The sequence below is a fragment of the Planctomyces sp. SH-PL14 genome (genome assembly GCF_001610835.1).
Taxonomy (GTDB): Bacteria; Planctomycetota; Planctomycetia; order Planctomycetales; family Planctomycetaceae; genus Planctomyces_A.
Genome location: NZ_CP011270.1, coordinates 2,398,881 through 2,514,223 on the forward strand (window position 1 = coordinate 2,398,881; position 115,343 = coordinate 2,514,223).

Sequence of the window (115,343 nt, forward strand, 5' to 3'; positions counted from 1 at the left end):
GCAGGACCGCGCCGCCGTACAGGCAGACCGCGAAGAGCGGCGTGAAGTTCCACAGGTACGGAAACCGGATCATGTGGAACGACGGACCCATCAGCTGCATCAGGATCGCCGGGGCGAGCCGCATCGAGAGGAGCAGCAGGACGAGGGAGAGGGCGATGGTCAGCCGATTACGGTGCATGGAAAAACGGGCAGGACAAGTGGAGGCGGAGAGAAAGGCAACGGCGCACGGAGCCGACAGCAATCATCGGCGGCAGCGGCTGAGTCTATCGGCAAAGAGTGGCAAAAGGGAGCGTTTCTCCGCCGCGGAGGACCCCGGCCGGCCGCTTCGCCGCGAACCGATTGACGCCCTCCGGCGTCTCCCGTAGAACGGCGCCGGGTTTCCGTTCAGAGACGCCCTTCGTAAAGGCGTTGACGGAAAGGGGAAACGCCGCGGACGCCGTGCCGCGACCCCTCCCTAGACCCTCGTCCCTCGACTCTCGTCTTTTCCAATGCCCAACGTTCAGCTTCCCGATGGCACCGTCAAATCGTATCCGGCGGGCTCCTCGGCTCTTGATGTCGCCCGCTCCATTTCCGAACGGCTCGCCAAGGCGACCATCGCCGCCCAGGTCGACGGCACCACCGTCGACGCCATGCGGCCCCTCGAAGACCTCAGCGCCTCCGATCCGATCCCGCTCAAACTGATGACCGACAAGGACCCGGCGGCCCTCGGCGTCCTGCGGCACTCCTGCGCCCACATCATGGCCCGGGCGGTCATGCGGCTTTACGAAGGGGTTGGCCTGGCCTTCGGCCCGACCACCGGCAACGGCTTCTATTACGACTTCGACCTGAAGCAGAAAATCAGCGAAGAAGACTTTCCCCGGATCGAACAGGAGATGGCGAACATCATCGCCGAAGGGGAAGCCTTCGAGCGGTTTTCGCTCTCCAGGGCCGATGCCGTCAAGCTTTGCCAGGACCTGAAGCAGGACCTGAAGGTCGAGCACGTCTCAACCGGCCTGGCCGACCATTCGACCCTGAGCTTCTACCGCCAGGGGGAATTCGTCGACCTCTGCCGCGGCCCGCACATTCCGGACGCCAGCAAGGTCAAGGCCTTCAAGCTCGTCAGCGTCGCCGGCTCCTACTGGAAGGGGGACGCCGCCAACAAGCAGCTCCAGCGGCTCTACGGGACTGCGTTCTTCGACAAGAAGGACCAGGAGACCTACCTCAACCAGATCGAGGAAGCCAAGCGCCGCGACCACCGCGTCCTCGGCAAACAGCACGGCCTCTTTACCATCTCCAACGACGTCGGTCAGGGACTCTGCCTGTGGCTCCCCAAGGGGGCGACCATCCGCGCCACCCTCGAAGAGTTCATCAAGGCGGAGCTCCTTCGCCGCGGGTATGAGCCGGTCTACTCGCCCCACATCGGCCGGGTCGAGATGTACGAGACCAGCGGCCACTTCCCGTACTACCGCGAGTCCCAGTTCCCGCCGCTGTTCGGCCACCCCGCCGGCCAGACCGTCGACCACTGGAAGACCCGCCTCGGCGAAGACAAGCTGTCCCCGGAAGACGAAACCAAGCTCAAGCAGTCGTGCAACGTCTGCGGCTGCGAGTTCCACGACTACCCGGCCAGTGGTTCCAAGGAAGACCGCCTCGCTTATCTCTCGAAGTGGGAGAAGCAGCAGGAGCGGTACCTCCTGAAGCCGATGAACTGCCCGCACCACGTGCAGATGTACAAGGCCCAGCCGCGGAGCTACCGCGACCTGCCGGTCCGGCTGGCGGAGTTCGGGACTGTCTATCGCCACGAGCAGTCGGGCGAACTGAACGGGATGCTCCGCGTCCGCGGCCTGACCCAGGACGACGCGCACCTCTTCTGCACCCCCGAGCAGGTCGAGCAGGAGTTCAAGGACACCCTCGGCCTCGTGAAGTACGTCCTCTCGGCGGTCGGTCTGACCGACTACCGGGTCCAGCTCTCCTCCCGCGATCCGAACTCCGACAAGTACGTCGGTTCGCCCGAGCTCTGGAACCGTGCCGAGGAGACCCTCCGCAAGGTCCTCCAGGAGACCGGCCTGCCGTTCACCGAGTGCCAGGGAGAGGCGGCGTTCTACGGCCCCAAGACCGACTTCATGGTCCGGGACGCGATCGGCCGCGAGTGGCAGCTCGGGACCGTGCAGCTCGACTACAACCTGCCGGAGCGGTTCCAGCTGGAGTACGTCGGAGCGGACAACACCACCCACCGGCCGGTCATGATCCACCGGGCCCCGTTCGGCTCGATGGAGCGGTTCTGCGGAATGCTGATCGAGCACTTCGCGGCGGCCTTCCCGCTGTGGCTTGCGCCGGAGCAGATCCGGATCCTCGGCCTCAACGACGACATCCTGCCGTACTGCCAGGAGATCCAGGCGAAGTTCCGGGCGGCCGGCTTCCGGGTCTCGATCGATACCCAGAGCGCGAACGTCAAAAAGAAGATCCGCGACGCCCAGCTCGACCTCGTCCCCTACATGCTCGTCGTGGGAGCGAAGGACAAGGAGCAGGGGGGAGTGTCGGTCCGCGACCGGATCGACGGCGACAAGGGCTTCATGACCACCGAAGCCGCGCTCGCCAAGCTCGTTGAGGAACGGGACAACCGCGTCATCCGCCAGGTCCAGAAGAGCACTCTCCCGGCGACCGGCAGCGATTCGGCCGAGGGGAATGAGTACTAGGCCGCGATTGAGAGCGGATTTCCAAAGACGCCCACCGATACTAGCCCGAAGCGCGAGTGAGGGAATTGCACGTCTCGTGCCTCGCTCGCGCGTCGGACTGGTGGGAGTTTTCCGACAGGCCTACGCTTGCTGGAATCAACGTCTCGTGAGACTTGGGGCTGGACGCGGAAGTGTTCAAGAAGGGAACGCGACACGATATCCTTGGTGCTCGCTCAAGAGTGATACGCAAGTTGTAGGGCACACCTCCGTGCCGGGTGACGCTGGAGCGTCGCGATAATTGCTCGGGCTGATAGTCATCCGATCTTTTTCACTAGGTTGCTGTGGCCAGTACAGGATTTCCTTGTGATAACGACTGTAAGTAAGCCGCTCATGGTCCTGTTTCTCGTAGGCGGCGTGTTCGCGACTGACACGGTCCGGCTGGCGTTCATGCAAAAGCCGAACTGGGCATCCCCATTGAATCTGGCGATGCTGTTTGGCGGCGGAGCCTTGTTGCTCTGGAACGTCTTCATGTACCGCAAGGCCACGATCGTCGATTCCGAATTCCCGAAGACTCGAGTCGACCGGTACGCCAAGCCGGTCGTGGCTTCCATCTGCTTTGTCGTGGGGGCGGCGATGGCCCTGTTCCGGTAATTTGCGACGCCGGTTCGCCAACAACTCGGGGAGGGGAGAATGACAGGCAAACGAGAATTCCGCTGGCGACGCACGCCATTCTTCTGGCTCTATGGAAGTGTCGTCATTGATTTCGACAGCCGGCGGATTCGATTCGAGAATTGTCTTCGCACATCGGGCTTCTGGAACCTGTTTCCGATGCGCGAGGCGGAATGCGGATTCGATGACATCCAGAGTTTCGAGACTTACGAGCAGGGCGGGTATCGTTGCGGCGCGCTCGTGACATCGGTCGGCCGAAACGTCTTCATGGATGCCGATATCAAGGACTTTGACGCACTCATCGCCGACCTCCGTCGGTGCGTCTCCTGAGTGCCCTCAGCGACGGCCACGAACCGAGCCCGTGCTTCATGCCGCCTGCGGGCTGGAAGGCATGCCGATCCGTGACTCGACGATCTGAGTCAGGACACCGTTCGAGTCAGTCGAACGGTCTCTTTTCGTTTCCGTCGACGGTCAGGATCGCCCGGAGAACGGCGGGGTCGGTTTTCGAGGTCAAGTTCTTGACACTGGAGTCGACCATCAGGACGTTTGGCCCCCCGGGATGGGTGGCCGAGAGGATCCCTTCGGAGCGTCCAAGGTGTGCGCTCGGGAGGTTGATTCCAACTGGAACGATGTCGACATCGACGTCCCGTGGTTCCGTCCAGACGACGTTCTGCCCACAGGCTTCGACGATCATGGCGGTGTTCGACATTCCATCCGGAGCACTGCCCAAACGCCAGCGATCGAGACCGTCCTTTCCAAAGACAGTGCGAGAGCCCGTGGCGGCCAGATAGGCTGTCCAGACACGACCGCGGGCGTCGATCGGCCGCTCATTCGCGGGACAGCGATAAGGAGTCTTTCCCTCGTTCGTGACGGAAGCGTTCTCGTCCGAATCCCACGTCGCGTCGTCGCGGTAGCGTTCACGAAGGGCAGACGCTTCAAGAAACGGAAGCAATTCGACTCTCCAGCTTCGTTCGATGTCGTTCTCCGCGACAAGTCGCGTTGGGAAGAGCCGTCCCTCATGGATCTCGGCGTAGATATGCGTGGCGATCCCGATCACTTTCATCTGATTGCGACAGGTCCAAAAGTAGCCCAGCGATCGGGGGGAGACGTGGCCTGCCATCCAGAGGAGAAGGATCGGTCCGACAACGCTCCACGTTCCCACGATGCCCCTCTTTGAGCGAGGATTCCGGCGAACGTGGACGAGCGACGCGCCCGCGAGGAGATAGCAGCTGAGGAAGTTCGTCCAGGCGATCCCTTCTCGAAGGAACGTGTCCTGCGGCAACTCCGGATAGCGGGGATATCGGTGCCACCGGTCGAAGAGCACGAACGCCGTTCCCAGCAGCGCGGCCAGAAGCCAGGGCCAACGGTCGCGGCTGCGCCACAGGCCATGCAGGCAGATCAGGAGTGCGATCAGAGCCAGAGCCGTGATCGATCCCAGCCGCAGGTGCTCGGGGAGGATCGTGGGGCGGACCGGATAGGCGTACATCGCCGTGCCTCCCGAGTGCGAAGGGGGCCGAGGGACATCGGGAACCGCAGTCAGTCGAAGCGTACCGATTCCCCTCCGTCGATTGTCAGCATGGCCTTGAGGACTTCGGGATCGGTGTCGGCGGACAGACGCCGGACCGCGCCGTCACCCGTGAGAACGGCGGCGGCGCCGGACGGGTCGTGAGACGAAAGGAGGCCGGCCGATTCCCCTCGCCGCACTCCGGGGAGATTGACGCCCAGCGGGACGGTGTCGACATCAAGGTCCCGCGGCTCCGTCCAGACGACATTCTGACCGCAGGCTTCGACCAGCATGGCCGTGTTCGAGATACCGTCGCGGATGTCGTCGAAACGCCGCTCCCGCCCTGCTCCGGCGGTCGGTGTCGGGAAGAAGGCCGAGGACCCGGTACAAGCGAGGAATGCGGTGTAGGACCGGTTCCGGTCGTCGGTGCGGATGACGTTGTTCGGGCAGTAGTACGGATGGCGGGGTGTCTGGGCAAGGGGCTCGTTCGCCGGAGCGTCCCATGTCTGATCGTCTTCGTACCGCTTTCGAAGGGGCTGCCGTTCCAGGAAGGGGAGCAGTTCGACGCGCCAGGTGCGGGGAGGTTCGTTGTCCGAACTTAGGGTCGTTTGCATGAGAAGCTCGTCATGGGCCTCAGCATCAAGGTGAATGGCAATGCCAGCGGAGCGAAGGTGATCTGAGCAGGCATTCTGCCGAGCGTGTTCCTCTGGATGGACCGACGTAGGAATCATCCACCAGACAAGACCGATGAGCGTTGCCACGCTGGCCAGTCCCTCAACGACGGAGACGTGGCCATGAATTGCCTGGGCGGGGAGGATCGTCAACAGCCAGAAAATCGTCAGGATTGCGGTCGCGCCGACCCAGCGTTCGAGTTGTGTCCAGAACGTCAGCGCTGGTGACACGTCCCAGACCGCGAAGACCCCGGCAAGGGTTACGCTCACCGAGAACGCGAGGAGCCAGAGGAGTCCGCCACGCGGCAGACGCAGGACTCTGGCGGAGATCCCCGCCGCGATCGCCACTCCGACAACGATCAGGATGATCCGCTGAATGACGTCGGAGCTGAGCGGGAAGAGGGGAGGGTAGGAGTACACAGGCGGGCCCCAGGCGAGAGAGGTCTTCGTCTTCGATCTTACGTGGCTGGGCCCGGCAGGTACGAAGAGAAAGTCGGGAGCCGCCGCGCGAAGGGCTTCGGGGCTTTGCGGTTCGACCGGACTGACCGAGCCGCGGCGGGCGCGCCATCTCCGGTTGTGACGACTGTGAGCCGGTGTTGCCCGCCGGGCTCACGTTGCATTTGGGCAGCAGTGCTTCAACCTGGTGACACGCATGGGGGTTGCGACGTGGCGTAGGAAAGTTGTTGCCTGCTCGCCACATGAGGCCATGCGAGCGGAGGATCGCGCGGAGGCGCGGAGTGTCGTTGTTGATTTGCTTTATTTCATTTGGGGAGAACGCTTTGCGGTGTTGCGTGAAAGTGGGTGTCAAGAATTCTTGGCGCGCTTGGCCCGAGTGGCATTCACGCTGCTTTACATCTCCTGCATCACCCAACCCACCACTGCAAGTGACACACAAAGGTTCGATTGCCATGACTCGCCTCCTCAACGCTCTTGTTCGCGACGAAGCCGGTTTCATCGTTTCGGCTGAACTGGTCCTGGTCGCTTCGATCGCCGTCCTCGGACTGGTTGTCGGCCTGAGCGAAGTCTCCCTCAACGTGAACAACGAACTCGAAGACGTCGGTTCGGCCTTCGCCTCGATCGATCAGGGCTACTGCGTCGAAGGGCTGAGCGGCCACAAGGGGAAGAGCAAGGGAAGCCACTTCCAGGACTGCCAGGACTTCTGTGCCGGCCAGTACGACGTGCAGTAATTGAGAATCGGCAGTGTGCCGGTGGTGGTGACCCGCTGGCGTCCGGTCCAGATCAGACCGGACGCCTTCAGGTTCCCATGATGGTCGAAGACTCACTCGCTTCGTCCTTCTTCCTCCGGCCCGACCCGATCCGATGCAGACGCCAGCCTCCCGGGCTTCGGACTTAGATCACCCGAGAGTTTCAGGGGACTGCCAACGCGGGGAGCATCACTCACCCCGCCCGACATCGCCGACTCGACTTGCCGTCGAATTCTCCAACGAGGCCCGGATCTCTCCGGGCCTCGTTTCTTTGCGCGCGGCCTACAGACTTGCGCCGCTCCCATTCGGGCTCGACCGGAAGGGAGCTTTTGCGCATTGCCGTATGGAACCTGCGATGCGGTCGTCTGTCGTGCCGAGGTTCGATTGTGATGACCCGGCCGTGACGTTGCCGGATGGCGTCGTGTTGCTGTTTTGCAGCGCCGGGCTCAATGGAAGTCGCTATCGGGACTTGCGTCGTTTGGCCGGAAACATGTGGCGAGGCGACAACGTGGCCATGACGTGGGCTTCATCACGATGGCTCAGCTCCGAACGTTCGTGGCTGCGGCGTATCTCTCTTTGTGACTGTGGGTTGCGTTGTGGTGTGCAAATGGGTGTCAAGGATTCTTGGCGCGCTTGGCCCGAGTGGCATTCAGCCTGCTTTACATCTCCTGCATCACCAACCCACCCACTGCAAGTGACACACAAAGGTTCGATTGCCATGACTCGCCTCCTCAACGTTCTTGTTCGCGACGAAGCCGGTTTCATCGTTTCGGCTGAACTGGTCCTGGTCGCTTCGATCGCCGTCCTCGGACTGGTTGTCGGCCTGAGCGAAGTCTCCCTCAACGTGAACAACGAACTCGAAGACGTCGGTTCGGCCTTCGCCTCGATCGACCAGGGCTACTGCGTCGAAGGGCTCAGCGGCCACAAGGGGAAGAGCAAGGGAAGCCACTTCCAGGATTGCCAGGACTTCTGTGCCGGCCAGTACGACGTTCAGTAGTCGAGAGAGGTGGAAGGCTTAAGGCTGAAGGCGGAAGGTCGAGATCAAACCGGAAGCATTGGCCATAACGACGAACGGAGAATCACTCGCTTCGCTTGTCTTGCCCTCCAACCCCGATTCCAACGAGGCCCGGTTCTGCCGGGCCTCGTCTTTTTGTGCGCCGACCGAGGCCCTCTTCCTTCCGCCTTCAGCCTTCAGTCTGAACCCCTCACGCCTCCTCAAAACGCCCACCACGTCTTGACGGTCTCGATCAGGCGGTGGAACCAGACGTAGCCGAGGGACCGCTGGCCGCAGTCGATGCGGGCGACGGCGGTCGCTCCCGGGCGGAGGTCGCGAAGCGCCGTGCGGTCGAAGCTCAACGTCGTCAGGACCGTCGGGCCCTGCTGCGGATCGTCGTCCACGAGATCGGCCACCGCTTCGACCTGGGCGGGAATCTGATGATCGAGATCGGTCGTCACGCTGAACGTGGCGCGGAGCGGCTGTCCTTCGGCGCTCTTTCTCGCCCCCTGCAGGTATCCCATCTGGCTGTCGGGAATCCGGATCTCGACGATCCACGGGCCGGCCGGGTCGCCGACCGTGAGGAGCCGCTGGCCGCGCTCGACGGGGCGCTCGTCGAGCGTCTGCTCGACGTCCCAGGTCAGGACCTGGCCGGCAATCGGGGCGGGGACGGTCAGGGTCCGCTGTTGTCCTTCGAGGAGGGTCCGTTGGCGGATCAGGCTTTCGCGGACGGTCTTGAGTTCTTCCTCGCGGGCGGCCAGTTCGGCGTCGCTCGACTGGTTCTGCGGCCGGTTGGGGTCGGTCCGGAGCGCCGCGATATCGGCGATCTGCTGCTCCGCGGTCTGCAGCTCTCCCTGGACGCGGGTCATTTCGAATTCCAGGTTCGGACTCCGAAGCACGACGACCGGCTGACCGGACTGGACGCTTTCGCCGTGCCGGGTGCGAACTTCCTGGACGATCCCCGCGACCGGGGCGTAGACCTCGCGGCGGTCGCGGGGGACGATCGATCCCCGCCCCGTGACGTGGAGCGTCGCCGGCTGGACCGCCAGATACGTTCCTCCCGCCGCGAGCCCCCCGAGGAGCAGCAGACGGCCGACGAGGCGGAGCCAGGTCCGCGTGACGCCGAGCGACCGGATGAGCCGGCTCAGGCCGTGGAGCGGCTGTTCGCTGTGGGCCATGGCGTGCGAGAGGGCCGACGTGCTGACGACCTGAACGCCGGGGAGGACCGACCAGTCGGCGGGCTTTGAGGCGGCCCGGTCCTCGACGATCAGCAGGCCGATCGGGCCGGCTTCGGACCGGAGGGGAGCGACCGCCATCCGCGTCGTCCCCATCGCCTGGCCGAGTTCCGTCAGCCGGGTCCGCAACGGGTCGGAAGGGGTTCCGGCCGGCGCGGGGATCGCTTCGATGCGCTCGAGGGGCCGGCAGGCGCGGCCAATCTCCTCGAGCTGCCGGACTGCCGCCGCGCGAGGATCGGGCTGGTCGACCCCGCTGACCGCCAGAGTCCGGACGCGGCGGCCCCGGACCTGAAGCAGAGAGACGCGGTCTGCCTGAAGGAGTCGCTGGGCCTCCGCCACGATGGCGTACGCCGTGCGGCCGACTTCGAGAGAGCGATGGGCGTGGAGGGCAAACTCGGCGAGCTGTTCCCGGCCGGACGCGGAGGGAGCCACGACCGCGCCGGCGTCAGCCTTCGCCGGCGCCGAGCCGGAGGGGACGTGGCTTTCGATCAGGGCCGCCGCCAAGGAGAGCGCCTGCTCGTCGGAGAGGTCCTGCCGGGTGCCGGGAAGGAACACTTCCAGGATCCGCGGCTCCGTCCCCATGGCCAGGATCGGGAGGGCCAGGATGCGGAGCTGTTGCGGGGGAGCGCCGTTGCCGGCGGGCTCGAAGCGGGCTTCGACGACGCGGGGGGCTCGCGCCGCGAGGATTCCCCGCAGGAGGTCGTCGTGTCCCGGCCAGGTTCCCTGAAGCGTTTCCACCGCCTGGCCGCCGAGTCCGAACTGCGCCTGGACTCGAAAGCGGTCGCCGGCCTCGGCCTGCCAGAGAATGGCGTCGTGCGCCCGGAGGGCGATTGCGACCAGCTCCAGGCAGCTCGTCCACGGATCGCCGCCGGGGCGGGTGGTCTGTCCTGGCGCGATGGGGGCGGGGGGGGCGGTGGGAACGGTCGATCCGAAGACCACGACGGAGAGCCCAGTGACGAGTTCGATGACCGGAATGCGGCACGGCCGCGACGAAGCCACGTCGGCCTGTGTACCAGATTCCGACCGGGACGCAAATTCGCCCCTTCCTCTCCCCGATCGGGAGGCGGCGGGAGGCGCCGAACGCCGCGTCTGCCGGGTTGGCGCGTGTTGCCGTTCGGCATCACTCGCGTTTCCCGTTGGCATCAAAGCCGTGTGGCGGTCCGGCGACGCCCCTCCTGGATGTAAACGTCTGGGCTTCTCCGGGTTAATGCGGAGGGGCCGGTGAGGTTTTTCGCTTGCTTTCGATCCCCTGTGAACTAGGAATTTACAAACCCCCTTCGGAATTCCCCCCATGACGTGCTCCGACGCCTCCGCTACGTACACGCTCAGTCACAGTCAGGCGCAGATCACGCGAGCCGTTGACCGGATCATCGCGACGCACCGGGCTCTCGACCGTTCCTTTGCTCGCCAGAAACCGCTGCGGCGCGTCCGGACGGAACGCCGGCAGTCGGAGCGTGTGGAGTTGAATGTCCCGGTGGAACTGACGTCCGTGACGTTGCAGGACGGGGTCTTGACCTGCGTCGGCGAGATGACGATCGGGATTACGCGGGACATTGGAACGCGCGGGGTGGGTCTCTCGCTGGACCATCCGGTCAACTCCACGCTCGTGCTGGCGGAGTTCGACGTCTGCCGGGACCGTCCGATCCGTCTCCTGTTCCGCCGCCGCTGGCAGCGGCATGTGGCCACGTTCTCTTATGCGGCTGGTGGGGAGTTCGTCGGGCTTCTGCTTGATGAGACGCCCCGGTCCCGTCTGGACCGGTTTGGCGACATCCCGTCGCAGCTGGACTGACGGTAGGAGGCGGGGTCAAACCGCGTCTTTGCCGGTATGGCTCCCATAGCTCAAACCCAACGTGCGACGGCCGCTGGGGTCAAGGGGGTCTGACCCCCTTGCCGCCGGAGGCGCTTCCCTGAGGAACCGTGGGACGCAACGGGCGTCCGCTTTGTGCTCCCCGCGGGTTGGTGAGGGGGCATCCGGCATGGTGTCCGCGTTTGGACACTCGCTCCTTCAGAGAGAGCGAGACAGGCCAGGCCTCCGGCGGGCAAGAGGCATTCTGCCCCCTGCACCCCCTGACCAGGGTGCCCCTGGACCCGATCAGGGACCAATGACTCTGCGGTGCGCCGCTCTACCTTCCGCCTGAACCCCTCCCGCCTCCCTCACAGGACCCCCTGCCCCCCCACCAGGGTGCCCCTGGACCCGGTGAGACGAAGATCCGAGCCTGCGGGATTCTCGTCCGAAGTGCCCTCCGGATCAGCAGAAGCGACCGGAATACCAGGCGCCACCAGAGGCCGCGCTTGCCCTGTCGGGCCATCACCCCAATACTATCTCGCTCCAAAACCCGGACACCCCGGTCCGGCGGCGACTTCCGGGCTGGGCCGGTGCGATTTATTCGATTGAACGTGAATGCCGACGCAGCGCGATTTTTATGAGGTCCTCGGGGTGGAGAAATCCGCCTCCGCCGACGAGATCAAAAAGGCTTACAAGAAGCTCGCTCTCAAGAACCATCCGGACCGCAATCCCGGAGACGAAGAGGCGATCGAACGGTTCAAGGAAGCCGCGGCCGCATACGAAGTCCTCAGCGACGACGACAAGCGGGCCCGCTACGACCGCTTCGGCCACGCCGGAGTCAACGGCGGCGGATTCGGCGGAGGGGCCGGGCACGGGGATGTCCAGGACATCTTCGAAGCCTTCAGCGACATCTTCTCCGGCTTCGGGTTCTCCGGCGGCACCGGCCGTCGGGGAGGACGCCGCGGCGGTCCGGCCCGCGGGGCGGACGTGCGCGTCGCCGTGACGCTCGACTTCCGGTCGGCGGCGCTCGGCTGCGAGCGCGAAGTCTCGATCAACCGCAAGAAGTCCTGCACCCGCTGCTCCGGCTCCGGCTGCGAGCCGGGAACGAGCCCGACGCAGTGCGACTACTGCGGCGGCCAGGGACAGGTGGTGCAGGCCCAGGGGTTCTTCCGGGTCCAGACGACCTGCCCGGCGTGCCGCGGCGCCGGCCACATCATCCGGCACAAGTGCAACACCTGCTACGGCTCAGGGCGCGAAGACCATCGCGTCACCCTGAACGTCAAGATCCCCGCCGGCGTCGACTCCGGCGTGCAGCTCTGTCTGCAGGGCGAAGGGGAAGCGGGACCGAACAACGGCCCCAACGGTGACCTCTACGTCGACATCACGGTCAAGGACCATCCGGTCTTCCGCCGCGAGGGGATGCACCTGCTCTGCCGCGTGCCGATCACCTACACGCAGGCGGCCCTCGGCACGAAGATCGAGATTCCACTTCTCGAAGGGCGGGACGAACTTGATATCCCCGCCGGAACGCCGCCGGGCGAAGTCTTCCGTCTCCGCGGCAAGGGGATTCCCGATCCGCGCGATCCCCGGGGTCGCAAGGGGGACCTGCATGTCGAGATCGAGCTGATCGTCCCGAAGAAGCTCAGCGAAGAGCACGAAGGGCTGCTGCGAAAGCTGGCCGAGGTCGAGAAGACGCAGGTCACGCCGCACCAGAAGACCTGGTACGAGAAGCTCAAGGACCTCTTCAAGGGCGAAGCGGAAGAGGCTCAGTAGGCGGCCTGTCCTATCTGTGTGTATCCGTGTTCATCTGTGGCCGATTTTGTTTTAGCCACAGATAAACGCAGATGAACACAGATGGATGAAGACACCAGCCCGAAGGGGTGTATTCGCTGGATGGTGGTCGGTCGACGAGGGATGTGCCGTTGGCTCAATTCGCGTCCTTGCCGGCACGACTCCCATTGCTCAAACCCAACGTGCTACGGCTGGCTGGGGTCAAGGGGTTTCGACCCCTTGCCGCCGGAGGCACTTCCATGAGGAACCGTGGGACACAACGGACGTCCCCTTTGTGGGACCGGCGTTGAGGACTCACCGCTCGCTTTGACGACGCTGCGGGATGGTGAGGGGGCATACGGCACGGTGTCCGCGCTTGGACAAGTGCTCTTTCAGACATCTCTCGACGAGAGGGCCTCCGGCGGGCAAAGGGGCGTTGCCCCTCTGCACTCCCCACCAGGGTGCCCCTGGACCCAATAGGCCCGTATTTAATCGGCGAATGCACCCAGCCCGAAGCGCGAGCGAGGGAACGCGGGTTCGTCCCTCGCTGGCGCTTCGGGCTGGTGTGGATTTCGCTGAGAGCTAGAGGATCTCGAGCGTCGGCAGGCTCGGGGTTTCGAGGAGCGACTTGGCGATCCGCATGGCGACGTTCTGCGCCATGTTCAGCAGCGGGCCGCGGGCTGGATTGTCGTCTTCGAAGAGGGAGGCGATCTGACCTTCGTCGCCGCGGATGCGGATGATCGGGTCGGACGGGATTTCGCCGAGGAACGGCACTCCCATTTCCTCCCCCTTCGCCTTGGCGCCGCCGCGGCCGAAGATTTCGCCGGTCATGTTCTCCACCATCCCCAAGAGCGGGATCTTGACGGTGTTGAACATCGTGATCGCCTTCATGGCGTCGAGCAGCGCCACCTTCTGCGGGGTGCAGACGACGACCGCGCCGGCGAGTCCGACCATCTGCGAGAGGGTCAGGGCGACGTCGCCGGTGCCGGGGGGCATGTCGATGATGAGGTAGTCGAGTTCGCCCCACTCGGTCTGCTGGAGGAACTGGGTGAGGGCTTTGTGGAGCATGGGGCCGCGCCAGATGACCGCCTGGTCTTCGCGGACCATGAAGCCCATGGACATGATCGGCATGCCGTCGACTTCGATCGGCTCGATGCGTTCCATGACGCGGCCGTCGGCGAGGGGGATCTGGCGGACGGCGGGTGTGCCGGTGGCTCCGGTGAGGTGGGGGATGCTGGGGCCGTAGACGTCGGCGTCCATGAGGCCGACTTTGGCGCCGAAGTGTTTGAGGCCGAAGGCGAGGGTGGCGGCGACGGTGGATTTGCCGACGCCTCCCTTGCCGCTGCCGACGGCGATGACGTTCTTCACCCGGAGGCCGATGGTGCCGCCGGTGTTTTTGCCTTTGACGACGCTGGTGAAGGCGACGTTGACGTCACCGGCGGCGGGGATGGACTTGGTGGCGGCGCGGATGGCGGTTTCGAGCCGTTCGCGTCCGGGGTAGGCGGGGGTGGGGAGTTCGATGGTGACGGTGGTTTTGCCGTCGGCGGAGGCGATTCCTTTGATCATCTCCAGGTCGCCGAGTGAGCGGCCGATTTCGGGATCGGGGAGTCGGGCGATGGCGGAGCGGATGTCGTTTTCGAGGGACATTGGCGTATTGCGGACGCGGGTGGCGAGATCAAAGTGGGGAGTGTGACGGTTTCGCGTGGCGACGACCAGCGTCTCCCAGAACCGGGTCCAGGGGCGATGCTGGCGGGGGATGCGAGGGGGCCTGGGAGGGAGGCGGAAGGGGTTCAGGCGGAAGGCCGAGCGGCGCAACGCAGGATCATTTGTCGCTGATCGGGTCCAGGGGCACCCTGGTGGGGAGTGCAGAGGGGCAAGGCCCCTTTGCCCGCCGGAGGCCTGGCCGTCGAGAGATGTCTGAAGGAGGGCGTGTCCAAACGCGGACGCAGTGCCGGATGCCCACACATCAACCCGCGGGGAGTCCAAGGCGAGTGTGGAGTCCTCCACGCCGGTCCCACAAAGGGGACGTCCGTTGTTGACCACGGTTCCTCAACGAAAATGCCTCCGGCGGCAAGGGGGCCTGTGTTGTTTCTTGGCCCCTTGACCCCAGCGGCCGTGGCACATTGGGTTTGAGCGGGCATCGCTGTGCCGGCGAGGATGCGGTTCGAGCAAAGCCGGAACTCCCTCTTCATCCCGCGTTCATCGCAACAGTGAACTTCGATCCCTCCATCTGCTAGGCTGCAAAACGGTCGCAACGCCCGGCCACGTGCCGATCGAATCTCCACGTTTTGAGGACTCCCGTTCGATGTTGGACCGACGTACTTTTCTCCAGTCCGGCGCCGTCGCGCTCGGCTCCCTCCTCACCTCCTCCGGCCTCGCCGCGGACACCGCTCCCACCGGCCTCCGCATCGCCACCTTCCGGACCGACGCCACGCCACCCCTGGGGCACTCCTGCTGCGGCGGCTGGATCAAGCCGATCGAAGTCGTCGACGACCCCCAGGAAGCCATGGGCTTCGTCATCCTGGGCGCCGGTAAGCCGATCGTCGTCTGCACCGTCGACTGGACCGGCCTCCTCAACTCCGCCCACATCGCCTTCCGGAAGGGACTCGCCGAAGCGGCCGGAACGACGCCCGACCGCGTCGCCGTCCAGTGCGTCCACCAGCACAACGCCCCCTTCGCCTGCCTCGACGCCCAGAAGATCGTGGCCCAGTACAAGGAACTGCCGGCGATCGTCGACGTCGACTTCTTCGAGAAGTGCGTCGGCAACGTCGCCAAGGCGGTCAAGGCGTCGCTCGCGACCGCCCGACCGCTGACCGGCATCGCGACCGGCGAAGGAACGGTCGCGCAGGTCGCCGCCCACCGCCGGATCAAGGGACCGGAAGGGAAGATCATCGCCAGCCGCGGGAGTTCCTGCGCGGACGCCGCCCTGCGGGACCTCCCGGAAGGGCTCATCGATCCGCAGCTCAAGACGGTCGCCTTCTACGACGACGACACTAAGGTCGTCTCCTGCCACTACTACGCCGTCCACCCCATGAGCTACTACGGCGACGGCCGGGCGAGCGCGGACTTCTGCGGACTCGCCCGCCGGGCGCGGCAGGAGCAGGAGCCGGACTGCCTGCACGTCTACTTCACGGGCTGCGCGGGGAACATTGCCGCCGGCAAGTACAACGACGGCTCGCACGCGATGCGGCCGATCCTGGTCCAGCGGATGCTCGACGGGATCGTCGCCTCCGAGAAGTCCCTCAAGCCGCAGCCGATCGGCGACGTCACCTGGAAGACGACCGAGTTCCTTCCCGCGCCCGACCCGCGGTGGGACATCGACCAGATCCGCAAGCAGATCGCCGATCCGAAGCAGGCGGTCGTCAGCCGGAACCGCCCCTCGTATACCGTGGCTTGGCTGGAGCGGTGCCGGGCCGCCGACACGCCGATCCTGCTCAGCTCGCTCCGCGCCGGGAACGTGACGCTCCTCCATCTGCCGGCGGAGTGCTTCATCGAGTACCAGCTCGCCGCGCAGAAGCTCGGCGCCGGAAGATTCGTGGCGACCGCCGCCTATGGCGATGGCGGGCCGTGGTACATCCCCACCGAAGCCGCCTTCCCGCAGGGGGGCTACGAAGTGAGCGTCTCCTGGTCGTCCAACGCCGTGGAATCGACCCTCATGAAGGGGATCGAATCCCTCGTCTGACCCCCGCGAGGGACGCCGGCCAACCACCCCCGACGTCCCTCGTCCCTCCCCCGCCTCCTGACCCTGCCTCCTTACTCCTGATCCTCCCCACCCATGTCGCGTCTCTCGCTCCTCCTCTCCCCTGTTTTCGTGGTCGCGGTCTGCCTGTGGATCGCAGCGCAGGCCACCACGGCCCCGCAGCCGAGCCCCAAGGTCGAGACGCTCACCGCGACGAACGACCGGCACTGGTACAAGGGGAACCTCCACACCCACTCCTACTGGAGCGACGGGAACGATTTCCTGGAGATGATCGCCCTGTGGTACCGCGACAAGGACTACCACTTCCTGAGCTTCACGGACCACAACACACTGGCGAAGTCCGAGCGGTGGGTCGACATCGGGAAGGTCAAGGCGGGCGAGGACGCCTACCGCAAGCTCAAGGAGCGGCTGCCGGACTGGATTGAGGAGCGCGAGAAGGACGGGAAGAAGGAGGTCCGGCTGCGGCGGTTCACCGAGGTGAGCGACAAGTTCGGCATCCCCGGGAAGTACCTGCTGATTCAGGGCGAAGAAATCAGCGACAAGTTCCACACGCATCCGATCCACCTGAATGCGGCCAACATCCAGGAGCAGCTCCCGCCTCTCGGCGGCGACAGCGTCTACGACGTGATGCAGAACAACGTCAACGCCGTCATCGCCCAGCGGGAGCGGACCGGCGTGCCGATTTTGGTCCACCTCAACCACCCGAATTTCCACTACGCCGTCACGGCCGAAGACCTGATGCGGGTGCGGGGCGAGAACTTCTTCGAGGTCTACAACGGCCACCCCGGAGTGAACAACAGCGGCGACGCCGAGCATGCTTCGATGGAGCGGATCTGGGACATCGTCCTGACGCTGCGGCTGACGGAGCTCAACCTGCCGCTCATGTACGGGCTCGCCGTCGATGACGGGCACGCGTACCACAACATCCCGAGCCGGGCCTCCGAGCCGGGCCGGGGCTGGGTGCAGGTCCTCGCGACCGAGCTGACCCCCGAGGCCCTGATCGCCTCGCTCGAAGCGGGACGGTTCTACTCCTCGTGCGGCGTCCGGATGAGGGCGATCGGCTACCGGACCGACGGGATCGATCTGGAGGTCGAGCCGGATGACGGAGCGGAGTACACGATCGAGTTCATGGGGACCCGCCGGGGGACGTCGACGGAGAGCGAGCCGGTCCTCGACAAGAAGGGGGAGCCGGTCCACGCGACGCGGCGGTATGCCAAGGGGATCGGCGAGGTGTTCCAGACCTCGAAGGGGACTTCGGCGCAGTACCGCTTCCAGGGGGACGAGCTCTATGTCCGGGCCCGCGTGACGTCGAGCCTCAAGCATCCGAATCCTTCGGAGATCGACGACCCGCAGCGGGCGTGGATCCAGCCGGTGCTGGGGCCGGCCGCGAAGTGAGAACCGCGGCCCGCGCAAGTGTATCGTCGGGCGCGGAGCGATCCGGCCGAGGGATAGTCCTCCGGTCGGATCGTCCAGTTCCTTCGATTTCCTGGTGAAGCGGCGGATGTGTTTGCGTATTTCTGTCTGACGCTCGGTCGCGTCATTGCAGGTCTACGTCATCGCGAGCTCCGCCGTGCGGTCGGTCTTTCGATTCCTCCGGACACGGGGGCCGGCGTTGGCGGTGATTGTCCTGGGGCTGATCACGATCGGCCTCTGGCTTTTCGAATCTCGCCACGAGCCGGACGGACTTCGTCCGACATCTCTGAACAATCTCCGGTTTGCGGCGCTCGCCTCTCTGCAGTACGCCACCAGCAATAGCGACTTTCTTCCGCCCGGCGGTCGAGCTTTGGATGACGCGCCGCGCTGGAGCTGGCAGGTTCAACTCCTTCCGTACATGGACCAGGAACGCCTGTACGACCGCATGGATCTCGACTTGCCCTGGGACTCGGAGCGGAATCGGCCGTGGACTTCCTATCCGGTCTCGTTCTGGCTCAACCCGGAGCAACGAGATCCGGACTCCCTCGGCGGCATCGCGATCACGCATCAAACGGCAAACTCGCGGGTCTTCGGTCCCCGCAGAAGTGCATCCCTCGCTGAGAATTCTCAATCGGACGGCGCGGCCCAGACTCTGATGCTGGGGGAAATCGGCGCCGCGTTTCCGCCGTGGGCGAAGCCGGGGAACGTGCGGGATCCGGCGCGGGGGATCGGCGGTGGGCCGGAGCAATGGGGGCGGGGGGATGGATCGGGATGCCATGTGATGTTCCTCGGCGGGAACGGTCGCTACCTCAGCCCCAGGATCGCGCCGGAGGTTTTGGAGCTTCTGGCCGATCCGAACAATGGCGTGCCGGACGAGAACGAGTTCTGAACGTGGGGACGCCGCGCCGATCGATTCGGAGCTGCGGCTGTCAATTCATGGCCCGCGATTGCGTATTGGTTCTTGAGTTCGTAAGGAGGAGATGCGAACGGGCTCGCGGCTGATGGGAATGGACGGGCATGGAACTGTGGTTGCGGCACTGGAAAGTCTTTTTCGGGGCGCTCGTGCTCGTCCTGGGTGAGGTCGGCTACATCGCCTACTCGCTCCGCGACACGCGCGACGCGAGCCGGCAGCAGGGGACGCTCGACTCGCTGCGGCAGGTCGATGGAGGGCTGCGCGGGTTCACCTCGAACTGCTCGATGCCGCTGCCGAAGGTCGGGACCGAGCAGGACACGGACCCGGGACTGAGCTGGCAGACACAGCTTCTCCCGTGGCTCGATCAGCAGACGCTCTACGGCCGGATCGACTTTCAGAAGCCTTGGAACTCCCGGGAGAATGCCCGTCCGCTGTCGACGGAGATCGCGGCCTTTCAAAGCCCGCATGAGCGGTATCACGCCACGGTCGCGGGGTTCGCGATCACGCATCAGACGGCGAACTCGCGGCTGTTTCCGCCCGGGAAAGCGCTGTCGCTCAATGAGATTGCGGACGGACTTTCGCGGACGATCTGGATCGGCGAGATCGGGGCCGCCTATCCCCCGTGGGCCCGGCCGGGAAACGTTCGCGATCCGGCCCGCGGCCTGGGGGGCGGCGCGGACCAGTTCGGCCGCGCGGGGGCCGATGTCTGCTGCGTCTTCTATCTGGACGGCAACGGCGGAGCACTCAGCTCCAGGATCGATCCCCGCACGCTCAAGCAGCTTGCCGATCCGGCTGACGGGGTTCCGCCGGAGTCGGAGTTCTGAGTCGGGGGGACCCATGTGATGTCCGAAAACGTCCGGCCGTCCGATCGGGTGATTCACTGGATGGCGGCAACAGTGGTAGCCCTGCTGGTTCTACCCGCGGTTGGCTGTTGGGTCTTCAAGGAATGGGACCAGGCACACCGTGAGTGGCGTTACAGAGAAGCGAATGGCCGCCTGCGGAAAGTTGGCACGGCCGTGCAGATGTACGCCACACGTTACGATGGTTGGACCCCGGCGGGTGGAATGGCCACGGATGCGTCTCCCGAGTGGAGCTGGCAGGTGCAGCTTCTTCCCTTTCTGGATCGCGACGATCTCTATCGCCGGATCGACTTCCGCCAGCGGTGGGACGCCGGTCCCAACCGGGAGGTGACGGCGACCTCGCTCGAAACGTTTCTCAGTCCATACGAATCGAAGCCGGCCTCCCATTGGGAACTGGCCATCACGCATCAGGCGGCCAATGCGAGAGTCTTTGACGTTCGCCACGGAGTGAACCTGGATGAGGCGATGAAGCTGGACGGCCTTGGCGCGACATTGATGCTCGGCGAGATCGGGACGGAGTTTCCCCCTTGGGCCAAGCCGGGAAACGTCCGGGAACTGACGCGGGGCCTCGGCGGCGGACCGGGGCAGTTCGGGAGGAGCCAGGGCTGGGGAGGCTTCGTGATGTTCCTTGGAGGGAATGGCAAGTATCTCTCCGCCGACACGTCGCCCCGGGTCCTGGAACTGCTGGCCGATCCGAACAATGGCGTCCCGCGAGGCGATGAGTTCTGAGCGGCAGACGACTCAAACATCGCGGGATAACCAAGGGGCGTCCGTCCTTCGGGCTTCTAACGACAAGGTCATTTTCGAACGCGGTCCCGCGGGGGCGGCCGGGTACGGTTTTCCAAACCCCGCGAACACCGTACCTTGTGTCGACGAAGGATCGACCCCGTCTTATGCGGGCGGTTGATGCGCCCTCATCCCATCGGAATGTCCGTCTCTCCTCTCCCCCTTGAAACCCGGCTCGCCGAACTCCGCGAACTCGTCGAAGCGCGGCTGGCCGTCTATGCGCGCCTGGGGCCGGACTCGCCGTCGCGGCTGACCGAGTCGATGGCCTACAGCCTGATGGCCGGGGGAAAGCGGATGCGGCCCGCCCTCGTCCTGCTCGCCTGCGAGGCGTGCGGCGGCGAGCCCGAAGCGGCGCTCCCCGCGGCGTGTGCGATCGAGATGATCCATACGTATTCGCTGATCCATGACGACCTGCCGGCGATGGACAACGACGACTTCCGTCGCGGCCGGCCGACGAACCACAAGCAGTTCGGCGAAGCGACCGCGATTCTGGCGGGAGACGGACTCCTGACGCTGGCCTTCGAAGTCCTGGCCCGCCACGTTCAGCCCCCCGCGCTCGCCGCGGCGTGCGTGGTCGATCTGGCGAGTGCCGCTGGGCCGCTCGGGATGGTCGGCGGGCAGGAGGCGGACCTCGAAGGAGAAGGCCGCTTCGACAGCGAAACCGGCGGGGGAGCCTCGCGGATCGCGACGGTCGAACAGCTGGAATGGATTCATAAACGCAAGACCGGTCGGCTCTTGTGTTCCGCCCTCACGATGGGGGGCCGGATTGCCGGGGCCACCCCGGAAATCTTGCGCAGGCTGCAAATCTACGGCGAATCGGTTGGTCTGGCGTTCCAGATTGCGGATGATCTCTTGGACGTCACCGGCGATCCCTCCAGAATGGGAAAAGCGGTCCGGAAAGACGCCGACGCCCAGAAAATGACCTATCCCGCCCTGCTCGGCGAGGCCGAAAGCCGCCGCCGCGCCGAGGGACTCATCCACCGTGCGTGCGACGCCATCTCGGAGCTGGGGGCACGAAGCCGCCACCTCGTCGATCTGGCCCACTACATCATCGAGCGAGATCACTAAATGGAGTTCGAACTCCTCCCGCTGATCGGATCTCCTGAGGAGCTCCGGTCGCTCAACGACGCCCAGCTCGAACAGGTGGCCGTCGAGATCCGCGAGAAGCTCTGCGAGATCGTCTCCGACCGCCCGGCCCACTTTGCCAGCAACTTGGGCGTCGTGGAACTGTGCCTCGCGCTGCACCTGACGTTCGACTTCTCCAAGGACCGGCTGATCTGGGACACGGGACACCAGATCTACCCGCACAAGCTGATCACCGGCCGGTTCCACGAGTTCAATACGATCCGCCGCAAGGGGGGCCTGATGGGCTATCCCCACCCCGGCGAGAGCGATTACGACCTGTTCATGACCGGCCACGCCGGCGCGTCGGTCTCGACCGCCCTGGGACTGCGGGCGGGCGATGACCTCGTCCATCCGGAAGAGGGACGCCGGTCAGTCGCGGTCATCGGCGACGGCGCGCTGCCGTCGGGAGTCGTGTTCGAGGCGTTCAACAACGCGGCCGAGCTCGACAAGAATTTCCTCGTCATCCTCAACGACAACAAGATGGGGATCTGTCCCCGCGTTGGGGGACTGGCGAAGTATCTCGATCACGCCCGCGTCGCGCCGTTCTACAACGGTCTCAAGAAGGACATCTCCTGGCTCCTCAACAAGGTGCCGTTCGTCGGCGAGCCGACGAAGGAGATGCTGGGCGGGATCAAGGACGCGGTCCGAAACTTCGTCCACGGCGGCCGGCTCTTTGAGGAGCTCGGGTTCCGCTACATCGGGCCGGTCGACGGCCACGACCTCAAGTCGCTCCGCGAATACCTGGAGATGGTCAAGGACGTGAAGGGGCCGGTCCTCCTGCACGTCTTCACCGAGAAGGGGCGGGGCTTCAAGTTTGCCGAGAAGGACCCGGTGGCGTTCCACACACCGGCGCCGTTCTGCCGCTCGGACGACGACGAAGAAGGGGTCCAGTTCCTCAAGAAGCCCGCCTCCCGGGCCTACACCGACGCCGTCAGCGACGCCATCCACGCCGCGATGGAGCGGGACGCGCGGGTCTGCGTGCTGACCGCCGCCATGTGCGAGGGGAACAAGCTCCAGAAGATCCGCGCCGATTTCCCGAACCGGTTCTTCGACGTCGGGATCTGCGAAGGCCACGCGGTCGCCTTCGCCGGCGGGATGGCCAAGGCGGGGATGCGGCCGATCGTCGACATCTACAGCACGTTCCTGCAGCGGAGCTACGACCACATCTTCCAGGAAGTGGCGCTCCAGAACCTGCCGGTAACGTTCTGCCTCGACCGGGCCGGCGTCGTCGGGGCCGACGGTCCGACGCACCACGGGGCGTACGACAACACCTACATGCGGAGTTTTCCGAACATCGTCGTCATGGCTCCCGGCGACGAACAGGACGTGGTCCCGATGCTCGATCTGGCCCTCTCGCATCCGGGCCCGACGTCGATCCGTTACCCGAAGACCAACGTCGCCACGGTCGGCCGGACCTCGACGCAGATCGAGCTTGGCCGTTCGGAAGTCTACCGCTGGGGTGAGGACGGGATGTTCGTCGCCTTCGGCGTTCAGTTCATCGACTGCGTGAAGGCGGCGGAACTGCTGAAGGCCGAGGGGATTGACGTCGGCGTCATCAACGCCCGGTTCCTCCGCCCGCTTGACACCGAGGTGATCTTCAAGGCGATCGAGTCGAGCGGATTCGTCATCACGGTCGAGGAGAGCACGCTGAACGGCGGCTTCGGTTCGGCGGTCCTGGAGGCGGCGAACGATGCCGGCCTCGACACGCGGAACGTGCGTCGCGTCGGCCTGCCGGACCGGTTCGTGGACGTCGCCGAACGAGCGGAGCAGCTTGCGGAAGTCGGCCTCGACATCGCCGGGCTGGCCAAGACCGCCCGGGCGCTGCATCAGGCCCGCGCCGGAGTGGCTGTCGGACATCCGTCGTAGGCGTCGGGCTGAGTGATCGCGAGGCTAAAGCTCATCGGGCGCGACATCGTGTTGCGCCCGATGACGGACCGTCAAAACCTCGACGGTCGATTCTATGATTCGGAACAGCACGCGATGCGTCTTTTCGCGGCCGCTTCCATACAGCAGCTCGCGAATCGGAAAGTCGAACGCGTCGCTCTCCCGGGCCAACGGAAACCGCTCGGGAGACTCGGCGAGGAGAGCGAGTTCTCGCGATAAGCCGTTCAGCCAGCGTGACGCGACGTCCACCGATCGCGACCGCTCCAGGTAGAAGTCTACGGCCTGTCGAATCCGGAGCTTGGCCCGCGGCAGAATGACGACCCGATAGCGCATGTCCCGAGTCCTACCGGGCGGGCTCGGAGCCAGGCAGGCTCGAGAGAAGTTCCTGCATCACGGAGTCCAGGGGCTCCTGCGATCCTGCACCCGACTGGCGAAGACTTTCTCGAATGTCGGAGAGCGTTTCCGCTGCCTCCTGCTCCTGCCGCCACTGGACCAGGCATTGCTCGAGTGTCGGGGTCGGTGTGGAAGACTCCATGCAGGATTTTGCGAATCGATGGAAGCCTTCCAGTTCCTGAAGGGATGACGCCATCGCGAGTTCTGGTCCTTTTTTCCCTGGGGCTTGGAAGTCCGGAATCACACCGCCCTCCGGAGTCTTTGACATTCTAACCTTTCAGGAAGGCCGGCGGACCATACAATTTCCGCGGCCGTCCCCCCCGCGCTCCCCAATCTGTCCTCCGGACTTTCCGTTTCCACTGATCATCGAATGCGTTACGAAAACGTCTGTGTTGAGGGGTTTACCTGCCTGCTGCCGCCGAATGTGGTGACGTCAGAGCAGATCGAGCAGCGGCTGTCGCCTGTCTACGAGCGGCTGGGGCTGCATTCCGGCCGGCTGGAGCTGATGACCGGGATCCGGGAGCGGCGGCACTTTGATGCCGATGCGCGGCCCGGAGTCATGAGTGCCAAGTGCGCGGAGCGGGCGGTCCGGATGTCGGGGATCGACCGGAGTGAGATCGGGGTTCTGATCCACGGGTCGGTCTGTCGCGACCAGATGGAGCCGGCGACTGCGTGCTCCGTTCACCATGCGATCGGCCTGCCGGCTTCGGCTCTGGCGATGGACATCAGCAATGCCTGTCTGGGTCTGCTGAACGGGATGGTCATAATCGCCAACATGATCGAGCTCGGTCAGATCCGGGCGGGGATCGTGGTGGGGACGGAGATCGGTCTGCCGCTCGTCGAAGGGACGATTGACCGGCTGCTGAAGGATCCGAATGTCACCCGGCAGTCGCTCAAGCTGGAGCTGGCGTCGCTGACGATCGGGTCGAGCTCGGCGGCGGTTGTGCTGTGCGACCGGAGTTTGAGCCGGACGGGGACGCGGCTGATCGGCGGGGCGTGCTTTGCCGATACGGCGAGTCACGAGTTGTGCGCCGGTGGCGACAGCACTTTGAGCTGCGGTGACAATCGGCCGCAGATGAGCACGGATTCCGAGACCCTGCTGCATGCCGGCGTGACGCTGGCGACGCGGACGTGGGCGGAACTGCGGCGGTCGCTCGGGTGGACCAACGAGATGGTGGACAAGGTGTTCACGCATCAGGTCGGAAAGGCGCACCGGAAGCTGTTGCTGCAACGGCTGGGGTTGCGGGAGGAGCTGGACTATCCGACGGTGGAGCTTCTTGGCAACACCGGGGCTGCGGCGTTGCCGACCGCGGTGGCGCTCGGCGTCGGAGCGGGGCATGTCACGCCTGGTGATCGTGTGGCGCTGCTGGGGATCGGGAGTGGTCTCAACAGTGTGATGCTGGGTCTGCAGTGGGGTCAGGTGAGCTGAACGGCCTGTTCTAACCGGGTCCAGGGGGACCCTGGTCAGGGGGTGCAGGGGGCAGAATGCCTCTTGCCCGCCGGAGGCCTGGCCGTCGAGAGATGTCTGAAGGAGGGCGTGTCCAAACGCGGACAACGTGCCGGATGCCCCCTCACCAACCCGCGGGGATTGCAAAGCCAGCGGTGTCGATTGAGGGAGTCCTCAACGCTGGTACCACAAGGGGGACATCCGTTGTTGACCACGGTTCCTCATCGAAAATGCCTCCGGCGGCAAGGGGGCGTGGCCCCCTTGACCCCAGGCTGCCGTAGCACGTTGGGTTTGAGCTATCAGCGTCGTGCCGGCGAGGACGCCGTTGGAGCTGTCGAGATGTGGGTCGGCGCGCGTATGATCAGCACGTCGCTGAGGGCCGACCTTCGTGAACGGTGCTGACATGAACACCACCTGTCCCGTCTCACTCGATCCGGAGATCCGCCGGCAGGCGAAACCCTGGGCCATCCTGGGACTCGCCAGCTTCCCAGTCTTCTTCCTGTTCGCGCTTGCCCTGTTCGTCGCCCAAGCCTACGGCGTCGTCGATGCCTACACGATGTTTCGATGCGTTTTCGTGGCAGCGGCCGGCAGGCGGGTCGTCAGCCACCTCGCCGTCCGCAAGGTTCAAATCATCAGCGGCGAAACCCCCGAACCGTGGACGCGAACTCTCGTGGTGGCGAGCCTGATCGTCCTCTTTGCGATTGTCCTCGGGACGAACTGGTCGTCTGCATAACCGAGAGGCCATCGCATCAGCCATCACTCGGCGGATCAGCGGCCCGCTTCTACGGCTCGACCTTCCGGTACGTCGCACACGACCGGGGCGTCTCCCAGAGCGAGACCTCCACGACCGGAAAGCCGTGACTGACGGCATAGTCGTAGATCAACCGGGCGATGTTCTCCGCCGTCGGGTTGTCCTGGATCGTGAAGATCGGCTCACCCTGCGACCGCAGAAACGCCAGCGCCGGATCCCGCTCGCAGAGGATCATCCGGTGATCGAGCTCATCGTCGATCCAGGTCCGGATCGCGGACTTGATATCGCCGAAGTCGATCAGCATCCCGCGGTCATCGAGCTGGGCCCCTTCCATCACGATCACGGCCCGGCCGTTGTGACCGTGCAGATGCCGGCACTTGCCGCTGTAGTTCAGCAGCCGATGACCGTAACAGAACTCGATTTCCTGGCTGACGCGAAACATCCCTGACCTGACGAACGACCCCACCGGACAACAACGCCGGCCCGAATCTTACGAGGATTGGCCCGCAAAGGAAGATTGCGGCCCACACTTGGGAGCGACCGCACGAGCCATTCGAGATCGGGGGCGGTCAGTTCCAGCTGAACGGCGCCCGATCGTTCGGGAATCGTGCGGCCCGCGGGGGCTCGGCGGCGTCCCGTAGATTCGCGGCGACGGTGGGAGCCAGCGGCTGCGGATCCGGCAGCGTGGCGATCTCCGCGTCTTCAAGGAGTCCCGACGCGGCCAGCCGGACGAGCGAGGCGAGCGCGACGCGGTCGATCAGCGTCGACGTCACCGTGGGGGGGAGAGGGGCGCCCAGGTAAAGGTCCACCGCCTCCAGAAGCTCTCGAGTCACTTCCATCTCGTCGGCGGGGCCGGCGGCTTCGGGGAGTGGTTGTACGGCCACGACCTCGATCCCCTGCCGGATGGCGATGAGCTCCTTCATCTCCGCCAAGGCGACGCCCCGGACCGCCAGCAGCAGCCCTTCGGGACGTTCCACCGCACTCAGAACGCGGCAGAGACAATCGGCGGTCCCCGACAGGATCAGGAATTCGCCGCTGAGACGCAGCAGCTCCAGGAGCGGGCGGGTGGGGGCCAGGTCGGCCGCGACGGTCAGGATCCGGGTTTCGTCCACGGCGACACAGCGTCCGGTCCAGGGAACCCTGGGGGCGTAGCCGGTGAAGGGGGCGAAGTCGGGAGAGTTGGTAGCAGGATTCATTGCACCACAGATCAGCAAGTCAGAGGAGGGGAGGCCCGGAGGAGTCCGGCAACGGGGGCTGTCGGAATCCGGAGAGACGCGGGATCCGGTCGGCGGGGAGCCGGGCTCCGTGGGGATACTCGCGTCCAGCGTGGATCAGCTCGGCGAAACAGTCCTCCATCGCCCGCTCGAACCCGGTCAGGTCGAGGCCGGCATAGGAAGGGAGATAGGGTTTCAGATACCGGACGTGGGACTCGTACATCTTGCGGGCCCCGGACAGGTTTCCCTCGCCGAAGTGGAACAGGGCCACCGCGGCGTGGATCAGTCCCTGCAGGAAGTCGCGAGACTCGGAATAGGTTTCGGACCAGAGCTCTTCGAGGACGTCGTGACAGGCGAAGAACTCTTCGGCGTCGAATAGCCGAATGGCTTCGTCGAATCGTTCCGCTTGCTCCTTCTCGATGTCGTCCATTGGGCGACGAGACCTCCCTGGTCGAAACACGGATCCTCCGCGCCGGTCCGATGCGGCCTGGGGCCGGAGTCGTTCCGGGCGCCGCGGGAAACGGACGGAGGAGACTGATATCATCCTCCGCTCCGTCTGCGAGCGGCGCTCTTCGCGGTCCGGATGATCCAGACGCGCGACCGTTGGTCCGCGGTGGGGACGTTCGGCTCGCGGAGTCTAAAAGGGATGCAGCGCGACTGTCCAAGAGTTTCCGATGGCAATTCCTAAGAAAACGTCACGCAAACCCCGTAAGTCCCGCGCGCGTGTTGACGAGTCGCAACGCGTCCGAACGATCGTCGACACGCTGGCCAAAACGTATGGCGATGTGACGTGTGCGCTCACACATCGAAACGCTTTTGAGCTGCTGGCGGCGACGATCCTTTCGGCCCAGTGCACCGATGAGCGGGTGAACCAGCAGACGCCGATTCTCTTCAAGGCGTATCCGACGCCGGAGAAGCTGGCGAAGGCGAAGACGGAGGACGTGGAGCAGATCGTGAAGCCGCTGGGGTTCTTCCGGGCGAAGGCGGCGAACCTGATGGGGATGGCGAAGAAACTGGTGGAGGACTACGGGGGGGAGATCCCCCAGGAGCTGGAGGCGCTGATTACGTTGCCGGGGGTGGGGCGGAAGACGGCGAACGTTGTGTTGGGGACGGCGTATGGGATTCCGAGCGGGGTGGTGGTGGATACGCATGTGCGGCGGATCACGAACCTGCTTGGTCTGACGACGCACAGTGACCCGGAGAAGATTGAGACCGATTTGATGTCGATCCTGCCTGAGACGGAGTGGATCGATTTCTCGCATCGGTTGATTCATCACGGCCGGCGGATTTGTATTGCTCGGCGGCCGAAGTGTACGGAGTGTCCGTTGTTGCCGGTGTGTCCGCGGGTTGGTCTGCCGCCGTTAGAAAACGGATGAGCGTTGCGAAGTCGTTTTGTGAAACACAGAGAGCACAGAGGCGGGTGCATCTACGCAACGAAAGGTCATCGGGTCCAGGGGCACCCTGGTCAGGGGGTGCAGGGGGCAGAATGCCCTTTGCCCGCCGGAGGCCTGGCCGTCGGGAGATGTCTGAAGGAGTTTGTGTCCAAACGCGGACCCCGTGTCGGATGTCCCCAAAGCAACCCGCGGGGATTTCAGAGCGAGCGGGGAGTGTTCAACGCCGGTACCACAAAACGGACGCCCGTTGACTACCACAGTTCCGCAGGGAAGAGGCCTCCGGCGGCAAGGACGTGGTTCGAGACCGGAGAAGCGGACTACTCCATGTCGAACTGCTGGCGGTTCTTCTGCTTCTTGAGCTTCTTTCGCTCCTTGCGGGAGAGCTGCGAATCGTCTTCCCCCTCTTCTCTGTCATAGTCTCCCTCATCAAAGGAGACATGCGGTCCCTTGGCAGGGGGCTGGGCTGAACCGCGAGCCTGATTCTTGCCGCGCCGATCTTCCGCCGAGTCATCGGCATCCGCCTCAGGACGACTCCCGCCACCGCTCGCGACATTGACCGCCCGAGCAACCGCAACCAGCTGAGCCTCCTTACGGCTCGCCTGCTCCTTCTTGCGGGCCGCTTCCGCTTCCGCCTTCTGTCGGGCCTCGGCCGCCTGTCGCTCCCGCTCGGCGTTCTGACGCTCCCGTTCCGCGTTCTGGCGATCGCGCTCCGCAGCCTCCCGGGCCGCCTTCGTCTGAGCCTCCTTGTCAGCCTGGGCGCGTCGTTCCTTCTCCGCCTTGGCCTGCTGCTCCTTCTCGGCTTTGACGCGGGCTTCCGCGGCCGCCTGTTCGCGCTGGGCACGGGCCTGGGCTTCCTTGGCCTCCTTCTCCTTCGCAGCCGCTTCCCGAGTCTGCCGCGCCCGTTCTTCCTTCTCCGCGGCGACGCGGGCCCGCTCGGCCTGATCCGCTGCCTGACGAGCCTGCTTCTCCTCGGCCTGCCGGGCCTGCGCGGCTTCCTTCTCGGCGCGGGTCTTGGCCTGCGCCGCGTCGCGATCCGCCTTGGCCTGCGCGGCGGCGGCATCCTTCTCCTGCTTCAGCCGCGTCTTCTCGGCGTCGCGGGCGGTTCGAGCTTCGGTGTCCGCGGCCTGCCGGGCTTCCCGCTCAATCCGCTTGGCTTCCGCCTTCGCGTCCGCTTCCAGACGCTGCTGCTCGCGCTGCACGGCTCTCTCGGCCGCTCGGACGGCGTTGCGTTCGGCACGCGCCGCCTGCCAGGCCGACCAGCCCGCCGTCAGCCGTCCGAGGCCACCCAGGAGGTTGCCCGGCGACACGATCGCCAGGACGCGATGCGCCATCGCCGACACCAGGCTTCGCGCCGGAGTCGATGCAACAGGGTCCGCGTCGGCCGTCTCGACCGCCTTCTTGCGGGTCCGCTTGGCCGGCTTGGCCTCGGCGGCCGGTTCGGCGGTCTTCTTCCGGGAGAGGAACCGCGGAACGGGGAGACGGCTCAGGACCGCCGTCGGCACGAACAGCAGTCCCTTCAGCGAGCCGTAGAACACCTTCTCCGCCAGCACGACGAGGCGCGACGCCCCCTTGGGACGCATCCGCGGGGCGACTTCGTTCGTAATGTGGATCACGAACCGCGTGTGCATGAGCGTGGCGCTCGTCAGCAGCAGTTGCCACAGCGCCGTCGACCCGTGGGCCACGACGTTCGTGATCGCCGACTGCGGCAGGAGCGGCCACATCAAGGTCGTCACGGCCGAGACGCTCGCCGAGCCGGCGGCGATGCGGAGGAGCGTCGTGCTGCTGCGGCAGAGATGCATCTCCCGTCGCAGGAGCCGGATCAGCGCCATCGTGATCGGCGCGGCGGCGAGCATCCAGACGACCGTCGCGCTGTTCCAGAGGTTCAGCTCATAGTGTTCGGTCGCCCAGCGGGCCGCGGCGAGGTGCAGCGATGTGGCCTGGCAGACGCAGAACGCGAGCCAGGTCAGGCCGACCCAGTACCACAGCCGGTAACGGCCATAGAAGTCCTTGCGGCTCCGCGACCGGTGCCACAGGACGAGGAACGACAGCTGCGCCGCCCCCAGGAGGCAGGAGGTCCCGAACCAGCGGATCGGCCGGCCGGTTTCGAGCCCCAGGAGATCGCGCCAGGCGGTCCCCATTTCATCCGCCCAGAGGCCAATCCCGAGGAGGCTCAGCCACGTCACGACAGCCGCGGAGACGAGAGCCCAGCACTTCCAGGCGTCGCGGGGGATGATGCTCTGGACCCCCTTCTTGAGGAGGAGGGGAGCAGGAGGCGTTCCGTCGTCGGCGGGGGAGTTGCGATGCGGCGGGTCGATGCGGCGGCGGACAACGGAAGTCCGCTCGCCTCCCCCTCCAAGGGGAGCGAGTCGTCGTCGACGCCGTTCGAGAAGATCTCGTGATCCGGCAAACCCGTTTGCCATACCGCATCCGTGGGAAACCCGGAACCCGGCGAGTTGGGTTCTTTCCCGGTCGGGAAGGAACGGCGCGTGGGGCGCACGATCCTCTCCGCCCGGCGGGAGGCCTGGCAGTTCATCGACCAACGTTGTCCGGCAGGTGACCCGCACCCGGAACCCGAGGCGCAGAAACGGCGTGTCCTTGCCGTGAGAGGGGTTAGGCAAAGAGGTCCAGTGCGGAAAGGTCTTTCGATTCCGGGTGACTCTGCCGACAGGGAAAGCTGTTCCGTCGAAAGAGGGCGCATTCGAAGGGAGACATTTGGCTCGCGAGAACCTATAGAACGGAGCGACTTCCGTTCGTTCCCTCTGCCCGCATCGATCGACGTTCATGGGTTACCGCAATCTTCAGTCCTGTGTCGCGGATCTCGAACGGACCGGCCAGCTGGTCCGGATCCCCGTCGAGATCGACGCGCGGCTCGAAGCGGCGGAGATTCAGCGGCGGGTCTATCAGGCGGGGGGGCCGGCGATCCTGTTCGAACGGGTCCGGGGCTGCCGGTTCCCGATGGTCAGCAACCTGTTCGGGACGATCGCCCGGACCCGGTTTCTGTTCCGGGATACGATCGAGCGGGTGAAGCATCTCGTCCGGATCAAGCTCGACCCGGCGGCCGCGCTCCAGCACCCGTGGAACTCCGCTCGGGCCCTGCCGCTGGCGTGGGCCATGCAGCCGAAGTACGTCTCACGCGGGCCCGCTATGGCCCACGAGACGACGCTCGATCAGTTGCCGCAACTCGTCTCGTGGCCGAAGGACGGCGGGCCGTTCGTTACGTTGCCGGCGGTCTACACCGAGGACCCCGACGTCCCCGGATGGCGGAAGTCGAACCTGGGGATGTACCGCATCCAGATGGCGGGGAACGAGTACGCTCCCAATCGACAGGTCGGGCTGCACTATCAGATCCACCGCACGATCGGCGTCCATCATGCCAAGGCGCTCCGCCGCGGTGAGCCGTTCCGGGTGAACGTGTTCATCGGGGGGCCGCCGGTCCTGCCGGTCGCGGCCGTGATGCCGCTCCCCGAGGGACTTTCCGAGCTGACCTTCGCCGGGGCGCTCGGCGGGCATCGGATCCCGCTCATCCGCCGCCGCGATGGACTGCCGATCATGGCCGAGGCGGACTTCTGCATTTCGGGGACGGTCGATCCCCGGACGCTCCCCGAAGGGCCGTTCGGCGACCATCTGGGCTACTACAGCCTGGCCCATCCGTTCCCAGTGCTGAACGTCGACAAGGTCTGCCACCGGCCCGGCGCGATCTGGCCGTTCACGGTCGTCGGCCGTCCACCGCAGGAAGACACCGCCTTCGGTGAGATCATCCATGAGATCACTGGTCCCGCGATCCCGCAGGTCCTGCCCGGGATTCAGGCAGTCCATGCCGTCGACGCCGCTGGGGTCCATCCGCTGCTCCTGGCGATCGGCAGCGAGCGGTATGTCCCGTACGCCGAGGAGCGGACGCCGCAGGAACTCCTGACGCAGGGGAATGCCATCCTCGGCCAGGGGCAGCTCTCACTGGCGAAGTACCTGTTCATTGTGGCGCGGGAGGACAACCCCGGGCTCGGTATCCACGACATCGCCGCTTTCCTGAAGCATGTCCTCGAACGCATCGACCCGGAGCGGGATCTGCATTTCCAAACTCGCACCACGATCGACACGCTTGACTACAGCGGAGACGGGCTGAACCAGGGCTCGAAGCTCGTCATCGCCGCCGCGGGCCGGCCGCGGCGGAGCCTGCCGACCGAGGTCCCGACTGGATGCCAGTGGCCGGACGGCTTCCGCGATCCGTCGGTCTGCCTGCCGGGGATTCTGGCGGTCTCGGCCCCGCCCTGTACCGCGCGGCACGATGGCGTCCTCGATCGGTTCTGCGCGTCGTTCCCGGCTGACCATCCGGTCACGCGGTTCCCGCTGATCGTGCTCGTCGACGACGCGCCGTTCACAGCGCGGACGCTGAACAATTTTCTGTGGGTGACCTTCACCCGTTCGAACCCGGCCGCCGACATCTCCGGCATCGGCAGCTTCACGGATCACAAGCACTGGGGCTGTCGCGGCCCCGTCGTGATCGACGCCCGGACGAAGCCGCATCACGCGCCGCCGCTGGAGGAGGACCCGGCAGTGACCCGCCGCGTGGAGGAACTCGCTGCCGCCGGCGGGCCGCTGCATGGACTGTTCTGAAATCGCCCTTTGCGCGTTCGCCCGATAGAGGCTCCGAATGACGGCGATTTGTTTGTCCACGCAGGCGGACCTCTTTTTGATCGAGAACCTTCCGTGAAGTTTTGGGTGCGGCTCCCGATCCGCCTAAAATGACGCGGTCCGTTTCGTTTCCTCCTGATGAGCCACGATGAGTCATCTTTTTTCGCCGTTCACGCTTCGCGAGCTGACGTTCCGCAACCGCATCTTCGTCTCGCCGATGTGCCAGTACTCCAGCGAGGACGGGATGCCGACCGACTGGCACTTCGTTCACCTGGGGAGCCGCGCCGTCGGTGGTGCCTCCCTGGTCATGGTCGAGGCGACGGCTGTGTCTCCTGAGGGGCGGATCTCTCCGGATGACAGCGGGATCTGGTCCGATGCGCATGGCCGGGCGTTCGAACGGATCGCCAAATTCATCAAGGAGCAGGGCTCCGTTCCGTCGATTCAGCTCGCGCATGCGGGCCGCAAGGCATCGACGGACGCGCCGTGGCTTGGCGGCAAGCCGCTCTCGACGGCCAATCGTGGCTGGCAGCCGCTGGCGCCGAGTCCGATCGCGTTCGACCAGGGTTACCCGGTACCGCGGGAGATGACGCGGGACGACATCGAGCAGGTGGTCCGCGATTTCGAGAGTGCGACGCACCGGTCGCTGGCGGCGGGTTTCGAAGTCCCTGAGGTGCATTCGGCCCACGGCTACCTGCTGCACGAATTCCTCTCGCCCCTCTCGAACGCCCGGACGGACGAGTACGGCGGTTCGCTCGAGAACCGGATGCGGCTCACGATCCGCGTCTCCGAAGCGGTCCGCCGGATCTGGCCGGCGAAGTGGCCGGTCTTTGTCCGGATCTCCGCCACCGACTGGGCGGACGGAGGCTGGGATCTGCCGCAGTCGGTCGAACTGTCCAGGCGGCTCAAGGCGATTGGAGTCGACCTGATCGATTGCTCGAGCGGGGCCCTCGTCCCGAACGTCCGGATCCCGGTCGGCGCGGGATACCAGGTGCCGTTCGCGGAGGCGATCCGGAAGGAAGCGGGGATCCCCACCGGGGCTGTCGGGATGATCACCGAGGCCCATCAGGCTGAGGCGATCCTGGCCGACGGGAAAGCGGACGTCGTCCTGCTGGCCCGGTCGTTCCTGAGCGATCCTTACTGGCCCGCCCACGCCGCCAGGACGCTGGGTGTGAAACTGGACTACTGGCCGAACCAGTACGGGCGGATTTTGTAAGCGTCCGGGGACGTGCGACGAATTGGGGCGTGGAGGTTAAACACCAAGACACCAAGGTCGCACAAAGGACACAAAGAAGAGCAGGCGGAGGAGAGTTCATCACCGTCGCTCATGCTTCTATCAACAGCACGGCCCGGAAGCGTCTGATGACGTTTCCGGGCCGTAGTCCTTTGTGGCCTTGGTGACCTCTTTGTGTCTTGGTGCTCAATCCACCCGTCGACCTACCCGGCCTTGGCCATCGGCAGAACGTTGGCGGTGTGGACGTAGAGGTCGCGGCTCGGGAACGGGATCGTGTAGCCCCGCTCATCGAAGCCGAGCTTAATCTTCTCGATCAGGTCGCTGCGGACCTTCCCGTAGTCCGTCGATTTGACCCATGGGCAGACCGAGAACTGGACGCCGCTTTCGGCGAGGTTCACGACCGAGACCGACGGGCTGGGCTCGCGGAGGATCCGCTTGTCCTCGGTCAGGAGCTTTTCCAGGAACGCCTTCACGCTCCGCAGGTCGTCGCCGTAGCTGCAGCCGATCGTGAGCTCGATCTTACGGTTGGGGAACGCCGAGTTGTTCTTGATGACGCCGGAAGTGATCGAGCCGTTGGGGACGATCACCTGCACGTTGCCGCCGGACTTCAGGATCGTGTTGAAGATGTTGATCTCTTCGACGGCTCCCGAGGTGCCGCCCGCTTCGATCTCGTCGCCGACCTGGAAGGGTTTGAAGACGATGAGCATGATCCCGGCGGCGAAGTTCGAGAGCGAGCCCTGGAGCGCGAGGCCGATGGCGAAACCGCCGGCCGCGATGACCGCCGTTGCCGAGCCCATCGGGACGCCGACGACGTCGAGGGCTCCAATGACGACGAGGACGAGGCAGGCGAAGTACAGGACGTTCGAAGAGAACCGGACCAGCATCGGGTCCGCGCCGGCACGTTCCATGACGTGCGAGACGAAGTTCGTGAACATCCGGGCGATCCACTTGCCGATGTAGAACATCAGCACCGCGGCGCACAGCTTGATCCCGAACGCGACCCCCTGTTCACTGATGAACTTGAAGATCGTCTTGGTCCAGGTCCCGTAGGTCTCGTTCAGCTGCCGCTGGGCTTCGATGAGCTGGCGGGAGAGCTGATTCTGGACCTCATCGTGGACTCCCGGGGCCGGCATCGTTCCGGCGGGGAGGCCGGTTCCGACCGGCAGGCCGGTCCCTGTGGGCACAGTGCTGATGACCTGGGCGGCCTGGCCCATGGGCAGGCTGGAGCCGATGGGGGGAAGCGCCGGGGTCTGGGCCGCCTGGCTTAGCTGCTCGACGGTCCGCTGCGCGGCGGGCCGCGCGAAATCCTGGGCGAGGCCTTCGACGCCGCCGAACTGCTGCGCGATGGTCAGCAAACTCCACATGGACATCCCTCCCTGCACGGCCCGTAGCCGTGTCCATCTCGTCTCCGGTCGCCTCCCTGTGGAACCGGACCGGCAGGATCTGCCGAAACGAGTCGCCGCGTTGTAGGGGAAAGTGTGAAAACGTGTCTATGCCGGGTTGGGCCAGTCGTCCGGGCAAGTCCCCTTACCGGGGTCCAGGGGGCACCCCTGGTGGGGAGTGCAGAGGGGCAACGCCCCTTTGCCCGCCGGAGGCCTGGCCGTCGAGAGATGTCTGAAGGAGGGCGTGTCCAAACGCGGACACTGTGTCGGATGCCCCCTCACCAACCCGCGGGGATTGCAAAGCAAACCGTGAGTCCTCCACGCCGCTTCCACAAAGCGGACGTCCGTTGTGTCCCACGGTTCCTCATGGAAGTGCCTCCGGCGGCAAGGGGTCGAAACCCCTTGACCCCAGGTGCCGTCGCACGTTGGGTTTGAGCTATGGGAGTCCGTTCGGCAGCGGAGCCGGCGACGGGCAGAACAGCCGCTCCATCACGACGTAGCCCGCCTCGTCCATCCCCAGGCGGCGGTACGTTGCCTGGGCGGCATGGTTTCCGTGTTCGACATAGAGCCGCAGGCCGACAACATCCGGCTCGGCTGCGGCCAGCTCGCACAGGTGGTCCCAGAGCTGGCGGAAGATGCCTCGGCCGCGGTGCTCCGGGGCGATGTAGACGCTCTGGAGCCACCAGATGTGGCCGTTCCGCCAGTCGCTCCACTCCCAGGTGTGCATCACCTGGCCGACGATTTCCTCGCCAAGGCACGCGACGAAATACCGGCCTCGCTGCTCATCCTGCAGGACCGCCGCGACCCCCGGGACGATTCGGCCCGGGTCGAGCTCGATCCGTTCCGTCTCCCGGGCGAGGGCCCGGTTGAACTCGACGAGCGTGGGGGCGTCGGCCGGTACGGCCCGCCGGATCGTGTACGGGGATGTCTGAGGGGCGGTCATCTCAATCCGGTTCGCCGAGGTCCAGTCTCCCGCGAGGGCTCCGCCGACCGGGACCTGATCCGTCGGCGGGGGGCCCTGTAGAATGCCCTCCATGCGACCACGGGAACAAGCGAGCGCGATCGGCGCGAATCACGATCTCCACTCCGCCGATGACGTCTGGCCGGCGGCGGCCTGGAGCGAGTACGTCCGGCGGGGAATCACGGGCTGGACCGTCCCGGCGGCTTTCGGCGGGGCGGAGGCGAGTTCCCCGGAGATCCTCGACGGCTGCATGGAGCTCGCCCGCCGGGACCTGCTTCCGGTCTTCGTCCTGACGCAGTTTCAGGCGGCGTGCCAGCGGATCGCGGGCTCGGTCCAGTCGGCCCCCCGGGACCGCTGGCTGGCGCGGCTGGCGGGCGGGGAGGTGTTTGGGACGGTCGGGATCTCGCACCTGACGACGTCGCGGCAGCACACGGGACGGCCGGCCGTTCTGGCGGAGCGGGTGGCGGGGGGCTATCGGCTGACGGGCGAGATTCCGTGGGTCACCGGGGCGGGACGGAGTCAGGTGCTGGTGATCGGGGGCGGGCTCGAAAGCGGCGAGCAGTTCCTGTGTGCCGTTCCGAGCGATCGGGACGGGCTCCGGATTGAGACGCCCTTGCATCTCGTGGCCCTGACCGGCTCCGAGACGGGGCCGATTTCGCTTGCGAACACCTTTGTGGCGGACGACGAACTGCTGAGTCCCGTCATCCCGCGGATCCTGCAGCAGGGGCAGCCAGGCGGGGCGGGGTCGCTCATGACCTCGGGGCTGGCGGCGGGGCACGCGCAGGGGTGCGTTGATGCGATCGAGGCGGAGTCGCGGCAGCGCCCGAACCTGGCGGAGATTGTCGGGTCCTTCCGTCGGGAACTCGATGAGCTGCAGGAGACGCTGCTCCGGGTCGCCGACGGTCGCGGAACGCCGGATGAGACGGCGGAGACGCTCCGGACGCGAGCCACGACGTTGGCCCTCCAGGCGTCGCAGGCCCTGTTGACGGCATCGAAAGGGGCGGGTTTCGTCTCCGGTCATCCGGCCGAGCGGCGGGCGCGGGAGGCGCTGTTCTTCCTGGTCTGGTCCTGTCCGCAGGCGGTGTCGCAGCGGCTGATGCGGGATTTCAGCCAGTGCGACGCTCCCCTGTAATCCCGACGCCGCGTGCACTCCCCCCAATCCCGTTAACTGATTCCCCGGGAAGGACTTCCTGCCGCCGGAATGCGATCGTCGGCCGGTTCCTTGACGATGCCGGACCCAGGCCGTACCTTCTTCTTCCCCCAGGCACCTGTAGCTCAGTTGGTTAGAGCGCATGCTTGACATGCATGAGGTCGCAGGTTCGAGTCCTGCCAGGTGCACTTGTCGCCCGGCCTTTCTCTGAAAGGCCGGGCGTTTTCGTTTACCCCCTTCTCCCCGCCAGCGCTCGGTTCCGCCATGAACGAATTTACGTACGACGCCGAGGAGGAGACGTGGGTCGGCTACCGGCAGTTCGCCTACCTTCACTGGAGCGATGAGCTCGACGACGAAGAGGGAGACGAGGGGGCTGAAGGGGCCGCGCACGACCACGATCATTCGCATGACCACAGCCACGACGGCGAGGCGTGCGGTCATGACCATTCGCACGATCACTCCCATGATCATTCCCACGACCACAGCCATGACCATGGCGGTGAGCCGTGCGGTCACGACCATGATCACAGTCATGACCACGACTGCGAACATGATCACGACCACGACCACGACCATGACTTTGGGGGCGAGGAAGAGGTGAGCGAGGAGGAGCTCCTCGCTTACGGGATCTTCCGGATCGACATTCAGGCGAGCGAGGAAGACGGGCCGCAGCCGGACCAGACGCGGGCCCTGGAGCGCTTCCTGGCGAAGGAAGAGGCTCACAGCGACGCCGTTCTCGAAACCGTCCGCCGTTACTACACGGACAAGATTCAGCCGACGATTGAACACTCGCCGACGATCGAGTCGGTTGAAGAGCTGGCTGATCTGATCCAGTTCCAGGGGATGGTGGTCCGGAACCGTGCTGCCGACGGCGAGGCAGCGCTGGGACTCGTCTTCGCGACGGCTTGGGACGAGGAGCATCACCTCGGTCTGGTCCTGCATCAGGACCGGATCCTCGACATTGGCCCGTGGCAGACGGCGTTTGTCGGTCCGCGGGAAGAGCCGGAGAAGTGGGTCGTTGATACCTACGGGGCGCAGGTTACGGAGCGGATTGCTCGGCTGCAGGACCTCGACTAGGGGTAGAGGCTTAAGGCTGAAGACGGAAGGTAGAGGGCGGGCGGCTGATGCCGCTCTCACGAACCGCGTTCTTGCCGCCACGACTCTGATAGCTCGAACCCAACGTGCCACGGCAGCCTGGGGTCAAGGGGTTTCGACCCCTTGCCGCCGGAGTCACTTCCATGAGGAACCGTGGGACACAACGGACGTCCCCTTTGTGGGACCGGCGTTGAGGACTCACCGCTCGCTTTGACGACGCTGCGGGTTGGTGAGGGGGCATACGGCACGGTGTTCGCGCTTGGACACGGGTTCCTTCAGACATCTCTCGACGAGAGGGCCTCCGGCGGGCAAAGGGGCGTTGCCCCTCTGCACTCCCCACCAGGGTGCCCCTGGACCCGGTTAGGTTGCGCTATGGGTGATCCAACCACCATCCAGCGAACGCACCTGCCTGAGGCGCCTTCCTGTCCTCGCCTCAATACCGCGGCCGCCAGACCGGCACCGGGCGCTCCGCCGCTCGATACGACTCGACCTGCTGTCGTCCGACCAGCGCGGCCACGATGACCCCGACCGCGAAGCCGCCGATGTGCGCCCACCACGCGACTCCGCCGGATTCCTCCCCTCCGATCGATCCGATCCCGGGCAGGAGCTGCATCACGAACCAGATACCCAGAAAGATCTGGGCGGGCAGAACGACGATCTGCGTGAAGAAACCGAGCGGAATCAGCGTCCGAACGTTCGAGTGCCGGAACCAGTAGAAGTAAGCCCCCATCACGCCCGCGATCGCTCCGCTGGCGCCGATCGTCGGGATCATGCTGCCGGGCTGCGAGTAGTAGTGCACGGCGCTCGCGGCGATTCCGCTCGCTAAGTAGAAGAAGATGTAGCCGATGTGTCCGAGGCGGTCTTCGACGTTGTCGCCGAAGATCATCAGGAACCACGTGTTCCCCAGGAAGTGCATCCAGCCGCCGTGCAGGAAGATGCAGGTGAGCATGGTGAAGATCGGCGGAAAGGCGGGCGGGGGGAGGGGCTCCTTGATGACTTTGATCTCTCCCGTTCGGCGGTTGACCTCCGTGTGGACGGGGATCTCGATTTCGACCTGGGGGTTCCGGACGCGGGCGGGAATCATTCCGTAGGTCCCGACCATGTCCGCCTTGTGGGGCGGTTCTTTGAGCTGGAACAGGAAGACGACGCTGGTGATCGCGATGAACGCGTAGTTCACGTAGGGCGTGGTGCGTGCCTGGATGCTGTCCTGAATCGGGATCATGGGGCCAGACTGTCGGTGGGAGGTCGGGATCTGGAGGGAGGATAGAGCATTGCTGGCCGCGGGAGCGAACACCGTCCTCGCCGGCACGACTCGTTAGCTCAAACCCAACGTGCCACGGCAGCCGGGGTCAAGGGGGTCTCACCCCCTTGACCCCGGAGGCAGTATGGTGAGGAACCGTGGTACGCAACGGACGTTCGTTTTGTGGTCCCGGCGTTGAGGATTCCTCGCTCGCCCTGGAATCCCCGCGGGTTGGTGAGGGGGCATACGGCACGGTGTCCGCGCTTGGACACTCACTCCTTCAGACATCTCCCGACGGCCAGGCCTCCGGCGGGCAAAGGGGCGTTGCCCCTCTGCACTCCCCACCAGGGGTGACCCCCTGGACCCCGGTTCTTTAGTGCATTACCACGCTTGCGCTTGGTATTGAGGCAAATCCACAATGACGGGTACGATCCGGCGAGTTGTGCCGGTCCTTTCGAATGAAACTCCCGTCACAACTTGTCTGTCGCGTCGACCCGATTCGTTCGATCTCAAAGGAAGGAGATGGTTCGGACGAATGGACTACCACTTCCGACCACTGGGAAAAACCTGCGCCGGAACGGGCAAACCGTTCACGCCAGGCGCCCGCATCGTGTCGGTGCTGGTCGAACAGAACGGCGTCCTGAACCGCCTCGACTTCGCCGCCGAAGCCTGGCCGGGACCCTCCGACCAGACCGTCGGACACTGGTACATGACCATCCCGGAAGGACCGCCCCAACGACGGCCCCTCGATCCGGAAGCGATGTTCCGGTACTTCGAACAACTGACGGAAGATGCCAACCCGGGGTTTGAAAAACTCCGGTACGTCCTGGCCCTGTTCCTCCTGCAGAAACGTCGGATGAAACTCGACGGTGCCCGGACGGAAGACGGCGTGGATTACCTCGTCCTCGTGGGGAACCACGGGGAGGGGCCCTATGACGTGCGTGATCAGCAGATGAGCCAGGAGGAAGTGACCCAGCTCCAGGCGGCCCTCCATCAGCAGATGGAAGCCGAATGGCAGGCGGCCTGAGGCGTTGACTCAATCGCCCGTCGAAACGACGGGCACGGAAATGATTCCGGCGGCCGGCAGCGGCCGATTTGTCCAGGGAAGGACCAACGATGAGAAAGCACTTTGCGACAGGGGCCCTCGCCGCTGCCGTTGCGCTTTCCGGGTGCGGTTGCCAGACCTGGAGTCGCTGGCGGAATCCCGATCCCTTCGGCGAAAAGGCTCCGCAGCGCTACTCCGCGGAGCTGACGAAGGATCAGCTCATCGAGCATCTGAATCAGAACATCCTCGCGGTGGGCGAGGTCCCGGCCTGGCGATGCGACCGGGTGAAGGTGCAGATGACGGGCATCCCCGCCTCCCTTCCGGCGACGCTGGCGGTCCGGGCCCCTCACTCCCTGCGGATGCGGGTCGCCAATCCGCTCACCGGCGGTGACGCGCTCGACCTGGGAAGCAACGACCAGTATTTCTGGATGTGGATGAAGGACGGCAGCCCCTCGCCGCCGGTCATGACGGTCCGGCACGACGAGGTCGACCTGCTGGCCCAGTCTTCCGTCATGCCGATCCCGGTTCATCCGCACTGGCTGATGGAAGTTCTGGGAGTCGTTCCGCTGGAGGCCGCGGAGTATTCACTCGTCAAGCCGACTGGCAACCAGCCGTACGTCGATCTCGTCGCGGAGCGGACCGCGCCGGACGGCGAGCGGGTGCAACGGATTATCCGGGTCAATCCCCGGCACGGGATCATCGTCGAGCATCGGCTGCAGAAGCTGAACGGCGACCTCCTCGGCAAGGCGTCGCTGTCGCGGCACTTCCAGGACCCGCAGAGCGGCGCCGTGATGCCCCGCCTGATTTCGATCGACGCGCCGATCGAGGGGCGGTCGATGTCGATGACGATGACCTTCGACGCGCCGGAGGTGAATCCGCCGTCGCTCGTCTCGGACGATCACCTGTGGCTGATCCCGGAGATCCCCGGCTCGCCGCGGGTTGATCTGGCGGATCTCTTGAGACACCAGGGCCGGCTACCACCGCGCACGGTGCAGGAGCCGAACATCCGGAAGTCCGGGTTCTCGAGGACCGAAGCGCCTGCGGAAGCCGCCCCCGAGACGGGGCCTGTGGCGCTGAAGCTGGAAGAGGTGGCGGAGCCGGAAGCGGCGAATCCCTTTGCTCGACGGAATGCCGCGCCGGTGGAGCAGCCGGAGGCTTACCCGTTCGGTGGCGGAAGCGAGCCGCTGGATTCGATCTCCCGTCGGCCGCGGGAATAGCGTTTCGCTTTCAGGAGTGGGTGCATTCGCCGATGGTTGCCGCCAAATAGGCCCCACCGGGTCCAGGGGTATCCTGGTGGGGAGTGCAGAGGGGCAACGCCCCTTTGCCCGCCGGAGGCCTGGCCGTCGAGAGATGTTTGAAGGTGGGTGTGTCCAAGCGCGGACGCCGTGCCGTATGCGCCCTCACCAACCCGCTGCGATTTCAGGGCGAGCGGTGAGTCTTCACCGCCGGTACCACAAAGCGGTTGCCCCTTGCCTACCACGGTTCCTCATGGAAGTGCCTCCGGCGGCAAGGGGGTTGAGAACCCCCTTGACCCCCAGGCGGCCGTGGCACGTTGGGTTTGAGCGAACAGTGTCGTGCCGGCCAGGACGCGGTTTGAGCCAACGGGACAAGCCATCCGGTCCCTTGCACCCTCTCAGAGCGGGCTCTCCGCCGGGCTTTCGCGGCGGCACTCGTGGCTGGCGGTCAGCGTGACCCCCTGGACGAACTGGCCGGCCCACCAGCCAGCTTCGCTGTAGGGGAGGCGGATCGTGACCCGGACGAGGTCTTTCGGCCGGCTGGCTTTCAGCGTGTCCGCGGCGGGATGTCCGGCGGCGGGTTCGACCGTGATCGTCAGCTCCGCGCGGCCGGATTCGACGCCCGCGTTCTCGACGAGGTAGCTGGAGATCGCGGTCCGGGTTGCGGACTCGTCCGCGTCGGGACGGGCGGCGAGACGGGCCCCGAAGCGGGCGGCGTCTTCGACGGTCTGCTGGAGGCTGATGGCCCGGCCGAACTCAACGATGCCCCCCACGATGGCGAGAACGAGGGGGAGCACGAGGGCGATTTCGACCAGAGCGACCCCAAAGCGTCCCTGCGGGGGCTTCACGTCCGTTGGCATGTTGAGCTCCCTGAAACCACTGCACCAACAGCCTACCCCACCGAGCGGGGGATGTTGCCAAATTGAGACGTCGCTCCCCCTTTGTTACGGTCGTCACTGGTAAACTCTGTCCGTCCGGCGAATCGCGACGGTTGTGACGCGGGTGCCGGAGATGCCGGGTTCCGGCACAGGAAAAACGACGAGGGGGAGGGGACGCATGAGCTCCGGAAAGACCATCTTCAAGCGGATCATCGACAAGGAGATCCCGGCCAAGATTATCTACGAGGACGATCAGGCCCTCGCCTTCCACGACGTCAACCCGCAGGCCCCGGTGCACGTCCTGGTGATCCCCCGTAAGGAGATCCGGTCCCTGGCGGAACTCGATCCTGCCGATGCCCCGCTGATCGGCCACCTGTTCACCATCGTCCGGAAGCTCGCAGAGGAACTGGGGCTGAAGAACGGGTTCCGGACGGTCATCAACAGCGGAGCGGACGGCGGGCAGTCGGTTGACCATCTGCACATTCACATTCTCGGTCAGCGTCCGCTGAGCTGGCCGCCCGGGTAGCACGCGGCGGAGGCGCCACATTCCGGATCGAGCCGGGGACGGGGGCGCGAGGTTCGCTACGAGTAGGATCCCGAGAGGATCGACTTGCCAGGAGAGAGATCATGGCTGAGAAGAAGAACGACATCGTACTGACGGCGGACCAGATCGAGGCCGCGCTCAAGGAGTTGCCGGGGTGGGAGGTCCGGGACGGCTGGCTGCGGCGGAAGTACGTCACCCCCGGCTGGCCGCACACCTTGATGCTGACGAACGCGATCGGGTACGTGGCCGAAGCGGCCTGGCACCATCCCGACCTGGAGCTGGGCTACGCGCAGGTCGTGGTGAAGATCCAGACGCACCGCGTCCACTCGATCACCGACAGCGACGTGGCTCTCGCCAAGCAGATTGAGGTGGTTGCGATGTGGAAGCCCGAGAGCGGTTCGCCGCTGGAAGGGTTCCCGAAGAACTGGGTCCGGTGACCCTCGGCCCTTTGGCGAACGCCGTCGATTGTGATGCGAGGACGGCCTCTACGTTGGATTTGAAACACACAGGCAGGGAGGACACAGAGCAAGAGGCGGAGAGGTTTGATCCATGTTCGAAGAGCAAGCCGGAAAGGGCTTTCTCTTCGTCTGCGCTCTCTGTGCCTCTGTGTTTCAACCCTCTGGGCGTCCAACTTCTCTCGCGGCGACGATAGTGAGCCGAGCAATCCGACTCTCTCGGTGTGACAACGGTCGGGCGGTTTAAGACGGGAGGGCGATGCGATAGGACTCCGGAACGACGAGACGGACGGCCGCTGGCTGGATCTCGATGTCGCACGGCGTCGTTCCCGCCGGGTCGCCGTCGGTCTGGACTGCAACCGGACGATCGGAGGAGATCCGGACGCGCTGTCCGCGGGCTTCGATCACGTGTTCGGACGTTCCCGCGGGATCGAACAGGATGGTCGCCAGTTGCCGCACGAGATCGGCCCGGGTGCTGCCGCGGAAGATCCGGATGTCGAGCACGCCGTCGTGTCCGTTCGCCCGCGGGACGATCGGCAGGTCGAGCGCATAGCGGGGGAGATTTCCGACGATGACGAAGTGCCCTTCGACTTCGGGCCCGTCGTCGACCGTGACCCGGAGAGCGGGTGGGGCGTAGCCGGCCAGTTCGCGGAGGAGCGGGATCGCGTAAGCCAGGTGCGAGATATGTCCCGACCGGGCGGCGTGGGTGCGGTGCAGGACAGCGGCATCGAACCCCAGGCTCGCCATGATGAGGAACTGCCGCGCGTTCAGCGTGGCGGTGTCGAAGGTTTCGACCCGGCCGGCGGCGATCATGTCGGCGATCGTCCGTCCGCACCGCGGCAGCTTGAGGTACTTGGCGACGAGGTTCTCGGTCCCCAGCGGAAAGACCGCGATCGGGAGGTCGGGGTGACGGTTGAGGAGGTCGAGGAGGGTGCCGTCTCCTCCGGCGGAGACGATCGCCTTGAGGGCCGCGCGGCGGTCGGGGGGGCGGATGGCGGCGTCGAGCTCCGCCCGGTCGGAGTAGAGCCGCGGACGCAGTCCGTGCCGGCGCAGGTGGCGGATCAGCGTGAGGAGCTCCCGCGCCTGCTTGCCGGAGCCGGACATCGGATTCCGCTGGATCGCGACCCAAGGCCCGGGCGAAGGCGCCTGAGCGGAAGTGGGGCCGTCGGCGGAACGAGTCGGAGGCGTCATGGCCGGCGGTGCGAACGGAGAGCGGCGACCGGAGTCGAGAAGGGGGGGACGGCGGAGAGCGGGTGGCGGATCGGCGTCGAACCGATCGCGAGGCGACTACTGGAAGGGGTTCCGCAGGTCCGCCTCGGTCAGGACTCGGAGTTCCTGAGCCCGCAGGAGTCCGATGGCCGTGTCGACGTTTTCGACCTTGATGACGATGGCCCGCCGTCCCTGTCGTTCGTAGAGGAGGGGGTAGGTGTAGTCGATGTTGATTTCCCCGCGCAGCAGGGCGGTGAGGACCTGGAGGTAGGGTTGGTTGTCGACGGGGAGTTCGACGCCGACGATGTCGTTCTCCATGACCGTGAAGCCGTTGAGGTTGAAGATTTCGCGGGCGAGGTCGGTGTTGTCGACGATGATGCGGGCGACGGCGAAGTCGACGGAGTCGACGATGCTGAGGGCGGCGACGCGGAGGTCGTCACGTTCGAGGAGTTTCATCAGGTCGCGGAGGCAGCCGACGCGGTTTTCGAGGAAGACGCAGAACTGCCGCAGGCAGGGCCAGTCTCGTCCTTCGGCGGTCTCTGGGGGGAGGGGAGCGTTGCTACCGAAGTCCTGCGGCATCAGCGATGTCTCCGTTCGAACGAGGGGTCGCGGGAAACGGTCCGGTGGGCCTTGTTCGTTTTGGGGAGTCTACAGGATGGGAGCCAGAACCGAGAACTCGACTCAACAGGTCGAACCACGCCCCTGCCGGCACGACTCTGATAGCTCAAACCCAACGTGCTACGGCTGCTGGGGTCAAGGGGGTCTCACCCCCTTGCCGCCGGAGGCACTTCCATGAGGAACCGTGGGACACAACGGACGTCCGCTTTGTGGAACCGGCGTTGAGGACTCACCGCTCGCCCTGGAATCCCTGCGGGTTGGTGAGGGGGCATACGGCACGTTGTCCGCGTTTGGACACGCCCTCCTTCAGACATCTCTCGACGGCCAGGCCTCCGGCGGGCAAAGGGGCGTTGCCCCCTTGCATCCCCCACCAGGGTGCCCCTGGACCCGGTTCTTTTGGCGCTAAGCTCCCGATTGTACCCAATCGAACAGCGGCTCCAGCTTCGACCGCGATGCCTCCACAATCCGGATCGCCGGCAGGTTCAGATCCACCGGCCACTCCGCATTCATCGCCTCCGCACGCGGAGACAAAAACAGAACCTGCGCATTGCTCGGAATCATCGGACCCACCTGCTCCAGCAACGGCCGCACCGGCGTCCCCGTCCCCGCCTCCAACGCCGCCAGCATGTCCAGCAGATCGTCCAGCCGCCCCGCACTCCGCCCGCCCCCCCACACCTGCGTCGTCTTTCCATGGACGCCGAAGAGCAGACTCGCATCCCGACTCTGCCGGAGATGCGAAACACACACCGTCGCCGCAAAACTCAACGCCAGCTCAAACGGCTCGTCCCACTCCCCAGCCACCGTCCGCGGACTGTAGGCATCGACCAGCACCACCAGCGGCGCATCCCGGTTCTCCCGGAACTCACGGACCATCAGATCGTTGTGCCGGGCCGTCGACCGCCAGTGCACCGTCCGCGGATCGTCTCCCGGCCGGTACTCCCGGATGCGATGGAACTCGTCGTGAAACGGTCCGCCTCGCGTCATCGACCGGCTCACCTGCTCGGCCGCCAGCGACAGCCGCGTCCGCCAGTCCGCCCGCAGGCGCCCGATCCACGGATAGACCAGAAGCTCCCCTGCCGCCGGCAGGTTCAATCCCCGCTCGACCAACCCGAGCGGGAACTTGGTGTCCGCATAGAACGGCCCGAAGTAATGCTTCCCCCGCCGACGCAACTGGAGCTGATAGTGCCCCCGCTGCTCGCCCCCCGCCGGACAACGGATGAACAGGACCTCGGGGGCCAGGTTCTCGCGGCAGCCGGTGACATGGTCCCGGACAAGCAGCAGCCACACCGCCAGCCACGACTTGCGGTTTTGTAGCGTCAGCTCGACCGAGAAGGGTTCGCCCACCATCGCCCGCGGCGGGAGGTTCCGCGTCACGGTGACCCGCTTGAGGACGGTGAAGGTGTGCCAGCCGTTCATCACGAACGGCCCCGCCATCAGCGAGAAGACCAGCATCAGCGAGTTCGACCGGCCGATCAGCGCCCCCACGAGGAGGAAGAACATGATCACCAGGTACGCCCGCCCCTCCGCCGGAAGGTGGAACCGGTTCCGGATCACGCCGCGGTTGCCGAGCCGCGGGAAGAGGTTCGCCAGGATCTCCTTCAGTCCCCAGACCGAGAAGGCGGTCCCGCAGAACAGGATGATCCAGTGCCCGCCGTCGCCCAGCCGCTCCCCGATGAAACTGGTCGCCAGCTCAAAGGCGACCAGCCCCAGGCCGGCGATCATGGCCACGATCCCCCCCGACGACACCTGTCGGGGGAGGGAGGGAGCGCGCGCAGTCGAGGGGGTGGACATGGTGAAAGCGCCGGGACGACGGACGGTCAGGCGACGGGAACCTCAATCGAGGTTGAGCTGGACGTCGACCCAGGTCTTCTTCTCGTCCGATTCCAGCACGGCATCCGCCACGGACTGCGCGAGCGCACCGTGATCGAAGCCCGGAATGGCGGGCCGGTCCTCGACGATCGCCGAGGTCAGCTCGTACACGAGGTCATAGCGGAAGACGGTGCTCGGGACCCCTTCCTGCGGGTTGCGCGGGCTGCCCGGAAGGACCAGGAACTCCCGCGGAACCGCCACCTGCTTCAGCGACTGATGGTGCTGGCCGACGAGGATCGTGTTCGGCTCGGTCAGCTTGTAGACCGCCGACCCTTCCGAGCCGTTGACCTCCGCCCATTCCCAGCCGAAGCCGTCGTTGTAGTGCCCCTTCATGACAGTGCTCCCCTCCCACACGCCGACCGCGCCGCTCTTGAAGCGGCCGATCAGGGAGGACCAGTCGTCGACCTCGGACGGCGGACAGGACTGGCCGTCGGCGGTCTTGTCCCGCTTGCAGAACTGGGCGACCGCGCCGCAGATCGACTCGATCGGCCCCATGAGGTCCATCGCGAAGTCGATACGGTGGATCGTCATGTCGAACAGGTCGCCGGCGCCGGCCCGCTTCTTGTACTGCCGCCAGCCCCAGCTCGTCTCGGGGAGGTCGAGGAACCGCTGGCTGCGGAAATGCCGCGGCGTGCCGAGCTTGCCGCTGTCGATCAGGTGCTTGAGGTACCGCATCGACGGGGCGAAGCGGTAGGTGAACGCCGTCATGTGCTTGACGTTGTTCTTCTTCGCGGCGCGGTACATCTCGGCCGACTCGTGGAAGTTCAGCCCCAGCGGCTTCTCGCACATGATGTGCTTGCCGCCGTTGGCGCAGGCGATGGCGATGTCTTTGTGGGTGTCGTTCGGCGTGGCGATGATGACCGCGTCGATCCCGGGGTCGGCGGCGATCTCGTTGTAGTCGGTCGTGAGCTTGTTCAGGCCCCAGTCCGACTTCCGCTGCTTGAGGAGCGCCTCGTTGGGATCACAGACCGCGACGAGCTCGGACCGGGGGTCGAGCCGGATGCCGGGGACGTGGTGATAATCGGAGACGGCGCCGGCTCCGATGATGGCGTAACGAACAGGCATGAAAGCATCTCGAAAGGGAACCAGATTCTGCGCCCGGAATGTATTCCGCCTCACCCGGCCCCGGCAATGAGACGATTCTTTACTCCCGGGGAGATCATAACGGCCCGAGTCGGGGAGCCGCCGGGATTCTCCCGTTGAGTGCGGTGCAATCACGGAATTCCCTGTAAGATCTGGATATGGGGCAGAGCGCCAGAATCGTGATCCACAGCGGGCCGGACCGGGGACGGGTCTTTCCGGTCGAGGGTGACCTCGTGCACATCGGCCGGGGGACCGACAACGCCATCGTCCTGGCCGACCCGGAGATTCTCGACTACCACTTCTCGGTCTCGTATCGAAACGGCCAGTGCGCCCTCAACGCCGCCGCCGCCGGTGCGGTGGTCGCCAACGGCCAGCCGCTCCCGCCGGACCAGTGGGTGGCGGTCGTCCCTCCGACAAAGCTCCAGGTAAGCGGGGCGACGGAACTGGAGATCCTCGCCAACGAGGACCTGACCGCCTCCACGACGAGCAGCGTCACCCAGTCCTGGACGGACGATTCGTCGACGGAAGCGAAACGGAAAGCGGCCGGGGCAGGAGGGGCCAAGGTCAAGAAGAAGGCCCGCTCCACCGGGGCCCGGCAGGTCGCGAAGTTCATTACCGACCGCCCCGGCGACCCGCTCGTGCGGCTCGGGGGGGATGGAAAGCTTCCGGAACTCGCTCTGACCGAGAAGGCCGCCACCCGGCGGGAGGCGAAAGCGCCGTCGCAGTCCTACCTGATCTGGGTCGTCATGGCGGTGAGCGTGCTGATGTCCGTCGGGATGCTCCTTATCGACGCCGAGCCGACGACTTTCCGCGGTGATTCCCGGACGACCGCGAGGAGGGAGCTGGCCTCCTACTATCGCGGCGAGGTGAGCACCCTCCAGCCGTATCAGATCTATCTCCGGAATGCGGTGCTGGCGCATGCCCAGGGGGACGCGGCGAACGAGCGGAAGAACTACTTCCGCGTTCTGGACCTCCTGGACGCCGCCGACATCCGCGATCCCGCCAATCTCAACGGGCTGACCGGAAAGCAAACCGGCCGCGGCCGCAGCAGCGACATCGATCTCCGCCGCCACCTGGAGATCCTCGTGGCCCGCTGAGGAGCCGCGGTTCTCGTCGAGAGCTGCGGGGGCGTTTGAGTCCGTACCCATCCCTGGACTCCAAGCCAGGGATGAAAACGGATGTCGAAGGCGCCTCACCCACGCCAGCCCGAAGCGCGAACGAGGGAATTCACGCCTCGTCCCTCGCTCGCGCTTCGGGCTAGTATGAGCTTCCAAACAGAACCTGGTCCCCCGTCCCCCACTTCCGGAGCCCCGACTTGGCTGGCCGCTCTTCCCGTCGCGGTTTGTCGCAGTGGCTGGCGGAGACCGACCAGCCGGTCTTTGTCGTCGACCGGCGGCGGGTCGTGATCTTCTTCAACCAGGGATGCGAGACCCTGACCGGATGGGCGGCTTCGGACGTGATCGGGCAGAAGTGCGAGTTCCGCTCCGATTCCGATGAGCGGAACGTCGATGCCGTCACGGGGGCGCTCTGCCCGCCGCCCGAGGCCTTCGCCGGCGAGGCGCTGTCGAAGCCGGTCCAGTTCGCCGCGAGGGACGGTGTGCCTCGGCCGTGGGTCGTTCATTTCGTGCCGCTCACCGCCGCAGAGGCGAAGGCCGACGTGGCGGGGGCGACCCACGATGTTCCCCGCGTCCTGGGGATGATCCTGCCGCCGGCGGCCGCGGTCCGGCTGTCTGGACCGAACGGGCATTCGCAGCTGCATGTCGAGCTGGCGTCCCTCAAGGCGGAGCTGCGGAAGCGGTACGACTTCGCCGCCTGGATCGCGGTCACGCCGGAGATGCGGCGGGTCTCGACGCAGATGGAGATCGCCCGCAGCACGGACTGCGCGGTCCTGTTCCTGGGCGAACGGGGAGTCGGCAAGGAGCATGCCGCCCGGACGATCCACTACGAGGGGCCGCACCGGCTCAAGACCTTCGTGCCGGTCGACTGCCGTCTGCTGGGGGCCGAGGAACTGGGAAACCTGATCCGGCGGTTCTTCGTGACGGAGGAGGGGGATCCGCATATCCCGATCGTCCAGCCGGGGACGCTGTTCCTGCGGAACGTCGAAAAGCTGCCGCGGGAGCTTCAGCAGTTCCTGGTCGAACAGTTCCCGAGCGGTCCGCGGAGCGACGGGCGGCGGCTGTTCGTTTCGTCCCGGCAGGCGGATCTCGATGTCGAGGGGGAGCCGTTCCTGGCCGAGTTCCGGTCCCTTGTTACGCCGGTTGTCATCCGCCTTCCGCCGTTGCGTCAGCGGCAGGAGGAGTTGTCGCTCCTCTCTCAACTGCTGCTGGAGGAAGGGAACCGGCGGGCGGATTTCCAGATGACGGGTTTCAGCCCCGAAGTCCTCCATGAGTTCCGCCGGTACAACTGGCCGGGGAATGTCGGCGAACTGGCGGAAGTCATTCTCGCGATTCGCGAGGCGGCCGCCTCCCCTGTGGTCCGGCCGACCGATTTGCCGTTCCGGTTCCGGACCGGGATGCATGCCCAGCGGATTCCCCCTGCCGAAGAGACGCAGATCGTCCCGCTCGATGAACTGCTGGAGCGGACCGAGCGGGAGCAGATCGAAGCAGCCCTGAGCAGGGCTGGCGGGAACAAGTCGATTGCGGCCGACCTGCTGCGGATTCCGCGGGCGAAGCTTTATCGGCGGATGGAGGCGCTGGGGCTTGGGGGCGGAGCCGAGAACGCGTCGGAGGAGTGAAAGCGGCCGCGGACTCGCCGAATGGAGTGTTCGAACGGCGCGCTTGCCGGCGAAGCATGCATTGCTCAAACCCAACGTGCCACGGCCGCTGGGGTCAAGGGGGCCTCGCCCCCTTGCCGCCGGAGGCGCTTTCGATGAGGAACCGAGGGACACAACGGGCGTCCGTTTTGTGGGACCAGCGTTGAGGACTCCCTCACACGACAACGCTGGCTTTGCGATTCCCGCGGGTTGGTGAGGGGGCATACGGCACGGTGTCCGCGTTTGGACACCCATTCCTTCAGACATCTCTCGACGGCCAGGCCTCCGGCGGGCAAAGGGGCGTTGCCCCTCTGCACTCCCCACCAGGGTGCCCCTGGACCCGGTTCTTAAGAGGCCGTCCGAAAAACGAGGGCGCTTCCCATCTCACCCATCCTCAGCGAACGTGACAAACCACATCAACGGTGGAATCGACCCCGCCGGGCCAGTTACGCTCGCATCGGCCACACCCACTGTATCGCTTCGGAGCCGTCCCGATGCCTGACCTCGTCCGCCGCGACTTTCTGAAATGGCTGGCCGCACTGCCGCTGCTCAATCCGGCTCGGACCGGTCTCGCCGACGACAAGCCGGCTCCCAAACGCCCGATCCGGATCGGGCAGATCGGCGTCGGTCATCCCCACGCCAGCAAGCTCTCGGTCTACCGCAACTCTCCGGACTACGAGGTGGTCGGCATCGTCGAGCCTGACGACGCGCTCCGACGCCGGGCCCAGAATCAGAAGCCGTACGACGGACTCCCCTGGGTCACGCAGGAAGAGCTCCTCAACATGCCGGGCGTGGAGGCGGTGCTGATCGAGACCCGCGTCCGCGACCTGCTCGCCTCCGCAGAGGCGGCGATCGCGGCGGGCAAGCACATCCATCTCGACAAGCCGGCCGGCGCGGACTTCCCCCGCTTCCGCCGGATCGTCGAAGAGGCGCGGCGGCAGTCGCTCCTGATCCAACTTGGCTACATGTACCGCTACAACCCCGGCATCCTCCTGCTGAACGAGATCCGCAAGGCGGGATGGATCGGCGACCTGTTCGAGGTCCACACCGTCATGAGCAAGGTCGTCGGCGCAAACGAGCGGAAAGAGCTGGCCGAGTTCCCCGGCGGAATCCTGTTCGAGCTGGGAGGGCACATCACCGACCTCGTCGTGGGGCAGCTCGGCCGCCCGGACAAGGTGACGGGGTTCCTCCGGCACTCCGCGGCGCTCGACGACGGCCTGATCGACAATGGCCTGATGGTGTTGGAGTACCCGCGGGCGACTGCCAGTGTGAAGTCGAGCGCCGTGGAGGTGTCGGGCGGCGACCGGCGGCACTTCGTCGCCTGCGGGACCGGCGGAACGCTGCAGGTCCAGCCGCTCGACAATCCGTCGGTCCGTCTCACCTTTGCGGAGCCGCACGGCGAGTACCGCGGGCCGTACCAGGATGTCCGGCTCCCCAAGTATCCGCGTTACGTGGGGGACGCGGCCGACATGGCGAAGATCCTTCGCGGGGAGAAAGCGAGCGACTTCTCGTACGACCACGACCTGGCCGTGCAGGAGACGCTCCTGCGGGCCTGCGGGATGCCGCTCACCTGAGAGACGACGCCATGCTGATTCCCAGGGCCCTGCTGGACCGAATCGGTGGAGGCGAGGTGACGCTCGCCTTTCGCCGCTGGGTGAAGCCGACCGTGAAGACCGGCGGAACGCTCAAGACCGCGATCGGTGTTCTCGACATCGTCCGGGTCGAGGAAACGGCAGCGGAGTCGATCACCGAGGCGGATGCCGTGAGCGCCGGGGCTCCTTCGCTCGCAGTGCTTCTCGGCGAGCTCGAACGGCGCACGGGAACGCTCTATCGCATCGAGCTGGCCTACCGGGAACCGGATCCGCGGATCGCCCTGCGGGAGGACGACGAGCTGTCCGACGAAGAGTTCCGCGGCCTCGCGAAGCGGCTGCATGGGATGGATCAGCGGGCCGCGGGCGGCGCCTGGACGCGGCGGGTTCTTACCGGCATCGAACGTCATCCGATGCAGGCGGCCGGCGACTTGGCGGCGCAGCTTGGTTTCGAGAAGGAGTGGCTCAAGACCCACGTCCGCAAGCTCAAGAACCTCGGTCTGACGGTCAGCCATCACCCCGGGTATACGCTCTCGCCTCGCGGGAGGACGGTTCTGGCGCGATTGGGGCGGTGAGGAACTCGCCGGCAGTGTGTGTCTGGAAGGTCCGTGGTGTGTCTCTCTGGGGCGAAGCCGGATTGTCGCAAGCCGGGAGGAAGAAGCTCCAGCTGAGCCGCGAAGGTTCGCAAACGCGTTCCCTCTGTCCCCCTGACGCTGGGGAGCTGGGCAACGGGGACGCCCGAGGAGCCTCCGGCTACCGGTGCCACCTCCGTCCGCCACGACGGGCGTTCTGCGTGCTCTGTCGAAGAGACGGTTGGCCGCGTTCACCACCGCCGCGGCTCGGCGGGAGCCTCGCCCTCCCGAGGTCTGCCCCACACTCGCATCGGCTTGCTGCGCCAGCCTTATCGCTTCTGGAAGGCGATGAAGATTCCGACCGCCGCGACGGCTGCGAGGATTGCGAAGGCGATCTTCCAGGCCGAGTAGGGGCGTTCTCCCTGGACCTCTCCGGTCGAGGCGTTCACGTAGACGCGGTACGGCTTGTCGTGGAAGCGGTAGACCAGCATCCAGACCGGCAGGAGGATGTGCTTGAACGTCACGGCGTCGAACCGCGAGCGGATCTGGTGGATCCGCTGCTGGTCGCCGCCGATCCGCCGCCGCGCGTCCTGCTCCAGCGCCGCTTGCATCCGCGCCCGGGCGGTCTCGAAGCCGTTGTCGAGGGGAACATCGTAGGTCCGGGCCATGAACCCCGCGAGCGCCTCCTGGTTGAACGGGATCGCTTTGTCCATCGGCCACGGTTCGAGCTCGCGGATCACCTCGGCGGGCAGACCGCGGGTGGCCACGATGAACAGGTCGTCGAAGAACCGCTGGAACCGTCCGCTGGCGGGCGACCAGCGGACGCGGGTTTCGGTCCGGCGGTTGTCGCCTGAACCGACCGTGACCGTGTAATTGTCTCCCCGTTCGCCGCTGTAGACCGTGAACGTGGCGGAGTCGAACGTCCAGTACGGCAGGTAGACGCCGTTGAACCGTCCTTCGACGCCGCGCTTGAGGAACTCGTTGGGGGCGAACCAGCGGGACGTGACCCATTCCCGGAGGTTGCCATGGGCCCGCTCGTGGTCGACGAGGAACGGGATCACCGCCTGGACCGGGATGCGGCGGGTCGCCGTGTGGACCTGTTCGCGCTGGATCGGGATGCCGCAGAAGGGGCACTCGGAGCTGGTCAGCGTTCCGACGAAGACCGTCGTCCCGCCGCAGCCTCCGCAGCGGACTTCCGATTCACCCGGGACCTCTTCCTCTCCCCGCTCGCGGAGTTCCGCGAGGCGCTGGAGCATTGCCTCGTAGTCCTGCTCCTCGATGACGGCGTGTTCGGAGATGGCGAGCTGCTTGACGTGTCCGCAGTAGGGGCACTTCAGCGCCTGGTCGCCGATGTTGAACGCGAGATCGGCCCCGCAGGCTTCGCAGGGGAAGACGCGTCCGCGGCCGTCGTCGACGGTTTCGCCTGTCTGGCCGACGGGGCCCAGTTCCGGCAGGTCGGAGCGATCCCGCGGCGCACGGTCATCGCTGTCTTCGGAGAATGCCATCCCGCGTCTCTCCCGGTCGGTTGCGCGGATGGTAGCGGAGAGTCTGGGCCGGTTCGACGAAGCCCGGCGGCGTTCCCGAATCCGGTCGGCCGGGAGTTCGGGGCGGGGCGACCGGGGAACCGGCTTCCTGGCGGCCTACGCTCAGGGGGGACAGATGTGGATCACTCGGCGGCGGGATCGGCGGGTTGCTCGGGGGCGGCGCCGTGGCATTCGGCCCAGCGTTCCCAGGCGTAGGTCCATTCCATCCACATCCGCATCACGGACCAGAGGCTCCGCATTTTGACGAGCTGTTGCTCGGACATTTTGGACTGCTGGTGGAGGCTGGCCTCGGCGGCGGTTTTGAGTCCCCACCGCTCGGAGAGTTCGCGGCACAGGCCTTCGGCGCTGAGGTCGGGATCGGCTCCGGCGGCTGTCAGGCCGGCCCGATCTGCCTGGACGAAGAGGTCGAAGAGTTCCTTCCGATACGGATCGATCTCGATCGGCCGGGTGGCTTCCTCGGTGCGAGAGATCAGGGCGTCGACTTGTTCGACAATCCGGGTCGCCACTTCGGTGACGGGTTCGGACGAGGGGGTGGCGGCGGCGGCGGTTTCGGTGGGGCTCATGCGATTGTCGGGCGAAAAGTCGTGGGCCGGCGGGGAAATGGCGTGGCCGGGGAGAAAGTGTGAGGCGGGGTGTGGCCGCGGGTCAAGGGGGTGGAGTGTTGTGGTGGGGGGCCGTGGAAAAGATCGGGCGGCTTGCGCGGGGTTCTCCGGTTGCGAAGACTGCCGGGCCTAAACCGGGGTCCAGGGGGTCACCCCTGGTGGGGGATGCAAGGGGGCAACGCCCTCTTGCCCGCCGGAGGCCTGGCCGTCGAGAAATGTCTGAAGGAGGGCTTATCCAGACGCGGACGACGTGTCGGATGCCCCCACATCAACCCGCGGGGAATCCAAAACGGGCGTCCGTTGTGTCCCACGGTTCCTCATGGAAGTGCCTCCGGCGGCAAGAGGGCGGGACCCCCTTGACCCCAGGCTGCCGTGGCACGTTGGGTTTGACGTAGCAGTGTCGTGCCGGCAAGAACATCGACCGGGCAGGAAAGGGTTCTTCCGGATGCGGCGAAACCCCAATCCGGGTAACATGATCCTGCAAAAGTCGCCCCAGGGCTCGTAGCTGGCGGTCCCCGTCGAGCCGAGGCGAATCTGTCGACCGTCCTGCCGGGGACGAGCGAGAGGACGGGACCGCCGAGTTGCCTGGATTTGCTGCCAGACAGACCACCCATGAACCCATCGATCGGCTCCCCGGCCACGACGCTCGATGACATCCTGATCACTCCCGAACTGGCGCGCCGGACCTCCCGCGCACCCGATTTCGAGGCGGAAGGCCGCGTCCTGGTCGCCCTCGCCCGGGTGATGGCGGAAGCCCCCGAGAGCGTCCTGCAGGTGCTGTGCGATCGGGCCCTCGAACTCTGCCACGCCGGCTCGGCCGGAGTCAGCGTCTGGGATGACGCCGGTCCCGAGGCGGTCTTCCGCTGGCAGGCCACCGCCGGAGACTACGCCCCCTACGTCGGCGGGACGATGCCGGGACAGTTCAGCCCGTGCGGCGTGGTTCTCGAACGGAACGCCCCGCTGCTGATGGCGAACCCGCACCGGTTCTTCCCCTACATCGCCAACCTTTGCTCGCCGGCGCGGGAAGTCCTGCTCGTTCCGTTCCACCAGGGGGGCGTCGTCATCGGGACGGTATGGGTCGTGGCCCACTCGCCCGACCGGCACTTCGACTCCGAAGACGCGCGGCTCGTCGCCAGCCTGACCCAGTTTGCCGGCGCGGCCGTCCAGATGCTGAACCGGGTCGCCGCCACGGCAGCGGCCGAGCAGTCGCTTCTGGAAAGCGAAAACCGGTTTCGGGCGCTCGTCACCGCGACGTCGGACGTGGTCTACCGGATGAACGCGGACTGGACCGAGATGCGGCAGCTCGTCGGCCGGGAGTTCATTATGGACACCCGCGAGCCCTCCCGCTCCTGGCTCGATGTCTACATCCCCGCTGAAGAACGGCCCCGCGTCACCCGGGCCGTTCAGGAGGCCATCCGGGCCCGCCACAAGTTCGAGCTGGAGCACCGGGTCGTCCGCCTCGACGGCACCATCGGCTGGACGTTTTCCCGGGCGATCCCGATTCTCGACGACGCGGGCCACATCGTGGAGTGGTTCGGAACCGCCACCGACATCACGGAGCGGCGCCGCACAGAGGCCGAGTCGACGCACCTCGCCGTCACACTCGGTCTCGCGATGGAGGCGGGGAAGCTCGGCTTCTGGGAATGGGATCCGACGATCGACCGGGCGACGCTCTCCGCACAGGCCCGCGAGATCTTCGGCGTTCCGGACGAGGCCTCCTACGGTCACGAGGACCTGCGGAGCCTGCTCCATGCCGATGACCGGCAGCGGGCCCGCGACACGGTGGCCCGCGCGGTTGCCGCCCGGAAGGACTACGACATCGAGTACCGGCTGAACCCGCGCGACGGCGAGTCCCGGTGGATCGCCGTCCGGGGACGGGGGATCTACGACGACGACGGCCACCTCCTGCGGATGCACGGCGTCGTTCAGGACGTTCACGAGCGGCGGGAGGTCGAGGAGGGGCTGCGGCAGCAGTCGGACCGGATGCGGCTCCTGTGGGAAGCGGCCGCGGTGCTGCTGACGACCGAGGAGCCGGACTCGATGATCCGCCGGCTGTTCAGCAAGATCGCTCCGCACTTCGGCCTCGATACCTACTTCAACTTCATGGTCGACGAATCCGGCCAGTTCCTGCGGCTGGAGTCGTGCGCCGGGATTCCGGACGTCGTCGCGAACTCGATCCGCCGGCTGGAGTTCGGCCAGGCGATCTGCGGAGCGGTCGCGGTCAGCCGCGAGCCGATCACCGCCACCTGCATTCAGCAGTCCGCCGATCCGCGGGTGCAGCTCGTCAAAGGGTTCGGGATCCAAGTCTATGCCTGCAACCCGCTCCTCGCTGGCGACCGGCTGCTCGGCACGCTGTCGTTTGCCAGCCGGACGCGGGAGACGTTCGATCCGGATGAGCTCGAGTTCCTGAAGACGATCTGCCACTACGTCACCGCCGCCTACGACCGGCTGCGTCTGATCCGGCAGCTCCGCGACGCCGACCGCAAGAAGGACGACTTCATCGCCCTGTTGGCGCATGAGCTCCGCAACCCGCTCGCTCCCATCCGCAACGGCCTGCAGGTGATCCGCCTGGCGGACAACGACCGCGACACGCTGGCCTGGGCCCGGGAGATGATGGACCGGCAGCTCTCCCACATGGTGCGGCTGATCGACGACCTTCTCGACATGTCCCGCATCAACCGCAACAAGATGGAGCTGCGGCGAGCGCGAGTGAGCCTCACCGAGATCGTCGCGAGCGCCGTCGAGACCGCGCGGCCCCAGCTCGACGCGGCCGGGCACGAGCTGATCATCGCCCTCCCCGCCGCCGTCGTGATTCTCGACGCGGACCTGACCCGGCTGGCCCAGGTCTTCTCGAACCTGCTGACGAACAGCGCCAAGTACACCCCGGCCGGGGGACGGATCTGGCTGTCGGCGGAACGGGCCAACGGGCAGATCGTGGTTTCGGTCCGCGACACCGGGATCGGCATTCCGGCGAACGCGCACCCGACGATCTTCGACATGTTCAGCCAGGTCGATCGGACCGTGGAGCGGAACAGCGGAGGTCTGGGGATCGGCCTGGCGCTCGTGAAAGGCCTCGTCGAGATGCACGGCGGTACCGTGGCGGTCGCCAGCGACGGCGAAGGGGAGGGGACGACGTTCACCGTCACCCTGCCCGAAGCGGAGCGGACCACGTCCGATGAGGCCGTCCTTTCCGAAGTCTCCGCCCCCGGGGGCTCACGCCGGATCCTGATCGTGGATGACAGTCACGACGGGGCCCGGTCGCTGGCCGAGATGCTCCGCCGGCTCGGCAATGAAGTCGACACGGCGCACGACGGACTGGCCGCGGTGGCGACGGCCGAGACGTTCCGGCCCGACGTGATCCTGATGGACGTGGGGATGCCGCTTCTGAACGGTCTTGACGCGACGCGTCGGATCCGGCAACAGCCCTGGGGCCGCGCGGTCCGGATCGTGGCGCTCACCGGATGGGGCCAGGAGAATGATCGGGAACGCTCCCGGGCCGCCGGCTGTGACGGCCATCTCGTGAAACCGGTCGAGCTGACCGATCTACAGAAGATGCTGCGGCACCTGGAGGTCTGAGTCCGCCGCGGATTGCCTGCGTGTGCCAGCAAGGGTGGACTTCGCGCGGAGGTCCGTCGGCCGGGGACGGTGTTCAAGCGGTGTCGGACGGACAGCTACTTCGGCTTGCCCGGCGTCTCGGTATTCGGCGCCCAGCGGACGAGTTCTTCGAGCAGCGTCCGCAGTTCCGCGTGCTGCCGGACTCCGGCGATCAGCGAATACGGATCGATCCGCCGCCGTCGAAGCTCGACCCGCAGCGCCGGGAGGATCTCGGTCTGGAAGACGATCTCCTGCCGCCAGCGGATCCAGTGGAAACAGATGCAGAGCGAAAAGACGAGAAGGAGCGGGAACAGGTACCACACCTGCCACGACCCCGAGAGCGTGGCGTGCCCGAGCACGCAGAGCGTCACGAACGACACCCCGGTGACCCACAGCGGCAGGGCCCCGAGCGAATTGAGCTGCTCGTTGGCCTGGACGAGCCGGCCGTAGAGGTACGCTTCGTCGATGCCGTCGCGGAGTTCATCCGGACGGAACGGTTCGTAGACCAGCTCGCCGTCCCGCCGGGACACGAGGAGCGATTCCCCTTCGTCCGGGAGGTGTTCGGCCAGCTGCTCGAGTTCCTCGAAGGGACTGCTGTACATGAGGGGGAGCCTTCGAACCTGAGACGGAACCCGCTTTCATGGCGGGATTTCCGTTCCCTGTCCGACGACAGGGGTTCGGCAGGCCGTCCGTGGCACTACCAACGAAAAATTCTATCCGACGCGCCCGATGACTTCCAGAATTTGGGCCAGATCGTTGTCCACAACGATCGGGCCATTCTGGTAGGGCCGCGTCACAATGCCTCGCTTTGCCAGTTTCTGAGCCTCCTCCGCAGCCGCATCGGAGTGATACCCGACCGTGGCCGTCGGGTCCTTGAGCTGGTGTCCGGTCAGAATACAGACGACACGGTCGCTGGGGGCAATAATTCCCTGCTGACGTAGCATTTTTGCACCAGCGACGCTGGCACCGCTCGCAGGCTCACATCCAAACCCGCCAGCCCCAACCTGCGCCTTCGCGTCGAGGATTTCCTCGTCCGTCACTTCCCGGACGACGCCGTTGCAGGCGTCGAGTGCCCTTAAGCATTTCTTGAGGTTGACCGGCCGGTTGATCTCGATGGCGCTGGCCAGCGTGTCGGCCCGGTGGTTGCGGGCGTCCATGTCGCGGTAGAAGGAGTCGACGAGTTCCTTCTGCGGGCGGCCGTTGTTCCACCGCAGGCCCTGGTGCTCGTACAGCTCGTAGAGGGTGTTCGCGCCGGAGGCATTGATTACCGCCAGCCGCGGGATGCGGTCGATGAGGCCGAGCTGTTTCAGTTCGAGGAACGCCTTTCCGAAGGCGCTGGAGTTCCCGAGGTTTCCGCCGGGGACGACGATCCAGTCCGGGACTTCCCAGCCGAGTCCTTCGAGGACCCGGTACATGATCGACTTCTGACCTTCGAGGCGGAACGGGTTGACGCTGTTGCAGAGGTAGATGTTCTGCTGTTCGCAGACGGCCCGGACCTGCTGGAGGGCGTCGTCGAAGTCGCCGCGGATCTGGATCGTCACCGCGCCGTAGTCGAGCGCCTGGGAGAGTTTGCCGTAGGAGATCTTGCCGCTGCCGACGAAGACGACGCAGCGGAAGTGTCCCGAGACGCCGGCGTAGATGGCGAGCGAGGCACTGGTATTTCCGGTCGAGGCGCAGGCGGTCATTTTGGCGCCGACCATCCGGGCGTGGGTCGACGCGGCGGTCATGCCGTTGTCTTTGAAGCTTCCGGAGGGGTTGAGGCCTTCGTACTGCAGGAAGAGTTGGCCGGGCTTCATCCCGACGTACTTGGCGACGGGATCGCACTTCTGGAGGTAGGTCTGTCCTTCGCCGATGGTGACGATCTGGTCATCGGGGGCGAACGGGAGGAGTTCGCGGAATCGCCAGACGCCGCTGTAGTCGAGCGGGTTGTGGCGGGTCATCCACCGCTTTTCAAACTCTTTGAGCGAGGACGGGACGGGGACGCGGTCCCAGTCGTAGTGGACGTCGAGGAGGTCGTGGCTTTCCGGGCAGACCGTGAGGACCTGATCGATGCCGTAGCGGGTCTGGCAGTCGGGTGAAATGCTCTTTTGGAAGGCGATCTCGGCCACGGCGTACGACACTTCTTGATCGGGAGGGAGAGGGCAAAGTGGAATTGTGATGGGGGGCGGGGGCGGAGTCGAGTGTAAGGCGCTCTTGCCGGCAAAGCGCTGTTTGCTCAAACTCAATGTGCTACGGCAGCTGGGGTCAAGGGGGCCTCGCCCCCTTGCCGCCGGAGGCGCTTCCATGAGGAACCATGGGACACAACGGACGTCGGCTTTGTGGGACCGGCGTTGAGGACTCCTCGCTCGCTCTGGACTCCCTGCGGGTTGGTGAGGGGGCATACGGCACGGTGTCCGCGCTTGGACACTCACTCCTTCAGACATCTTCCGACGAGACGGCCTCCGGCGGGCAAAGGGGCCTTGCCCCTCTGCACTCCCCACCAGGGGTGCCCCCTGGACCCCTATCCTCCAAACAACCATGTGCCGACCCAACGGATCGCCGTGAACGCCACGAACAGGCTTACCGTCAGACACGTCAGCACGATCACGATCAGGAGAGCAAAGAATGCGCGATCACTGAACTCCGCCCGGCGGACCGTCCGGGGATCGGCCGCCGCATGCCGACGAAGCAACTCCACATTCCGGTTGTTCGCCTTCCAGTACACATCAAACGCATCACCCAGAATCGGAATCGAACCCATCGCGGCGTCGACCAGCAGGTTCGTCGTCATCCGGGTCATCGTCACCTTCGAAACACCCCGCCGCTGCGCCTCCCGCAGAATCAGAATCGACAGGAGCGAAGTCCCAACATCCCCCAGCCCGGGGATGACACCCAGCAGAGCGTCGAGACCAATCCGGATGTTGGTTCCGGGAATCTTGAGGACGCTGTCGAGCAGATGCGCCAACACCTCCAGTCCAGCCAGCTCCATACCGGGACCGGTGGTCGGTCCCCTGCCACGAGGGGCCGATTCCCCAGGAAGGATGACCACGGGGTCGGCAGCGGACTCGGCGCGCGGATGAGATGCGTCGGACAAGGAAGACTCCTCAGGGGCGATGCGTCGAATTCTACACGCCGCCGCGGATATAGTGACCGGTTGCCACCCGGGAGAGACAAGAATGGCCATCGCCTTGACCGTGCGGGACGAGACAACCATGGGAAAGACGACGAACGAATTCGTCGTCGAGTTCCTGACGGAAGAGATCACGGTCCGCGAACTGATCCGGGCCCGCGTCTACCAGGAAGTCCAGGACTACAACACCCGGCAGCCCGGCGAGTACCGGGGCCTCGTCCAGCCCAGCGATGCCGAACGGACGCTGAACGGCGGCAAGCTCAAGACCGGCCGGCAGATCGACTGGAAACAGCAGTTCGAACAGGCCTGCGAGGCCTTCGACCAGGCCCGGGTCCTCGTCCTCGTCGACGACCAGCAGGTCGAGTCCCTGGAACAACAGGTCGTCCTCCGCCCCAAGACCCCCCAGCATGAGGCGACGTCGGTCACGTTCCTCAAGCTGACTCCACTTGTGGGGGGCTGAGATGCCCCGAGGGGAGGGGGACCAGCGGGACGGTCTCTGGGACCGGCTGATTCCAGCGGACGCCTGGGCCGTGGCCGTGCGCGAGGAAATGGCCGCGGCGCCCGAGATCGATCGCTGGCGGTGGGCCGGGATCTTCGAACTCGCCTTCACCGCGTCCGCCTCGACACCGTCGGCCAAGTGGAAAAAGACCGCCGCCGCGCTCCTTGAAGAGATCTCGATCTCCCGATTCTCCGAGGCGGTCCAGCGCTGGTTCCCACAGGCGGACCGCCTGCGGCTCGGCGAGGCGGCCGGCGAAATGACGTTTCCGATTCCGCAGAACGATACGGCTCTGAAGGGGCTCTGCTGGATCGCCGGATTGATCGATGATCCCGAGATGGCCCGGCTTCTGGGCCGGCTGGCTCTTTCGGCCTACAAGAAGCTGCCGGGGATCGGGCCGCGGGCCGTGAGCGTCGGGAACGCCGCGGTCTACGCCTTGAGTCAGATGCCGAACGAAGCGGCGGTCGGCCAGCTCGCGATGCTCAAGATCAAGGTCAAGGCGGGGAACGCGCAGAAAGGGATCGAAAAGGCCCTCGGGACCACGGCGGAACGGCTCGGTGTTCCGCGGGAAGAGATCGAGGAGATGGGGGTTCCGGGTTACGGGCTCACCGGTGTCGGCCGACTGGAAGAGACCTTCGGCGACGTCACGGCCCGGCTCGAAGTCGACTCCCGCGGCAAAGGAGAAATCCTCTGGATCAAAGGGAGCGGCAAACCGCAGAAGTCCGTCCCGGCGCAGGTGAAGTCCGACTTCCCCGAGGAGCTGAAGGATCTCAAAGGAGCAGCCAAGGACATTGAGAAAATGGTCCCAGCCCAGCGGGACCGGATCGACAACCTGTTCCTGCAGCGGAAGGCGTGGCCCTTCTCGATCTGGAAGGAGCGGTATCTCGACCATCCGGTCGTGGGCCTGATCGCCCGCCGGCTCGTGTGGCGGTTCGCGTTCGGCAAGGAGTCTCGCGACGGCATCTGGCACGACGGCCGGATCGTGAACGTCGATGACGAGCCGCTTCCGGGGCTCGATGGGGCGGATGTCGGTCCGGACGTGACCGTCGAACTGTGGCATCCGGTCGGCCGCCCGCTCGACGACGTTCTCGCCTGGCGGAACTGGCTCGAGCGGCATGAGGTCCGCCAGCCGTTCAAGCAGGCGCACCGCGAGGTGTACCTGCTGACCGACGCCGAGCGGCGGACGAACACCTACTCCAACCGCTTTGCCGCGCATGTCCTCCGTCAGCACCAGTTTCATGCCCTGTGCGGTGTGCGGAACTGGAAGAACAAGCTGCGGCTGATGGTCGACGACATCTACGCCCCGCCGACGAAGGACCTGCCGCAGTGGGGGCTGCGGGCGGAGTTCTGGGTCGAGGGGATCGGCGATCAGTACGGCCGCGACACGACTGACAGCGGCAGCTTTCTCTACCTCTCGACGGACCAGGTCCGGTTCTACCGGATCAATGCCGACCGGCGCTATGCCCATGCCTTTGGCGGCGGCTACGAGATTCACGGCGAGGAGCACCCCGCCAACGAACCGCTGCCGCTCGATCTCATCCCGCCGCTTGTCTTCTCCGAGATCCTGCGGGACGTCGACCTGTTCGTGGGGGTCTGCAGCGTCGGGAACGATCCGACGTGGGCGGACGGCGGGCCCGAGGGGACGTATGCCAACTACTGGACGAACTTTTCCTTCGGCGATCTGACCGCCTCGGCGACGACGCGGAAGGAAGTCCTGCAGCGGCTCATCCCGCGGCTGAAGATCGCCTCCCGCTGCTCCTTCGACGAGAAGTTCCTCAAGGTCCGGGGGGACCTGCGGACGTACAAGATCCATCTCGGGAGCGGCAACATCCTGATGGAGCCGAACGACCAGTACCTGTGCATCGTCCCCGACGGCCGGATGGAGAAGACGGCGGGGAACGACGGCATGTTCCTCCCCTTCGAGGGAGACCGGACGCTGTCGATCATCCTCAGCAAGGCCCTCCTCCTGGCGGCGGACACGAAGATCACCGACACGACGATCACCCGGCAGATCCAGCTCGCATGACGACCCCCGATTCCGCATCGCCCGGTCTGTCGAACGCCTGGTCGCGCGTCGCGGGCGGGCTGCGTTATTACGGAGCGAAGCTCGCCGCCGGGGCGCGATGGGCGGCTGAGGCGGGAGTCGACACGCTCTATCCCCACACCTGCGCGGCCTGCGAGACGGAGCTGCCGGACGGCCGGTCCGCGCGACTGCTATGCGACGGCTGCCGTTCGCGACTCGTTCGCCTCGATCAAGCCTGGTGTCCCCGCTGCGCGGCGCCGGCCGGACCCTATGCCGCCTCGGAGACCGGCTGCCGGGAGTGTCTCAACGAAGCGTTTCCGTTCGAGTCGGCGGTGACGCTCGGCGGCTATCGGGAGCAGGCGGGGCCGGCCGATGGCCACGGCTCTCTCCTGCGATCGCTCATCCTGCAGGCCAAGGCGAGCGGCGGACCGCGGCTGACGGAAGCCCTGACGCAGGAACTGCTCGAGGTGCGTCGTGGCTGGTTTCAGAACCTCGCTCCTGATGCAGTTGTTCCCGTCCCCCACTTCTGGGCGCAGCGGCTGGTCCGCGGGGATCTGACCCCGCAGACGATCGGGGCGGTCCTGGCCCGGCAGCTTCGGCGGCCGCTCCAGCATGACGCCGTCCGCAAGACCCGCTGGACCAGGCGGCAGACTCGATTGCCGGGGTCGACGCGGCGGGTCAACCTGCGAAGCGCCTTTGCCTGGACCGGCCGCCCCGTCGCCGGACTGCGGCTGCTCCTCGTCGACGATGTCATGACGACCGGCGCGACGGTAAAGGGAGTCGCGAAGGTTCTGTTGGAGGCGGGCGCGAAAGAGGTTCACGTCGCCGTGCTGGCGCGGTCCACGGGCTGAGCGGTCCGTCCGGGGCTAGGTTCTGTCTGGAAACGCTCACCAGCCCGATGCGCCAGCGAGGGACGACGCGTGAATTCCCTCGCTGGCGCTTCGGGCTAGTGTGGACGGAACGCCTCCGAAATCCGCTTTCATACAGGCCCTAAGTTTCCTCTTCGAGCCCCACCGCCCCTTCGGTGATCCGCTTCACGAGGATCGTGGCGTACGAACCGCGGGGGAGGCGGAACGACAGGGAGAGCTTCCGCCGGCCGGCGTAGAGCTCGTCGTCGCCGGAGGAGTGGGTCATCCCCTGGAAGTCGATAAAGGCCTTGCGATCGCCCTTCGAGAAGAAGCTGTCGCGGTGGTGCTTGACCTTGATCTGTTCCAGCGTGAGCCCCATGTCCATCAGCACGTCGCGGATCTCGTCCGCCTGCGGGTGGCCGTCGAGGCGGGTGCGGCCGGAGGGGAGCGGGATCAGCATCTCGCGGAACTCCTGCCGCTGCTCGTCCGTCAGGCGGGGGAAGGCGAGAGGGCCGGTCACGAGGCGGACTTCCGCGATCTGCTCGGCCGGGCAGCGGCGGCGGATGAGGCGGTTGAGGACCTGGTTCCAGAGGTCGCTCTGAAAGGCGGAGAGATAGAGGCTCCGCAGGTCGGCCCGCACGCAGCCCCAGGCTCCGCGAAAATCGCCCGGGCGGTCGGCCAGGAACGTGATGATGCTGCGGCGGTGGGACTTTTCGAGACGGGCTTTGCACTCGGGCCACTGGCCCCAGTGGTCGCGGAGGATCTGCTTCTGTTTCTTCTCGCCGCTGCGGTCGAGGGGGTGGGGTTCCGCGAGGGCGAGCCAGAGGCAGCGTTCGTAGTTCTCTTCGATCCAGGCGCGGCCGATGAATTCGCCGTCCTGCGAGACGGAGCCGAACCGCTGGTCGTCGAAGTAGTTCGGCAGGCCGTCCGCGGCGACGTTCTGGAGAGCGGCGGTCGCGGTTGCGAGTTCGGCGTCGCTCATGTCCCGCATCACGAGGCTGAACTGGTTCTCGGTGATGTCGATCGGCTTGTAGGGGCGGATCGCCTGTCCGAGGTAGCGGAGGGAGAGGTTGGTCTGGATCAGTTCCCGTTTGGGTCCGCGGAAGACGGTGAGGAACTGGCTGGTCAGAGCGTGGCGGTCTTTGAGGCCGCCGTAGCTCAGGCGTTGGCGGTCGAGTTTCCAGCGGCGTGCGATGGCGTCGATGGCATCTGGTGTTGTGAGTCCGCGTTTGGACATGCGGTAGACGGCGAAGTTCCCTTCCTGGCCGATGGGGAAATCGGTCAGTTCATCGACCTGGAAGTCTTCGGGGGTGCACTTCAGTTTCATGCGGTTCTCGTGGGAAACCGGAAGTTTAGTGGTTCGAGGGGCGAGGAGAGAGCGTCCCCTGTTCATCGGGTCCAGGGGTACCCTGGTCAGGGAGTGCAGAGGGGAGAATCCCCTTTGCCCGCCGGAGGCCTGGCCGTCGAGAGATGTCTGAAGGAGATCGTGTCCAAGCGCGGACACCGTGTCATGTGCCCCCTCACCAACCCGCGGGGACTGCAAAGCAAGCGGTTGTCGATTGAAGGAGTCCTCAACGCCGGCCCCAAAAGGGGACGCCCGTTGTGTGCCACGGTTCCTCACAGGAGTGCCTCCGGCGGCAAGGGGGTAGGACCCCCTTGACCCCCGGCGGCCGTGGCACATTGGGTTTGAGCGGGCATCGCCGTGCCGGCCAGAACGAGGTTCGAGCGGAACGTCCGCTCCCCGCCGCGCTTCTCGTTTCCCCGGCCCGCACCTAAACTTGATCGATTCCGCCTGATGCGTCGTGGCCAACCGCGCCACGGAGGCGGCAACGACGGATTCGTCAGGAGCGAGAGATGGTGTTTCGTGCAATGGCCTGGGCCACCGTGATGGCCCTCGGACTGGCGACCATGCCGACGGTCGGACAGGCTCAGGGAGCCAGGCCGAAGATCAACGGAGCAAATCCGGCCGCAGAGCCCGAAGTCAAGCTGGACAGCAAGACCGACTGGCCTCCCATGCACGCCAAGTTCAAGAAGAACCGCGAAAAACTCGAACAGATGCAGAAGGAGTTCGAGACCGCGGACGCAAAGAAACAGCTGGAAATCCAGCAGCAGGCGGGCGGACTGATCCAGGAAATCAACGCCGTCTACCCGGCCCTCCGCCAGATGGCGCCGGAGGTCTTCAAGGCCGATCCGACCAACGTCGACGCTGCCGAGATCTGCCTCGAAATCGACTTCCAGAAGAACCGCTACGCCGACGCCGTCAAGGCGGCCGACCTGATCCTGACCCGGGACCCGACGAACCAGCTCGCGCTGAACCTCGGAGCGGTCTCCCACTTCGCCACGCACGACTTCGCCGGCGCCAAGGCGCTCTTCGAGAAGGCGCAGGCCGCCAACGTCCTGATCGGCCAACTCGCCCAGTATGCCGAGAACTGCGAGCCCTACGCCGCCTACTGGGCCAAGGAAGCGAAGATCCGCGAGAAGGAAGACGCCGCCCAGGGAGACGAGCAGCTTCCGATCGTCGAGTTCGAGACGACCAAGGGGAAGGTCGCCTTCCTCCTCCTGGAGAACGAAGCCCCCAACACCGTGGCCAACTTCGTCAGCCTCGTCGAGAAGAAGTACTACGACGGCCTCCAGTTCCACCGCGTCATCCCGCAGTTCATGGCCCAGGGGGGCTGCCCGAACAGCCGTCCCGGCAGCACCGAGCCGCCGGGAACCGGCGGGCCGGGCTACAACATCAAGTGCGAGTGCTACCAGCCGAACGCCCGCATGCACTTCATGGGAAGCCTGAGCATGGCCCACGCCGGCAAGGACACCGGCGGGTCGCAGTTCTTCATCACGCACCTGCCGACCGCCCACCTCAACCCGAACCCCGCCGCCCAGCGGGGGCACACGGTCTTCGGCCGCGTGATCGAAGGACAGGACGTCGTCGCCTCGATCGAGAAGGGGGACACGATCACCTCCGCCAAGGTCGTCCGGAAGCGGAACCACGAGTACAAGCCGGAAACGCAGCCGGAGCGGTAGTCCCCCCTCCCCCCGGGACCGCCTCCTCTTCTTTCCGTGACCTCATCCCGGCACCGGCCCTTGTGAAAAGGCCGGTGCCGTTTTCGTCTCCCGCGCGAGGTTCCTTTGGACGCTCCCGGCGATTCCGCGACGACGCACTACCGGGTCCGCTGGCTCTTTCCGAGCGATGCCGATCCGTTCGCCGACGCCACGCTGGAAGTCCAGGACGGGCGGATCGCGGGGTGGTCGGGCCGGCCGCATCCCGCGGCGATCGACCTCGGGAACGTCGCGGTCATCCCGGGCCTGGTGAACGCCCACACGCATCTGGAGTTCAGTCACCTGGCGCAGCCGATCCCCGCGGGGAACTCGTTCGCCGAGTGGATCGGCGCGGTGATCCAGGAGCGGAGGACCCGCACCGCGACCGGCGGGGAATCGCTGCAGGCGGGGCTCGATGAGCTGCGCCGGTGCGGGACGGTCGCCGCCGGGGAGATCGCCACGCGCTCCTGGCCGCGCGACGCCTCGGTCGAGCGCGGCGCCGCGCTGACGGTCTTCCGGGAGGTGCTCGGCCTCAGCCCCGACGCGGTCCCGCTCCGTCTGGCGGAACTGCAGGAGCATCTCGATGCGGGGGAGACGGGCGACGGTCTCCGCCGCGGCATCAGCCCGCATGCCCCCTACAGCGTTCATCCGGATCTCTTCCACGGGGCGGTCGCGCTCGCTCGCGAGCGGGATGTGCCCGTGGCGATGCACCTCGCCGAGACGCGGGAGGAACTCGAACTGCTGCGGTCCGGTTCGGGGCCGCTCGTGGAGCTGTTCACGCGGATGGGGATCTGGCGTCCGGAAGTCGTTCCTCGCGGGACCCGGATCCTCGACTCCCTGCGCGGCCTCGCCGAGGTGGGGCACGCCCTCGTCGTTCACGGCAACTACCTCGATGACGACGAGATCGCCTTCCTGGCGGACCGGCCGAACATGACGGTCGTCTACTGTCCCCGGACGCACCGCCACTTCGGGCACGCTCGGCACCCTCTTTCGCGTCTGCGGGAGCGGGGGATCCGCGTTGCTCTCGGAACGGACAGCCGGGCCTCGTCTCCGTCGCTCGATCTGTGGGACGACGTGACGCTCGTGCGGGAGCTCTTTCCCGAGGTCTCCCCCCCCTCCCTTCTGCGGATGGCGACCGCCGACGGAGCCGCGGCGCTGGGGAGCGACGCCGCTGCGGAGGTGGGCCTGCGAATCGCGACGCCGGTCACGGGGCTGAGCGTGGTAGAACTCGCCGACGGTTCCGCGAGCGACCCCTGGAAGGCGCTCTTCGCCGGCGGGACGCGGTCGCGCCCGTTTCCCGCGGGGCGTTCCGTCAGTCCCTAGAGGGGGCTTCCGCCGGCTCTGGACGATCCTTGCCGAGAGAGTGGATTCCGGCGGCGGTGAGCGCTGCGACCGGCAACGGCGGCTCCGGTTCGTCCCAGAGCGGACGGACGTCTTCGGGCACGTCCATGGCGTGAATCCTTCCGACCGGGACATCGCCCAAGCCTGCCTTCACCAGCCGCACCTCGATCACCTCGGAGAGCAGGAAGGCGGCGAACCGCTGCGCCAGCTCCGGCCGGTCCGTCTGCCTGTGGATCGCAACGACATTCGGAATCGCGACCGGACGTCCGCCGTCGAGGTAGGACGCGACGAAGCCGCGAGGGCCGGTCCCCGATCGTTCCGCGACGACGTTCGTGAAGGTCAGGAGCAGGGGCGTTCCGGCGAGATCGGAATCGGGAATCCCGGAGACCGACTTCATCGAGACCTTGGCCCCCCGGCTGCCCCAGTCCCGCAGTCGCTCGCCGAGGACGTCCGGTCCTCCGCTGGCCGCTTCGATCACCCAGGCGGCAAACCGCGGCGACCCGCCGTCGATCACGATCGACACTCCGCTCAGGTCCTCTCCCGCATGGATCGCCTCGACCTGCTTCCGGATCGTCTCAGGATCTCCCTTGGGGGACCACCAGACCTGACGCACGCCGGCGAACGCCGCCCATGTCTGCTGCGGACCGCGGAACGCCTCCGGGATGCGGGACAGGGCGGCGGGGGCGAGCGGCACGAGCTCTCCGACCGCCGCCAGCCGAACCGCGTCCAGCGGCGAGGTGTCCCACAGGACGTCGCACCGCGGCGGCGTGCCGCGGGCGATCCGATTCGCGATCCAGCCCTCCGTCGGGAGCGGATCGGTCACGACGAGGCACCGGACGCCGCTCCGCTGCTCGAATTCCGCCGCGAAGGCATTTGCGACCGGCGACTCCCGGCTGCAGAAGACGACGAGGGCGTCCGGCTCATTGCGGCGCGTGAGGCTCCAGCCTGCCAGCAGGGTCGCGGTCAGGACGATCGCCATGGAGAGCAGCTGGCGGGGAATCGATCGATAGGACATCCGGAGAAACGAAGCTCCCAGGTTCGACGTGGCGATGACGGATGGACAAGCTGCCGGCGGCCGTGGTGCCGGGTCCGGCCTGAAGGGGAGGAGGCAGCGGGACGAGGGGGAGGGGAGGGACGGTGTGACGTGGCAGTGTGGCGCGCCACTGCGGCGCGACGCCGCCTTGTTCCGTTGCTGGGCAACACCTAAACTTCGCCGCGCATTACCCGATAGTGTAACGGTTAGCACTAGAGATTTTGATTCTCTCAGTCGAGGTTCGAATCCTCGTCGGGTAATTTTCTGTGGCGGGCCGGCGGCCCGCCGAGCGGGCGACTCGCAAATGAAGTGCCTGGGAGCACGATCCGGGATCGCGATTGGAACGAGCGCCGTGATGCCTCCGGCTTGAGGCCGTCCGGATCCGAGTTCCGGAATCCTCTTTCGTTCCTCTTCCCTCCTGCCGCGGCGGTTGAAATCATCCGCTCGAACATTGGCTGGAGAGACGAATGCTGCATACGGTCATTATGGCGGGGGGGAGCGGGACGCGGTTCTGGCCCGCCAGTCGGGCGCGGCGCCCCAAGCAGTTTCTGACCCTTCTGGGAGGCCGGTCGCTGATCCAGCGAAGCTGGGACCGCTGCCGGCTCCTGACCCCTCCCGAGCGGTGCTGGGTCGTCACCGGGGAGGCCCATGTGGAGCTGGTCCGGGAGCATCTTCCGGAGCTCCCGGCGAAGAACCTGCTCGTCGAGCCCGCGCCGCGGAACACCGCGCCCGCCATTGGCCTGGCCGCGCTGCACATCCGGGAGTCCGATCCCGACGCCACGATGGCGGTCTTCCCGTCGGATCATCTCATCGATCCGTTCGACCGCTTTGTCCTGGCGATCCGCGCCGCCGAGGCCGCTCTCGTCCGCGAACCGGACAGCCTGATCCTGTTCGGCATCCGGCCGACCTTTCCGTCGACCGGGTTCGGATACATCGAGGCGGGTGAGTCCGCGCCCTCGTCCACCGGAGCGACGCCGGCGGCGCCGGCGATGGTGGCTCGCCCCGTGGCGAGCTTCCGGGAGAAACCCGATCGGCCGACCGCCGAGACGTTTCTCGCCTCCGGTCGGTTCCTGTGGAACAGCGGGATCTTCGTGTGGCGGGCCGCGCGGCTGCTGGATCTGCTGGCCGCCCACGAGCCGGAGATGGCCGCCGGACTGGAACGAATCCGAGAGACCGGCGACCGGGCCGCCGCGATTCGGACGGAGTTCCCGAGCCTGCGGTCGATCTCGATCGACTACGCGGTGCTGGAGCGGGAAGCCCCGAGCGCCCGCGTCATCGCCGCCGAGTTCGAGTGGGACGACGTCGGCAGCTGGGAGGCGCTGGCCCGCCGGATCGCCGCCGATCCCGAGGGGAACCGGACCGCCGGCCCGCACATCGGGATCGAGACGTCGAACTGCCTCGTCCAGACCGAGGGGGACCACCTCGTCGCCACGATCGGGGTCGAGAACCTGCTGATCGTCCACTCGCCGGACGCCACGCTCGTCGCCCGCCGCGACGACGAGGCGGGGATGAAGCGGCTCATCGAGCAGCTTCGAGCGCGGGGGCTGGACCGCTATCTCTGAGGTCCAAAGCGGATCCGATTGTTCGTCTGCAATCGAAACGTCTCCGACCGGCGGCATCCTGCCACCCGCACAGACGGCACAACCCGCAAAGTCCCAACATCGGGTCTTCCCTGATTGAACCCGGTTGCCTAACCGGCAAAGGTTCTCACCCGCCCGGACTATGTTTCCGATGATGGGAGTGAGGTGTCCCCGCAGGACCGCGCCCATGTCGCGCCGTGACATCGGTGCGTCGAGACAGGATCGCTGCGGGAATACCTCGGGAGCCGAGTGGAACGCCCTTCCGGCCCCTTGTCCGTCCGGATGGCGACTGAAGACGGCTCCGCGGGACTCTTCATGGCGACTGCATTGGAATCTTCGACGACGGTTCTCGAAGGGGGAATCGAGCTCATCCGCCGGCGACGGGGGACCGGCCCCGCCGCGCTCGCCCTGGGACCGGGCCGGCATACGATCGGCTCCGATCCGGCGTGCGACGTTCCGGTCGACGCCGCCGGCGTCCAGCCGCAGCACTGCCTGCTGATCGTCTCCCCCCACCGGACGATCGCCAAGGCGCTGTCTCCCCTGACCTGGATCAATGACGGCCCGTTTACGGAGGCGGCCCTTCGTCCGGGAGACCGGCTGATCGTGGGACCGGTCGAGTTCACCGTCCGGAAGTGCCAGGACGAGGGGAAAGCCGATCGCGTCGATGCGGCGGCGCGGCCGGAGGCTCCCTCCCGCCGCGACCTTCCGCAGACGGAAGAGGCCGCGGGATTCGGACTGCCCTCGTCCGAGGAGCCCGCCGCTCCGCTGCTGCGGCTCCGGACCGAGACCGCCGAGGCCGATCCAGAGCGGGATCTCGGGATCCTCAAGATCCTGCGCGACGCGACTCCGTTCGCGCCCGCGTCCACCTTCTCGATCGCCGGCTTCCTGACGCCGGCCGCACCGGCTCCCGTTCCGGCACCAGAGGTCGGGACTTCGTCGGCGGAGATGTCGGGCCTGCGGGACGAGATCGCGCGGCAGGCGGCGGACATCGCCGCGCTGCGGGCGGAGCGGGACGAGATCGCCCGGACCCTTGAAGGGGTGCTGGCGGAACGGGACCGGGCCCGCGATCTGGAAAGCGATCTCGTGATCTCGCGACGGGAGGTCGACCGCCTCCTGTCCGCCCTCGCCGAGGCTCAGGCCGAAGCCCAGACCGAGGCACGGGGAGCGGCGGCGGCCGTCTCCGAGCGGTCGCAGCTCGCGGGGCGGATCGCGGAGCTCGAGACGACCGTCCGGAACCAGCAGCAGGCGTCGACCGTGACCCGCTCGGCTTCGCTGGAGCGGGAGAAGTCCGCCCTGCTGCAGCAGCGGGCGGAACTGCTTTCGACGCGCCGCGAAGTCCAGGAGAAGCTGAACGAGCAGCACCGCCTGGCGCTCGACATCGAGGAGGCCCGCCGCGCCCTCCAGGCCGATGCCGACGAGTCACGGAACCGGCATCGGGAAGTCGAGGAGGAGCTGGCGCGGGTGGAGCGGCTCGTCCAGCAGGTGGCGGACGAGCGGGAAGAGGTGGCGGCGGGGAAACGCAGCCTGGCGGACGAGCGGACGGCGCTCGAGACGCGCGAGTCGGATGTCGCCTCCCGGCACGAGGCGGCGGGAGCGCTGCTGTGGGAGATCGACGAGAAGCGTCGCGCGCTGGAGGAGGCGGAGCGGCAGGCGCAGGAGGTGATCGGCCGCGCCGACAGCATCCGCAGCGAAGCGCAGGAGCTGGAGGAGTCGCGGCGGGCGTATGACGTCCATGCCCGCCATGTGGAATCGGAGATGTCGCGGCTCGAGTCGGTCGGCGAGGAGCACGCCCGGCTGCAGGCCGAGATGGAGAACCGTCTCTCCGAGATCCTGGGGCGCGAGGCCGCGCTGTCGGCGGAACGCGAGACCTGGCTCGAGCGGCTGGCGGGAGTCGACGTGCGGGAGGCGGCGCTGAACTCCCGCGACGGCGAAGTCCGGCAGCAGCAGACGCTGCTGGAGTCGGCCCAGGCGGACTATGCGTCGCGTGACCGGGAGCTGCAGGAGCGGCATTCCGCGATCGAGGCCGCGCGGGAAGAGCTGCGGCTGCGCCTGAGCGAGTTCGACGACCGGACGCAGCAGATCGAAGAGGAAGAGACGCGGGTCGGAGAGGGACGTGAGGCTCTGCGCCGCGCCAGCGAAGAGCTCGCCTCCCAGCGGCAGCAGCTCCTGGACGGCGAGCAGGAGAGCGACCGGCTCCGCGCCGAGACGGAGCGGCTACTGGCCGACATCGACGCCCGGGAGGCGAAGCTGACCGGCATCGCGGCCCGGGAAGCGGCCCTGCGGACGCAGTGGGAGTCGTACGAGTCCGCGGTCCGGGAACTGGAGGCCGTGCGAGCGGACCTCGGCCGCCGCGAGGACGAAGTCGCTGCCGCATTGGCCGCCCGCGTCGACGTTCCTTCGCCACCTCCGCTGTCGTTGCTTCTGTCGTCCTCGCCCGTCGCGACGGCTGATCAGGAGAACCGGAACGGCGATACGGACCTCGAGATCGACATGCTCGGGCTGAGCCGCGAATCGCTCGGGCAGCGGGAGCGCGAGCTCGACGATCGTCGCGACGCCCTGTCGACGCGCGAGGACCGGCTGGAGCGGCGGGAAGCGGAGCTGCGCACCCGCGAACAGCACCTCTCCGATCGGGAAGAGGAACTGGCGGACCAGGTGGTGCACCCGGCACCGGCGCCGGCATCCGTCACGGCGGACGAGGAAGTGGCGTCGGCCCGCCTGTCCGAGCAGGAGGACGAGCTGCGGCTCCGGACCGAAGAGGCGGATCGGCGGGAGTACGAGCTCGATTCCCGTGACGCCGAGCTGCGGAGCTTCGAGCGGCGGCTGATGGAACGGGAAGAGCGGTTGCATGCCCCCGCCGCCGCGTCCGCCCCCCCGTCGGCGGCCGTGTCCGTCTCCCCCGCGGTTCCGGACGACCTGGATCAGGAGCGGCGGGAACTGGACGAACGCGCGGCCCGGCTGACCGCCCAGGAATGCGAGCTGGAACGGCTGCAGCAGCAGCTCGGCGAATACAGGTCCGAGTTCCTCTCCCAGTACGAGACGCTGGAGAAGGAGCGCGAGGAACTGGCGGCCGAGCGGCAGGCGCTTGCCGAGCAGCAGCAGGAACTGGCGACCGAGCGGCAGCAGGAACTGGCCGGTCATCGCCAGGAGCGGGCGGACGAGACCGCTCCGCCGACGGAGGAGTTCGATCGGCCGTCGTTCCGGGGGACTCGGGACTGGGACGAGCCGCAGGCGGAGGCGATCGCGCCGGACGACTCGGCGGTGCTCGACGCCTCGACGCACGCCCCCGGCGCCTTCTCGTCGGGGCTGTTCGGTGCCGCGGCCGCCGGCGGCGAACGGCGGAAGGATTTCGATTGGAAGGCGCTCCGCGAGAACCTTCGCGGCCCCTCCGAGGATCAGTGGACGGCGGAGGCGGACGAGCCTTCCGACAGCCAGCCGCCTGCCGGTTCGGGGCCGACGGCTGGTCCGGGTTCGCTCGCTGACGCCCTCTCGCGACGGCCTGAGTCGCGGATCAGTTCTCCGCTGTTTCCGAACCACCGGCACGAGACCGACGCGCCGCATGTGAACGACGGCGAATCGCGGAAGGACTGGAAGGCGGAGGTCGCCGCAGGAGCGAACGGAGCCGGTGGGGCGGCGGCGGTTTTGGAAGAGGGGGAGACGACCTCGGAGCAGACAGGCGAGGCCGCCCCCTCGGCGGATGCGCTCGAGCTGCGGGCTCACCTGGCGGACCTGTTCGGAATCGATCTGTCCCGCCGTGCCGCACCGACCCCCGTCGAGTACGACGACGTCGAGACGACGGCGGGTGCTGAGGCGGACGAAGAGGACGATCTGTCGCGCCGGGCGGCGGAACGTCAGGAAACGGTGTCCCAGCCGTCGTACCGGAGCGCCGCGATCTCGTCTTCGCCCGGCCCAGTGGCCGAGCCGCCGGCGGTCGAGCCGCACGATGATGACATCGCCTCCTATATGGAGCGGCTGATTGCCCGGACACGGCGGGCCGCGGCGGCGGAGCAGCCCCCGGCGATCCTCCCCTCCGCACCGTCCCCCGCGTCGGCAGCCGGTTCGGCTGCTTCCGGCGGGACTGGCGGGGCTTCGGCCGCCGCTCCGGGGACGGGCGGGATGTCGTCGATCAATCTGGCTCTGTTGAGGTCTGCGGCGCCGCGGCCGGTGGAAGAAGAGGTGGTGGCCCCCGTCGTGGAGGAGGAGGCGAAGCCGCAGCGGCGTCCGCTCCAGCGGGAGGAGCTCGACGCGATTCGCGGGTCGATGGATTCCTTCCGGGAGCTGGCGAACCGGACCGCCCGTGCGGCGGTGGCCCGGCATCAGCTGGTGAAGTTGCGGCAGGGGGTTTCGACGAAGGCGATGACGCTGGGACTCAGCGGCGTGATCTCCGCCGTGCTGCTGTTGCCCGAGTTGTTCGGGAGCGACCGGTACCGTCATGCCGCGATCGGTTGTCTCTGCGTGACGATCATTGCCGCGCTGGAGTGGTTCCGCACGCGGGTGCGGATCCGGAAGCTGGATCACTTCATTGCGGATGCGGATCAGTCGCGGCAGCTGACGGAGGAGGGGGCTGTGGATGACGGCAAGGGAGAGCCCGGCGTCTGAATGGCGTTCTCGCCGGCACAGCTATGCCAGCTCAAGCCCAACGTGCCCCGGCAGCCTGGGGTCAAGGGGGCCACGCCCCCTTGCCGCCGGAGGCACTTCCCTGAGGAACCGTGGTGCGCCACGGATGTCCCCTTTGTGGGACCGGCGCTGAGAACTCACGGCTCGCTTTGCAATCCCCGCGAGTTGGTGAGGGGGCATACGGCACCTTGTCCGCGCTTGGACCCTCGCTCCTTCAGAGAGATCGAGACGAGACGGGCCTCCGGCGGGCAAAGGGGCGTTGCCCCTCTGCACTCCCCACCAGGGTGCCCCTGGACCCGGTGAAGGGGGAAGTGACTACCGCCGTAGAATGACTTGCTCGTTTCCGTAACGGACCTTCGCCAGCGCCGCATACCGATCCGACTCTGCCCGGTAACCGACAGCACACGCCACACACGTCGTGTACCCCGTTCCCCCCAGACCCAGGATATCGTCGTACTTCTGCGGCTCGATCCCCTCCATCGGACACGTGTCGACACCCAGCAACGCCGCCGAAGTCATCAGGTTCCCGAGCGCAATATACGCCTGCCGGATCGCCCACTCCGCCCGCGCCGCCGCCGGCATCCCCTGAATGATCGTCCCGAGAAGCATCTTGCGGAACCCCGCCAGCGACTCCGCCGTGACCTGCCGGACATTCGCAATCCGGGCAATGTAACCGTCGATGTCCCCCTCACTCAGGTCCTGGCTGACGGCGAAGACGACGTGATGAGAGCAATCCGCCGGCTGCTTCTGCCTCCAGGAAGCGGTCACCAGCTGCTCCTTGAGCTCCTGCGTCGTCACAACCACGAACCGCCACGGCTGGAGACCGTAAGAGGACGGCGTGAGGATCAGCGACTCTTCGAGCGCCTCCCAGACGTCCGCCGCGATCTTGCGATTCGGGTCGAACTGCTTGGTGGCATAGCGCCAGCGAAGACTGGAGACGAGGTCGGAGGGGGCAACAGGCATGATCGGATTCCGGAAAGTGACCTTCGGACTGTAGCAGGCGGGCGGGGGAAGAAGGGACTGTCGGCCCGCGATCCGCCCCGGTTCGCCGAAAGCCTCCCATTCCGCAGAACCGTTTCCCGCCGCACAACCCGCTCGATCCGTACCGCGCCGGAAAGTTGGACCGAATCGCCCCCCAGGTCGACTGCCGACAGGCCGGCCACGGACGGAGCGTCCCATCTTTGGAGAGCGACCGTTCACCACAGGATTCTTCGCGGGGCCTGACCGTCCGATGGGAATTTCACCGAAACGCCGGATCCTCGCCCATGTGGCCGACGCCACCGGACTCGCCCGGATCGCCTCCCTGGCCTGCGCCTGGCGGGGCCTGCTCGTCCTGAACTACCACCGCGTTGGCCTCCCCGGCGACTCCCCCTTCGATCACGGCCTGTGGAGCGCCTCCGCGGAGGATTTCGATGCTCAGGTCGGGTTCCTCAAGAAAAACTTCGACGTTGTCGGCCTGAGCGATCTCGACGGCCTCCTGTCCCGCCCGCAGCGGGCGCGGGGGGTGATGATCACCTTCGACGACGGATACCGCGACAACTACGACCTCGCCTTTCCAGTCCTGAAGCAGCACGGCGTTCCGGGCGTCTTCTTCATCACGACGGGATTCCTCGATCAGCGCCGCGTGGCATGGTGGGACGACATCTCCTGGATGGTGAAGACCAGCTCCCGGACCTCGATCGGACCGGGCCCCGGCCTGACGGAATCCGTCTCGTGGACCGCCGGTGAGCCGGGAGCCGCGATCGATCGTCTCCTGCGGACCTTCAAGAAGCTCGGCGGTCATGAGACCGCGGCCTTCCTGGACCACATCGCCGACCAGACCGGGACGGGCCGTTGCCCGCAGTCGCTGGCGGACGAGGTCTGGATGACCTGGGACATGGCGCGGGAGATGGTCCGGGGGGGGATGCAGATCGGCGCGCACACCGTGAACCATCCGGTTCTCTCGCGCCTGAAGGACGACGAGATCCGCTACGAGGTCGCAGAGTCCCGGCGGCGGCTCGAAGAGGTTCTGGGGCTGCGGATCGACTCCATGAGCTACCCGGTCGGCCAGCGGGATTCGTTCGACCCCCGCTGCATGGCGGCGCTCGATGCGGCCGGATACCGCTGGGCTTTCAGCTACTACGGCGGGCTGGCTGGCCCGCAGGCGAACCGCTTCGACGTTCCCCGGATGGCGGTCGAATCCGACTGCTCCCTCCCCACGTTCCGCTCAATGACGCGGATTCCGCGGTACGTCCACACCTGAGCTGCCGAGCCGACGAGAGGCTTCGTACCGGAGTCCGCTTTGCGAGCGGGGGGGCGGAAGAGGTTTGAAACACAGAGGGCGCAGAGGACACGGAGAGGGAAGGGCGGAGAGGGGATGGTCGTGAAGCGTTTCCGGGCGAGGAGAAGCCACAGATAAACACAGATGGACACAGATCAAGACAGGGGCAGCCCGACAGCCTCATCTGACCTCCGTGTCCTCTGTGCCCACTGTGTTTCAAAACCCGAAGGCTCACGAAGCGCACCGGCGACACTTTTTTTGACCGCGCACCGTTCAGTCTTTCACTCGGTGATATTCATCAATCCGCGGGCAGGACCGGCCGCGGCTGCGATGTCGGCGTTCTCCGCTCTGATCCGTGTCCATCCGTGTTCATCTGTGGCCCCCTCCCTCCTCCGTGCCTCAGTCCTTGGTGGCGGCTTCTTCGCCGGTGCGGGCAGATTTTCGCCTCCCGGGCGAGCCTGCGGGGAGTAGACTTCGCTGGGACGTGCAGAGGCGGGCGAGACTTTGGTCTGGCAGATCGGTGATGGGACCTGGCGCCTGCGATAGAATCGCGGGCAACAGTTCATCGTCCCGTTCCCAGCTCGGTGCCAGGAGTTCGCTCGCCATGCGGAAGTTGAGGCCTCTTCTCATTCTGACCGTTCTCTGTTCGCTGGCGACAGCGTTCCTCCCGGCGGCCCGTGCGGCGGACGTGGTTGGCCCGGATGCCGCCAAGCTCAAGGCCGCGATCGACAAGGGGGCGGCGTTCCTCAAGGCGAGCCAGGCCCAGGACGGGACCTGGACCTCTCCCGATCAGCCCGGCATCACGGCTATCGCCACCTACGCCCTCCTCCGCAGCGGCGTTTCGGCGGACGACCCGGCGGTCCAGAAGGGGCTCAAGTACCTCGAAACCCTCAAGCGGCCCGACGGCGGGATCTATCGCGAAGGGACGTTCCACAAGAACTACGAGACGGCGATCGCGCTGATGGCCTTCCAGGCGGCCAACAGCAAGGGGCAGTACGACGACGTCGTCAAGAAGGCGGCCGACTCGCTGCGGGCCGTGCAGTGGGGGACCGACGGCAAGACCGCCAAGACCGAGCCTGCGTTCGGCGGCGCCGGCTACGGCCGCAGCCAGCGGCCCGACCTCTCGAACACGACCTTCTTCCTGGAAGCCCTTAAGGCCTCGGGAGCCAAGTCGGACGATCCGGCGATTCAGAACGCCCTCGTCTTTGTCTCCCGTTGCCAGAACCTGGAGTCCGCGGACAACACCACTCCGTTCGCTGCCCTCGTGAATGATGGCGGCTTCTACTACACGCCGGCCGCGGGAGGGAGCTCGATGGCGGGCAAGAACGCGGATGGCGGCCTGCGGTCGTATGCCAGCATGACCTACGCCGGCCTCAAGAGCATGATCTACGCCGGGCTGAAGGCGGACGATCCGCGGGTCAAGGCGGCCCGTGAGTGGATCGCGAAGTTCTACACGGTCAGTGAGAACCCGGGTCTCGATCAGCAGGGGATTTACTACTACTACCAGACGTTCGGCAAGACGCTCTCGGTGATCGGCGATGACCACTTCACCGACGCCGCGGGAGCGAAGCATGATTGGCGGAAGGACCTCGGCGACAAGCTGTTCTCGCTGCAGAAGGAGAACGGGAGCTGGGTCAACACGGCTGATCGCTGGATGGAAGGGGACCCGAACCTGACGACCTCGTACGCGCTGATGGCGCTGGAGTTCTGCCGGCCGGCCAAGTGACGTTCGGGTTGGGACTATGAGTCCTGCGTAACAGCCTTACGAGACCGCACGGTGGAAACGCCGTGCGGTCTTTTTGCATTTTGTCGTGCTGACGACGGTCGGGTGTGTCCGCTGGATGGTGTGGCGGGACGATTCCTCACGAGAGTGAACCGGGGTCCAGGGGGTCACCCCTGGTGGGGGATGCAAGGGGGCAACGCCCTTTGCCCGCCGGAGGCCTGGCCGTCGAGAGATAATCTGAAGGAGCACGTGTCCGAGCGCGGACACCGTGCCGGATGCCCCTCACCAACCCGCGAGGATTGCAAAGCGAGCGGTGAGTCCTCAACGCCGGTACCACAAAGGGGATATCCGTTGTGTCCCACGGTTCGTCATGGAAGCGCCTCCGGCGGCAAGGGGTCGCCCCCTTGACCCCGGCTGCCGTGGCACATTGGGTTTGAGCTATCGAGCCGTGCCGGCAAGGACGTGCATTCAGAAACCGGGATCAAGCCCCACTCCGATCCACCGGGGCACGAGCGCGTGGCATCCGTCCTCCAGCGGCGACTACAACTCGATAGGCGCCGCGCGGTGAATCGTCCCCGAGCCCGGCGCCAGGGAGTGACGACACGTGATCACCGTTTGCAGCCTGGAAAGTCGCCGCGGCGACGAAATGCGAGGACTCATCGAACGCGCCGGCGGCCGTGCCGTCATCGCCCCCTCGATGAAGGAAGTCCCGCTCGACGACCGCGCGCCGGTCTTCACCTTCCTCGACCGCCTCCTCGCCGGCGAGGTCGACCTGTTCATCTTCCTGACCGGCGTCGGCGCCCGGGCGCTCCTCGAAGCGGCGGCCACCCGCCACGAGCCCGCTCGAGTCACCGAGTCGATCAACAGGACCAAGGTCCTCGTCCGCGGCCCCAAGCCGGTGCCGGTCCTCAAGGAGGCGGGGATCCGGATCGACCTGCGGGCCCCCGAGCCCAATACGTGGCGGGAGATCCTCGCCGTCCTCGCCGAAGCGGGATACGAGCTGAGCGGGCGACGCGTCGTGATCCAGGAGTACGGCGCGCCGAATCGCGAGCTGGAAGCCGCCCTCCGCAGCCGCGGGGCGAGCGTCGAAACCGTGGCGGTCTACCGCTGGGGCCTTCCCGACGACCTCGCGCCCCTCAAAGCAGCCATCGAGTCCACCATCCGCGGCGAGTTCCAGGGGTTGCTGTTCACGAGCGCCCAGCAGGCGGTCCATGTGCTGCGCGTGGCGGAACAGCTCGGGCTCCGCGACCAGTGGCTCGAAGCGGCCAACCGCTGTGTCATCGGAAGCATCGGCCCGACCGCGACCGAGACGCTCGTGCACCACGGCCTCACCCCCGACGTGGAGCCGGAGCACGGAAAGATGGGACACCTCGTGCGGGCCTTCTTCGAAGAGGGGCCTCGGTCTCCGAAGTGGCCAGCCGGCTGAGGCGGATTGGGTGAGGGGGCATCCGGCACGGTGTCCGCGCTTGGACACTCGCTCCTTCAGATATCTCTCGACGGCCAAGCCTCCGGCGGGCAAGGGGCCTGTGTTGTTCTTCTGGGCCCCCTGCACCCCCAGACCAGGGTCCCCCTGGACCCGGCATCTGAGCATTCCTCCAAAAAAACAACCCGGCCGACACAGGCTCTAGCCCACGTCGACCGGGAAAGGGATTCTTACTCGCCGTCTGAAGCCGATTACCGCTTCTTCGGAACCAGCATCAGCTGCGGATTCGGATCGAACACCCACATCCGGTACTGATCGCGCCCCTTGCCGTAACCATCCACCGCCAGGAACCGCAGCTCCTGCCGCGTCCCGTTCCGGCCGTCGACAATGTCCTTGGCCCCGAACGTCGACTTGTACTTCTTGATCATCGGATCGGTCGGCGAGTCGAACTGGCCGACGGTGACGATCGACCGGAACTCGTCATGCCAGACGAAGGCGTCGATGCTCTTGTGCCGGATCTCTTCGTTCGGGGCACAGCGGATCGTCACCTCGCCCCGCAGATGCTCGGCCAGATGGTGTGCGCTCTCCCCCGCATCGTCCAGGTTCGTTTCGTTCTCCTGCGTCCGCTTCAGGAAGTCGTCGACGCTCGGGATCGGATCGCCGGGCTTCACCGCCACGTTCTTGCCGCTGAAGCTGGCGATGACGAGCGTGTACTTCCCCTTGTTCTCGAACAGGCTGTTCCGCATCCCCGTGTTGAGGTTGATCGCCAGCGGATCGAGCGACTGGCTCTGGATGTCCTGCGCGGACAGGAGGGGGTTCGTTGCCAGGAACGCGCTCGCCAGCGGTCCGCGGTCCTTCTTGGTCCGGACCACGACCCCTTCGTCAAACGCCTTGGGGGTGTACTTCTTGACCCACTTCAGCGTCGCCTGAGCCTTCTCGTCGCTGAGCGAGGGATAGTTCCCCGCGAAGACGCAGACGGTGGTCACGCGGCGGAGCGGCTTGCGGATCTCTTCCCGTCCCTGACGGTCCGTCGTCCGGATCCGCTCCGACTTCCCTTCGGAGGTGTAGACGTAGGCGGGGATCCCCTTCTGCCGCAGCTCGATGATCAGGTCGTGAGCCGCCTGCTCCGGCGTCTTCCCTTCATCGGTCTCGCCGTCGCCGGTGGCGTGGAACGTCGCCACCATGATCATCCAGGGGCCGTGTTCCTTGCCGAGGATGTACTCCTGGCTCGGATCGGCGGAGATCTTGGACGTCTGCCGGCCCAGCGAGCGCTGCGCAGTCGCAGGGGCGGCCAGCAGAGTGGCGATCGCGAGAGCGGCGACCGGGGCGAGGGCGGAAATTCGACGAATCATTCGCACACTCCATTGTGCGGACAGCGGAAGTTCCTGCCGACGTTCAACGCGGCGGAACCGTGAGACAGGCCGCTTTTAGCCGGGGCCGCCGACGAAGGTCCAGACGCATCCCGCCGAATGGCCCGCGGCCCTTGAGAGAAAATTGGCGATCGGCACATTCCGCCGTCCGACGGCTCCTGCCGGGGGCCGGAGAGGGCTCGCGGCTCCGGCGTGAAGCCGCGTCCCTCCCGGATTATTTCCTTGCCCTGCCACCGTTTGAGTCCCGTTAAGAACAGGACAATGTTCGGAACTTCTCAGGACTGACTCCCCGCCGTCAGGAAATGGCGACCGTCTCCGGGCGGGGGTAGGATCGCCGCCGCGCGCCGTCTGTTCCGGCTCGCCAGTCCATGACCCGCTCCTTTCCCCCACCCCTGATGTTCGGATCTCTTGTCCGCCGCCTCTCCCTGAGCCCCACGGCGCAGGGCATCATCAAAAGCCTTGGGCTGATCCATCTGGGGAACGGCGTCCTCCGGATGGCGGGGGTTGTGCGGCAGGTGCCGCAGTCGCGGTGGAAGTACCGTGTCCGGTTTGTTGACACGCCGGTCCTGGCCGATGGGATCTTTCGCGATGGGGAGTACAGGCTCCTTGCCGGGGATGCCGACCGGATCCGGACGTTCATCGACCTGGGCTGCAACGTCGGTCTGTTTCCGCTGTACCTCAGTTCGATCAAGTCGCGGGACGAGCTGACGGGGATCCTGGTTGACGCGAACTCGCGGGTCGTGGCCGAGGCCCGGGAGAACATGCGGCTGAATGGGCTGTCGGACCGGATCTCGGTCATTCATGGCCTGGCCGGCGCGGCGGGTGAAGGAGAGGGGGAGGTCCGCGAGTTCTGGATTGCTCAGAACAGCCTTTCGTCGACGGCACATCCGGAGTTGCTGACGAGTCGCGTTGGTCTTTCGACGGAGAAGGTCGCCGTGGTGGATGTCCTCAAGGAGTTTCGGAAGGCGTGTGGTGACGACGCTCGGGTCGATCTGTTGAAGCTCGATATTGAGGGATGTGAGATTGAGTTCCTGAAGACGAACCGGCCGCTGCTGGACCTGTGCGAGCGGGTGATTCTGGAGTTTCATAAACCGCAGGTGACGCTGGCGGATGCGGAGAGTGCGCTTGGTCCGGGGGGGTTCCGTCTTGTTGGTGTTCATGACGATGCGGGCCGCCCGTGGGGTGTTGCGTACTTCAGGCGTTGAGTGATAGTGGTGGAGGTCCCGGCTAGCGCCTCCTCAACCGGGTCCAGGGGTACCCTGGTGGGGAGTGCAGAGGGGCAACGCCCCTTTGCCCGCCGGAGGCCTGGCCGTCGAGAGACGTCTGAAGGAGATAGTGTCCAAGCGCGGACACCATGTCGTATGCCCCCTCACCAACCCGCGGGGATTCCAAAGCGAGCGGTGAGTCCTCAGCGCCGGTTCCACAAAGGGGACGTCCGTTGCCTACCACGGTTCCTCATTGAAGCGCCTCCGGCGGCAAGGGGTTGCCCCCTTGACCCCGGCTGCCGTGGCACATTGGGTTTGAGCGAGCACAGTCGTGCCGGCAAGGACATCTTTCGAGCCAGCGGGATCAGCCTTCCTCTCCCTCACCAAGCACCGTCCGAACCACGAACTGCGGCTTGCGATTGATATTGAGATGCACGCGCCCAACGTACTCCCCCAACACCCCCAGCGACAGAAGCTGCAAGCCGCCGAGCACAAGGACCGCCACGATGATCGACGCGTAACCGCTCACCGAGATCCAGCCCGCCAGCCCGGCAACAAGATAGTAAAGCCCCAGCAGCAGCCCCAGACCGGCCGCCACCATCCCCGTGATCGACACCGCCTGGAGCGGAATCAGCGAGAAGTTCGTGAACATGTTGATCGCCAGCGTCAACAGCTTCATGAACGAGTACCCCGACCGCCCCTCCGCCCGCTCGTCATGCCGCACCGGAACGGTGCTCACCCGCTGCGTGTTCCAAGCCAGGAGGCCATCGATGAACGTGAAGTTCAGGTTGTACGTAAGGATGCTCCGAACCAGCTCCCGGCGCATGATCCGGTACGAGCTCCCCTTGATCGACGACTGAAAAACGAGCTGGCCGAAACGGATCAGAACCCACGATCCCAGGTTGCGGAACCAGCCGTGCTTCTTCTTCTCGACGATCGTTCCATAGACGAGGTCGTCATCGCGGGTCCGGATCGCCTCCAGAAGGTGGGGAAGCTCTTCGGGCGGGTTCTGGAGATCGTCGTCCATCGTCGCAACGAACTCGCCGCGGGCGTGATGGAACCCGCACATGAGGGCATTGTGCTGGCCGAAATTCCGCATCAACCGGATCGCCCGGACGTGCTCCGGATGCTGACGCCGCAGCTCCTGGAGGACCGTCCACGAGCGGGAGTCGACACCGCTGTCGTCGACGAAGACGACCTCCCAGGTCGTTCCCCCGGGACGCAGCGCTTCGCCGACACGGCGGACGAGCTCCGGAAGAGTGTCGGTCGACTTATAAACCGGCACGACGACGGAGAGCTGAGGCGCGGACGGGGTGGTGGAGGGGGGAGCGGACATGCGAATCAGGCGGTGCGGGACGGAGTTCGATGAGCCATCCGGAGTGGCTGGCAAGGAGACGGCGGCTTCGAGGACCGGATCAGGCGGAGTGGAAGGTCTGCTGGAAGCCGGTCTCGAGGCGCGGTGACGTCGCCTTCGGTCAGCGCGGGTTCACCGGACAGGGACGGCAAAGCGTTCCGAGAGCGTAACGCGGCGTGAGGCGAAAACAATTTTCGCGAAGCTCCGAAACCGGCCGTCGTTCTCGTCCGCAGATCCATTCCGAGTTTTGTGTGAAAACGATGTGAGAATTCTGCAAGGGAGCCCTCTGGCGCAAGGGACCCGGTCTCCCTGCCTCGATCCCGCGCTGGAGGACGCCGATCGTGGCCCGGCTACGCAGACTGCGCGGTCCGGGTCTTCCGTCGCCGTTCCTGACGGGTGAGGGGGCGCGAGTTTGCCTTCCCGAAGCCGGCGAAGGTCGCCAGCTTCCAGTTCCGTTGCCGCGTCCGGGCTGTTGAGGCGCGCCACCCGTCCCAGCACAGCACGACAAACGAGACGAGGAGCAGAAGCGGGTTCACCACGACGGCGATCGAGCTGTCCATGGCGCCGGAGTCGGTCACGACATAGGGAAAGAACCAGTACTTCTTGGGAATGGTCAGGAGGGCGAGCAGGACCGTCACCAGCCGGTCCCCTGGTCGGCGGGTCGAAAGGCAGATCGACCAGACCAGGATCGGCGTCACATGCAGCAGCTTGTAGTCGACGCCTCCGGGGGCCGAGATGACCATGTAGATCAGCAGGATCATCAGCTTCCGGCGGAGCTCCGTCTCGACAATCGTGACATGCCACGTCACCAGCCCTGCGAGTGCCACCATGACGTAGCCATAGACCTTCAGCATCTGATGTTGATGGCTGATCAGGACCCGCGGATCGGGCAATGGCTGATCGGCCCACGTGGCATAGCCGAGCATTCCGTACATGTACGCGAGCTTCATCGGCGTCCACAGGCTGGCGCTCGCCCCCATGCCGTGGTCGCCGATCAGGTACTGGTTGCGAAACTTGGAAAGCTGGGCCTGCCACAGGGCCAGGTCGATCTGCCACGAGTGCTGGAAGCTGGCGAGGCTGGCGAACGTGACGACGGCGAAGATCGCCCCGGCGATGAGCGGATAGCGGATCCGTCCCAGCCGGCAATAGATGCCGAGGAGGGCGGCGGGATACAGCTTCAGACAGATGGCCGGCAGCAGGCACAGCAGGGCCGCGGTGTGTCGTCGCCGGTCCGCGAAGTACAGGAACCAGCAGACGAGGGCCACGAGGCCGACCTCGATGTTCCCTCGGTCGATGCAGAGCCAGAGCGGATAGGAAGTCCCCAGGATCACCGCGGCTCCGGTGGCGGCGAGCGGGAGCGATCGGGTCGCCCGGGTGAGGGCCTGGCAGATCCAGCCCCACAGCGCGACGATCGAGATCACGTCGAAGACGACGAGCGTCCAGCCCCAGGAGAGCTTCGACAGGGGGTGGAACGCGACATAGGTAAACGGGAAGTACAGAGACCAGATCGTGTACGGATCCCCAAGGCTGGCCGACCGCAGGACGTCGTAGAAGTCCGTGTACTTGAGATCGGCCCGCCACAGGAACGAGTTCCATGGATAGCCGCGGTGGAGGACGGAGCCCTGGAAGGCGTGAAAGGCGATCGCGGCCAGCATTCCAGTCAGCCCGATCGCCAGGACGAGTCGGAGTCGCCCGCGAACCGACAGGGCCGCCTTCGAGAGGGCGTTTCGGTCGGCGGTTGCAGGGACGGGCGGGTCGGCGGCGGACGTCATGAGCGGGCTCTGGATCGGGATCCGACAATCGGCATGCGAATCGGGGGGCGGAGGAACGGGGGGCGTCGCGTGCTATCGCCGGGCGGCGAAGAGCCAGCCCCACAATCTCAGGCGGAGGGAAACCGGCAGCCAGTCGGACAGGGTGACCAGGATCCGGGACTTCCAGCCCAGAAGCCGATGCCGCCGTTCTCTGCGGACCGTGTCGAGGATGTCCCGGGCCACCGCTTCGGGAGTGAGGAGCTCGGCGGAGTTCGCCCCGCGGACTCCCCCCGACGCCTGGAAGTTGGTTCGCGTCCCCGAGGGCGAATAGGTCACGACGAGGTTCGTCTCCCGGAGTTCCTCGGAGAACGCCAAGGACCAGTTCAGCAGGAACGCCTTCGAAGCGGCATAGACCGACATGCCGGGCAGGGGGTGATAGGCGACGCTGCTGGCGATGTTCACGATCACGCTCCCTTCGCGGGTGAGCTGTTCCTTCAGCAGATGTGTCAGGTGCATGGTCCCCAGTACGTTGATCCGGACCGTTCGCTCGGAAGCTTCCCACGGAAGATCGAAGAGCCCCCCGCGAATGCCGATCCCCGCGTTGTTGATGAGGCCCCCCAGGCAGAGCGGCTCGACGGCCTTGCGGAGCCGCTGGAGATCGGCCTCCTGCGTCAGGTCGGCGGCGATCACTTTGAGCCCGGGATCTTCCGACAGGCGATCGACGGCGCGGTCGACCGCCACGACCGGATGCCCCGCCTCACGCAACGCGGCCGTCAGCGCGAAGCCGATACCGCTGTTGGCGCCGGTCACGATCCACCAGCTCCCCTCGGGACGATGGCGCGCGGCCACGTCCCGCGCTCCCTCCTCCAGCCGGATCGGTCGCTCAGCCAGGAGGTCGCGCCGGAAATCCGGGTCGTCCGCCGCGAGGTAGTCCAGGAACAGATTGTTGACCGTGAGCGGGAGCCGGGAATGGAGCCGTCCCAGCACGCTGCGGAGGGAAGGAAACCGGAACTGGCGGGGGCGCCGGCCCCGCAGCGTCTCGTGCAGGAGCGACCAGACCTCGGCGAGCGAGCGGTTCTCCGTGACGGCGAAGTAGGTCTTCCCGCGAGCCGCTGGGGAGTTCAGGCAACGGACCAGCGCTGGGGCGAGATCCTCGACATGGATCAGCGGCACGCGCCCGGGAAAGCCGAGCCGCGCCGTCCACGGCTTGCGGCGGATCATGCGGGCCATGACGTTGAGGTGCGACCCGGCCCGCATCCCGCTTCCGTAGACCCAGCCGGGGCGGAGGATCGTATAGGGAAGCCCGCTGCGCTCCACGAGCTCTTCCGCGCCCCGCTTGGACCGGCCGTAGTCCGACGTCGGATGCGGCGCGGACTGGAGGGTGAGAGGCTGTCGGACGTCGTCGGCCGGCGCCCGATCGACCGCCCCCACCGTGCTGACGAGGATGAAGCCCCGCAGCGTGTCCGAAGTCCGGAGCCGCGACAGCATCGCTTCGACCGGCGCGACGTTGACGCCGTGGTAGTGAGTCCCCTGTCCGAAGCGGGCATCGGCGGCGATGTGGAAGACATATGCGACGCCGTCCAGAGCGTCGATCCAGCGGTCCGGCGTTTCGAGGTCCCCGGCGATGGGGCGGATCCGTCGATCGGTGGGCCCGGCAGCCGGTCCCCGGCTGAGCACGCGGATCTCGTCGTCTGCAGACAGCGCTTCGAGCAGTTGCGGCAGGAACGCCCGCCCGACGAACCCGGTCCCCCCGGTGACAAAGACAATCATGATGGGCGATATCCCGCCGCGATTCGGTCGCGCCTCGGGGCCGCGGAGGTGCAGACTCGGGGGCGTTCAAGGGAGGGCATGATCAGGTCGGGCACGAGAGAAGAGGGTGGGGGGCCGGATTTCCGATGGGGGGCCGCGGACGATTCCTCAGCGGGACACTGGGCGATAAAGGACGGTGTGGACGGAGGTCGGGGCTCCGGAGAGCCGTTCCATGGCAGCCCAGAGACCCCCGAGGAACGCCGCCGGCAGGAGCCAGAGTGCCGCCGCCAGATCGACGGCGAGCGTCGTCGCGCGGTTCCAGCCAAAGTCGGTCCGGCGCTTGAGGCGGTAGTAAATGTAGTTGTGCGGGAACGGTCCCAGATTGGCGAGGCTCTGAATGCATGCGAACAGGGTGTAGGCGAAGACTCGCTCTTCCCGCACCGGTTCGAATCCCCCCTGGGCCAGCAACAGGTCGAGCGACCGGTGGCTGAACTCGTGGCAATGCGCGCTCCGGTCGCGGAAGGCCCAGGCGGACCCGAGCCATCGGGCCAGCCGGCAGTCGGGATTCGGAACGCAGACGAGGAACACGGAGTTCGGTCCGCACCGCTCGCGGACGTCGCGGACGACCTGCGGGAGTTCCGCGCCGGGGATGTGCTCGAGAGCGTGCCACGACGTCACGAGATCGAAGGGCCCGGCGAGATCGGTGACGCGGGGCACGACCTGCAGGCCGAGGTCGACGGTCGCGAATCGCAGCGAGGCGGAGCTGACCTCGACCCCCGCCACGGACGAGAAGACTGATCTCGCGTGATTCAGGAACTTTCCGGTCCCCGATCCGAGATCGAGCAGGGCTCCCCGTCCCGGGGCGACGGCACTCGCCAGCGCCAGTTGTGACCGCGTCAGGCCGTCCGAGCGGTCGGCCGAAGAGCGATCGAGATGGCCGTTGTCGACGATGCCGTCGACCGCGAGGCCCGCGGTGTCGCGGTGACCGCATTGGGGGCAGACCAGATAGCCGTCGCTCACCGCGTCGCGCGGCGCCTGGCAGATCGAGCACCGCCGCGGCGCAGGAGCGGACGGAGCGCGGCGGGGCTTCGGTCCGCGGGCGATGATCACGACGTTCCAGCAGAGCGGGCCGAAGAAGGGGAAGACGGTGAGCAGAATCCGGTCGAGCCAGGCGAGCGGTCGATAGAGCCAGGCCCACTGGTCCGCTTCCTCGATCACTTTCTTCCAGTACCGTTCCTTGTTGGGGCTGCGGCGCTGTACGACCGCCATGAGGATGAAGATCGCGAGCGTCGTCAGCCAGAACCAGCGGATGTGCGACGATCCGAAGCGAGAGCGGATGCGGCGGATCTCCGCCAGCCGCAGCGGATGCTCGTCCTCGGTCCGGACGGCGGTCGCCATCCGGCGGTAGACGTTGATGACCGGGTTGTACGCGACCGGATCCCAGCTGACGAAGAGGCCGTCCGGCTTCAGGTGCGGGAGCAGGCGGTCGAGCGTCGTCTCGATGTCGACATGGTGCAGCGTGTTCCCGGTGTAGATCACGTCGAACGGCTCGATCCCGTCGAGCCCGAGATCCTCCGCGGCGGAGAGGGCCGTGCGGACCGTCACCTGGTTCGCCTCCGCGAGACGCCGCGTCGTGTCCAGCATGCCGGGGGAGATGTCGCTGGCGGTGACGTCCGCCCCCTCCATCGCGAAGTACACGCTCGCTTCGCCCAACCCGCAGCCGACGTCGAGCAGCCGGACTCCCCGGAGATTGCCGAGCTGGCCGCGGATGTAACGCATCTCCGGGGCGGTGCAGGCCTCGTTCATCTGCCGCACCGGAATGGCCTGGACATCGACCGTCGCCGCCCACTCGTCGTGAAACAGCTCTTCGGCCCGCTTTCGCGAGCCGGCGGCGTCGCGGACCTCCGCCAGCCAGCGTGCCAGCTGCGAGGGCTCGAACAGCCCGGACAGCTCCAGCACGCGGCGGAACTGCTCGTCGAAGGTCTCGCGGTTCTGCAGCTCGACCGGGTCGTCCGTTCCCCGCTCCCCGTCCCCGTCCCCTTGCCCGTCCGCGGTCTCTGTCGGCCGGCCCGGAGAGGTCTGGTCGCCGCGGGTGTAGAACTTCGCTCCGTCCGTCGTGACGATGCACTGCCCTGGAGCCGGACTGGGCCAGGAGACCTGAAACCGGGAGCCGGGATAGTCGAGCGACAGGGCCGAGGTCCACTCGGTCAACCGCCGCGCGTCCGCGGGGGCCACGGTCGACAGCTCCGTCGCCAGCCGCGCGCCCGCCGCCAGGAAGTGATGCACGGCGCTTTCGAACAGGATCTTCTTGGGCATGGGACGGAGGAATGGGCCGCGGCGATGGCCGAGCGAGGCGCTCAGGCGATGGCCGCGGAATCGGCGTCGGTACTCGTCAACGTCAGATGCTGGGGACTCGACGGCAGGGCGATGCGGTCCCGCGCCTCGGTGCGGATCCGTTCGGCCTTGGCGACCAGGTCGTCGTAGCTCACGGGCCACGGCTTCCTGGGGGGCGCGGCGAGAAACAGTTTGACCCGATCCCACTTCGCCGCGAGGTACCGCATCGAAATCGTCATCTCGGGATAGCTGCCGTACATGCAGCCGGAGCAGGCCCCGGTCACCTCGCGGACCCGCTCCCGGAAGACGCTGTCGCGGTAGACACGCGGAAAGTCTGCGGCGTATGTGAAGACCTTGGGGCCTGCCAGGCGGAGGTCGCAGCAGGGGGCGAAGGCTCCGTTGGGCAAGACCGCGAAATACAGGTTCGGACTGTCGCAGACGCCGCCGTTCTTCGTCCGCCACGTCGTCGGCTGGTCAGCGACGAACCGCAGGATGTCGTCGAGATACTGGTCGCTGTCGTACAGGAGGTAGCCCTCCCGCCGCATCGTCCGGACCCGCTCGACCAGGGCGTTCACGACCGGCAGTTCCTCCGGCCGCCACCGCTTGGACTGATCGAAAGTCCGGAAGCTCATCGGTTTGTCGAGCGTCGTCACGTGGATCGGGACGAGCGACGTGAGCCAGCCGATCTCCGTGCCGAAGCGGATCACGTCCTCGATGTCGCCGACGTTGTCCCGCTGGAGGACGCAGCCGAGCGATGCGAAGCTCTTCTCCCGCGGCAGGTGCTGCATGAACGACGCCATCGCCCGCAGCGCCGCGTACCAGGACTTGCGAAACCCGCCGTTGATGTCGTCCTGATTGCCGGGCCAGAGCGAGTCGAGCGAGATCGAGATGTCCCGTCCCCCCTTCTCGATGACCCGCTGGATCGTCTCGTCGCTCGCCAGGCCGTTCGTCTGCATCCGGACGTGGACGCCGCGGGACTCGAAGGCCTCGATGATCTCCGGAAGATCGGTCCGGGCGAACGGCTCCCCCCCCGTCAGGAGGACCATCGCCACCTTCATCGCCTGGAAGTTGTCGGCGATCCGCTTCACCTCATCGAGCGTGCATTCCCGCACGTCCGAGTTGGCGTAGATGATGTTGCACTGCTGGCACGTCAGGTTGCAGCGGGCCGTGATATAGAACTGCACGTAGACCGGGGCGTCCTGAAAGAGGGCGGCCTGGGCCAGCGTCGATTTGGAGAGAGTCGAGAACATGGTCGCCTGTCACCGTGACTTCAGATTCGAGGTGGTGGCGATCAGATACAGCGGGCGGTCCTTGTCCTGTTCGAAGATCCGCGAGATGTACTCTCCCATGATCCCCAGGATCAGGAACTGGACCCCGCCGATGAGCAGGACCACGAACAGCACGGCCGAAATTCCAGGGACGGTCCACGGCGTGAAAAGCCGCAGGCAGGCGACGAGGACCATCCCGAAGAGCGTGAGCGTCGTCATCCCCAGCCCGAGATAGGTCGAGATCCGCAGCGGCAGGTTCGAGAACGAGAGGATGGCGTCGGTCGCGAAGCGGACCATCTTGAACAGCGGGTACTTCGTCGTCCCCGCGTGCCGCTCTTGCCGATCGTATACGTACGGCGCGCTCTTGAATCCGACCCACGCCACCATGCCGCGAATGAAACGGTGCGTCTCCCGCATCTGGCGCACGGCCAGGACGACGGAGCGACTCATGAGCCGGAAGTCCCCCGCGTCTGCCGGGATGTCGACGCGGCAGATCCGCCGCAGCATCCGGTAGAAGATCGCGGCGGTCGCCTTCTTGAACAGGGTTTCGCCCGACCGGCTTCGCCGCTTGCCGTAGACGAGGTCATGCCCTTCGAGGGCCAGCGCCAGCATGTCCGGAATGACTTCCGGGGGATCCTGCAGGTCGGCGTCGATGATGCAGACGAAGTCGCCATCAGCGTGATCGATCCCCGCGGTCACCGCTGCCTGGTGACCGAAGTTGCGGCTGAACTGCACGACTTTCACGTGGCAATGCGCCGCCGCCGCCTCTTCGAGAAGCACGCCGGTCCGGTCGACCGATCCGTCGTTCACGAACAGCAGCTCAAGGCGGCAGTTCGGCATGCGGGACTGGATCGCCAGGACCCGCTGCAACAGCGCCGGCAGACAGTCTTCTTCATTGAAGACGGGAATGACGACCGTCAAGGTCGTTTCGTCGCCCGTCGAAGCAGCTTCCCGCATGGCTGTGAACGTTTCGAAGACCTTGCCGGCCGTCTCGGGCCGGCTCCGTGCCGTTCTTTCCGTGGGTCAGACAATGCTTCACCGCCATTAATATCTCGCCAATGCCGTGCAAAGATTCCGGCCGCTCGCAGCGTGTCATTCCGCTCCGATCCGCCGGCTGGCGAGGGCCGCGGAATCGACTTGTCGCGGACCGGTCTTGTCGCCGGAACGTTCGACTTCGGCCGCCGGGCGCGCTGCTTGACTTCGCGATGATCGACCGATCAGACTGCCGCCCCCGTGCCCCCCGCCCCGTCCCCTTTGACGCCGGTCTCGGGCGCGACCGCAGGCTCGGAGGCCCGTCGCGGCCCACCTGAGAGGATGCCGAACCGATGACGCGATCGCTGACGTTCGCGGCGGGGTTGGCGGTCGTGGGCGTCGCTCTCTACCTGAACCGCGGGGCGCTGGAGCAGGTCTGGACGCGGGGCGCCGACTGGGGGGACCTCGCCTGTGGCACGGTCCTGCTCTTCTTCGAACTGGCAGTGGCGTCCTTCCGCTGGCGAACGGTCCTTCAGAGCGCCGGCGTGTCGCTGGCCTATCTCGACACCGTTCGTCTCGTGGTCTTCGCACGGGCGTCGCAGCTGCTTCTGCCGCTGCCGTCGGGGAACGACCTGGCCCTCCTGGGGCTCGTCGCGTCGACGGTCCCCGATCGAACGGCCGCGATGGGGTCGGTGCTGATCGATCGGCTGATCGGCGTGACCGGGCTGTTCACCGTGGCGGCTCTGATGGGGACGCTCAATCGGGTCGTCCTTCGAGAGCCGAACCTCCTGCTCGGTCGCCTCCACCTGCTGGCGATCGCGTTCGCCGTCGGGCTCTGGATCCTGCTCGGGATTCTTCTCAGGTCGTCCGTCAGGGACGCGGCGATTCGCCTCGTCCCGACCGAGCGGGCGAAGCGGATCGCGCTCGAACTCTCACGCGGCCTGCAGGGGCTGGCGGCGCGGCCCTCCGTATTCCTGACGACGATGGGTCTGTCGTTGGTGACGCACCTGCTCGCGATTTCGGCCTTCTTCTTTGCCTGCCGGGCGCTGCGGCTTGTCCAGGGCGAAGGGGGATGGCTGCAGCTCTTCGTCGTCGTGCCGTTCATCCTCATCACGACGGTCCTGCCGATTCCGGTCGGGGCCATGGTGGCGACGCTGAGCGTCAGCGACCAGCTGTTCCGCCTGATGGGGATCGAGGGCGGCGCCCTTGCGTTCCTGAGCTACAACGCGATCGTCATCCTGGCCGTCTACGTGGCCCTTCCGTTCGTGCTGCGACGGGCCCGCTGACGGTCGCCATCACGGCTCCCCTGGCTTCGAACCGCGTCCTTGCCGGCACGATGTCCGTTGCGCAAACCCGACGTGCCACGGCCGCTCGGAGCCAGGCTACCCCTCTGGCCCTGTGCCTGGAGCTGGACCTGGGCCGGCGTGCCGGGTGCGATCCGCGTGCCTCCGTGGTTCAAGAGCCATCGGATTGAAGCTGCGGCACAACAGGCTCTGCGGCTCAGGAGCTTCACGCACGGTTGCCGAGGTCGGGACTGTGCCGGATGAGCGCCTCGTGGAAGACACGGATTCGACCTTCGTTGATCCCCAGCGTCGCCCGGCGGCAGGCATGCCGAAGCCCCTGCTGCGCAAGCTCAGACGCGACCCGATCCTCACTCAGGATCGTCCGGTTGGAGTCCACGATCGAATCGGCCACGGAACGCGCGACCGCCCCGTCGACCGGCATATCCGGGAGGACGTTCGCGAGGAGCATCTGGTAGCGGAGCACCGATCGGGTCGCCGTGACCGGTTCATAGGTCTGGAGGCTCATCAGGCTCCCGCGCGTCAAGCCGATGGCCAGATTCGGAAAGATCGAGAAGTGATCGTAGTTCTCGAATCGGGGCGAGCGATGGAGCTTCAGTCGGCGGGCCGCCTTGTCCCACCATTGGCAGACCTCGTCGCGGAGCAGGGAGATCGTGGAGGTGTGATCTCCCTGGCGCTCGTGATGCAGCGTGGCCGCGAGCAACGGTTGAAACGAATCGTGGTGGACGGTCGCCACATGGTAGGCCTCCAGCACGCTCTCCACTCCGATCTTCCAGTTCGTCTCCCAGGGGATCGACTGCTCGTCGATGGGGGCGGTCTGTCCGAAGTGCTCGCTCAGGTGCGACAACAGTTCCGCGTACGATCCCAGGTGCTCCGACAGGCTGTTTCCATCAGGCGAGAGCCGGACAAAGAGAAACTCGCCGCACGGCTCCAGTTCAAACCGGCGAAGGGCCCGCTCGACCTTCTGTTCCTCCGAAAAGCCGAAGTGCTCGCGGTTGCCTGGAATCCCGACCGGCACGCCCCGCGCATCGTAGGTCCACCCGTGATAAGGACACTGCAGCGGACCGCAACCGGAATCCGCGGTGCGGATCCGACTGTGGCGATGAGAACAGACATTGTGCAGCGCCCGCAGCTCGCCGTGGAAGTTCTGGATCACGATCGGCACTCCGCCGATCGTCCGAGCCAGATAATCCTGGTGCCCGGAAACCTGCCGCTTCAGACCGACAAAGATCCATTGCTTCCGAAAGATGTCTTCCATCTCCCGAGCGTGGAGCGACTCATCGAAATAGCAGTCCGGCGGCAGGCCGGCCGTCACGCTGCGATCGCTCCCACCGACCCCCTCCGGAACGCCGGGAGAATCGTCCGATGCCGCAGTCGATGGATCAGGTGTCATGGGGAGCCGGGAGAACGAGCCGGGAAGGGACTCACGGTGCCGTCAGGCCGCCATCGACGACGAGCGTCGTTCCGGTGATCCATCGCCCCGTCCCCGCCAGCAGGAACACGATCGCGTTCGCGACGTCCTCCGGCTCGCCCAGGCCGAGGGGGTGGACCGCCTCGTAGCGCTGTCGTTGTTCCTCGGAGACCGATTGCCGATAGCGCTCGAACATCTCGGTCCGCACGAGAGCCGGGGCGACGCAGTTGACCCGGATCTTCTTCGGAACGAGTTCCATCGCCAGGGCCCGGGCCAGGGAGATGACGGCCCCCTTGCTGGCGGCATACACGGAGTTGCCCGGAACGCCCGCCAGAGCGGCGGTCGACGCTAGGAGCACCACGCTCGATCCCGCGGGATTGAAACACCCCGCCTGCTGGAATCCGCGGATCAGCATCCCGGCCGCATGGACATTGATGTCCATGTGCTTGTCAAACAGCCGCGAGTCCATGACGCGGATCGGGACGGTGATCTGATTGCCCGCGCTATGCACCAATCCGTCGAGCGGACCGGACTCCGCGACGACGGTGTGCATCCAGGCCGGAATCGAGTCCGCCTGGCGCAGATCGGTTTCGAAAACGAGATGTCCCGTCCCCTCCATGGCGGAGAGTGTTTCGTCCAGTCTCGTCCGGTCGCGCCCCACGAGGACGACGCGACCGCCGACCCGGCTGAGGAGGATCGCCGCCGCCCGTCCGATCCCCGACGAAGCGCCGGTCACAAGGACGGTCCGCCCCGCCATCCCCATCGGATTTGTCATTGCGGCACCGAATACAGCGGTTCCTGAATCACGGATTCGTCCACCTCCACGATGGGCGGGACGACAACGTTTGCGGTCTTGAGCGACGCGGCCCCCCAGGAGAGGCCGACGCCGAACCCCGCCAGGATCAGGTTCAGCGGTTCCTGCGACAACCGTTCTCCCAGCGTCGCCGTCAACGCCAGCGGAATCGAGGCGGACGAGGTGTTTCCGTAGTCTTTCAGGATCAGGGGGACCTTCTCCGCCGGAAGAGCCATGTTCTTCATCAGGTGCTTCAGCATGAATTCATTGGCCTGATGAAACACGAAGGCATCGACCTCGTTGCGAGAGACCTGCGCCGCCTGTTCGATCCCGGAGAGCAGTTGCGGAACACGATTCAGGGTGAACAGGAAGATTTCCGACCCGTTCATGTACAGGTCGTTGAGGGATCGCGGGTTCCCGTCGTCGTAGGTTCGCACGACGTCGTTCTGGACTCCCGGCAGAAGTCGCGTCCCGCCGGCCGGAACGATCAGGTGCTTTCCGCCGGATCCATCGGTTCCCAGGTCAAATGTCCAGGAGGTCTCCCGGTCCTCGGTCGGTTCCAGAGCGGTGACGGTCCCGGCGTCGCCAAAGAGCATGACGGCGGATCGATCCCGCGGACCGATTCGCCGGGAGGCGACTTCGCCCACGGCCAGCAGGCAGCGGCGACTGGCTCCGGATGCCACCAGATGCGAAGCGACCCACAGGCCGTAGATGTAGCCGGAGCAGCCGAGATTCAGGTCGAGCGCGGCGCACGTCGTGGGAAGCCGCAGACGGTCCTGCAGCAGGCAGCTCGTTGCCGGAAGCACGTAGTCCGCCGTCTGGGAGACGAACACCAGAGAGTCGACGGAGTCGCGTTCCCAGCCGAGATCGTCAAGCAGCCGTTCCCCGGCGGCGAAGCACAGATCCGAGGTGCACATCCCGTCGGGAGCGACCCGGCGGCGCTGCACGCCGGTGGCTCGAATCACCTTGGCGATCTCCGCGGCCCCGAAAACCGCTTCGTAGTCCGAGGTCGGTACGATGCGCTGTGGAACGGCGGATGCCAATCCCGCCATCCGCACTCCGCGAATCCGACTGACGCTCATTTCATTGTTCTTTACGGGGACCGGGGAAAGTCCGTCTCTGCGACGGTTCGTCGAAGGATCGCCGGTCTCGAGGAGTCGCGCAGCCTGATTTGCGGCTTCCGGTGAGGCGCTCCACAAGTCAATCTGCGAGATGATCCGAAACGAGCTTCATCAGGTCGTCGACGGTCTTGCAGGCGGCCAACTGCGGCCCCGCGACACGTTGACTGAACTCACTGTCGACCAGCGCGATAAAGCCCATCAGGGTCAGCGAATCCCACGCTTCCATCTGCTCCAGAACTTCGTCCGGACGGGTCGTTCCGGGGGGCCGTTCCATCAGGGAGTCCAGCTTCAACAAAAAAACTTTGCGAGTCATAAACCGTTGAAACTCCTGGACTTCCACGCCCGCAACCGGGCCGCTTCAAAGCACTGTCGATCGCAGCCAAGGTATCGGAGCATTTCCCCGGTCGCAACGGCCCCCGATGTTGAAATCTCTGTGAAGACGGGCCCGCTGGCCGTCTCGACGCGGTAGAGCGGCACGTCTCCCAGGATGCGATATCCCAGCGTCCGGGTCGACTCCATGGCCAGGTCATTCGTGACGAGGACCTTCGAATACATCGTCGACAGATCGAGGTGTTCGAAGTCCCAGGCCATGCATGCAAAGTTGACGAAGTGCATGAAATTCATCCCGCCCCCGCGCTCTCCGCGAACAATGCCGTCGCTCATGTTTCCACGTCGGCCGAGATCGACGAACCCGGTCCGGCCGATGAGGCGGTCATCGCCGACATACACCAGGCGGTTGAGGCGGCGGTCATCGCCCAGCGCGTGCTCCAGCCATTGCCGAGTCCCCTCCAGCGTGACCTGCCGCTGATCGAGCCAGCCCGTTCGGATCTGGTTTCTCCATCGGACGAACGTCTCCACGAGTGGCTCGCGGTCCGGCCGCGTTGCGGTCAGGGTCAGGACTCGTCCCAGCGGGCGATCGTCAAAGTCGAGAACGGGAATGTCCGCGGCCGCCTCGCCGGATTTCAGTTTTCGCACCCGTTCCAACTGCCAGGGCTCCGGCGCTCCCAGGGACTCCGGATCGAAACCCAAAAAGCCGCTCACGGATCCTCCGGCAAGACAACAGGGGCCATCGAACGACCGCTCGCTCGCAGACGGCAGAGTTAACTCCGCTCTGTTAAGGAATGGCGAGGGGGAACGCCTGCCGGGAATCGTTCTCTTCGAACGGAGAACTTCCCCGCGAATGTCCGGATGGGAATGGAGACCTCTTCATTTCGCCTTTACAGAACCCCGTCATCGTTTCGAGACGGTGACCGCGACCTGACGCCCGGCGATTGAAGAAACGTTCCTATGTTCGTGAACTCCGGCAGCCTGCCGCATCTGTTGCCTCCGGCCGCGTACACCGACGCCGATTGGTTCGCCAGGGAGCGGGCGGAGATCTTCGAACGGCAGTGGCAGCCCTTCTGTCTCGCCGACCAGGTGGCCAAGGATGGCGCGCAGTTCGCCGGGGAAGTGCTCGGGGTCCCGGTCGTGGTCTTCAACCGCGGCGGCCGGCTGTACGCGCTGAAGAACGTTTGCGCGCATCGGCACTCACAGATTGTTCCGGGCGGGGCGCAGTGCGGGTCGACTTTGCGGTGCCAGATTCACGGCTGGGAGTACGACGAGTCGGGCAGCCTCGCCAAGATGACCGATGGCCGGTCGTTCAAGGGCTTTAAAGTGGGGGGGACGTGCCTCGCTTCCTACCGCGCCCAGCAGGCGGGCCCTCTGGTGTTCGTGAATCTCGATTCCCGGGCCCCATCCTTCGAGGAGTCATTGGGAGGCTTCGCGGAGGAGTTCGGCCGGTTCTATCAGGACTTGCGGCACATCAGCACCTGGCAGATGGAGACGCCCGTCAACTGGAAAGTCATCGTCGAGAACGCCGTCGAGAGCTATCACGTCCCGATGGTGCATCCCAACACGTTTCAGGACTATCGCCCGGAAGAGCTGCACGATCACCACCTGGCTCCGACGTACTCGCGCTACGGGGACTTGCTCCCCTATGAAAGCGAGAAAGGGCTGGAGTCGCTCGGGTTTCGGGTCTATACACGGCTCCTGATTCGGCAGCCGACGTTCAAACGCTTTACGCACGTGCACGTCTATCCGAATCACCTGCTCTACTTCGGCGATATCTTCCGCGCGTTCAACTCCGTGGAGCCGCTCGGTCCCGAGCGCAGCCGAATCACGTTTTACAACTTCGTGCCCAGAAGGATTCACTGGGGACTTGCCGGCCGGATGCTCCAGGACCTGTCGATGGTGGTCTTTCTGAAAATGGGGCGGCGCATTCTGCAAGAGGACGTGGACCGCTGGCCGCCCGTGCAGAAGGGGCTGCGTCACGCCACGTCGCCCGGCGTGCTCAGCTGTCGTGAAGAACGCGTGTTCGGCATTCAGCGGTACGTCGCAGAGCAACTGGGAATGCCGGTCCCGTCGCTGGAACCGGAACGGTCGCCGTCGGATCAGTCCCCGGTCGCGATGCGATGAACAGAAACACGGACGACAGACAGATGGTCTACCTCGGTGCCTTGGCCTGCCACGTTCCGGACCACAGGGAGGATGTCTCCGCGCTGTGTGACGAGAATCCCGGATGGAATGCCGAGACCATCGTCCGGAAGACAGGGATCCGCCGCCGCGCGCTGGCCAGACCTGAGGAGACGGCAGCCGACCTCGGCTATTTCGCGGCGGAGCGGTTGTTCGCGAGCGGAGCCATTGAACGGCCGGCCATCGACGGCCTGATCTTCAACAGCCATTCTCCCGACTACTGGATGCCGGCGACCGCCTGCCTGCTTCAGCACCGGCTCGGACTGCCGACGACCTGTGCCGCATTGGACCTGGCCCTTGGATGCAGCGGGTTCACGTATTCCCTGTGGCTCGCCAAATCGCTGGTGGAATCCGGCGCCCGGCGGAACGTCCTTGTGATTTCGGCCGAGACCTTTTCCCGCTTCTGCGATCGGAGTGATCTGTCGACCGTAACGCTGTTCGGCGACGGGGCTGGAGCGGCGCTGGTGACCCGCGAACCGTCCGGAGCGCTGGCGAGGATCGGCGGTACGGTTCTGGGGACCGACGGCGCTGGAGCCGAGCATCTGATCGTGAAGGGTGGTGCCGCGCGGTCCGCGACCCAGGCGGGGGGGGAAGGCGAGTCGAGCCGTCCGCGGGTCTGGATGAACGGTCCGGAAGTCTTCTCGTTCACCATCGCAACCGTCCGCAACTGCCTTCAGGAGCTCGTGGCGCGGGAAGAAATTCGTTGGGACGAAGTGCGACACTTCCTGCTGCATCAGGCCAGCGGATTCATGCTGGACAAGCTGCGGACGCAGCTCGGGCTGACTGAGCAGCAGTGTCCGATCGACATGGAAGATGTGGGAAACACGGCGAACGCATCGCTCCCGATTCTCATTGATCGCTTGAGACGACGAGGACGTTTCCGATCAGGCGATCACATGGTCCTGGCGGGATTCGGCGTGGGTCTGTCCTGGGCGATGACGCATCTGGAATGGCTCGAAAATGGCGAGAGCGTTCCGGAGCGAGAGTGATTCAGTCGCAGGCCCTCAACGCATAGGCGAGCGACCGGAGGCGGGTTTCGACGTCGTCGGCGCGGGACATGAACACGATGGGGCAGGCGGCGCCGCAGAGGATCCCCCCGAAGCGGCAGTCGGCGGTGTACATGATCCCTTTCACCGTCAGGTTGGCCGAGAGGAGGTCGGGGAACAGCAGGACATCCGCCCCGCCGGTCACCTCGCCGCCGACTTTCTTCCGGCTGGCTGCGGTCGTTGAGTAGGCGAGGTCGAACGAGAGAGGGCCCTCGACCACGCAGTCGCCGAACTCGCCCGCTCCGCCGAGACGGGCGAGCTCCACCGCTTCCTGGGTATCCGGCAGGGCGGGCGTCGGCTTCTCGGTGGCGGACATGACCGCGACTCGCGGCGACGCGCAGCCGAGGCTGCGGGCGATTGTGGTTGAACTCCGGAGAAGGTCCTGCTTCTGCTCGAGCGTCGGGGCGGTCGTGACGCCGGTGTCGGTCATCAGGAACCGCCGGCCGTCGCGGGGGATCTCCATCAGGACGACCTGGCCGATGACCCGGCCGGTCCGCAGCCCCGCGGTCTTGTCGAGGACCGCTTTCATGAGGTCGGGGGTCGAGATCTGGCCCTTCATGAGGATCCGGGCCCGCCCCTCACGGATCTCCCGGACCGCGCCGACGGCGGGGTTCTCGTCGCCGCTGATGACAGTCCAGGTCGAGGTGTCCCGCCCGACTGACGCGGCGACCTGATCGATCTCGTCGCGAGGGCCCGAGAGAACCGGGCGGACCCAGCCTCGCTCTGCCGCGATGGCCAGGGCTTCGATCACGGTCGGGTCGGCGCCGCCGGCGGCTGCGACGGGGACCTGCGGTCGCTTTTCGTCGGCGGTCCGGAAGAGCTCGTCAAAACCGGGCAGGGACATCGGTTCGCTTTCGTTTCCGCGGGGAATGCAAAGAGGAAGAGGCTCGGTCGGAGTGCCAGGGCGTCTTCAGGCCGGACTCTCCTTGCCACTACCGGTTTTTCCAGTCCGGCGTGCGCTTCTGCAGGAAGGCGGCCATCCCTTCCTGGGCGTCGTGGGTCATGGCGTTGCCGGTCATGACGTCGACCGCGCGCTGGTAGGCCTCAGACTCGGAGAGGGCGTATTGATCGTGGAACGCGGTCTTGCCGATCTCCACCGTGAGGCGGCTGGTGGCGAGGATGGGGCGGGTGAGTTCTTCGATGGCGGTGTCGAGCTGGTCGGCCGGGACGACGCGGTTGACCATCCCGAGTTCGTGAGCCCGGCGGGCGGTGATCGGGATGCCGGTGAGGAGCATTTCCATCGCCACTTTGGCAGGGAGGCTGCGGACGATGGGGACCATTGGTGTGGTGCAGAAGAGGCCGATCTTGACTCCGGGGGTGGCGAAGACCGCTTCTTCGACGGCGACGATGAGGTCGCAGGCGGCGGCGAGCTGGCAGCCCGCCGCGGTGGCGACGCCCTGGACGCGGGCGATGACCGGTTGGGGGATCTGGCGGAGGCGGAGCATCATTCGGCTGCAGGCTTCGAAGATGCTGTGGTATTCCGCTTCGTTGCGTCCGGTCATCTCGCCGAGGTCGTGGCCGGAGCAGAAGACGGGTCCGGCGGCGGCGAGGATGACGACTCGGGATTCGGGATCGGCGGCTGTCTTTTCGAGGGCGGCGTCGAGGGCGGCGATGAGTTCGCGGGAGAGGGCGTTGCGTCGGGCGGGGCGGTTGAGGGTGAGGCGGGTGATGCCGCCGGCAGTTTCGACGAGGAGAGGGGATTCGGTGGAGAGGGGAGCAGCGGACATGCTGGCAGGATCCGAGGAGACGCAACGAGGGGACCGAGAGAGAAAGCGTATCCGCTCGAATCGTGCCTCCCAACCCACCGGGTCCAGGGGCGACCCTGGTGGGGGATGCAAGGGGGCCACGCCCCCTTGCCCGCCGGAGGCCCTCTCGTCGAGAGATATCTGAAGGAGCGAGTGTCCAAGCGCGGACAACGTGCCGTATGCCCCCTCACCTCACCCGCGGGGATTGCAAAGCCAGCGGTGTGGTGTGGGGGAGTCCTCAACGCGGGGACCACAAAGGGGACATCCGTTGTGTCCCACGGTTCCTCACAGGAGTGCCTCCGGCGGCAAGGGGGCGTGGCCCCCTTGACCCCTGGCTGCCGTGGCACGTTGGGTTTGAACTATGGAAGCTGCGCCGGCAAGGACGTGGTTCAAACAAAGAGGTGAGTCCGCGCAAAAACAAACCGGGACGACCCTCTTTCAAGGATCGCCCCGGCTGAGGAGGGACGGCGAAATGTCCAGAACTACTTACCCGCGCCGCGCAGCGTCTCCACTTCCTTACGCAACGTCTCCACCTGCTCACTGAGCTTATCGATCGACTTCTGCAACTTGTCGACCTGCTCCGCCGACGCCGGAGGACCCGCCACGAACCCCGGTCCCATATGCGTCATCGAGAAGCCCGGAGGAAACCGCCCCTCACGACGGGCATGATCCCGCCACGCCTTCAGCGCCTCATCGACCGGCCGTCCATCAGGACCCGCCTTCGCATCACCACCTTCACTGACAGCCGGCTTCCGCTCCGCCTCGGGAACCACCTTCTCCCGCAGCAGCGGAGTGATCTTCGCCGTCAGCTTCTCCCCCTTGCGGAGATAAGCGATCTCGACCTCTTTCTCCCCGACAGCGTCAACCGCCTCCATCAGCGAAGCGGGAGTCTCAATCACCTTGCCGTCGAGATGAGTCACGACGTCGTTCGGCTCAAGCCCCGCCTTCGCGGCCGGCCCCTCCGGAAGGACTTCCTGCACAACCACGCCGGCGTTGTCATCGACCGGAAGCACACGGCGGGTTTCTTCGCCCAGCGGACGGACCATCACTCCCAGCGCGTGCTTCGACGGCGGAGCCTCCGGACGTCCCTGCTGCTGAAGCTGAGCCTCGACCATCCGGACGACCGCTTCGGCCTCGGGCGTATCCGGGACCTGCAGGACGATGAACCCTCCCTGCGGCCCCGGGACCTCGATGAGCCGCTGGTGCTTCAGCGGCCGCGGACCGGGCTTGTCTCCTTTAGCGCCCGCTCCTGCCTTGTCCTCGCGGGACTCGACTTTCGCGGCGGGCTTGTCCGAGTCACCCGAAGGATCGTTGGAGTCGTCGGCAAACGTCACGGGGGCGGCCTGACTCAACGAGAGCGCGGCGGCGACGCTCCAGATCATCGCTTTCTTGATCGGTATCATGGGGAAACTCCCTTGTTCCAACGAGACGGGATGGCGAGGTCCACCCGGGGGCGCGAACGCGGCCACCGATGCGACGGAACCTGTGTACGAGAAGGGGAAAGCGGACGGATAATCAGCCGGGCGCTTCAGACGCCGGGCTCGGCACCTTTCAGGGACTAAACACCAAGACACCAAGGAGGCACAAAGAGCACAAAGGTCTGAGATGGCAGACGAAAGCCTTGGTGTCCTTGGTGAGATCTTCGTGTCTTGGTGTTTAACAACCCGCCCCCACTTCCGGGACAAGCCGGCTACTGGATCGCGTTCCGGACCCGGACGGAGTTCACCGGAACGATGTAGTGCCGCCCGTCCGGAAGCGGGATCGAGTAGTACAACTGCCCTTCTTCGATGGCGTAGCCCGACCGCTGGAGCTCCTTCCGCAATTCGTCCGAGACGAGCGTTGGCTGAGTCGTCTGCGCGGCGGCATTCGCACCGGCATGGTGAGCCGGCGCCGGCGTCGTGATACCGACCCGGGCTCCTCCGAGGCCGGAGCCATCCACCGTCGTGACCTGAACCGAACGCGCGGTTGTTCCGCCGGCGGAGGCGGGAGAGGACGAAGATCCCGTGGGCTCAAACGGAAAACCGTCCCTCGCCGCGACGCTCGCGGCGCCGTTCGTGCCGGAGACGCCGGGTCCGTCCGTCCCCATCTGGCCGTGCAGGATCACACCCGCCATCACCCCCGCCGCCATCGACGAGACCACCTTGCCCCACACGCCGACGGAATTTCTTCGGCCGGCCGGCGCATGTCCGGACGAGGTCGCGGCGAGCGGGGTCGCATTCGCAGCCGCCGGCTTCGGGCTCGCCGGCGTGATCGGCTCCGTCTTCTGGATCGTTTGGGACCAGAGCTGGTTCTCCAGGTAGGCGAGGGCGAGGTGCCGCCATCCGTCCGGCAGAGCCTGGATGCGGCGGAGGAGCGCCTGCTGGTCCGCTTCCGAAAGCTGACCGTCGACGCATCGCTGAATTTCGAGTTCCAGTTCGAGATGGCTCATGGCGAGTCCTCCCGCACTCCTTCGTGGATCAGTTCCTTCCGCAGGCGATTCCGCGCCTGGAGAAGGCGGTATTCAATGGTTCGGACCGACACTCCCAGCCGGGCCGACAGTTGTTCGTAAGTCCAGTTTTCCGTGTGCTTGAGCCACAGGATCTGGCGGTCCAGCTCCGGCAGCTTGTCGAGGGCCCGGCGGATCGACGCCTGCCGCTCGTTCCCCAGCATCCATCCCAGGGCGTCCCCGGCGGTGTCCCCCCGGGTCCGGACCTCTTCGGCAAACTGGTTCGTGTGCCGCCGCCGCCGTCCCATGGTGCGGCGGTACATCATGCACTGCCGGATGGCGACCCGGTACAGCCAGGGGGCGACCCCTTCGGGCTGCGTCGGACGGTTCGGGGCGGCGACCGCCGCCACGGCGACTTCCTGAAGGACGTCGTCGGTGCCGCGGTCTTCCCCGAGCCGGCTGCGGATCACCGTCCGGAGCCAGTGCGAATGCTCGCTGAACGCAGCGCCCCAGTCGATCGGGGCGGCGCCGGAGGCGGCCGGATCGGAGGTGATCTGGCCACTGCTCGGTGAAAGCAACGCGCTCGTCATTGCTAAGACTCTGTTGCCGCGGCGACGCGAACTCCCGGGAAATTCTACGAAATCCCGAGAGGCTCCGCGCGATCTCTCCGCGTTCCGGCCCCAAGAGAGCCGAATCGGTTCGGGGTCGCCCTGCGGCAAGAAAACGCACTGGAAGAAATGAATCTGTTACCAGTGCAGTTCGTGCAAAATCCGTGCGACTCCGTTCCGGAAACGGATCGGATAGAGAATCTCCTGCTTTCCACCCGCATTTCGCACGAGCGGCTCGCCGACATCCCCTGTCACTTTGACCTTCAGCGACTTGTCGAGGATGTAAGCCCCGTCGGTCTGCGGCTCCAGGTCCTTGGAGAGGACCGCCCGGAAGTAGACCTTCCCTTCGGAGCCCGGTTCCGTGGCCGTCACGGTCAGGTGACGCTGGAACGAAGCGGACTGGTCGACCCGCCGCGGCTCGGGGAAGTCTTCGACGCGGAACGCGGCCGCGTCATAGCGGAACGTCGGCCGCTGCTGGCTGTCGAGGGCGTATCCCCGGAACCGGTAGCCCCGCTCCCGCGGCTCGCCCGAAGGCCACGGCTGCCCCGGATCGTCGAGGACCGCCAGCGGCGCGACCTCCTCGACCTTCAGGACGTCGTCCCCCAGCGGTCCCTGGAAGCCTGGACCGCGGCCGATCCAGTGCTTGGAGGCGTCCATGAACTTGCCGTGCCAGATCAGGGTCAGCGCCATCCGGTTGGCGTCCCATCCGAGGTTCGCCCCCTCGGGGTAGCCGATCCCGATCCCCCGTGGCGAGATCCCCTCGATGAAGTTCCGGTAGATCACGGGCGCCGTTCCGTCCGGCTTGAGCTCGATTGCCTGGGCCAGGAGACCGTCGGGAATCCCGGCCTTCGTCGAGTCGGTCAGGTAGGTCCAGATGGCGGCGATCTGCTGCGGCGGGTTCCCGGCATAGACGTCCTGGATCGTCGCCCTGCCGTTCGGGAAGCCGGTCGGCATGCGGGTGCCGGGGCGGTACTTCTGCGGATCGGGGAGGTAGCGGAGGAACCAGTCCGGGTTCAGCCGGCGGGTCATCGTCTGCAGGTCGATCGCCTGGATCCCCGTCGCGCGGAGCGAGCCGAACTGATGGCACTTGATGCAGGCGAGCTTGTTCTCGCCGACGAGGAGCCGGCCGGTCGCCTTGACCTTGTGCTCGGGCTCGTCGGAGGCGGGGAACGTCCCGTTCGGCTGCCGGTCGAGGGAGACCAGGACCTTATCGAGCTCGCCGACCGCGCCGCCGAACTTCGGCATCCGGGTCCGCATGTAGTCCCGGTCGCGGGCGCCGTTGCGGGTCACCTCCCGCAGCCAGTTGTCGTTGAGCTTGTCCCCCACGCCGTCGAGCCGCGGCGGAATGCGGCCTTCGTCCCCCATCTCCGGCTCGCCCGTCTTGAAGTGGATGTTCCGGGCCATCTCCGGTCCGCCGAGCGAGCCGCGGGAGTGGCAGGCGTAGCAGTTGAACGCCACGAGCGTTTCGTGGACCTTCTCCGCGGCGCTCGGCTCGGGCTGCGGAGGCGCGTGCGTCAGGGCCGCCACGAGGGCGCTCCGCTGGACCGCGGAGAGGTCATACTCAGGGATCGACGGCAGCGGCGGGACGGGGCTCCGGGCCGCTTCGAGGCCGTTCTTGGGAGCGGTCGAGAGACAGCCTTCGGCCGTCCGCAGCTCCGGGAGCGGTTTTCCCTTCACGGTCGAAGCGATCGTCTCGCCTCCCGCCTTCGCGGCGTGGCACGAGGCACATCCCAGGGCGCCGAAGTAGCGGCGGCCGGTCTCGATCAGGTTCGGGTCGACGACATAGGCCCCCGGCTCCGGAGGCGCGTCGGATTTCTTCCCGACCTCTTCCGCCGTCGGAGCGACGATGCGGTCGAGCATCTGCCTCGGGGTCTTGGGGCCTTCGAACTCGACTTCGACGGTCCACTCTCCGCCCCCCTGGAAGTACTCGACACGGACCTTGTGGATCCCCGCCGTCAGGCTCATCTGGCCGGTCTTGGTGGAGTGCGGATGGACGCCGTCGACATCGACGACCTTGCCGCCGTCGATGTACAGGATGCTGCCGTCATCGGAGCCGAGGTGGAACTTGTACCGTCCCTCCTGCTTGACCTCGAAGAAGCCTTCGAACCAGACGGCGAAGCCCGACTCCCGCCTGGCGACGGTCAGGTCGAGGCCGCGGCTGAGGCCGGTGGCGACCGGCTTGAGGTCGTCGAACTTGGGGACCGCGTTCCACTCGCCGTGGTAGACGGCGAAGGTCATGTTGGGCGGGAGCTTGCTGACGATGACGTCCCCGAGCAGATAGTTCGCCAGGTCCTTCGCTTCGTCGTCCTTGAGGTGCAGGGCGGGCATCCGGCCGCCGGGGCGGACGTGCTGCGGGTTCTTGAGGAACTCGATCAGGCTCGGGACCGTGTACTTGCGGTCGACGCTCTGGAGCGGGACCGAGGTCGCGAGCGGCGTTGGCTCATCCTTCCGCGAGGCGTGACAGGCGACGCACCCGATCGAGTGAAAGAGGTTCTCGCCGCGCTTCCGCGCCGCCTGGTCGCCGGCCGCTTCGACGAGCGTCCCTGTCGAGGCGAGGAAGCTGACGAGGGCCTTGATCGTGCTCGCCTTGTCCCGCGGGTTCCAGTTGGCGAACAGGTCCGGCATCGTCGATCCCGGTTTGACACCGTGCGGATCGCTCAGAAACTCCGCGATCCAGGCCGGGTGCAGCCGCTTACCCGCCTCTTCGAGGTTCGGAGCGGGCTTCTTGTCGACGAAGTTCTTGAGAGCGTCCCCCGCGGCGTGGCACGACGTGCAGTTGAGTTCGCCGAGGAGCAGCCGTCCCCCTTCGGCCGCGTCTCCGGTCCCGGCGGCGTAGAACCGCTCGAAGCCGACATGGATCGGGCGGCGGGCTTCTTTGGCCGAATCTCGCGGGAGGACCCAGATGTTCCGGTAGCGGACCGGGTTGCCGTGGTCCTGAAGATAGATCGGTCCCGGCTCCGGTCCTTCGGGGAGCGGCGCGGCGGTCGTGGTCTTGGTGAGCTCGACATCCTGGTGGACGAGGACGCCGTTCAGCCGGACCGTGATCCGCGGGTTGGCGGTCGTCCTGCCGTCGGCGTACTTCGCGGCGGTGTAGTCGACGTCGTAGGTCTGCCAGACGAGCGGCGGGAGGCAGGTGTTCACATCGGGGCGACGGATCGTGTAGATCCCACCCGATTCATTGTCGAGACCTTCGAGCCCGAACGAGTCGAGCATCTGCGTCTCGTACCGACCCTGGTAGTAGATCCCGCTGTTCCCCCGCCCCTGGCCGCGGGCATGCGGCATGTAGGGGGTGCGGAACTCGATATGGAGCGAAAAGTCCTGGAAGGTGTCGGTGCTGGTGCAACCCTGCTGGAGGAGGCTGTCTTCGGTGAGCTTGGCCCCCGGCTTCCAGTGCTTGTCGAGCGACTCCTTCGTTCCGTCGAACAGGACGACCGCCCCTTCCGGCGGACGGAGCGCGATCGTCGGGCTCTTCCGCTCGGTCTTCTTGAGCTGGAGCGTGCCGATCAAGTCGGCGACCCCTTCGGCGTCCTCCTCCGCCTCCTGCTTCTCCTTGCCGTTCCATCCCGCGCCCGGCAGGCCGCCGCGGTAGGTCACGACCTTGAACAGGTTGTTCCCGAGGGCCACGACCTGCACGCCGAGGTTCTCGCCCAGGTACTCCCCCTGCACGGCGAAGTCCGGATCGGCCGCGGCCGCCTCCGGCGTGTCATACGTCTTGTTCGGCGTCTCGGCCGCGCGCGCCGCCGTTGTCAGTCCGAGGAGGACTGCCGCCACGAACTGAAAGCCCAACCCGGCGAAGCGCAGCATGTGTTCCTCGGAGACGCTGAGAAAACGGAATGCAACACATCAGACGATCATGGCCGGAAGCGCAGAGTCTTCCGGATCGAGTCCCTCGACTCTGGGCCGTGCCTCACGACTTCGCGTTGATGCGGACGCCGATCGTCCGGAGTTCTTCGAGCTGCTTCTTGGCCGGCTCGGGGAGGCTGCCGAGGTCGAGGTAGAGGTACCAGTATGGCGCGAACCGCTGTTCGCCGGCGGCATCCTTCTTGGCCATGTCGACGAGCGGCGTCAGGTCGGTGACCGGGTTGCCGGTCAGGAACGTGTACCGCAACTCCGTCATTCCCTTGAGAGGGGCGAGGTCGGAGACCTTGTTGGAGGCGAGGTCGAGGGACGACATCCACTTCAGGTTCGCCAGCGGGGCGAGGTTCGCCACCTTGTTCTCCGACAGGTAGAGCGCGTGCAGCTTGCCAAGGCCGGCGAGCGGATCGAGGGCTTCAATCTGGTTGCCGTTGAGGTGCAGCGAGCCGAGCTTGTCGAGCTTTTCCAGTCCGGCGAGGGACGCGATCTGGTTGTGGTTGAGCTCCAGGTACTGCAGTTTCACCAGGGGGGCGAGCGGGGCCAGGTCTTTGATCTGGTTCTTGGAGAGGTACAGGCTCTGGATGTTGATGAGCCCGCTCAGCGGGGCCAGGTTCTGGATGGCGTTGTCCGACAGCTTGACCTCGGCGAGGCTGGTGCACTTTTCGAGGCCCGTGAGGTCCTTGATCTGTTTGCCGCGGGCGTCGAGGAAGAAGATCGTCTTGAGGTCGGCCTCATCGATCATCGGCTTGTCGATCTGCTTCTGCTTCAGGATCGCCTTGATGACCGCTTCGAGGTTGGGGTCGGGAAAGATCCCGTCCGCGCGGCAGACCGAGGCGCTCAGGGTGAGGGCCACGCCGACGATGAGGGCGAGTCGTTGCATCCAGAACATCATGCGACAGCTCCACACAGCTTTCGGGCACACCGCGATCGAGGACCAGCAGAGGGTATTGCGGGACCCGTACCCGATCGGAGACCCGTGGACGGGCGAGTGTAGGGAAGGTCTTGCGGTCGCACCAACGAGCGCCGATGTGTCGCCGGGGTTGGGGGCGTTCGCTGGTCACCGGGGTCCAGGGGGGCACCCCTGGTGGGGAGTGCAGAGGGGCAACGCCTCTTTGCCCGCCGGAGGCCCTCTCGTCCACAGATGTCTGAAGGAGCACGTCTCCAAGCGCGGAGAACGTGTCGTATGCCCCCTCACCAACCCGCTGGGATTGCAGAGCGACCGGCGAGTCCTCGACGCCGGTTCCACAAAGCGGTCGCCCGTTGCGTACCACGGTTCCTCATGGAAGTGCCTCCAGCGGCAAGGGGGCCTGTGTTGTTTTTTGGCCCCTTGACCCCAGCGGCCGTGGCACATTGGGTTTGAGCAATGGACGTCTCGCCGGCAAGGACGTCATCCGAACATTCCCCCGGAACCGATCCCCCTGCGGCAACAGAACCTCATCGCCCCGCAACACACGCGAGCGGCCGAAGACCTCGTCACCGCCGCAACCAGAACTCTTCACATGAGTTTCACCCAGACTATCCCCCCGGTTCCTTGCGGATCGGTAATCCGTTGAAGGAGTTAGGACGCTACCCGGTGACGTACCGGATGCGTCCTTTTTCGTTTCGGGGACGATGCTGGGTGACTGTCCGTACACTGACACGTTGCGCCCCGGATGCGTCCTGTGCTATCGCTTCGACTATCGGTAGTCGCTCCTCACCCCCCCTCTCGGGGGCACGGTGGGGCGATCGTCTGGACGGCCCAACTGGACCCAGAGGCCCCCCCCATCTTGGGTCCTCTCTCGGCCTTCCCAACGCACGGGAGCGCCCGCATCGCGCCCAATTTGCACATAGTATACCCAGCCAGACTCCCGGCAGGCTCCAGCCCTCTCCTGCGGCGGACACACACACGCTTCCCACGGTAAACCCCTTGCGGGAGAGGCTCTTGCGGCTCTCCATACCGCCCGGGAGGGGATCCGCTTCCCACGGTGGCCCTGGGTAGGTTCCCTATCCGCATATTAGACGCGATGCGGGGCACCCCGCGTTAGCTCTGCGTCGGGAGAGGACCCAAACCAGGGGGGTGGGTGGAGAGAAACAGGAAGAAGGTGGAGAAGGGGGAAAAGGGGTGGGGAAGCTCTGGAACCCAGCATTTCTCCTACTCAAATCTCTCTCTCTTCTCTCTTACTCTCTAGAGTCTAAGTGGGGAAAAGCCTCCCCGTACCTCTGCTCTCTGCCTGACTGCTCCCCTGTTGCTACCCGCTGACGGCCACGGTACGGCATTCTGTGTGGTACAATGCGGCCCGCTGGGCGAGGAGTAGCTACCTCACGACCGGCCGTCGCGGCTCCTGTTGGCTTCGTCGGTCCGGTCAGCCCGGTCTTCAACAGGAGGCTTCCATGACCATTGGAGAGTTCTGCCAGGCAGTAGACGACCATGAGCGTTTGGCGAAGGCGGCCCGAGAGGATCGCGATCGCGTCGCTACTGCCCCGTCACCATCACACCGGCGGGTTTACGAGCGGGTCGTCGTCAGGTCGTCGCAGTATGTTGCTATGAAGTCCGCGGCCCTCATGCGAACAGAGGGATACCAGCAGGTCGCTGACCTCTGCATCGTTAAAGAGGGCGAGTTCACTTCGGCTGCATTGTGCAGGCTGGTCGCCAGATTTGCGCTACACGATCCCTCCGTCAGAAGCCTGGATCTTCAGCAGTTTGTGTCGATGGCTCTCGGGAAGCATTCTCCTGAGCCGAACCATCCAGAAGGTCCTGTGGATGGCCCAATTGACGATCTGGTCACCGATCAACAACTGGGGGACCACAGCAAGAACAGCCGGGGCTACTTCACCACGTTCCTGAAGTCCAAAGGAGTCGCACCGGCCAATTACCGGCCGAACATGGGTCGGGAGGCTCATATGTGGTCATACTCGGCGATCCTGGAAATCCTACGAAAGCACTTCGGCCACGATCGCTGGCCTGACAATTTTCAAGACTTGAAGACCCGCCCGAATCGCTGATAGCTCTGCTTGCTCGGGTTGCTCTGCGGGATGCTCGGGTTGCTCAGTAACACGTCCGATTCGTCTCCAACGCCCCGTCGCCCGACCGTACTGTGACCGCATCAGGCCCCCAACAACAAAAGGGGCCGGGACTCACGGAGACGGTCAAAAATGGACGCTTCAATCCCCGGAGAAATCTGCTCCGGTTCGGTCTACACGAAGGAAGAACTGATCGCCCGCGCCGGCTGGGGCAAGGCGGCTTGGCTGTCGGCTCAGAAAGCTGGCCTGCAGGTTCAGCGGCGCAACCGCCGAGCCTATGTGACCGGCGAAGCCTTCATCTCTTACATCAACGCGGCTCCCACTAACGAGCCGGTTGCCTGACGGCTGGGCTTGCTTTGCCTGGCTCTGAAAACGAGTCGAGCCGGGTCAAGGCTC

The 115,343-nt window shown here is 66.1% G+C and carries 91 protein-coding genes and 2 tRNA genes (1 of these 93 only partly in view); 48 read left to right on the top strand and 45 right to left on the bottom strand.

Features of this window, described 5'->3' with window-relative positions; genetic code table 11:
• On the bottom strand, positions 1–178 hold the 5' portion of the coding sequence (locus VT03_RS09370) for a DUF6580 family putative transport protein (RefSeq protein WP_075092735.1). 422 nt of this gene lie to the left of the window's left edge; 178 of the gene's 600 nt are visible here — the first part of the coding sequence; the start codon lies at positions 176–178; its stop codon lies beyond the left edge, outside the window.
• A gap of 310 nt (positions 179–488) precedes the next feature.
• On the opposite strand from VT03_RS09370, the gene thrS reads away from it, so the two are divergent.
• From thrS to VT03_RS09385, 3 genes are all read left to right on the top strand, one after another.
• Entirely contained in the window at positions 489–2,672 is a 2,184-nt protein-coding gene (gene thrS, locus VT03_RS09375) for a threonine--tRNA ligase (RefSeq protein ID WP_075092736.1), read from the top strand.
• 369 nt (positions 2,673–3,041) lie between these two features.
• On the top strand, positions 3,042–3,302 hold the full coding sequence (locus VT03_RS09380) for a hypothetical protein (RefSeq protein WP_075092737.1): 261 nt from the start codon (positions 3,042–3,044) through the stop codon (positions 3,300–3,302).
• A 39-nt stretch (positions 3,303–3,341) separates the two neighbouring features.
• A complete protein-coding gene (locus tag VT03_RS09385) occupies positions 3,342–3,650 on the top strand; it encodes a hypothetical protein (RefSeq protein ID WP_075092738.1) in 309 nt (102 codons plus the stop codon).
• A gap of 106 nt (positions 3,651–3,756) precedes the next feature.
• Here VT03_RS09385 and VT03_RS09390 read toward each other — a convergent pair whose 3' ends face one another.
• Together VT03_RS09390 and VT03_RS09395 are read right to left on the bottom strand one after the other, a co-directional pair.
• Positions 3,757–4,806, bottom strand: a complete 1,050-nt coding sequence (locus VT03_RS09390; protein ID WP_075092739.1) for a DUF1559 domain-containing protein — start codon at positions 4,804–4,806, stop codon at positions 3,757–3,759.
• A gap of 50 nt (positions 4,807–4,856) precedes the next feature.
• Positions 4,857–5,915, bottom strand: coding sequence for a DUF1559 domain-containing protein (locus VT03_RS09395; RefSeq protein ID WP_075092740.1), 1,059 nt, complete (start codon positions 5,913–5,915; stop codon positions 4,857–4,859).
• Positions 5,916–6,403: 488 nt separating this feature from the next.
• Here VT03_RS09395 and VT03_RS09400 point away from each other — a divergent pair, with 488 nt between their 5' ends.
• Together VT03_RS09400 and VT03_RS09405 are read left to right on the top strand one after the other, a co-directional pair.
• A complete protein-coding gene (locus tag VT03_RS09400; RefSeq protein ID WP_075092741.1) occupies positions 6,404–6,682 on the top strand; it encodes a branched-chain amino acid aminotransferase in 279 nt (92 codons plus the stop codon).
• 736 nt (positions 6,683–7,418) lie between these two features.
• Entirely contained in the window at positions 7,419–7,697 is a 279-nt protein-coding gene (locus VT03_RS09405; protein WP_075092742.1) for a branched-chain amino acid aminotransferase, read from the top strand.
• A gap of 218 nt (positions 7,698–7,915) precedes the next feature.
• Here VT03_RS09405 and VT03_RS09415 read toward each other — a convergent pair whose 3' ends face one another.
• Positions 7,916–9,928 (bottom strand): efflux RND transporter periplasmic adaptor subunit, encoded by a 2,013-nt coding sequence (locus VT03_RS09415; protein ID WP_075092744.1) that lies wholly within the window; start codon positions 9,926–9,928, stop codon positions 7,916–7,918.
• A 292-nt stretch (positions 9,929–10,220) separates the two neighbouring features.
• Here VT03_RS09415 and VT03_RS09420 point away from each other — a divergent pair, with 292 nt between their 5' ends.
• Positions 10,221–10,718 (top strand): hypothetical protein, encoded by a 498-nt coding sequence (locus VT03_RS09420; RefSeq protein WP_075092745.1) that lies wholly within the window; start codon positions 10,221–10,223, stop codon positions 10,716–10,718.
• Positions 10,719–11,330: 612 nt separating this feature from the next.
• Positions 11,331–12,488, top strand: coding sequence for a molecular chaperone DnaJ (gene dnaJ, locus VT03_RS09425; protein ID WP_075092746.1), 1,158 nt, complete (start codon positions 11,331–11,333; stop codon positions 12,486–12,488).
• 579 nt (positions 12,489–13,067) lie between these two features.
• Here dnaJ and VT03_RS09430 read toward each other — a convergent pair.
• Positions 13,068–14,300 carry an Mrp/NBP35 family ATP-binding protein gene (locus VT03_RS09430; protein WP_231870634.1) on the bottom strand — a complete coding sequence of 411 codons (1,233 nt, stop codon included), beginning with the start codon at positions 14,298–14,300 and terminating at the stop codon, positions 13,068–13,070.
• Between the two features lie 490 nt (positions 14,301–14,790).
• Here VT03_RS09430 and VT03_RS09435 point away from each other — a divergent pair, with 490 nt between their 5' ends.
• From VT03_RS09435 to dxs, 7 genes are all read left to right on the top strand, one after another.
• Complete coding sequence (locus VT03_RS09435) at positions 14,791–16,167, top strand: hypothetical protein (protein WP_082846080.1); 1,377 nt, start codon at positions 14,791–14,793, stop codon at positions 16,165–16,167.
• A 93-nt stretch (positions 16,168–16,260) separates the two neighbouring features.
• The gene (locus VT03_RS09440; protein ID WP_075092748.1) at positions 16,261–17,580 is read left to right on the top strand and encodes a hypothetical protein; all 1,320 of its coding nucleotides are present in this window, start codon (positions 16,261–16,263) and stop codon (positions 17,578–17,580) included.
• A gap of 175 nt (positions 17,581–17,755) precedes the next feature.
• Positions 17,756–18,487, top strand: a complete 732-nt coding sequence (locus tag VT03_RS09445; RefSeq protein WP_197489270.1) for a DUF1559 domain-containing protein — start codon at positions 17,756–17,758, stop codon at positions 18,485–18,487.
• 128 nt (positions 18,488–18,615) lie between these two features.
• Positions 18,616–19,335 (top strand): DUF1559 domain-containing protein, encoded by a 720-nt coding sequence (locus tag VT03_RS09450; protein WP_075092750.1) that lies wholly within the window; start codon positions 18,616–18,618, stop codon positions 19,333–19,335.
• Between the two features lie 60 nt (positions 19,336–19,395).
• On the top strand, positions 19,396–20,100 hold the full coding sequence (locus VT03_RS09455) for a DUF1559 domain-containing protein (protein ID WP_255378611.1): 705 nt from the start codon (positions 19,396–19,398) through the stop codon (positions 20,098–20,100).
• Between the two features lie 198 nt (positions 20,101–20,298).
• Positions 20,299–21,225, top strand: a complete 927-nt coding sequence (locus tag VT03_RS09460; protein WP_075092752.1) for a polyprenyl synthetase family protein — start codon at positions 20,299–20,301, stop codon at positions 21,223–21,225.
• Positions 21,226–23,148, top strand: a complete 1,923-nt coding sequence (dxs, locus tag VT03_RS09465) for a 1-deoxy-D-xylulose-5-phosphate synthase (RefSeq protein ID WP_075092753.1) — start codon at positions 21,226–21,228, stop codon at positions 23,146–23,148.
• 24 nt (positions 23,149–23,172) lie between these two features.
• Here dxs and VT03_RS09470 read toward each other — a convergent pair whose 3' ends face one another.
• Positions 23,173–23,499 (bottom strand): type II toxin-antitoxin system RelE/ParE family toxin, encoded by a 327-nt coding sequence (locus tag VT03_RS09470; protein WP_075092754.1) that lies wholly within the window; start codon positions 23,497–23,499, stop codon positions 23,173–23,175.
• Positions 23,500–23,929: 430 nt separating this feature from the next.
• Here VT03_RS09470 and VT03_RS09480 point away from each other — a divergent pair, with 430 nt between their 5' ends.
• A complete protein-coding gene (locus VT03_RS09480) occupies positions 23,930–24,988 on the top strand; it encodes a 3-oxoacyl-ACP synthase III (RefSeq protein WP_075092756.1) in 1,059 nt (352 codons plus the stop codon).
• Positions 24,989–25,409: 421 nt separating this feature from the next.
• Positions 25,410–25,739, top strand: a complete 330-nt coding sequence (locus VT03_RS09485) for a hypothetical protein (protein ID WP_075092757.1) — start codon at positions 25,410–25,412, stop codon at positions 25,737–25,739.
• A gap of 49 nt (positions 25,740–25,788) precedes the next feature.
• Here VT03_RS09485 and VT03_RS09490 read toward each other — a convergent pair whose 3' ends face one another.
• The 3 genes from VT03_RS09490 to VT03_RS09500 form a co-directional block, all read right to left on the bottom strand.
• Entirely contained in the window at positions 25,789–26,199 is a 411-nt protein-coding gene (locus VT03_RS09490) for a 6-pyruvoyl trahydropterin synthase family protein (protein WP_075092758.1), read from the bottom strand.
• A gap of 127 nt (positions 26,200–26,326) precedes the next feature.
• A complete protein-coding gene (locus tag VT03_RS09495; protein ID WP_156514373.1) occupies positions 26,327–26,953 on the bottom strand; it encodes a hypothetical protein in 627 nt (208 codons plus the stop codon).
• A 19-nt stretch (positions 26,954–26,972) separates the two neighbouring features.
• Positions 26,973–27,401 carry a DUF309 domain-containing protein gene (locus VT03_RS09500; protein ID WP_075092760.1) on the bottom strand — a complete coding sequence of 143 codons (429 nt, stop codon included), beginning with the start codon at positions 27,399–27,401 and terminating at the stop codon, positions 26,973–26,975.
• A gap of 244 nt (positions 27,402–27,645) precedes the next feature.
• Here VT03_RS09500 and nth point away from each other — a divergent pair, with 244 nt between their 5' ends.
• Positions 27,646–28,347 carry an endonuclease III gene (gene nth, locus VT03_RS09505; protein WP_075092761.1) on the top strand — a complete coding sequence of 234 codons (702 nt, stop codon included), beginning with the start codon at positions 27,646–27,648 and terminating at the stop codon, positions 28,345–28,347.
• 335 nt (positions 28,348–28,682) lie between these two features.
• Here the strand turns inward: nth and VT03_RS09510 are convergent, their stop codons facing one another.
• Positions 28,683–30,785 carry a hypothetical protein gene (locus tag VT03_RS09510; protein WP_156514374.1) on the bottom strand — a complete coding sequence of 701 codons (2,103 nt, stop codon included), beginning with the start codon at positions 30,783–30,785 and terminating at the stop codon, positions 28,683–28,685.
• 361 nt (positions 30,786–31,146) lie between these two features.
• Here VT03_RS09510 and VT03_RS09515 point away from each other — a divergent pair, with 361 nt between their 5' ends.
• Positions 31,147–32,976 carry a UbiD family decarboxylase gene (locus VT03_RS09515; RefSeq protein ID WP_075092763.1) on the top strand — a complete coding sequence of 610 codons (1,830 nt, stop codon included), beginning with the start codon at positions 31,147–31,149 and terminating at the stop codon, positions 32,974–32,976.
• A 166-nt stretch (positions 32,977–33,142) separates the two neighbouring features.
• Entirely contained in the window at positions 33,143–34,207 is a 1,065-nt protein-coding gene (locus tag VT03_RS09520; RefSeq protein ID WP_075092764.1) for an NADH:flavin oxidoreductase/NADH oxidase, read from the top strand.
• A 221-nt stretch (positions 34,208–34,428) separates the two neighbouring features.
• On the opposite strand, the gene VT03_RS09525 is transcribed toward VT03_RS09520, so the two are convergent.
• Both VT03_RS09525 and VT03_RS09530 read right to left on the bottom strand, forming a co-directional pair.
• Entirely contained in the window at positions 34,429–35,589 is a 1,161-nt protein-coding gene (locus tag VT03_RS09525; RefSeq protein ID WP_197489272.1) for a mechanosensitive ion channel family protein, read from the bottom strand.
• A gap of 454 nt (positions 35,590–36,043) precedes the next feature.
• A complete protein-coding gene (locus VT03_RS09530; protein ID WP_197489273.1) occupies positions 36,044–36,643 on the bottom strand; it encodes a GNAT family N-acetyltransferase in 600 nt (199 codons plus the stop codon).
• On the opposite strand from VT03_RS09530, the gene VT03_RS09535 reads away from it, so the two are divergent.
• The 3 genes from VT03_RS09535 to VT03_RS34135 all read left to right on the top strand — a co-directional run bounded on the left by VT03_RS09535 (position 36,642) and on the right by VT03_RS34135 (position 38,795).
• Positions 36,642–37,700 (top strand): acyl-CoA dehydrogenase family protein, encoded by a 1,059-nt coding sequence (locus VT03_RS09535; protein WP_075092765.1) that lies wholly within the window; start codon positions 36,642–36,644, stop codon positions 37,698–37,700. The two genes, VT03_RS09530 and VT03_RS09535, sit on opposite strands and share 2 nt — an antisense overlap.
• A 132-nt stretch (positions 37,701–37,832) precedes the next feature.
• Positions 37,833–37,906: transfer RNA gene (locus VT03_RS09540), tRNA-Val, on the top strand.
• A gap of 76 nt (positions 37,907–37,982) precedes the next feature.
• Positions 37,983–38,795 (top strand): DUF6985 domain-containing protein, encoded by an 813-nt coding sequence (locus tag VT03_RS34135; RefSeq protein ID WP_075092766.1) that lies wholly within the window; start codon positions 37,983–37,985, stop codon positions 38,793–38,795.
• A 451-nt stretch (positions 38,796–39,246) separates the two neighbouring features.
• Here the strand turns inward: VT03_RS34135 and VT03_RS09550 are convergent, their stop codons facing one another.
• The gene (locus VT03_RS09550; protein WP_075092767.1) at positions 39,247–40,035 is read right to left on the bottom strand and encodes a rhomboid family intramembrane serine protease; all 789 of its coding nucleotides are present in this window, start codon (positions 40,033–40,035) and stop codon (positions 39,247–39,249) included.
• 553 nt (positions 40,036–40,588) lie between these two features.
• Here VT03_RS09550 and VT03_RS09555 point away from each other — a divergent pair.
• Both VT03_RS09555 and VT03_RS09560 read left to right on the top strand, forming a co-directional pair.
• Entirely contained in the window at positions 40,589–41,080 is a 492-nt protein-coding gene (locus tag VT03_RS09555) for a hypothetical protein (protein ID WP_075092768.1), read from the top strand.
• 89 nt (positions 41,081–41,169) lie between these two features.
• Complete coding sequence (locus tag VT03_RS09560; protein ID WP_075092769.1) at positions 41,170–42,315, top strand: hypothetical protein; 1,146 nt, start codon at positions 41,170–41,172, stop codon at positions 42,313–42,315.
• A 416-nt stretch (positions 42,316–42,731) separates the two neighbouring features.
• Here VT03_RS09560 and VT03_RS09565 read toward each other — a convergent pair whose 3' ends face one another.
• Entirely contained in the window at positions 42,732–43,193 is a 462-nt protein-coding gene (locus VT03_RS09565; protein WP_075092770.1) for a TadE/TadG family type IV pilus assembly protein, read from the bottom strand.
• A 196-nt stretch (positions 43,194–43,389) separates the two neighbouring features.
• On the opposite strand from VT03_RS09565, the gene VT03_RS09570 reads away from it, so the two are divergent.
• Entirely contained in the window at positions 43,390–43,737 is a 348-nt protein-coding gene (locus VT03_RS09570; protein WP_075092771.1) for a histidine triad nucleotide-binding protein, read from the top strand.
• A 101-nt stretch (positions 43,738–43,838) separates the two neighbouring features.
• On the top strand, positions 43,839–44,192 hold the full coding sequence (locus VT03_RS09575) for a 4a-hydroxytetrahydrobiopterin dehydratase (RefSeq protein WP_075092772.1): 354 nt from the start codon (positions 43,839–43,841) through the stop codon (positions 44,190–44,192).
• 261 nt (positions 44,193–44,453) lie between these two features.
• Here the strand turns inward: VT03_RS09575 and VT03_RS09580 are convergent, their stop codons facing one another.
• From VT03_RS09580 to VT03_RS09595, 4 genes are all read right to left on the bottom strand, one after another.
• A complete protein-coding gene (locus tag VT03_RS09580; RefSeq protein WP_075092773.1) occupies positions 44,454–45,314 on the bottom strand; it encodes a diacylglycerol/lipid kinase family protein in 861 nt (286 codons plus the stop codon).
• A 183-nt stretch (positions 45,315–45,497) separates the two neighbouring features.
• A complete protein-coding gene (locus tag VT03_RS09585; RefSeq protein WP_075092774.1) occupies positions 45,498–45,998 on the bottom strand; it encodes an acetolactate synthase in 501 nt (166 codons plus the stop codon).
• Between the two features lie 441 nt (positions 45,999–46,439).
• Entirely contained in the window at positions 46,440–47,759 is a 1,320-nt protein-coding gene (locus tag VT03_RS09590; protein ID WP_075092775.1) for a DUF58 domain-containing protein, read from the bottom strand.
• A gap of 111 nt (positions 47,760–47,870) precedes the next feature.
• The gene (locus tag VT03_RS09595; protein WP_075092776.1) at positions 47,871–48,971 is read right to left on the bottom strand and encodes a Gfo/Idh/MocA family protein; all 1,101 of its coding nucleotides are present in this window, start codon (positions 48,969–48,971) and stop codon (positions 47,871–47,873) included.
• 176 nt (positions 48,972–49,147) lie between these two features.
• Between VT03_RS09595 and VT03_RS09600 the strand changes: the two genes are divergently transcribed.
• The 4 genes from VT03_RS09600 (at position 49,148) to VT03_RS09615 (ending at position 53,905) form a co-directional block, all read left to right on the top strand.
• The gene (locus tag VT03_RS09600; protein WP_075092777.1) at positions 49,148–50,086 is read left to right on the top strand and encodes an FHA domain-containing protein; all 939 of its coding nucleotides are present in this window, start codon (positions 49,148–49,150) and stop codon (positions 50,084–50,086) included.
• A 218-nt stretch (positions 50,087–50,304) separates the two neighbouring features.
• Entirely contained in the window at positions 50,305–51,723 is a 1,419-nt protein-coding gene (locus VT03_RS09605) for a sigma 54-interacting transcriptional regulator (RefSeq protein ID WP_082846084.1), read from the top strand.
• Between the two features lie 512 nt (positions 51,724–52,235).
• On the top strand, positions 52,236–53,315 hold the full coding sequence (locus VT03_RS09610; RefSeq protein WP_082846085.1) for a Gfo/Idh/MocA family protein: 1,080 nt from the start codon (positions 52,236–52,238) through the stop codon (positions 53,313–53,315).
• A gap of 11 nt (positions 53,316–53,326) precedes the next feature.
• On the top strand, positions 53,327–53,905 hold the full coding sequence (locus tag VT03_RS09615; RefSeq protein WP_075092779.1) for a hypothetical protein: 579 nt from the start codon (positions 53,327–53,329) through the stop codon (positions 53,903–53,905).
• 326 nt (positions 53,906–54,231) lie between these two features.
• Here VT03_RS09615 and VT03_RS09620 read toward each other — a convergent pair whose 3' ends face one another.
• The gene (locus VT03_RS09620; RefSeq protein ID WP_082846086.1) at positions 54,232–55,407 is read right to left on the bottom strand and encodes a hypothetical protein; all 1,176 of its coding nucleotides are present in this window, start codon (positions 55,405–55,407) and stop codon (positions 54,232–54,234) included.
• Positions 55,408–55,568: 161 nt separating this feature from the next.
• Positions 55,569–56,009 carry a hypothetical protein gene (locus VT03_RS09625; RefSeq protein WP_075092780.1) on the bottom strand — a complete coding sequence of 147 codons (441 nt, stop codon included), beginning with the start codon at positions 56,007–56,009 and terminating at the stop codon, positions 55,569–55,571.
• A 651-nt stretch (positions 56,010–56,660) separates the two neighbouring features.
• On the opposite strand from VT03_RS09625, the gene VT03_RS09630 reads away from it, so the two are divergent.
• Positions 56,661–59,624 (top strand): PAS domain-containing protein, encoded by a 2,964-nt coding sequence (locus VT03_RS09630; RefSeq protein ID WP_075092781.1) that lies wholly within the window; start codon positions 56,661–56,663, stop codon positions 59,622–59,624.
• A gap of 95 nt (positions 59,625–59,719) precedes the next feature.
• On the opposite strand, the gene VT03_RS09635 is transcribed toward VT03_RS09630, so the two are convergent.
• The 3 genes from VT03_RS09635 to VT03_RS09645 form a co-directional block, all read right to left on the bottom strand.
• Positions 59,720–60,244 (bottom strand): hypothetical protein, encoded by a 525-nt coding sequence (locus VT03_RS09635; protein WP_075092782.1) that lies wholly within the window; start codon positions 60,242–60,244, stop codon positions 59,720–59,722.
• A 111-nt stretch (positions 60,245–60,355) separates the two neighbouring features.
• Complete coding sequence (thrC, locus tag VT03_RS09640) at positions 60,356–61,762, bottom strand: threonine synthase (RefSeq protein ID WP_075092783.1); 1,407 nt, start codon at positions 61,760–61,762, stop codon at positions 60,356–60,358.
• A gap of 380 nt (positions 61,763–62,142) precedes the next feature.
• Positions 62,143–62,715 (bottom strand): DUF4112 domain-containing protein, encoded by a 573-nt coding sequence (locus VT03_RS09645; protein WP_075092784.1) that lies wholly within the window; start codon positions 62,713–62,715, stop codon positions 62,143–62,145.
• Between the two features lie 82 nt (positions 62,716–62,797).
• Between VT03_RS09645 and VT03_RS09650 the strand changes: the two genes are divergently transcribed.
• The 3 genes from VT03_RS09650 to VT03_RS09660 are packed head-to-tail and all read left to right on the top strand — an operon-like array spanning position 62,798 to position 66,121.
• Positions 62,798–63,211, top strand: coding sequence for a hypothetical protein (locus tag VT03_RS09650; protein WP_075092785.1), 414 nt, complete (start codon positions 62,798–62,800; stop codon positions 63,209–63,211).
• A gap of 1 nt (position 63,212) precedes the next feature.
• Positions 63,213–65,273 (top strand): DUF4132 domain-containing protein, encoded by a 2,061-nt coding sequence (locus VT03_RS09655; RefSeq protein WP_075092786.1) that lies wholly within the window; start codon positions 63,213–63,215, stop codon positions 65,271–65,273.
• The gene (locus VT03_RS09660; protein WP_075092787.1) at positions 65,270–66,121 is read left to right on the top strand and encodes a ComF family protein; all 852 of its coding nucleotides are present in this window, start codon (positions 65,270–65,272) and stop codon (positions 66,119–66,121) included. The genes VT03_RS09655 and VT03_RS09660 overlap by 4 nt, the downstream gene beginning before the upstream one ends.
• Before the next feature lie 139 nt (positions 66,122–66,260).
• On the opposite strand, the gene truD is transcribed toward VT03_RS09660, so the two are convergent.
• Positions 66,261–67,445 (bottom strand): tRNA pseudouridine(13) synthase TruD, encoded by a 1,185-nt coding sequence (gene truD / locus VT03_RS09665; protein ID WP_075092788.1) that lies wholly within the window; start codon positions 67,443–67,445, stop codon positions 66,261–66,263.
• A 527-nt stretch (positions 67,446–67,972) separates the two neighbouring features.
• Between truD and VT03_RS32645 the strand changes: the two genes are divergently transcribed.
• On the top strand, positions 67,973–69,139 hold the full coding sequence (locus tag VT03_RS32645; RefSeq protein ID WP_197489274.1) for a peptidylprolyl isomerase: 1,167 nt from the start codon (positions 67,973–67,975) through the stop codon (positions 69,137–69,139).
• A 105-nt stretch (positions 69,140–69,244) separates the two neighbouring features.
• A complete protein-coding gene (locus tag VT03_RS09675; RefSeq protein ID WP_075092789.1) occupies positions 69,245–70,477 on the top strand; it encodes an amidohydrolase family protein in 1,233 nt (410 codons plus the stop codon).
• Here the strand turns inward: VT03_RS09675 and VT03_RS09680 are convergent.
• Positions 70,467–71,510 (bottom strand): substrate-binding domain-containing protein, encoded by a 1,044-nt coding sequence (locus VT03_RS09680; RefSeq protein ID WP_075092790.1) that lies wholly within the window; start codon positions 71,508–71,510, stop codon positions 70,467–70,469. The genes VT03_RS09675 and VT03_RS09680 overlap by 11 nt on opposite strands.
• 206 nt (positions 71,511–71,716) lie before the next feature.
• Between VT03_RS09680 and VT03_RS09685 the strand changes: the two genes are divergently transcribed.
• The 3 genes from VT03_RS09685 (at position 71,717) to VT03_RS09695 (ending at position 77,704) form a co-directional block, all read left to right on the top strand.
• A tRNA-Gln gene (locus tag VT03_RS09685) sits at positions 71,717–71,788 on the top strand.
• Positions 71,789–71,995: 207 nt separating this feature from the next.
• Complete coding sequence (locus tag VT03_RS09690) at positions 71,996–73,090, top strand: mannose-1-phosphate guanylyltransferase (protein ID WP_075092791.1); 1,095 nt, start codon at positions 71,996–71,998, stop codon at positions 73,088–73,090.
• A 333-nt stretch (positions 73,091–73,423) separates the two neighbouring features.
• Entirely contained in the window at positions 73,424–77,704 is a 4,281-nt protein-coding gene (locus VT03_RS09695; RefSeq protein WP_197489275.1) for an FHA domain-containing protein, read from the top strand.
• A 333-nt stretch (positions 77,705–78,037) separates the two neighbouring features.
• On the opposite strand, the gene VT03_RS09700 is transcribed toward VT03_RS09695, so the two are convergent.
• Positions 78,038–78,685 (bottom strand): NAD(P)H-dependent oxidoreductase, encoded by a 648-nt coding sequence (locus tag VT03_RS09700; protein ID WP_075092793.1) that lies wholly within the window; start codon positions 78,683–78,685, stop codon positions 78,038–78,040.
• Between the two features lie 268 nt (positions 78,686–78,953).
• On the opposite strand from VT03_RS09700, the gene VT03_RS09705 reads away from it, so the two are divergent.
• The 3 genes from VT03_RS09705 (at position 78,954) to VT03_RS09715 (ending at position 83,131) form a co-directional block, all read left to right on the top strand.
• Positions 78,954–79,964 carry a polysaccharide deacetylase family protein gene (locus VT03_RS09705; RefSeq protein WP_082846089.1) on the top strand — a complete coding sequence of 337 codons (1,011 nt, stop codon included), beginning with the start codon at positions 78,954–78,956 and terminating at the stop codon, positions 79,962–79,964.
• Positions 79,965–80,586: 622 nt separating this feature from the next.
• On the top strand, positions 80,587–81,708 hold the full coding sequence (locus VT03_RS09710; protein WP_075092794.1) for a prenyltransferase/squalene oxidase repeat-containing protein: 1,122 nt from the start codon (positions 80,587–80,589) through the stop codon (positions 81,706–81,708).
• A 601-nt stretch (positions 81,709–82,309) separates the two neighbouring features.
• A complete protein-coding gene (locus tag VT03_RS09715) occupies positions 82,310–83,131 on the top strand; it encodes a uroporphyrinogen-III synthase (protein WP_075092795.1) in 822 nt (273 codons plus the stop codon).
• Positions 83,132–83,379: 248 nt separating this feature from the next.
• On the opposite strand, the gene VT03_RS09720 is transcribed toward VT03_RS09715, so the two are convergent.
• Positions 83,380–84,480, bottom strand: coding sequence for a hypothetical protein (locus tag VT03_RS09720; RefSeq protein WP_075092796.1), 1,101 nt, complete (start codon positions 84,478–84,480; stop codon positions 83,380–83,382).
• Between the two features lie 413 nt (positions 84,481–84,893).
• Between VT03_RS09720 and VT03_RS09725 the strand changes: the two genes are divergently transcribed.
• Positions 84,894–85,703, top strand: coding sequence for an FkbM family methyltransferase (locus VT03_RS09725; RefSeq protein WP_075092797.1), 810 nt, complete (start codon positions 84,894–84,896; stop codon positions 85,701–85,703).
• A 364-nt stretch (positions 85,704–86,067) separates the two neighbouring features.
• On the opposite strand, the gene VT03_RS09730 is transcribed toward VT03_RS09725, so the two are convergent.
• The 6 genes from VT03_RS09730 to VT03_RS09755 form a co-directional block, all read right to left on the bottom strand.
• A complete protein-coding gene (locus VT03_RS09730; RefSeq protein WP_075092798.1) occupies positions 86,068–87,039 on the bottom strand; it encodes a glycosyltransferase family 2 protein in 972 nt (323 codons plus the stop codon).
• A 368-nt stretch (positions 87,040–87,407) separates the two neighbouring features.
• The gene (locus VT03_RS09735; RefSeq protein WP_075092799.1) at positions 87,408–88,829 is read right to left on the bottom strand and encodes a glycosyltransferase family 87 protein; all 1,422 of its coding nucleotides are present in this window, start codon (positions 88,827–88,829) and stop codon (positions 87,408–87,410) included.
• Positions 88,830–88,901: 72 nt separating this feature from the next.
• Positions 88,902–90,578, bottom strand: coding sequence for an SDR family NAD(P)-dependent oxidoreductase (locus VT03_RS09740; protein ID WP_075092800.1), 1,677 nt, complete (start codon positions 90,576–90,578; stop codon positions 88,902–88,904).
• A gap of 147 nt (positions 90,579–90,725) precedes the next feature.
• The gene (locus VT03_RS09745; RefSeq protein ID WP_075092801.1) at positions 90,726–92,873 is read right to left on the bottom strand and encodes a methyltransferase domain-containing protein; all 2,148 of its coding nucleotides are present in this window, start codon (positions 92,871–92,873) and stop codon (positions 90,726–90,728) included.
• 41 nt (positions 92,874–92,914) lie between these two features.
• On the bottom strand, positions 92,915–94,141 hold the full coding sequence (locus VT03_RS09750) for a radical SAM protein (protein WP_075092802.1): 1,227 nt from the start codon (positions 94,139–94,141) through the stop codon (positions 92,915–92,917).
• A 9-nt stretch (positions 94,142–94,150) separates the two neighbouring features.
• Positions 94,151–95,116 (bottom strand): glycosyltransferase family 2 protein, encoded by a 966-nt coding sequence (locus tag VT03_RS09755; RefSeq protein WP_075092803.1) that lies wholly within the window; start codon positions 95,114–95,116, stop codon positions 94,151–94,153.
• Positions 95,117–95,484: 368 nt separating this feature from the next.
• Here VT03_RS09755 and VT03_RS09760 point away from each other — a divergent pair, with 368 nt between their 5' ends.
• Positions 95,485–96,417: a lysylphosphatidylglycerol synthase domain-containing protein gene (locus VT03_RS09760; protein ID WP_075092804.1), complete on the top strand. Its 933-nt coding sequence runs from the start codon at positions 95,485–95,487 to the stop codon at positions 96,415–96,417.
• Between the two features lie 223 nt (positions 96,418–96,640).
• On the opposite strand, the gene VT03_RS09765 is transcribed toward VT03_RS09760, so the two are convergent.
• The 5 genes from VT03_RS09765 to VT03_RS09785 all read right to left on the bottom strand — a co-directional run bounded on the left by VT03_RS09765 (position 96,641) and on the right by VT03_RS09785 (position 100,798).
• Positions 96,641–97,747 (bottom strand): aromatic ring-hydroxylating oxygenase subunit alpha, encoded by a 1,107-nt coding sequence (locus VT03_RS09765; RefSeq protein WP_075092805.1) that lies wholly within the window; start codon positions 97,745–97,747, stop codon positions 96,641–96,643.
• A gap of 109 nt (positions 97,748–97,856) precedes the next feature.
• The gene (locus VT03_RS09770; protein ID WP_075092806.1) at positions 97,857–98,618 is read right to left on the bottom strand and encodes an SDR family NAD(P)-dependent oxidoreductase; all 762 of its coding nucleotides are present in this window, start codon (positions 98,616–98,618) and stop codon (positions 97,857–97,859) included.
• Positions 98,615–99,718 carry a ketoacyl-ACP synthase III gene (locus VT03_RS09775; protein ID WP_075092807.1) on the bottom strand — a complete coding sequence of 368 codons (1,104 nt, stop codon included), beginning with the start codon at positions 99,716–99,718 and terminating at the stop codon, positions 98,615–98,617. The genes VT03_RS09770 and VT03_RS09775 overlap by 4 nt, the downstream gene beginning before the upstream one ends.
• 118 nt (positions 99,719–99,836) lie before the next feature.
• Positions 99,837–100,070, bottom strand: a complete 234-nt coding sequence (locus tag VT03_RS09780) for a hypothetical protein (protein WP_075092808.1) — start codon at positions 100,068–100,070, stop codon at positions 99,837–99,839.
• Complete coding sequence (locus tag VT03_RS09785) at positions 100,067–100,798, bottom strand: hypothetical protein (protein WP_156514377.1); 732 nt, start codon at positions 100,796–100,798, stop codon at positions 100,067–100,069. The genes VT03_RS09780 and VT03_RS09785 overlap by 4 nt, the downstream gene beginning before the upstream one ends.
• A gap of 246 nt (positions 100,799–101,044) precedes the next feature.
• Between VT03_RS09785 and VT03_RS09790 the strand changes: the two genes are divergently transcribed.
• Together VT03_RS09790 and VT03_RS09795 are read left to right on the top strand one after the other, a co-directional pair.
• Positions 101,045–102,211 carry an aromatic ring-hydroxylating oxygenase subunit alpha gene (locus VT03_RS09790; protein ID WP_075092810.1) on the top strand — a complete coding sequence of 389 codons (1,167 nt, stop codon included), beginning with the start codon at positions 101,045–101,047 and terminating at the stop codon, positions 102,209–102,211.
• Positions 102,212–102,234: 23 nt separating this feature from the next.
• Positions 102,235–103,257 carry a 3-oxoacyl-ACP synthase III family protein gene (locus tag VT03_RS09795; RefSeq protein ID WP_075097036.1) on the top strand — a complete coding sequence of 341 codons (1,023 nt, stop codon included), beginning with the start codon at positions 102,235–102,237 and terminating at the stop codon, positions 103,255–103,257.
• A gap of 1 nt (position 103,258) precedes the next feature.
• Here the strand turns inward: VT03_RS09795 and VT03_RS09800 are convergent, their stop codons facing one another.
• The 7 genes from VT03_RS09800 to VT03_RS09830 form a co-directional block, all read right to left on the bottom strand.
• On the bottom strand, positions 103,259–104,158 hold the full coding sequence (locus VT03_RS09800) for a phosphate acyltransferase (RefSeq protein ID WP_082846094.1): 900 nt from the start codon (positions 104,156–104,158) through the stop codon (positions 103,259–103,261).
• 88 nt (positions 104,159–104,246) lie between these two features.
• Positions 104,247–105,041 (bottom strand): enoyl-CoA hydratase, encoded by a 795-nt coding sequence (locus VT03_RS09805; protein ID WP_075092811.1) that lies wholly within the window; start codon positions 105,039–105,041, stop codon positions 104,247–104,249.
• Between the two features lie 500 nt (positions 105,042–105,541).
• On the bottom strand, positions 105,542–106,462 hold the full coding sequence (locus VT03_RS09810) for a S1C family serine protease (RefSeq protein ID WP_075092812.1): 921 nt from the start codon (positions 106,460–106,462) through the stop codon (positions 105,542–105,544).
• A gap of 287 nt (positions 106,463–106,749) precedes the next feature.
• Positions 106,750–107,487 carry a hypothetical protein gene (locus tag VT03_RS09815; protein WP_075092813.1) on the bottom strand — a complete coding sequence of 246 codons (738 nt, stop codon included), beginning with the start codon at positions 107,485–107,487 and terminating at the stop codon, positions 106,750–106,752.
• Entirely contained in the window at positions 107,484–108,074 is a 591-nt protein-coding gene (locus VT03_RS09820) for an RNA polymerase sigma factor (protein ID WP_082846095.1), read from the bottom strand. Before VT03_RS09820 ends, VT03_RS09815 begins: the two co-directional genes overlap by 4 nt.
• 156 nt (positions 108,075–108,230) lie before the next feature.
• A complete protein-coding gene (locus tag VT03_RS09825; RefSeq protein ID WP_075092814.1) occupies positions 108,231–111,896 on the bottom strand; it encodes a family 16 glycoside hydrolase in 3,666 nt (1,221 codons plus the stop codon).
• Between the two features lie 103 nt (positions 111,897–111,999).
• Entirely contained in the window at positions 112,000–112,839 is an 840-nt protein-coding gene (locus VT03_RS09830) for a leucine-rich repeat domain-containing protein (protein ID WP_075092815.1), read from the bottom strand.
• Between the two features lie 1,478 nt (positions 112,840–114,317).
• On the opposite strand from VT03_RS09830, the gene VT03_RS09835 reads away from it, so the two are divergent.
• Together VT03_RS09835 and VT03_RS09840 are read left to right on the top strand one after the other, a co-directional pair.
• On the top strand, positions 114,318–114,929 hold the full coding sequence (locus VT03_RS09835) for a hypothetical protein (protein ID WP_075092816.1): 612 nt from the start codon (positions 114,318–114,320) through the stop codon (positions 114,927–114,929).
• Between the two features lie 150 nt (positions 114,930–115,079).
• Positions 115,080–115,289, top strand: coding sequence for a hypothetical protein (locus tag VT03_RS09840; protein ID WP_075092817.1), 210 nt, complete (start codon positions 115,080–115,082; stop codon positions 115,287–115,289).
• Positions 115,290–115,343: the final 54 nt, after the last annotated feature.

Excerpts from the sequence above, each read along its gene's own strand:
- thrS (WP_075092736.1), top strand. The coding sequence starts at position 489 with ATGCCCAACGTTCAGCTTCCCGATGGCACCGTCAAATCGTATCCGGCG.
- VT03_RS09380 (WP_075092737.1), top strand. The coding sequence starts at position 3,042 with ATGGTCCTGTTTCTCGTAGGCGGCGTGTTCGCGACTGACACGGTCCGG.
- VT03_RS09385 (WP_075092738.1), top strand. The coding sequence starts at position 3,342 with ATGACAGGCAAACGAGAATTCCGCTGGCGACGCACGCCATTCTTCTGG.
- VT03_RS09390 (WP_075092739.1), bottom strand. The coding sequence starts at position 4,806 with ATGTACGCCTATCCGGTCCGCCCCACGATCCTCCCCGAGCACCTGCGG.
- VT03_RS09400 (WP_075092741.1), top strand. The coding sequence starts at position 6,404 with ATGACTCGCCTCCTCAACGCTCTTGTTCGCGACGAAGCCGGTTTCATC.
- VT03_RS09405 (WP_075092742.1), top strand. The coding sequence starts at position 7,419 with ATGACTCGCCTCCTCAACGTTCTTGTTCGCGACGAAGCCGGTTTCATC.
- VT03_RS09420 (WP_075092745.1), top strand. The coding sequence starts at position 10,221 with ATGACGTGCTCCGACGCCTCCGCTACGTACACGCTCAGTCACAGTCAG.
- dnaJ (WP_075092746.1), top strand. The coding sequence starts at position 11,331 with ATGCCGACGCAGCGCGATTTTTATGAGGTCCTCGGGGTGGAGAAATCC.
- VT03_RS09435 (WP_082846080.1), top strand. The coding sequence starts at position 14,791 with ATGTTGGACCGACGTACTTTTCTCCAGTCCGGCGCCGTCGCGCTCGGC.
- VT03_RS09440 (WP_075092748.1), top strand. The coding sequence starts at position 16,261 with ATGTCGCGTCTCTCGCTCCTCCTCTCCCCTGTTTTCGTGGTCGCGGTC.
- VT03_RS09450 (WP_075092750.1), top strand. The coding sequence starts at position 18,616 with ATGGAACTGTGGTTGCGGCACTGGAAAGTCTTTTTCGGGGCGCTCGTG.
- VT03_RS09455 (WP_255378611.1), top strand. The coding sequence starts at position 19,396 with ATGGCGGCAACAGTGGTAGCCCTGCTGGTTCTACCCGCGGTTGGCTGT.
- VT03_RS09460 (WP_075092752.1), top strand. The coding sequence starts at position 20,299 with ATGTCCGTCTCTCCTCTCCCCCTTGAAACCCGGCTCGCCGAACTCCGC.
- dxs (WP_075092753.1), top strand. The coding sequence starts at position 21,226 with ATGGAGTTCGAACTCCTCCCGCTGATCGGATCTCCTGAGGAGCTCCGG.
- VT03_RS09470 (WP_075092754.1), bottom strand. The coding sequence starts at position 23,499 with ATGCGCTATCGGGTCGTCATTCTGCCGCGGGCCAAGCTCCGGATTCGA.
- VT03_RS09480 (WP_075092756.1), top strand. The coding sequence starts at position 23,930 with ATGCGTTACGAAAACGTCTGTGTTGAGGGGTTTACCTGCCTGCTGCCG.
- VT03_RS09485 (WP_075092757.1), top strand. The coding sequence starts at position 25,410 with ATGAACACCACCTGTCCCGTCTCACTCGATCCGGAGATCCGCCGGCAG.
- VT03_RS09490 (WP_075092758.1), bottom strand. The coding sequence starts at position 26,199 with ATGTTTCGCGTCAGCCAGGAAATCGAGTTCTGTTACGGTCATCGGCTG.
- VT03_RS09495 (WP_156514373.1), bottom strand. The coding sequence starts at position 26,953 with ATGAATCCTGCTACCAACTCTCCCGACTTCGCCCCCTTCACCGGCTAC.
- VT03_RS09500 (WP_075092760.1), bottom strand. The coding sequence starts at position 27,401 with ATGGACGACATCGAGAAGGAGCAAGCGGAACGATTCGACGAAGCCATT.
- nth (WP_075092761.1), top strand. The coding sequence starts at position 27,646 with ATGGCAATTCCTAAGAAAACGTCACGCAAACCCCGTAAGTCCCGCGCG.
- VT03_RS09510 (WP_156514374.1), bottom strand. The coding sequence starts at position 30,785 with ATGGCAAACGGGTTTGCCGGATCACGAGATCTTCTCGAACGGCGTCGA.
- VT03_RS09515 (WP_075092763.1), top strand. The coding sequence starts at position 31,147 with ATGGGTTACCGCAATCTTCAGTCCTGTGTCGCGGATCTCGAACGGACC.
- VT03_RS09520 (WP_075092764.1), top strand. The coding sequence starts at position 33,143 with ATGAGTCATCTTTTTTCGCCGTTCACGCTTCGCGAGCTGACGTTCCGC.
- VT03_RS09525 (WP_197489272.1), bottom strand. The coding sequence starts at position 35,589 with ATGTGGAGTTTGCTGACCATCGCGCAGCAGTTCGGCGGCGTCGAAGGC.
- VT03_RS09535 (WP_075092765.1), top strand. The coding sequence starts at position 36,642 with ATGCGACCACGGGAACAAGCGAGCGCGATCGGCGCGAATCACGATCTC.
- VT03_RS09530 (WP_197489273.1), bottom strand. The coding sequence starts at position 36,643 with ATGGAGGGCATTCTACAGGGCCCCCCGCCGACGGATCAGGTCCCGGTC.
- VT03_RS34135 (WP_075092766.1), top strand. The coding sequence starts at position 37,983 with ATGAACGAATTTACGTACGACGCCGAGGAGGAGACGTGGGTCGGCTAC.
- VT03_RS09550 (WP_075092767.1), bottom strand. The coding sequence starts at position 40,035 with ATGATCCCGATTCAGGACAGCATCCAGGCACGCACCACGCCCTACGTG.
- VT03_RS09555 (WP_075092768.1), top strand. The coding sequence starts at position 40,589 with ATGGACTACCACTTCCGACCACTGGGAAAAACCTGCGCCGGAACGGGC.
- VT03_RS09560 (WP_075092769.1), top strand. The coding sequence starts at position 41,170 with ATGAGAAAGCACTTTGCGACAGGGGCCCTCGCCGCTGCCGTTGCGCTT.
- VT03_RS09565 (WP_075092770.1), bottom strand. The coding sequence starts at position 43,193 with ATGCCAACGGACGTGAAGCCCCCGCAGGGACGCTTTGGGGTCGCTCTG.
- VT03_RS09570 (WP_075092771.1), top strand. The coding sequence starts at position 43,390 with ATGAGCTCCGGAAAGACCATCTTCAAGCGGATCATCGACAAGGAGATC.
- VT03_RS09575 (WP_075092772.1), top strand. The coding sequence starts at position 43,839 with ATGGCTGAGAAGAAGAACGACATCGTACTGACGGCGGACCAGATCGAG.
- VT03_RS09580 (WP_075092773.1), bottom strand. The coding sequence starts at position 45,314 with ATGTCCGGCTCCGGCAAGCAGGCGCGGGAGCTCCTCACGCTGATCCGC.
- VT03_RS09585 (WP_075092774.1), bottom strand. The coding sequence starts at position 45,998 with ATGCCGCAGGACTTCGGTAGCAACGCTCCCCTCCCCCCAGAGACCGCC.
- VT03_RS09590 (WP_075092775.1), bottom strand. The coding sequence starts at position 47,759 with ATGATCGCCGGCCTGGGGCTGGTCGCCTTTGAGCTGGCGACCAGTTTC.
- VT03_RS09595 (WP_075092776.1), bottom strand. The coding sequence starts at position 48,971 with ATGCCTGTTCGTTACGCCATCATCGGAGCCGGCGCCGTCTCCGATTAT.
- VT03_RS09600 (WP_075092777.1), top strand. The coding sequence starts at position 49,148 with ATGGGGCAGAGCGCCAGAATCGTGATCCACAGCGGGCCGGACCGGGGA.
- VT03_RS09610 (WP_082846085.1), top strand. The coding sequence starts at position 52,236 with ATGCCTGACCTCGTCCGCCGCGACTTTCTGAAATGGCTGGCCGCACTG.
- VT03_RS09615 (WP_075092779.1), top strand. The coding sequence starts at position 53,327 with ATGCTGATTCCCAGGGCCCTGCTGGACCGAATCGGTGGAGGCGAGGTG.
- VT03_RS09620 (WP_082846086.1), bottom strand. The coding sequence starts at position 55,407 with ATGGCATTCTCCGAAGACAGCGATGACCGTGCGCCGCGGGATCGCTCC.
- VT03_RS09625 (WP_075092780.1), bottom strand. The coding sequence starts at position 56,009 with ATGAGCCCCACCGAAACCGCCGCCGCCGCCACCCCCTCGTCCGAACCC.
- VT03_RS09630 (WP_075092781.1), top strand. The coding sequence starts at position 56,661 with ATGAACCCATCGATCGGCTCCCCGGCCACGACGCTCGATGACATCCTG.
- VT03_RS09635 (WP_075092782.1), bottom strand. The coding sequence starts at position 60,244 with ATGTACAGCAGTCCCTTCGAGGAACTCGAGCAGCTGGCCGAACACCTC.
- VT03_RS09650 (WP_075092785.1), top strand. The coding sequence starts at position 62,798 with ATGGCCATCGCCTTGACCGTGCGGGACGAGACAACCATGGGAAAGACG.
- VT03_RS09655 (WP_075092786.1), top strand. The coding sequence starts at position 63,213 with ATGCCCCGAGGGGAGGGGGACCAGCGGGACGGTCTCTGGGACCGGCTG.
- VT03_RS09660 (WP_075092787.1), top strand. The coding sequence starts at position 65,270 with ATGACGACCCCCGATTCCGCATCGCCCGGTCTGTCGAACGCCTGGTCG.
- truD (WP_075092788.1), bottom strand. The coding sequence starts at position 67,445 with ATGAAACTGAAGTGCACCCCCGAAGACTTCCAGGTCGATGAACTGACC.
- VT03_RS32645 (WP_197489274.1), top strand. The coding sequence starts at position 67,973 with ATGGTGTTTCGTGCAATGGCCTGGGCCACCGTGATGGCCCTCGGACTG.
- VT03_RS09680 (WP_075092790.1), bottom strand. The coding sequence starts at position 71,510 with ATGTCCTATCGATCGATTCCCCGCCAGCTGCTCTCCATGGCGATCGTC.
- VT03_RS09690 (WP_075092791.1), top strand. The coding sequence starts at position 71,996 with ATGCTGCATACGGTCATTATGGCGGGGGGGAGCGGGACGCGGTTCTGG.
- VT03_RS09695 (WP_197489275.1), top strand. The coding sequence starts at position 73,424 with ATGGCGACTGCATTGGAATCTTCGACGACGGTTCTCGAAGGGGGAATC.
- VT03_RS09700 (WP_075092793.1), bottom strand. The coding sequence starts at position 78,685 with ATGCCTGTTGCCCCCTCCGACCTCGTCTCCAGTCTTCGCTGGCGCTAT.
- VT03_RS09705 (WP_082846089.1), top strand. The coding sequence starts at position 78,954 with ATGGGAATTTCACCGAAACGCCGGATCCTCGCCCATGTGGCCGACGCC.
- VT03_RS09710 (WP_075092794.1), top strand. The coding sequence starts at position 80,587 with ATGCGGAAGTTGAGGCCTCTTCTCATTCTGACCGTTCTCTGTTCGCTG.
- VT03_RS09720 (WP_075092796.1), bottom strand. The coding sequence starts at position 84,480 with ATGATTCGTCGAATTTCCGCCCTCGCCCCGGTCGCCGCTCTCGCGATC.
- VT03_RS09725 (WP_075092797.1), top strand. The coding sequence starts at position 84,894 with ATGTTCGGATCTCTTGTCCGCCGCCTCTCCCTGAGCCCCACGGCGCAG.
- VT03_RS09730 (WP_075092798.1), bottom strand. The coding sequence starts at position 87,039 with ATGTCCGCTCCCCCCTCCACCACCCCGTCCGCGCCTCAGCTCTCCGTC.
- VT03_RS09735 (WP_075092799.1), bottom strand. The coding sequence starts at position 88,829 with ATGACGTCCGCCGCCGACCCGCCCGTCCCTGCAACCGCCGACCGAAAC.
- VT03_RS09740 (WP_075092800.1), bottom strand. The coding sequence starts at position 90,578 with ATGATTGTCTTTGTCACCGGGGGGACCGGGTTCGTCGGGCGGGCGTTC.
- VT03_RS09745 (WP_075092801.1), bottom strand. The coding sequence starts at position 92,873 with ATGCCCAAGAAGATCCTGTTCGAAAGCGCCGTGCATCACTTCCTGGCG.
- VT03_RS09750 (WP_075092802.1), bottom strand. The coding sequence starts at position 94,141 with ATGTTCTCGACTCTCTCCAAATCGACGCTGGCCCAGGCCGCCCTCTTT.
- VT03_RS09755 (WP_075092803.1), bottom strand. The coding sequence starts at position 95,116 with ATGCGGGAAGCTGCTTCGACGGGCGACGAAACGACCTTGACGGTCGTC.
- VT03_RS09760 (WP_075092804.1), top strand. The coding sequence starts at position 95,485 with ATGACGCGATCGCTGACGTTCGCGGCGGGGTTGGCGGTCGTGGGCGTC.
- VT03_RS09770 (WP_075092806.1), bottom strand. The coding sequence starts at position 98,618 with ATGACAAATCCGATGGGGATGGCGGGGCGGACCGTCCTTGTGACCGGC.
- VT03_RS09775 (WP_075092807.1), bottom strand. The coding sequence starts at position 99,718 with ATGAGCGTCAGTCGGATTCGCGGAGTGCGGATGGCGGGATTGGCATCC.
- VT03_RS09780 (WP_075092808.1), bottom strand. The coding sequence starts at position 100,070 with ATGACTCGCAAAGTTTTTTTGTTGAAGCTGGACTCCCTGATGGAACGG.
- VT03_RS09790 (WP_075092810.1), top strand. The coding sequence starts at position 101,045 with ATGTTCGTGAACTCCGGCAGCCTGCCGCATCTGTTGCCTCCGGCCGCG.
- VT03_RS09795 (WP_075097036.1), top strand. The coding sequence starts at position 102,235 with ATGGTCTACCTCGGTGCCTTGGCCTGCCACGTTCCGGACCACAGGGAG.
- VT03_RS09800 (WP_082846094.1), bottom strand. The coding sequence starts at position 104,158 with ATGTCCCTGCCCGGTTTTGACGAGCTCTTCCGGACCGCCGACGAAAAG.
- VT03_RS09805 (WP_075092811.1), bottom strand. The coding sequence starts at position 105,041 with ATGTCCGCTGCTCCCCTCTCCACCGAATCCCCTCTCCTCGTCGAAACT.
- VT03_RS09810 (WP_075092812.1), bottom strand. The coding sequence starts at position 106,462 with ATGATACCGATCAAGAAAGCGATGATCTGGAGCGTCGCCGCCGCGCTC.
- VT03_RS09815 (WP_075092813.1), bottom strand. The coding sequence starts at position 107,487 with ATGAGCCATCTCGAACTGGAACTCGAAATTCAGCGATGCGTCGACGGT.
- VT03_RS09820 (WP_082846095.1), bottom strand. The coding sequence starts at position 108,074 with ATGACGAGCGCGTTGCTTTCACCGAGCAGTGGCCAGATCACCTCCGAT.
- VT03_RS09825 (WP_075092814.1), bottom strand. The coding sequence starts at position 111,896 with ATGCTGCGCTTCGCCGGGTTGGGCTTTCAGTTCGTGGCGGCAGTCCTC.
- VT03_RS09830 (WP_075092815.1), bottom strand. The coding sequence starts at position 112,839 with ATGATGTTCTGGATGCAACGACTCGCCCTCATCGTCGGCGTGGCCCTC.
- VT03_RS09835 (WP_075092816.1), top strand. The coding sequence starts at position 114,318 with ATGACCATTGGAGAGTTCTGCCAGGCAGTAGACGACCATGAGCGTTTG.
- VT03_RS09840 (WP_075092817.1), top strand. The coding sequence starts at position 115,080 with ATGGACGCTTCAATCCCCGGAGAAATCTGCTCCGGTTCGGTCTACACG.